Annotated in this window: 96 protein-coding genes, 2 pseudogenes and 1 riboswitch (2 of these 99 cut by a window edge); of the genes and pseudogenes, 66 read left to right on the forward strand and 32 right to left on the reverse strand. The window is 69.6% G+C overall.

The annotated features are described in order from the left end of the window. The 8 genes from QM772_RS13995 to QM772_RS14030 all read right to left on the reverse strand — a co-directional run. Positions 1-1,277, reverse strand: partial view of a hypothetical protein gene (locus QM772_RS13995; RefSeq protein WP_415137463.1) — the 5' portion only. Its footprint begins 151 nt before the window's first position; only the first 1,277 of its 1,428 coding nucleotides appear in the window; its start codon is at positions 1,275-1,277; its stop codon lies beyond the left edge, outside the window. Next, positions 1,274-1,675: a GtrA family protein gene (locus QM772_RS14000; protein WP_415137465.1), complete on the reverse strand. Its 402-nt coding sequence runs from the start codon at positions 1,673-1,675 to the stop codon at positions 1,274-1,276. The genes QM772_RS13995 and QM772_RS14000 overlap by 4 nt, the downstream gene beginning before the upstream one ends. 78 nt (positions 1,676-1,753) lie before the next feature. Further along, the gene (locus QM772_RS14005; RefSeq protein WP_415137467.1) at positions 1,754-2,512 is read right to left on the reverse strand and encodes an SDR family NAD(P)-dependent oxidoreductase; all 759 of its coding nucleotides are present in this window, start codon (positions 2,510-2,512) and stop codon (positions 1,754-1,756) included. A gap of 6 nt (positions 2,513-2,518) precedes the next feature. Beyond that, positions 2,519-3,820 carry an FAD-binding oxidoreductase gene (locus QM772_RS14010; protein WP_415137469.1) on the reverse strand — a complete coding sequence of 434 codons (1,302 nt, stop codon included), beginning with the start codon at positions 3,818-3,820 and terminating at the stop codon, positions 2,519-2,521. Further along, positions 3,820-5,265: a UbiA family prenyltransferase gene (locus tag QM772_RS14015; RefSeq protein WP_415137471.1), complete on the reverse strand. Its 1,446-nt coding sequence runs from the start codon at positions 5,263-5,265 to the stop codon at positions 3,820-3,822. The genes QM772_RS14010 and QM772_RS14015 overlap by 1 nt, the downstream gene beginning before the upstream one ends. A gap of 247 nt (positions 5,266-5,512) precedes the next feature. Next, entirely contained in the window at positions 5,513-7,600 is a 2,088-nt protein-coding gene (locus QM772_RS14020; RefSeq protein ID WP_415137473.1) for a hypothetical protein, read from the reverse strand. Positions 7,601-7,686: 86 nt separating this feature from the next. Beyond that, positions 7,687-8,949, reverse strand: a complete 1,263-nt coding sequence (locus tag QM772_RS14025; protein WP_415137475.1) for an acyltransferase family protein — start codon at positions 8,947-8,949, stop codon at positions 7,687-7,689. 14 nt (positions 8,950-8,963) lie between these two features. Continuing rightward, positions 8,964-10,601, reverse strand: coding sequence for a peptide chain release factor 3 (locus tag QM772_RS14030; protein ID WP_415137477.1), 1,638 nt, complete (start codon positions 10,599-10,601; stop codon positions 8,964-8,966). Positions 10,602-10,845: 244 nt separating this feature from the next. Between QM772_RS14030 and QM772_RS14035 the strand changes: the two genes are divergently transcribed. The 7 genes and pseudogenes from QM772_RS14035 to QM772_RS14065 all read left to right on the forward strand — a co-directional run bounded on the left by QM772_RS14035 (position 10,846) and on the right by QM772_RS14065 (position 16,824). Beyond that, on the forward strand, positions 10,846-11,187 hold the full coding sequence (locus QM772_RS14035; RefSeq protein ID WP_415137479.1) for a helix-turn-helix domain-containing protein: 342 nt from the start codon (positions 10,846-10,848) through the stop codon (positions 11,185-11,187). Then, entirely contained in the window at positions 11,177-12,463 is a 1,287-nt protein-coding gene (locus QM772_RS14040; protein WP_415137481.1) for a type II toxin-antitoxin system HipA family toxin, read from the forward strand. Before QM772_RS14035 ends, QM772_RS14040 begins: the two co-directional genes overlap by 11 nt. 44 nt (positions 12,464-12,507) lie before the next feature. After that, positions 12,508-12,660 (forward strand): annotated as a pseudogene (locus QM772_RS14045) (GMC oxidoreductase); the annotation flags it as partial. Between the two features lie 143 nt (positions 12,661-12,803). Continuing rightward, positions 12,804-12,884: riboswitch (S-adenosyl-L-homocysteine riboswitch) on the forward strand. Between the two features lie 91 nt (positions 12,885-12,975). Further along, on the forward strand, positions 12,976-14,406 hold the full coding sequence (ahcY, locus tag QM772_RS14050; protein ID WP_415137483.1) for an adenosylhomocysteinase: 1,431 nt from the start codon (positions 12,976-12,978) through the stop codon (positions 14,404-14,406). A 65-nt stretch (positions 14,407-14,471) separates the two neighbouring features. After that, positions 14,472-15,260, forward strand: a complete 789-nt coding sequence (locus QM772_RS14055) for a TlyA family RNA methyltransferase (RefSeq protein ID WP_415137485.1) — start codon at positions 14,472-14,474, stop codon at positions 15,258-15,260. After that, positions 15,257-16,081, forward strand: coding sequence for a methylenetetrahydrofolate reductase [NAD(P)H] (gene metF, locus QM772_RS14060; protein ID WP_415137487.1), 825 nt, complete (start codon positions 15,257-15,259; stop codon positions 16,079-16,081). Before QM772_RS14055 ends, metF begins: the two co-directional genes overlap by 4 nt. Positions 16,082-16,269: 188 nt before the next feature. Further along, positions 16,270-16,824, forward strand: coding sequence for a septal ring lytic transglycosylase RlpA family protein (locus QM772_RS14065; RefSeq protein WP_415137489.1), 555 nt, complete (start codon positions 16,270-16,272; stop codon positions 16,822-16,824). 86 nt (positions 16,825-16,910) lie between these two features. On the opposite strand, the gene paaE is transcribed toward QM772_RS14065, so the two are convergent. From paaE to QM772_RS14095, 6 genes are all read right to left on the reverse strand, one after another. Beyond that, a complete protein-coding gene (paaE, locus tag QM772_RS14070) occupies positions 16,911-18,011 on the reverse strand; it encodes a 1,2-phenylacetyl-CoA epoxidase subunit PaaE (RefSeq protein ID WP_415137491.1) in 1,101 nt (366 codons plus the stop codon). 178 nt (positions 18,012-18,189) lie between these two features. Continuing rightward, the gene (gene paaD, locus QM772_RS14075; RefSeq protein ID WP_415137493.1) at positions 18,190-18,741 is read right to left on the reverse strand and encodes a 1,2-phenylacetyl-CoA epoxidase subunit PaaD; all 552 of its coding nucleotides are present in this window, start codon (positions 18,739-18,741) and stop codon (positions 18,190-18,192) included. 8 nt (positions 18,742-18,749) lie between these two features. After that, positions 18,750-19,541 (reverse strand): 1,2-phenylacetyl-CoA epoxidase subunit PaaC, encoded by a 792-nt coding sequence (gene paaC, locus QM772_RS14080; protein WP_415137495.1) that lies wholly within the window; start codon positions 19,539-19,541, stop codon positions 18,750-18,752. Continuing rightward, a complete protein-coding gene (gene paaB / locus QM772_RS14085) occupies positions 19,541-19,843 on the reverse strand; it encodes a 1,2-phenylacetyl-CoA epoxidase subunit PaaB (RefSeq protein WP_415137497.1) in 303 nt (100 codons plus the stop codon). Before paaB ends, paaC begins: the two co-directional genes overlap by 1 nt. Positions 19,844-19,860: 17 nt before the next feature. Then, positions 19,861-20,889 (reverse strand): 1,2-phenylacetyl-CoA epoxidase subunit PaaA, encoded by a 1,029-nt coding sequence (gene paaA, locus QM772_RS14090; protein ID WP_415137499.1) that lies wholly within the window; start codon positions 20,887-20,889, stop codon positions 19,861-19,863. Between the two features lie 96 nt (positions 20,890-20,985). Beyond that, complete coding sequence (locus tag QM772_RS14095) at positions 20,986-21,933, reverse strand: 23S rRNA (adenine(2030)-N(6))-methyltransferase RlmJ (protein ID WP_415137501.1); 948 nt, start codon at positions 21,931-21,933, stop codon at positions 20,986-20,988. Between the two features lie 147 nt (positions 21,934-22,080). Here QM772_RS14095 and rplM point away from each other — a divergent pair, with 147 nt between their 5' ends. The 4 genes from rplM to erpA all read left to right on the forward strand — a co-directional run bounded on the left by rplM (position 22,081) and on the right by erpA (position 24,011). Then, positions 22,081-22,509, forward strand: a complete 429-nt coding sequence (gene rplM / locus QM772_RS14100; RefSeq protein ID WP_415137503.1) for a 50S ribosomal protein L13 — start codon at positions 22,081-22,083, stop codon at positions 22,507-22,509. A 12-nt stretch (positions 22,510-22,521) separates the two neighbouring features. Beyond that, positions 22,522-22,914, forward strand: coding sequence for a 30S ribosomal protein S9 (gene rpsI / locus QM772_RS14105; protein ID WP_415137505.1), 393 nt, complete (start codon positions 22,522-22,524; stop codon positions 22,912-22,914). A 212-nt stretch (positions 22,915-23,126) separates the two neighbouring features. Further along, a complete protein-coding gene (locus QM772_RS14110) occupies positions 23,127-23,570 on the forward strand; it encodes a bactofilin family protein (RefSeq protein ID WP_415137507.1) in 444 nt (147 codons plus the stop codon). A gap of 63 nt (positions 23,571-23,633) precedes the next feature. Continuing rightward, positions 23,634-24,011 carry an iron-sulfur cluster insertion protein ErpA gene (erpA, locus tag QM772_RS14115; protein ID WP_415137509.1) on the forward strand — a complete coding sequence of 126 codons (378 nt, stop codon included), beginning with the start codon at positions 23,634-23,636 and terminating at the stop codon, positions 24,009-24,011. A 142-nt stretch (positions 24,012-24,153) separates the two neighbouring features. Here erpA and QM772_RS14120 read toward each other — a convergent pair whose 3' ends face one another. Continuing rightward, positions 24,154-25,506, reverse strand: coding sequence for a peptidoglycan DD-metalloendopeptidase family protein (locus QM772_RS14120; protein ID WP_415137511.1), 1,353 nt, complete (start codon positions 25,504-25,506; stop codon positions 24,154-24,156). 150 nt (positions 25,507-25,656) lie between these two features. Between QM772_RS14120 and tyrS the strand changes: the two genes are divergently transcribed. Together tyrS and QM772_RS14130 are read left to right on the forward strand one after the other, a co-directional pair. Further along, a complete protein-coding gene (gene tyrS / locus QM772_RS14125; RefSeq protein ID WP_415137513.1) occupies positions 25,657-26,892 on the forward strand; it encodes a tyrosine--tRNA ligase in 1,236 nt (411 codons plus the stop codon). 72 nt (positions 26,893-26,964) lie between these two features. Then, positions 26,965-27,108, forward strand: a pseudogene (locus tag QM772_RS14130) (cation diffusion facilitator family transporter); the annotation flags it as partial. 39 nt (positions 27,109-27,147) lie between these two features. On the opposite strand, the gene QM772_RS14135 reads toward QM772_RS14130, so the two are convergent. Beyond that, positions 27,148-27,672 (reverse strand): hypothetical protein, encoded by a 525-nt coding sequence (locus tag QM772_RS14135; RefSeq protein ID WP_415137515.1) that lies wholly within the window; start codon positions 27,670-27,672, stop codon positions 27,148-27,150. A gap of 46 nt (positions 27,673-27,718) precedes the next feature. On the opposite strand from QM772_RS14135, the gene dtd reads away from it, so the two are divergent. Continuing rightward, a complete protein-coding gene (gene dtd, locus QM772_RS14140; RefSeq protein ID WP_415137517.1) occupies positions 27,719-28,177 on the forward strand; it encodes a D-aminoacyl-tRNA deacylase in 459 nt (152 codons plus the stop codon). 18 nt (positions 28,178-28,195) lie between these two features. On the opposite strand, the gene QM772_RS14145 is transcribed toward dtd, so the two are convergent. Both QM772_RS14145 and QM772_RS14150 read right to left on the reverse strand, forming a co-directional pair. After that, the gene (locus QM772_RS14145; RefSeq protein WP_415137519.1) at positions 28,196-29,359 is read right to left on the reverse strand and encodes an ATP-binding protein; all 1,164 of its coding nucleotides are present in this window, start codon (positions 29,357-29,359) and stop codon (positions 28,196-28,198) included. Between the two features lie 164 nt (positions 29,360-29,523). After that, entirely contained in the window at positions 29,524-31,611 is a 2,088-nt protein-coding gene (locus tag QM772_RS14150) for an ATP-binding protein (RefSeq protein WP_415137521.1), read from the reverse strand. 135 nt (positions 31,612-31,746) lie between these two features. Between QM772_RS14150 and QM772_RS14155 the strand changes: the two genes are divergently transcribed. Further along, on the forward strand, positions 31,747-32,448 hold the full coding sequence (locus tag QM772_RS14155) for a response regulator transcription factor (RefSeq protein WP_415137523.1): 702 nt from the start codon (positions 31,747-31,749) through the stop codon (positions 32,446-32,448). On the opposite strand, the gene ybeY is transcribed toward QM772_RS14155, so the two are convergent. Continuing rightward, positions 32,438-32,893, reverse strand: a complete 456-nt coding sequence (ybeY, locus tag QM772_RS14160) for an rRNA maturation RNase YbeY (protein ID WP_415137525.1) — start codon at positions 32,891-32,893, stop codon at positions 32,438-32,440. The two genes, QM772_RS14155 and ybeY, sit on opposite strands and share 11 nt — an antisense overlap. 224 nt (positions 32,894-33,117) lie before the next feature. Then, a complete protein-coding gene (locus QM772_RS14165) occupies positions 33,118-34,068 on the reverse strand; it encodes a PhoH family protein (RefSeq protein ID WP_415137527.1) in 951 nt (316 codons plus the stop codon). Between the two features lie 26 nt (positions 34,069-34,094). On the opposite strand from QM772_RS14165, the gene QM772_RS14170 reads away from it, so the two are divergent. The 40 genes from QM772_RS14170 (at position 34,095) to QM772_RS14365 (ending at position 96,062) form a co-directional block, all read left to right on the forward strand. Next, positions 34,095-36,374 (forward strand): ATP-binding protein, encoded by a 2,280-nt coding sequence (locus QM772_RS14170; RefSeq protein ID WP_415137529.1) that lies wholly within the window; start codon positions 34,095-34,097, stop codon positions 36,372-36,374. 414 nt (positions 36,375-36,788) lie between these two features. Beyond that, positions 36,789-37,448 (forward strand): response regulator, encoded by a 660-nt coding sequence (locus QM772_RS14175; RefSeq protein ID WP_415137531.1) that lies wholly within the window; start codon positions 36,789-36,791, stop codon positions 37,446-37,448. 99 nt (positions 37,449-37,547) lie between these two features. Next, positions 37,548-38,120, forward strand: coding sequence for a Holliday junction branch migration protein RuvA (gene ruvA / locus QM772_RS14180; protein WP_415137533.1), 573 nt, complete (start codon positions 37,548-37,550; stop codon positions 38,118-38,120). Positions 38,121-38,270: 150 nt separating this feature from the next. Next, complete coding sequence (locus QM772_RS14185) at positions 38,271-40,499, forward strand: type I secretion system permease/ATPase (RefSeq protein ID WP_415137535.1); 2,229 nt, start codon at positions 38,271-38,273, stop codon at positions 40,497-40,499. Continuing rightward, positions 40,496-41,863: an HlyD family type I secretion periplasmic adaptor subunit gene (locus QM772_RS14190; protein ID WP_415137537.1), complete on the forward strand. Its 1,368-nt coding sequence runs from the start codon at positions 40,496-40,498 to the stop codon at positions 41,861-41,863. Before QM772_RS14185 ends, QM772_RS14190 begins: the two co-directional genes overlap by 4 nt. Continuing rightward, positions 41,853-43,538 (forward strand): TolC family protein, encoded by a 1,686-nt coding sequence (locus QM772_RS14195; RefSeq protein WP_415137539.1) that lies wholly within the window; start codon positions 41,853-41,855, stop codon positions 43,536-43,538. Before QM772_RS14190 ends, QM772_RS14195 begins: the two co-directional genes overlap by 11 nt. Before the next feature lie 97 nt (positions 43,539-43,635). After that, the gene (locus QM772_RS14200; protein WP_415137541.1) at positions 43,636-44,055 is read left to right on the forward strand and encodes a hypothetical protein; all 420 of its coding nucleotides are present in this window, start codon (positions 43,636-43,638) and stop codon (positions 44,053-44,055) included. Between the two features lie 527 nt (positions 44,056-44,582). Then, positions 44,583-53,765 (forward strand): calcium-binding protein, encoded by a 9,183-nt coding sequence (locus QM772_RS14205; RefSeq protein WP_415137543.1) that lies wholly within the window; start codon positions 44,583-44,585, stop codon positions 53,763-53,765. A 44-nt stretch (positions 53,766-53,809) separates the two neighbouring features. Continuing rightward, positions 53,810-55,246: a hypothetical protein gene (locus QM772_RS14210; protein ID WP_415137545.1), complete on the forward strand. Its 1,437-nt coding sequence runs from the start codon at positions 53,810-53,812 to the stop codon at positions 55,244-55,246. Beyond that, a complete protein-coding gene (locus QM772_RS14215; protein WP_415137547.1) occupies positions 55,243-55,392 on the forward strand; it encodes a hypothetical protein in 150 nt (49 codons plus the stop codon). Before QM772_RS14210 ends, QM772_RS14215 begins: the two co-directional genes overlap by 4 nt. Next, a complete protein-coding gene (locus tag QM772_RS14220; protein ID WP_415137549.1) occupies positions 55,389-55,982 on the forward strand; it encodes a hypothetical protein in 594 nt (197 codons plus the stop codon). The genes QM772_RS14215 and QM772_RS14220 overlap by 4 nt, the downstream gene beginning before the upstream one ends. 18 nt (positions 55,983-56,000) lie before the next feature. After that, complete coding sequence (locus QM772_RS14225) at positions 56,001-64,307, forward strand: putative Ig domain-containing protein (protein ID WP_415137551.1); 8,307 nt, start codon at positions 56,001-56,003, stop codon at positions 64,305-64,307. 216 nt (positions 64,308-64,523) lie between these two features. Further along, complete coding sequence (locus QM772_RS14230; protein WP_415137553.1) at positions 64,524-65,972, forward strand: trypsin-like serine peptidase; 1,449 nt, start codon at positions 64,524-64,526, stop codon at positions 65,970-65,972. 110 nt (positions 65,973-66,082) lie between these two features. Next, on the forward strand, positions 66,083-67,150 hold the full coding sequence (gene ruvB / locus QM772_RS14235) for a Holliday junction branch migration DNA helicase RuvB (protein WP_415137555.1): 1,068 nt from the start codon (positions 66,083-66,085) through the stop codon (positions 67,148-67,150). 34 nt (positions 67,151-67,184) lie between these two features. Beyond that, positions 67,185-67,748, forward strand: a complete 564-nt coding sequence (locus QM772_RS14240) for a hypothetical protein (protein ID WP_415137557.1) — start codon at positions 67,185-67,187, stop codon at positions 67,746-67,748. A gap of 62 nt (positions 67,749-67,810) precedes the next feature. Continuing rightward, complete coding sequence (gene dapF, locus QM772_RS14245; protein WP_415137559.1) at positions 67,811-68,725, forward strand: diaminopimelate epimerase; 915 nt, start codon at positions 67,811-67,813, stop codon at positions 68,723-68,725. Between the two features lie 14 nt (positions 68,726-68,739). After that, complete coding sequence (locus QM772_RS14250; RefSeq protein WP_415137561.1) at positions 68,740-69,414, forward strand: DUF484 family protein; 675 nt, start codon at positions 68,740-68,742, stop codon at positions 69,412-69,414. A 65-nt stretch (positions 69,415-69,479) separates the two neighbouring features. Next, a complete protein-coding gene (locus QM772_RS14255) occupies positions 69,480-70,436 on the forward strand; it encodes a tyrosine recombinase XerC (protein WP_415137563.1) in 957 nt (318 codons plus the stop codon). Positions 70,437-70,494: 58 nt separating this feature from the next. Then, positions 70,495-71,547 carry a CobW family GTP-binding protein gene (locus QM772_RS14260; RefSeq protein ID WP_415137565.1) on the forward strand — a complete coding sequence of 351 codons (1,053 nt, stop codon included), beginning with the start codon at positions 70,495-70,497 and terminating at the stop codon, positions 71,545-71,547. 261 nt (positions 71,548-71,808) lie between these two features. Further along, positions 71,809-72,534 (forward strand): RNA polymerase-binding protein DksA, encoded by a 726-nt coding sequence (gene dksA, locus QM772_RS14265; RefSeq protein WP_415137567.1) that lies wholly within the window; start codon positions 71,809-71,811, stop codon positions 72,532-72,534. Positions 72,535-72,683: 149 nt separating this feature from the next. Next, positions 72,684-74,543, forward strand: coding sequence for a hypothetical protein (locus QM772_RS14270; RefSeq protein ID WP_415137569.1), 1,860 nt, complete (start codon positions 72,684-72,686; stop codon positions 74,541-74,543). 177 nt (positions 74,544-74,720) lie between these two features. Further along, positions 74,721-75,266, forward strand: a complete 546-nt coding sequence (gene hslV, locus QM772_RS14275) for an ATP-dependent protease subunit HslV (protein WP_415139596.1) — start codon at positions 74,721-74,723, stop codon at positions 75,264-75,266. 84 nt (positions 75,267-75,350) lie between these two features. Beyond that, complete coding sequence (hslU, locus tag QM772_RS14280) at positions 75,351-76,682, forward strand: ATP-dependent protease ATPase subunit HslU (protein ID WP_415137571.1); 1,332 nt, start codon at positions 75,351-75,353, stop codon at positions 76,680-76,682. Between the two features lie 396 nt (positions 76,683-77,078). After that, positions 77,079-77,507, forward strand: coding sequence for a division/cell wall cluster transcriptional repressor MraZ (gene mraZ / locus QM772_RS14285; RefSeq protein ID WP_415137573.1), 429 nt, complete (start codon positions 77,079-77,081; stop codon positions 77,505-77,507). An 11-nt stretch (positions 77,508-77,518) separates the two neighbouring features. Continuing rightward, positions 77,519-78,430, forward strand: coding sequence for a 16S rRNA (cytosine(1402)-N(4))-methyltransferase RsmH (gene rsmH, locus QM772_RS14290; RefSeq protein ID WP_415137575.1), 912 nt, complete (start codon positions 77,519-77,521; stop codon positions 78,428-78,430). A gap of 166 nt (positions 78,431-78,596) precedes the next feature. Further along, positions 78,597-78,914: a cell division protein FtsL gene (gene ftsL, locus QM772_RS14295; RefSeq protein WP_415137577.1), complete on the forward strand. Its 318-nt coding sequence runs from the start codon at positions 78,597-78,599 to the stop codon at positions 78,912-78,914. Continuing rightward, entirely contained in the window at positions 78,911-80,647 is a 1,737-nt protein-coding gene (locus QM772_RS14300) for a peptidoglycan D,D-transpeptidase FtsI family protein (protein WP_415137579.1), read from the forward strand. Before ftsL ends, QM772_RS14300 begins: the two co-directional genes overlap by 4 nt. 242 nt (positions 80,648-80,889) lie before the next feature. Next, positions 80,890-82,383, forward strand: coding sequence for a UDP-N-acetylmuramoyl-L-alanyl-D-glutamate--2,6-diaminopimelate ligase (locus QM772_RS14305; protein WP_415137581.1), 1,494 nt, complete (start codon positions 80,890-80,892; stop codon positions 82,381-82,383). Between the two features lie 5 nt (positions 82,384-82,388). Further along, entirely contained in the window at positions 82,389-83,798 is a 1,410-nt protein-coding gene (locus QM772_RS14310) for a UDP-N-acetylmuramoyl-tripeptide--D-alanyl-D-alanine ligase (protein WP_415139598.1), read from the forward strand. Continuing rightward, positions 83,788-84,966 (forward strand): phospho-N-acetylmuramoyl-pentapeptide-transferase, encoded by a 1,179-nt coding sequence (mraY, locus tag QM772_RS14315; protein WP_415137583.1) that lies wholly within the window; start codon positions 83,788-83,790, stop codon positions 84,964-84,966. The genes QM772_RS14310 and mraY overlap by 11 nt, the downstream gene beginning before the upstream one ends. 4 nt (positions 84,967-84,970) lie before the next feature. Beyond that, positions 84,971-86,494, forward strand: a complete 1,524-nt coding sequence (gene murD, locus QM772_RS14320) for a UDP-N-acetylmuramoyl-L-alanine--D-glutamate ligase (RefSeq protein ID WP_415137585.1) — start codon at positions 84,971-84,973, stop codon at positions 86,492-86,494. Beyond that, positions 86,491-87,747: a putative lipid II flippase FtsW gene (ftsW, locus tag QM772_RS14325; RefSeq protein WP_415137587.1), complete on the forward strand. Its 1,257-nt coding sequence runs from the start codon at positions 86,491-86,493 to the stop codon at positions 87,745-87,747. The genes murD and ftsW overlap by 4 nt, the downstream gene beginning before the upstream one ends. 104 nt (positions 87,748-87,851) lie before the next feature. Beyond that, on the forward strand, positions 87,852-88,901 hold the full coding sequence (murG, locus tag QM772_RS14330; protein WP_415137589.1) for an undecaprenyldiphospho-muramoylpentapeptide beta-N-acetylglucosaminyltransferase: 1,050 nt from the start codon (positions 87,852-87,854) through the stop codon (positions 88,899-88,901). Beyond that, the gene (gene murC / locus QM772_RS14335) at positions 88,898-90,325 is read left to right on the forward strand and encodes a UDP-N-acetylmuramate--L-alanine ligase (RefSeq protein WP_415137591.1); all 1,428 of its coding nucleotides are present in this window, start codon (positions 88,898-88,900) and stop codon (positions 90,323-90,325) included. Before murG ends, murC begins: the two co-directional genes overlap by 4 nt. Before the next feature lie 10 nt (positions 90,326-90,335). Continuing rightward, positions 90,336-91,304, forward strand: a complete 969-nt coding sequence (locus tag QM772_RS14340; RefSeq protein ID WP_415137593.1) for a D-alanine--D-alanine ligase — start codon at positions 90,336-90,338, stop codon at positions 91,302-91,304. Continuing rightward, positions 91,301-92,095 carry a cell division protein FtsQ/DivIB gene (locus QM772_RS14345; RefSeq protein ID WP_415137595.1) on the forward strand — a complete coding sequence of 265 codons (795 nt, stop codon included), beginning with the start codon at positions 91,301-91,303 and terminating at the stop codon, positions 92,093-92,095. The genes QM772_RS14340 and QM772_RS14345 overlap by 4 nt, the downstream gene beginning before the upstream one ends. 40 nt (positions 92,096-92,135) lie before the next feature. Next, positions 92,136-93,365 carry a cell division protein FtsA gene (gene ftsA / locus QM772_RS14350; protein ID WP_415137597.1) on the forward strand — a complete coding sequence of 410 codons (1,230 nt, stop codon included), beginning with the start codon at positions 92,136-92,138 and terminating at the stop codon, positions 93,363-93,365. A gap of 168 nt (positions 93,366-93,533) precedes the next feature. After that, positions 93,534-94,745, forward strand: a complete 1,212-nt coding sequence (gene ftsZ, locus QM772_RS14355) for a cell division protein FtsZ (protein ID WP_415137599.1) — start codon at positions 93,534-93,536, stop codon at positions 94,743-94,745. A gap of 200 nt (positions 94,746-94,945) precedes the next feature. Then, on the forward strand, positions 94,946-95,869 hold the full coding sequence (gene lpxC / locus QM772_RS14360) for a UDP-3-O-acyl-N-acetylglucosamine deacetylase (RefSeq protein ID WP_415137601.1): 924 nt from the start codon (positions 94,946-94,948) through the stop codon (positions 95,867-95,869). A gap of 16 nt (positions 95,870-95,885) precedes the next feature. Further along, positions 95,886-96,062: a hypothetical protein gene (locus QM772_RS14365; RefSeq protein ID WP_415137603.1), complete on the forward strand. Its 177-nt coding sequence runs from the start codon at positions 95,886-95,888 to the stop codon at positions 96,060-96,062. Between the two features lie 183 nt (positions 96,063-96,245). Here QM772_RS14365 and ruvC read toward each other — a convergent pair whose 3' ends face one another. The 8 genes from ruvC to QM772_RS14405 all read right to left on the reverse strand — a co-directional run bounded on the left by ruvC (position 96,246) and on the right by QM772_RS14405 (position 102,616). Then, on the reverse strand, positions 96,246-96,788 hold the full coding sequence (ruvC, locus tag QM772_RS14370) for a crossover junction endodeoxyribonuclease RuvC (protein ID WP_415137605.1): 543 nt from the start codon (positions 96,786-96,788) through the stop codon (positions 96,246-96,248). Positions 96,789-96,959: 171 nt separating this feature from the next. After that, positions 96,960-97,688 (reverse strand): monofunctional biosynthetic peptidoglycan transglycosylase, encoded by a 729-nt coding sequence (gene mtgA / locus QM772_RS14375; RefSeq protein WP_415137607.1) that lies wholly within the window; start codon positions 97,686-97,688, stop codon positions 96,960-96,962. Next, entirely contained in the window at positions 97,685-98,590 is a 906-nt protein-coding gene (locus QM772_RS14380) for an energy transducer TonB (protein ID WP_415137609.1), read from the reverse strand. The genes mtgA and QM772_RS14380 overlap by 4 nt, the downstream gene beginning before the upstream one ends. Then, a complete protein-coding gene (locus QM772_RS14385; protein WP_415137610.1) occupies positions 98,587-100,668 on the reverse strand; it encodes a ribonuclease catalytic domain-containing protein in 2,082 nt (693 codons plus the stop codon). The genes QM772_RS14380 and QM772_RS14385 overlap by 4 nt, the downstream gene beginning before the upstream one ends. Before the next feature lie 36 nt (positions 100,669-100,704). After that, positions 100,705-101,250: a cytochrome b gene (locus QM772_RS14390; protein WP_415137611.1), complete on the reverse strand. Its 546-nt coding sequence runs from the start codon at positions 101,248-101,250 to the stop codon at positions 100,705-100,707. An 89-nt stretch (positions 101,251-101,339) separates the two neighbouring features. Next, the gene (locus QM772_RS14395) at positions 101,340-101,936 is read right to left on the reverse strand and encodes a YqiA/YcfP family alpha/beta fold hydrolase (protein WP_415137613.1); all 597 of its coding nucleotides are present in this window, start codon (positions 101,934-101,936) and stop codon (positions 101,340-101,342) included. A 3-nt stretch (positions 101,937-101,939) separates the two neighbouring features. Then, on the reverse strand, positions 101,940-102,305 hold the full coding sequence (locus QM772_RS14400) for a DUF86 domain-containing protein (RefSeq protein WP_415137615.1): 366 nt from the start codon (positions 102,303-102,305) through the stop codon (positions 101,940-101,942). Further along, entirely contained in the window at positions 102,302-102,616 is a 315-nt protein-coding gene (locus QM772_RS14405; protein WP_415137617.1) for a nucleotidyltransferase family protein, read from the reverse strand. Before QM772_RS14405 ends, QM772_RS14400 begins: the two co-directional genes overlap by 4 nt. A gap of 41 nt (positions 102,617-102,657) precedes the next feature. Between QM772_RS14405 and rodA the strand changes: the two genes are divergently transcribed. The 3 genes from rodA (at position 102,658) to QM772_RS14420 (ending at position 106,092) form a co-directional block, all read left to right on the forward strand. Next, complete coding sequence (gene rodA / locus QM772_RS14410; protein ID WP_415137619.1) at positions 102,658-103,812, forward strand: rod shape-determining protein RodA; 1,155 nt, start codon at positions 102,658-102,660, stop codon at positions 103,810-103,812. Between the two features lie 113 nt (positions 103,813-103,925). Continuing rightward, the gene (locus QM772_RS14415) at positions 103,926-104,261 is read left to right on the forward strand and encodes a YegP family protein (protein ID WP_415137621.1); all 336 of its coding nucleotides are present in this window, start codon (positions 103,926-103,928) and stop codon (positions 104,259-104,261) included. Positions 104,262-104,514: 253 nt separating this feature from the next. Next, positions 104,515-106,092, forward strand: coding sequence for a phospholipase D family protein (locus QM772_RS14420; protein ID WP_415137623.1), 1,578 nt, complete (start codon positions 104,515-104,517; stop codon positions 106,090-106,092). Positions 106,093-106,310: 218 nt separating this feature from the next. Here QM772_RS14420 and QM772_RS14425 read toward each other — a convergent pair whose 3' ends face one another. Next, the gene (locus QM772_RS14425) at positions 106,311-106,505 is read right to left on the reverse strand and encodes a DUF2905 domain-containing protein (RefSeq protein ID WP_415137625.1); all 195 of its coding nucleotides are present in this window, start codon (positions 106,503-106,505) and stop codon (positions 106,311-106,313) included. Between the two features lie 175 nt (positions 106,506-106,680). After that, positions 106,681-107,829, reverse strand: a complete 1,149-nt coding sequence (locus QM772_RS14430; RefSeq protein WP_415137627.1) for a class I SAM-dependent methyltransferase — start codon at positions 107,827-107,829, stop codon at positions 106,681-106,683. A gap of 39 nt (positions 107,830-107,868) precedes the next feature. Here QM772_RS14430 and QM772_RS14435 point away from each other — a divergent pair, with 39 nt between their 5' ends. The 5 genes from QM772_RS14435 (at position 107,869) to QM772_RS14455 (ending at position 111,157) form a co-directional block, all read left to right on the forward strand. After that, on the forward strand, positions 107,869-108,687 hold the full coding sequence (locus tag QM772_RS14435) for an SDR family oxidoreductase (RefSeq protein ID WP_415137629.1): 819 nt from the start codon (positions 107,869-107,871) through the stop codon (positions 108,685-108,687). After that, positions 108,684-109,097 (forward strand): dihydroneopterin aldolase, encoded by a 414-nt coding sequence (locus QM772_RS14440; protein WP_415137631.1) that lies wholly within the window; start codon positions 108,684-108,686, stop codon positions 109,095-109,097. Before QM772_RS14435 ends, QM772_RS14440 begins: the two co-directional genes overlap by 4 nt. Before the next feature lie 9 nt (positions 109,098-109,106). Continuing rightward, on the forward strand, positions 109,107-109,475 hold the full coding sequence (locus tag QM772_RS14445; RefSeq protein ID WP_415137633.1) for a dihydroneopterin aldolase: 369 nt from the start codon (positions 109,107-109,109) through the stop codon (positions 109,473-109,475). A gap of 24 nt (positions 109,476-109,499) precedes the next feature. Then, on the forward strand, positions 109,500-110,414 hold the full coding sequence (ttcA, locus tag QM772_RS14450; protein WP_415137635.1) for a tRNA 2-thiocytidine(32) synthetase TtcA: 915 nt from the start codon (positions 109,500-109,502) through the stop codon (positions 110,412-110,414). 113 nt (positions 110,415-110,527) lie between these two features. Continuing rightward, positions 110,528-111,157, forward strand: coding sequence for a DUF4136 domain-containing protein (locus tag QM772_RS14455; RefSeq protein WP_415137637.1), 630 nt, complete (start codon positions 110,528-110,530; stop codon positions 111,155-111,157). 1 nt (position 111,158) lies between these two features. Here the strand turns inward: QM772_RS14455 and QM772_RS14460 are convergent, their stop codons facing one another. Continuing rightward, on the reverse strand, positions 111,159-112,415 hold the full coding sequence (locus QM772_RS14460; protein ID WP_415137639.1) for an MFS transporter: 1,257 nt from the start codon (positions 112,413-112,415) through the stop codon (positions 111,159-111,161). Between the two features lie 139 nt (positions 112,416-112,554). Here QM772_RS14460 and QM772_RS14465 point away from each other — a divergent pair, with 139 nt between their 5' ends. Continuing rightward, the gene (locus tag QM772_RS14465) at positions 112,555-113,199 is read left to right on the forward strand and encodes a histidine phosphatase family protein (RefSeq protein ID WP_415137641.1); all 645 of its coding nucleotides are present in this window, start codon (positions 112,555-112,557) and stop codon (positions 113,197-113,199) included. Continuing rightward, positions 113,196-114,356, forward strand: a complete 1,161-nt coding sequence (locus QM772_RS14470) for a DSD1 family PLP-dependent enzyme (RefSeq protein WP_415137643.1) — start codon at positions 113,196-113,198, stop codon at positions 114,354-114,356. The genes QM772_RS14465 and QM772_RS14470 overlap by 4 nt, the downstream gene beginning before the upstream one ends. A 60-nt stretch (positions 114,357-114,416) precedes the next feature. On the opposite strand, the gene QM772_RS14475 is transcribed toward QM772_RS14470, so the two are convergent. Beyond that, complete coding sequence (locus QM772_RS14475) at positions 114,417-114,893, reverse strand: Lrp/AsnC family transcriptional regulator (protein ID WP_415137645.1); 477 nt, start codon at positions 114,891-114,893, stop codon at positions 114,417-114,419. A 136-nt stretch (positions 114,894-115,029) separates the two neighbouring features. On the opposite strand from QM772_RS14475, the gene glmS reads away from it, so the two are divergent. Beyond that, on the forward strand, positions 115,030-115,082 hold the 5' portion of the coding sequence (gene glmS / locus QM772_RS14480; protein ID WP_415137647.1) for a glutamine--fructose-6-phosphate transaminase (isomerizing). It continues 1,828 nt past the right edge of the window; only the first 53 of its 1,881 coding nucleotides appear in the window; the start codon lies at positions 115,030-115,032; its stop codon lies beyond the right edge, outside the window.

Consider the following 115,082-nt stretch of genomic DNA (forward strand, 5'->3'; position numbering starts at 1 on the left):
CCGTTCAGGAGGAACACGAAGGCCCAGCGGCGCTGCCTCAGCGCCCAGGCCGCCAGCGCGGCCAGCGCGGGGCTCAGGATGGAAAACCAGAGGAGCAGATGGGTCGCGCTGGCAGACAAATACCCGAGCAGCCGGTCCAGGGATTGGTGGTGCATCTTGCCGCTGGTGTCGATTCGGGCATGCACCGAGCCCTCGATGTGGCCCAGCTGGTTCTGTAAAAAGCCTCTGTGATGCGAGGCGATATTCCCGATGATCGTGACCAGTGGCGTGGGGTCGCCCACGAGGGCTTTCGCAATTTTCCCGAGGGAAAGCGTCATGACTTTCGGGCAATGCGTCTGGTACTGCTCGGTGGGCGTGTCATACCAGTTCCGCCCCGAGAACTGGAGGCAGCCTGAGGGCAGGCCCAGGCGCTCCAGCATTTTGTCCTGGTCTTTGGAGGCGGGCAAAAGCGCGCCGAATACAGTGTCGATCCGGTTGGCGCTGGTCGCGGTTCTGACCTGCTCGGAGGCGGTCTTGTAGACCAGCGTTGGCAGCAGGCAGATCAAGGCCAACAGAGCCAGCTTGCCGGGCGCAGCCGCCAGAAGCCCCCTGTGCGGGCGTGAGAGCGCCAGCGCCAGGCCCGTGAGCAAGGCCACCGCTGGCAGCAGAAACATGTACTGGCTGCGGCTGAGCGAAATGAAAATCAGGCTTGTCGTGCCCCAGATCAGAGCCGACCTGAGCGAGACACGGTCAAAAAGCCAGAGCCACGCAATGCCTACGAACAAGGTGGCGACGGCAAAGGTGGAAAACTCCGCATACCACGTGTTGAGGAACAGCAAATTGATGGGGTCTGCCACCAGCAGCATCCAGCCGGCATAGCCCAGGGCGGCCATGGGCCTGGGGGTCAGCCTCCTGAAGATGAGCCAGACACCCAGAAGCCAGGCGATGAGCTGGGGGGCGGTCCCGACCTTGATGTCCATCGAGCCATCGCCGTGGGCAAATGCGGCCATCGTGCCGTACTGGATGCTCTTGAAGAGCAAATCGGAAGAGGGATACGTGGGCGCATGCCGTTTGTCCGCCTGAACGAAATACCGCCAGGGCTGGCCTGGCGTGGCCGCGTAGAGTTCTTGCTTCGCGTCTCTGGGCTGCAGGCCGAAAGTTCGCAGCGCGCGTATCTGGTCGTAGTTGTTGGCGTAGGCCAGCATCGGGTCTGCTGCCCAGAACGCAAGTGCGCGCAGGGTAGCCGCCGCGAGGATGACGCAGGCCAGGAGGGTCGCCGCGGCGTTGGTTTTGCTCATGGAGGGCTGGATGCCGTGCTGAATACGAATTTTTTATCCAGATGGTATTTGGCCAGATAGCCCATGACCAGGCCGAGCACTCCGCCCAGGTAGCGCATCTGCGTGGTCTCGAAAATCATCCAGGCGCCGTACTCGAAGCCCCAGAAGATCGCCGTGGTGGCCACGCCCATCAGGGTGTAGAGCATGAAGGTCTTGCCGTCGTGGGCTGCGTTCTGAGCCGTGAAGCGGAAGATGAAGCGCTTGTCCAGGATGTATTTGACGACCAGCCCGGCGGCTGTGCCGACGATGATGGAGAACGCGATGGCGGAAGGCCAGAGCCGCAGGGTCAGATCCTGCGCCCCGATGTTGATCACGATGGCCGCCGCGCAGAACAGCGCATAGAGCAGGGCGATTCGCATGGGTTGTGAAAAAGTCTGTGCGAATCGCGTCGAACGTGAGGTGGTCATGGCTTCGTGGCTTGACGCGGGGCTGTCGGCTCAGACATCCATCCGGTTGAACACCAGGCGTGGCAGGTTGCGGATGACCAGCATGATGAGCGCCCACTTGCCGGGTGCGTACACCACGGGCTTGCCGGCCTCGACGGCTTTGACGATGGACTGGGCGACGGCCTCGGCGCTGGCCAGCTTCGCCCCGCCCTGCTTGAGGTGCGCGGTCATCGGCGTGTCAGTGGGGCCCGGCTTGGCGAGCGTGACGCGTACCGGCGAGTCCGCCAGGGCCAGCCGATGCTGGAGGCCCTGCGCGTATCTCTCCACCAGCCCCTTGGCCGCGCCGTAGACGTAGTTGCTCTTGCGGCCGCGGTCGCCGGCCACTGAACCGACGAGGCACAGCCGCCCCTTCCCCGCGCGCTGCATGGGGCCGATGAAAGCTTCGGCGATCAGCGCTGGAGACTGGCCGTTGACCAGCAGCGCGTCCCGGGCGGCGCGCAGGTCGTCCTGGCAGGCGGGCTGGTCGGGCAGCGAGCCGTGGGCGATCAGGACGATGTCCACCGGCCCGCTGGCCGTGGCGCTCTGCGCCAGCGCGGCGACGGCGTCCACGTCGTCGAAGCGCAGTTCCGCGGTGCGGGCGGTCACGTTCGCGCCGCGCGCGCGCAGGTCGGCGGCCAGCGGCTCGGCGCGGCCGGCGCTGCGGCTGACGAGCAGGAAGTCGCATGGTCCCTGCCGTGCCCACAGGCGGCTGCACTGGTGGGCGATGGCGGAGGTGGCGCCGATGACGACGATGCGTCGGGGTGTGGTCATTGGAACTCAGCTTCCTAAGAGGCGGCGCGACATGGTCGAACTGATGCCGGGGTCGCGGTAGGGCTGCATCTGCGCCCATTGGGGATAGCCGGACTGGAACAGGCCGGCGGGCATGCGCGCGTCCTTGGCGGGGTAGATGCGGCCGCCCGCCGCGCCGACGATGGCGTCCAGGCGGTCGAACAGGCGCAGGGTCTTTTCGCCCTGGTTGGGAAAGTCCAGCGCCAGCGTGATGCCGGGCCGCGGAAAACTCAGCAGACCCAGCGAAGGCCGGTGGCCGAAGGTCTTGAGCACGGCCAGGAAGGAGCCCTGGCCGCTTTGCGCGATCTGCGACAGCATGTCCGCGATGCTCCGCTCACCGCCCTCGAACGGCACCACGCACTGGTACTGGTAGAAACCGCGCGGGCCGTACATGCGGTTCCAGTGCGCGATGCCGTCCAGCGGATAGAAGAATGGCCGGTAGTGGCTGACGGCCCGGCCGGCGCGCAGGCGGTGCGCGTGGTAGTACAGCGCGTTGAAACCGCGCAGGCTCACCGTGTTGACCAGCGACAGCGGCGGCGTGATGGGCATGGCCAGCCCGCTCTGGCGGGGCGTGTGTCGGGGCACGTCGGCATCGTCGCCACGGTGGTTGGCGCGCATGAACAGGCCGCGCCCGCGCCGGTCCAGGCAGTCGATCCACGAGACGGTGTATTCCCAGCCCGCCTCCGACTCGGCCGCCAGTGCGTGGAAGCGGTCCAGCGTGTCGAAGGCGATGGTTTCCGTGTCCAGCCACGGCCCGGCCACGCGGCGCAGTTGCAGCGTGGCCTGGGCGATGAGGCCCGTCAGCCCCAGGCCGCCCACGGTGGCGCGGAACCAGTCGGCCTCCTGGTCGGGCCCGCAGACGATGCGGCGGCCATCGGTGCGTCGCAGGACCAGCGAGCGCACGTGGTTGCCGAACGAACCGGCCACGTGGTGGTTCTTGCCGTGGACGTCGTTGGCGATGGCGCCGCCCACGGTCACGAACTGGGTGCCGGGCGTGACGGGCAGCATCCAGCCGCGCGGGGCCAGCAGGCGCTGGATGTCGCCCAGCAGCGCGCCGGCCTGGCAGGTAAGCAGGCCGGTGTCGGCATCGAAGTCCAGCCAGTGGTCGGCGCTGGCCGTCAGCCACAGCGCGCCGCCGGGGTTCAGGCACACGTCGCCATAGCTGCGGCCCAGGCCGTGGGGCAGGATGGTCTGTCCGGCGGCGGGCAGGGGCAGCGCGCTGCTCAGCCCGTCCAGCGGCAGGGCTTCGTGCGGCTCGGCGCCGAGGCCGCCCCAGGAGCCGACGCGCATCACCACGGTAGCCCCAGCGTGGCCAGCGCCAGCGAGGCGGCGAACACCGCGCCGCAAGCCAGGCTCACGCGGTCCTTGACGGCGAAGATCACCGGGTCGTCGTGCATCTCGCCCCGGTGCGACTTGAGCCACAGCCAGCTGATCCAGAAGACCAGCACGCCCACGGTGAGCAGGATGGCATGCGGCAGCCTGTACAGCGCCTGCACGGTCTCGCCATGCAGGTACAGCGCCAGCACCACGGCAGCGGCATAGCCGGCGCCGATGCCCAGCATCTGCACCAGCGGGGCGTCCTGCGCCACATAGCCGCGCCCATGCGCGGCGGCGTTGTCGCCGCGCTCGATCAGCGGACGCAGCTCGGCATGCCGCTTGAGGAACGACAGCGACAGGAACACGAAGCCCGACACCGCCAGCAGCCAGTGCGACGGCATCAGCCCAGCCGCCGCGCCGCCCGCGACGATGCGCAGCGTGTACAGGCTCGCCAGCGTCATGCAGTCGAGCAGCACCAGCCGCTTGAGCGTGACCGAATACCAGCAGGTCAGCGCGAAGTACACCGCCAGCCAGCCCACGAAGCCCGGCCCCACGCCGCACCCCAGCGCCACGCTGGCCGCGAGCAGCAGCGGCGCCACGGCGACGCCCCAGGCCACGGGCACGCGGCCGCTGGCGAACGGGCGCAGGCGCTTGCGCGGGTGCAGGCGGTCGCTGGCCAGGTCGAGCAGATCGTTGCCGATGTACACCGCCGACGCGCACAGGCTGAACGACAGGAACGCCAGCAGCACCGTGCCCCAGGCCGCGGCGTTGCCGAACTGGTGCGCGGCCAGCAGGGGCAGGAACAGCAGCAGGTTTTTCAGCCACTGGTGCACCCGCAGCACCCTGCGCCAATCGCGCGCCTGCATGCCCTGCGCGGGAAATACCTTGTCCACGTTGCCATGCCGTTGCGCGGCCTTCAGCACGCCGGCGGGCGCATTCGCCACGACGGCCCGGCGCGCAGCTTGCCACACGGGCAGGTCGTCGCGCGAGTTGCCCACGTAGTCGAAGCCCTGCGGGCCGAAGCGCCGCACCAGGCCGTCGGCCTTGCGGCCGGCGGACAGATTGGTCTGCCCATCGCTGGCCAGCACCTCGTCGAAGATGCCCAGGTGCCGGGCGACGGCCTGCGCGGTCTGCGCGTCGGCGGCGGTGCACAGCACCAGCGTTCGCCCGGCGGCTTTCTGCGTTTTCAGCCAGTCCAGCAGGTCGGCGTTGTAGGGCAACGTGGCGGCGTCCAGGGCCACGCGTTGGGCCAACTGCTGCTTGAGCTGCGCCTTGCCGCGCGAAAGCCAAGCCGGCAGCAGGAACACCTGCATCGGGTGCTCCCTGGCCAGGGCCAGCGCCTGTTCGTGCAGGGTGTCGGTCTGCACCAGGGTGCCGTCCAGGTCGACGACGAGCGGGCGGGAACTGTCTTGCGTCATCCTTGCTCATGCGCCTTGCAGCGCCAACCCCGCACGCTCGCGCGGCGGGAGGAAGTTGATTTTGGGAAACCGCTCTTGCGCCAGCCGCATGCCGCAGGGGCTGGTGCATGGGCAGGCCAGGGCACCGGCGCCGTCGTGGACCATGCGCATCGGGTAGGTGCCGCACCCCGGTCGATCATAAGGTCGTCTGCGGGGCAGGCGTCCGATGCCGGTGGGAACTCGGCCGGGGCCATGTGCATGCGGTCGCTCAGGTGCCGGCCTCAGTGGGCCGCTGAAGCCCTCGCGGGCAGGCGAGGCAAGAGGCGTGCCCGATACCCATGCCTGCAACAGAGGGTGGCGGGTAGGCCGCGATGCTCCAGGGATAGCGGCCCTCCAGAAACTGAGTGCCGCGCCATTGCACCACGGTGCCGGCCGGACAGTGCAGCACGATGCGTAGGCTTCCCGGCTCGCGCGGGGTCATTTCGCCGTGGGCGTGGGTGACGAGCGGGTGGAGGGCGCCGTCGGTACGCAGCGGCAATAGCAGCGGCAGCTTGTAGGCGGGCTGCAGGATGCGGCCGTCCGCGGTCTGGTAGGCCAGCTCGGCCTTGCGGCAGCGCTGGCCGTCGGCGCGCAGCGCGAGATCCGTCTTCCACAGCGCGGTGAAGATCTTGGCCGCGGTGATGCGTTCGACGTCGCCAGCGTCGATGCGGACCTTGAGTATGGCGGGCGATTCGGTGATGGCCCACGTTCGGTCTCCCTGCGGCCGCATGCCCTGCACGTCGACCCGTTCCCCGGCGGTGATGTTCAGGTGGGCGAGCGTGGGCCCCATGCGCTCGGGTTCCACGAAGACGCTTTCGCTTTGGCGCGCCAGGCCATAGCCGGTGAAGGTGATGATCAGAATGGCGGCGAGCACGGCGAGGGCTGGCCAAGGGGATGTACCCGGGGGCGTCGCCTCGCCGATGCCGCAGCCCTGCCGGCCGAACATGCCACGCAGCCGGATGGCAGACGTCAGGCTGGCGAACCCCCATGCTGCCAGCGGGACGAGCCACGGATCCAGCAGGGCGGAGCTGTACCGGCTGTTGTACAGAATGGGCAGGAGTTGGACCAGCATGGCCAGGAACATCGCCAGCAGGAAACCCGCGAAGATCAGCGGCCCTGTCGGGCGCGGAGGGACCGTGCCGCCGCGGGGCCGGATGGCGCGGCTGTACCACCAGTCGCGGGCCAGCCAGGCGATGCAGGCAGGCACGATCAGCAGCTCGAAGAACCGCAGCTTGCGCGGCAAGCTGCCGCTTGCATCGATCACCGCCGGATGGTGCGCCAGCCACCACCAGAGCTTGCGGCCGAAGAACGCCGCCGCGTCCTTCGGCGACATGGCCTGGATCTGCCACAGGGCCGCGCTGCGCGTCGCTTTGTCTCCGGCGAGGCTCAGGTGGTCGTCATTGCCGGTCTTGAGCGTGGTCAGCAGATTGATGTCGTAGGGAAGCCCGAGGAATCCGGGCTCGGCACCCTGGAACAAGGGGTGCGTACCAAGATACAGCCCTGCGCCCGAGCCCGTGCTCAATCCCCACAGCCCGAACACCCAGCCATTCTTGATGACCAGCGCGAGCGGAAGGAGCAGCGCTAGCCCAAGGCTCAATCCGATGGCCGATGTGAGGTGAGGGCGCCCGATGACCGGGTGCCCCTTCCTGGCGACTGACCGGTATGCCATGCAGGCCAGGCACGCCAGCAAGGCTGTGGGGGCGACCAGTTGGAGCACGGGCCGGGACAACAGCGTGACGGCCAGCATGAATGCGCCCTGTGCGACCACGGCTGCGGAACTCTCCCGGCCGATGACGATGCGCGCCATGGCATGCATCCACCCGAAGATGCCGAACAAGAAAAGCGGCTCCGTCATCTCGGTAGGGAAGTACTGCACCAGTTCGCGGGTTGAAAGGAGCAGCACCATGGCCACTGCGCCCGCGCGCACGCCTCCCAGCAGGCGGCAGGTGCGCCAGAGAAACCACACGCAGCCCACCCACAGCCCCATATTGGCGATGCGGATCAAGGTGGGATCGGCGCCCCACAGGGCTGGCCAGAGGTAGGCAAGCGGCGCCACCCTATAGCTTTGCGGCGTCAGCAGGAAGGACCAGCCCTGATCCAGGAAGGCTCGGGCCGCAGGGAGGTAGGTGACCGAAGGGTCGAACAACGAGGGCGCATCCAGGTGCCTCATGATGAAGCCCAGACCGAAGATGCAGGCCAGGACCGGCCAGAACCACCCCGCCCTCTTGGCTCCGTGGTGGTGCGTGAATGCATGGCCAAGCAGTTCGGACCCGCGTCCCGACGCCCGGTGACCGGGCTTTGGCTTCAGCACCTGCATCTCGATCGGATGGGGTGGGCCCGGCTGAGGCGGCTTTGTGCGCATGGGGGTGGTTGGTCAGCCGATTCGTGGCATCAGGGGCCGACTCAGTGATTGAACTGGTGGGTGAAGCGAGCCAGCGCCGTCAGGGCGCCCAATGCCAATGCCGCCAGGCAGAGGAAGTAGACGGGGTACCTCTGGATGAAAGAGGCGTTCGGGTTCTGGGCGCCGTGGCGGATTCCGAGGAACGGGCGCTCGACGAACAGGTAGGAGAAAAAGGATATCAACAGGGCCGGCGGCCAAGTGTAGAGGGCAACGGCCAGCAGCCTGCGGTCTGGTGGCGTCGCGCGGGCGAGGTCGGTAAGAGCGTAGACGTCCAGCACGATGGTGTGCCAGAGATAAATGCTGTAGCTGATCGTGCCGACGAACACCATCAGGCCATTGCCGAGCAGTGCGCGCGCGAGCTTGCCCTCCGAGGCGGCCCCATAGATGAGCAGCCCCGCGAGCAGCCCGACGATGGTCTGGAAGAAATAGAAGAAGTAGTCTCCGTTTTCGAGCGCATCGCTGCCGCGCCGCGCAATGAAGGACGCGAAAGCGAGCAGGCCCACCAGCCCGACCAGCAGGCACAGGTTTCCGCGGCGCGGCGATGCGGGCCGGTGCAGGCACAGGTACGCAAACAACGCGCCGATGGCGAACTGGTCCATCCGCGCGCCGAAGAACCAGAACAGATAGACCCCCTTGGAGTGGATGGCGCCCGTGGTGACGGCGGCGAAGCGGAAAACGATGGTCAGGAGGATCGTGAGCAGGAATACGGTGCTGAACGAGCGGCTGCGCAATGCGATCAGGAGCAGGAACGGCAGCACGACGTAGAAGGTGGCCTCCACGGGCAGCGACCAGAACACGCCTCGGAGCGGGGGCGTTCCCAGCCACATGTTGACGAGCAGGGCGTCCTGCACCATCTCGACGGCCGTGGGCAGCTGACCGAGGCCGAACAGCAGGAGGTAGATCAGCGCCAGCAGCGCGAAGTGGTAGGCCGGCAGGATCCGCAGCGCCCGGCGGCGGTAGAAGTGCAGGATGCCGGCGCGGTCGAGGCGGCCGGCGCCGGCCTTGATCAGGGGCAGCGTGAGCAGGAACCCCGACAGCACGAAGAAGATGTCCACGCCCCAGGCCCCCCTGCTGACGAACCGGGTCAGCCCGATTTCATGGTCGAGCAGCGGGATGGGCAACGAGACCTCCCCCCCGCCGGCGATGCCCCAGGTGTGGAAGACCAGCACCCACAGCACCGCCAGCGCGCGCACGCCCGTGAGGTTGTCGAGGTAGACGCCTGAGGTGGTCTTTTTTTCCGGCGCCAGAAATTCCTGGAGGGCCATGCGGTCTTGCAGATTCAGGCGCTGGCTTGCAGCGCCAGCCCCGCATGCTCCCGCAGCGGGTGGAAGTGGATTTTCGGAAACCGCTCCTGCGCCAGCCGCACGTCGTAGGGGCTGGTGCACAGGTAGGCCAGGGCGTCGGCGGCGTCGTGGGCCATGCGCATCGGGTAGGCGTTCTCGAACTCGCGCAGCTCGGCGGGCGTGTCGGCGGTGATCCAGCGCGCGCCGGTGTACTGGCAGCCTTCCAGGCGCACGTCGCAGTCGTATTCGGTCTTCAGGCGGTGCTGCACCACCTCGAACTGCAATTGCCCCACGGCGCCCAGCAGCATGTTGCCGCCGGCGTCGGGCTTGAAGACCTGGATGGCGCCTTCCTCGCCCAGCTGCGCCAGGCCCTGCTGCAACTGCTTGGTGCGCAGCGGGTTCTTCAGCACCACGGTCATGAACATCTCGGGCGCGAAGAAGGGCAGGCCGGTGAACTGCAGGTTGGCGCCGTCGGTGATGGTGTCGCCCAGCTGCACGCCGCCGTGCGTGGTGAAGCCGATGATGTCGCCCGCGTAGGCTTCATCGACCGCCTCGCGCCGCTGGCTGAGGAAGGTGACCACGCTGGTGGGCCGCAGCTCCTTGGCCGTGCGCTGCACCTTCAGCTTCATGCCCGGCGTGTATTTGCCGCTGGCCACGCGCACGAAGGCGATGCGGTCGCGGTGGTTGGCGTCCATGTTGGCCTGCACCTTGAAGACGACGCCGGCGAAGGTGTCGTCCTCGGGCTGGATCACCTGCGCCTGCGTCTGCCGGTTGACCACGACGCTGCTGGCGCGCGGGCGCGGCGGCGGCGCCATGTCCACCAGCGCGTCCAGCACTTCCATCACGCCGAAGTTGTTGACGCCGGAGCCGAAGAACACCGGCGTCTGCTTCGCTGCCAGAAACGCCTCGTGGTCCCACGCGGGCGAGGCGCCGACGGCCAGCTCCATGCTTTCCTCGGCGGTCTCGAAGGCGCTGCCGAAGCGGGCCGCGAGCCGCTCGCGCTCGGCCACCGGGATGGCCTCGAAGTCCTCCGGCCGGCGTTCGCTACCGGCCTCGAACACCGTCATCGCCCGCGTGCGCAGGTTGATGATGCCGCCGAAGGTCTTGCCCTGGCCCACAGGCCAGGTCATGGGCACGCAGGGCATGCCCAGCTCGCGCTCCACCTCGTCGAGGATGTCCAGCGGGTCGCGCACCTCGCGGTCCATCTTGTTGACGAAGGTGATGATGGGCGTGTCGCGCTGGCGGCAGACCTCGATCAGCCGGCGCGTCTGCGCCTCCACGCCGTTGGCGGCGTCGATCACCATCAGCGCCGAGTCGACGGCGGTGAGCACGCGGTAGGTGTCCTCGCTGAAGTCCTTGTGGCCCGGCGTGTCGAGCAGGTTGACCACGTGGTCGCGGTAGACCATCTGCATCACGCTGGAGGCCACCGAGATGCCGCGCTGCTTCTCGATCTCCATCCAGTCGCTGGTGGCGTGGCGGCTGGCCTTGCGCGCCTTCACGCTGCCGGCGATCTGGATCGCGCCGGAGAACAGCAGCAGCTTCTCGGTCAGCGTGGTCTTGCCCGCGTCGGGGTGGGAAATGATGGCAAACGTGCGTCTGCGCTTGACTTCATTGAAGATTTTCTCGTCCGCCATCGTTCACAGCCCCGTTATGTACACGCCCATGTACACAGTCCTTCACGTGCCCATCCGCGCGCGCACATCGGCATCCATGCCGGCGCCCAACCCGGAAGCGCCGGCGGAAGTTTAGCACAAGGACATGGCATATGCCCTCAAGAGATGGCAAACTATGATAATCTGCTCTTGAGAGCATTTTTATTGACCCGTGAACGATGCGTGGCACTGCTAGAGGACAGGCCGGCCCCGACAAGGTGAGGACATGACCGCCCGGAACAAACTACTGACCGCGCCTCCCTACCCGGTTGAGCAAACGCTCAAGCGGCTGGGGGCCAATCTGCGCACGGCGCGGCTGCGGCGGAACCTGACGATCCAAGACATGGCCGAAAAGATCGGCACGGGCGCACGCGCCGTCGCCGATGCGGAGCACGGCAAGCCCTCGACGGGCGTGGCTGTGTACGCCGCCATGCTGTGGGCGCTCGACCTCCTCGACCAGGTGGCGGACGTGGCCGCCCCCGAGCGCGACGAAGAGGGGCAAGCGCTCGCGCTGGCGCGCGAGCGTGGCCGCGCGCGCCCGAAGGCGGAGTTGAGCAATGACTTCTGAAGCGTCGGGCGAGTGCTTCGTCTACATCACACTGCCCGGAGAAACCGAGCCTGTCACAGCAGGGCGCTTCGCACTTTCCGTTGACCGCCGGGGCGTGCCTGAGGGGCGGTTCGTTTACGGACGCAGCTACCTGGAGCGCCCCAATGCCGTGGCAGTCGACCCGGTCGAGCTGAAGCTGGCGCCGCGTACTTACGCAACCGCCTCTATGGGCGGGGTATTCGGCGCTCTGCGCGATGCGAGTCCGGACTACTGGGGCCGCCGGGTCATCCAGCGGCATCTGGGCACAGCGCAACCCAGTGAGATGGACTACCTGCTGTACTCGCCCGATGACCGGGCGGGTGCGCTCGGCTTCGGACTCAACCAGACACCGCCCGCGCCCAAGCGCACCTTTAACAGAACGCTCGACCTCGCAACGGTGCAGGCGATTGCCGATGCCATCGTTGCTGATGAGGGCCAGCCAGCCGCTGGCGGTGCCGGTGATGCCGATCACGATCAGGTCGAGAAACTGATGGTGATTGGTACGTCGATGGGGGGCGCACGCCCCAAGGCCGTGGTGGAGGACGACGACGGCCTCTGGATTGCGAAGTTCAACAGGCAGGACGACGCCTGGAACAACGCACGGGTCGAGCACGCCATGCTGACCCTCGGGCGGGCCTGTGGCCTCATAACGGCGGAAAGCCGGGTTGTCGAAGTCGCAGGGCGCGACGTGCTTCTGGTCAAACGCTTCGATCGTGAAAAGACCGAAGCGGGCTACCGGCGAGCCCGCATGGTGAGCGCCTTGACCCTGCTGCGCGCGGAGGATACCTATCAGTCCCGCAGCAAGTGGTCATATGTCTTGCTGGCGGAAGAGCTGCGGCGCGCGTGTGCGGAGCCGAGGCAAAGCACTTCCGAACTGTTTCGCCGCATGTGCTTCAACGCGCTGATCTCGAACGTCGATGATCACCCGCGCAATCATGCTGTCCTTGCGCGCGCCGCGGACTGGAGCCTCTCGCCCGCATATGACCTGACGCCTGCCGTGCCGGTCAGCATGGAGCGGCGCGATCTCGCGATGGAGTGCGGTGATGCTGGCCGGTTTGCGAATGCAGAAAACCTGCTGTCGCAGAGCGCACGCTTTCTGCTCGATGCCGACGAAGCACGCGCAGTCGTAGATGCGATGGAGACGCAAGTGCGCAGCTCCTGGTATGCGGTAGCGCGCGCGGCGGGCGTCCCGGAGCGGGACTGCGAAAAGATCGCCACCGCCTTCGCGTACCCTGGCTTCCGTCAAAGGCTGGCCTAACAGCAATGGTCCATCCAAGGCCGTCGTTGACGATCGGGGGTTAGGGCCGCTGCATCTACCACCCGGTGGGCACGTGCCGCATGGGGCGGGGCGCCGATGCGGTTGTCGATGCGCAACTGCGCGTTCGGGGCGTGCGTGCACTGCGTGTGGTCGATGTAGACGATGCGCCCTGCGCCACGCAGCAACCGACAGGAGCTTGGAGCGCAGGCTCGGCCGGCCGCTTCGGGGCGGGCGGACCCGGACAGCGGATGAGCGTGGATTTTTTCGCGGTCGATGGGGTGCCTGCGCCGAGCCGCAGGCACCGGCGAGTCGGCCGTCAAGCCGATATACTTCGCGCTGACTTTCCGAGGAGCGTTGCAGCGCCCCCATTCAGCGGGGCGTGAGGCTCGGACAGAAATACATGCAACGACGCTCACCCACGCTTTTGACGCTGCGGTGAGCCGGGACTTCTCCATCACTTCAGCCGGTCAGGCGCGTGGCATTGCAAATTGCCTGACTGATTGGAGAGAACCATGAGCGCCGCGCGCAAAACCCCGGGCGATGCCGCCATCGCCGACATCGCCCTGGCCGCCTGGGGCCGCAAGGAAATCGCCATCGCCGAGACCGAGATGCCCGGCCTGATGGCGATCCGCGCCGAATTCGCCAAGAAGAAGCCGCTGAAGGGCGCCCGCATCGCCGGCAGCCTGCACATGACGATCCAGACCGCGGTGCTGATCGAGACGCTGCAAGCCCTGGGCGCGCAGGTGCGCTGGGCCTCGTGCAACATCTTCAGCACGCAGGACCACGCGGCCGCCGCCATCGCCGCCGCGGGCACGCCGGTGTTCGCCGTCAAGGGCGAGTCGCTGAAGGACTACTGGGACTACACGCACCGCATCTTCGAGTTCGGCCCCGCCGGCAGCAAGGCCGAAGGCCCCAACATGATCCTGGACGACGGCGGCGACGCCACGCTGCTGATGCACCTGGGCCGCCAGGCCGAGACCGACCCCAAGGTGCTCGCCAAACCCAGGAGCGAGGAAGAGCGCGTGCTGTTCGCCGCCATCAAGGCCAAGCTGAAGGAAGACCCGCGCTGGTACAGCCGCAAGGGCGCGCAGATCATCGGCGTGACCGAGGAGACCACCACCGGCGTGCACCGCCTGAAGGAGATGAGCGCCGCCGGCACGCTGCTGTTCCGCGCCATCAACGTCAACGACTCGGTCACCAAGAGCAAGTTCGACAACCTCTACGGCTGCCGCGAGTCGCTGGTGGACGGCATCAAGCGCGCCACCGACGTGATGGTGGCCGGCAAGATCGCCGTGGTCTGCGGCTACGGCGACGTGGGCAAGGGCAGCGCGCAGGCGCTGCGCGCGCTCAGCGCCCAGGTGTGGGTGACCGAGATCGACCCCATCTGCGCGCTTCAGGCGGCGATGGAGGGCTTCCGCGTCGTCACGATGGAAGAGGCCGCGCCGCTGGCCGACATCTTCGTCACCGCCACCGGCAACAAGGACGTCATCACCTACAAGCACATGGCGGCCATGAAGGACCAGGCCATCGTCTGCAACATCGGCCACTTCGACAACGAGATCGACGTCGCCGGGCTGGAGGCCAAGTGCAAGTGGGAGGAGATCAAGCCCCAGGTGGACCACGTGATCTTCAAGGGTGGCAAGCGCATCATCCTGCTGGCCAAGGGGCGCCTGGTGAACCTGGGCTGCGCCACCGGCCACCCCAGCTACGTGATGTCGTCCAGCTTCGCCAACCAGACCATTGCGCAGATCGAGCTGTTCACCCACCCCGACGCCTACGACGTGGGCAAGGTCTACGTGCTGCCCAAGCACCTGGACGAGAAGGTGGCGCGTTTGCAGCTGGCCAAGCTGAACGCCAGCCTGACGCAGCTGAGCAGCGAGCAGGCGCGCTACATCGGCGTGCCGCAGGCCGGCCCCTACAAGCCGGACACCTACCGCTATTGATCAGATAGCTGCTGGCGCTTGCGTGGCGGGCGCTGGAGGCCGATTTCATTCATAAAACCGAAGCCGTGCGCGCAGACCAGTTCCTCGTCGAGCGCGGCCTGGCCGCCAGCCGCAGCCAGGCGCAGCGCCTGATCGCGGCCGGCGCGCGCTGGCGGAGTCCGGCCGGCTGGCGCCCCCTCGCCAAGAGCGACGATCTGCCGCCCGGCGCCGAGGTCGAGTTGCAGGGCGCCGCCGAGGCGCGCTACGTCTCGCGCGGCGGCCTCAAGCTGGAGGGCGCGCTGCGCGCCGCCGGGCTCGACGTGGCCGGCTGGCGCTGCCTCGACGTGGGCCAGTCCACCGGCGGCTTCACCGACTGCCTGCTGCAACACGGCGCGGCGCACGTCACCGGCATCGACGTCGGCCACGGCCAGCTGCACCCGCGCCTGGCCGCTGACCCGCGCGTGCGGGCGCTGGAAGGCGTCAACGCGCGGCACCTCGATGCTTCTGTATTAATAGCTGCCAGCGCTTGCCAGGCGGGCGCTAGAGGCCGATTTGACCAATATTTCGATTTGATCGTCGGCGACCTGTCCTTCATCTCGCTCACGCTGGTGCTGCCCGCGCTGGCGCCGCTGCCGCGGGCCGGCGGCCACCTGCTGCTGCTCGCCAAGCCGCAGTTCGAGCTGCAACCCGGCCAGATCGGCAAGGGCGGCATCGTGCGCGACGCCGCGCTGTACGCCGAGGTCGAGCAGCGCCTGCGCGCCGCCTGTGCCGGCCTGGGCTTGGCGGTGCGCGGCTGGTCGGGCAGCCCGATTACCGGCGGCGACGGCAACCGCGAATTCTTCATCCACGCCCAAGCACCCGCTTCCGCGCCATGACCCAACCTCTCAGCCTCGAATTCTTCCCGCCCAAGACGCCCGAGGGCGCCGAGAAGCTGCGCGCCACGCGCCAGCGGCTCTACGCGCTGGCGCCGGAGTTCTGCTCCGTCACCTTCGGCGCCGGCGGCTCCACGCAGGACGGCACGCTGGAGACGGTGCGCCAGATCGTCGCCGAAGGCCGCCCCGGCGTGCCGCACCTGTCGTGCATCGGCCAGACCCGGGCCAGCATCCGCGAGCGCCTGGCCACCTACCGCCAAGCCGGCGTGCGGCGCATCGTGGCGCTGCGCGGCGACCTGCCCAGCGGCTACGGCCTGGGCGGCGAGTTCCGCTACGCCAGCGAACTGGTGGCCTTCATCCGCGCCGAGGCGGGCGCGCATTTCAGCGTGGCCGTGGCCGCGTATCCCGAGGTGCACCCCCAGGCGCGCTCGCCCGAGGCCGACCTGGACGCCTTCCGCGCCAAGGTGGACGCCGGGGCGGACGTGGGCATCACGCAGTACTTCTTCAACGCCGACGCCTACTTCCGCTTCGTGGACGAGCTGCGCCGGCGCGGCGTGGCGACGCCGATCGTGCCCGGCATCATGCCCATCACCAACTCCACGCAACTGCTGCGCTTTTCCGACAGCTGCGGCGCCGAGGTGCCGCGCTGGATCCGCCTGCGCCTGCAAGCCTTCGGCGACGACGCGGCGTCCATCAAGGACTTCGGCGCCGACGTGGTGGCCGGCCTGTGCCAGCGCCTGCGCGAGGGCGGCGCGCCGGGCTTCCACTTCTACACGCTCAACCAGGCCGCCGGCACGCTGGAAGTCTGCAACCGGCTCGGTTGATATAACCAATGGGTTAATGGGCGGCGTGGTTTCTAGAATTATTCATCTAAGAAACCACTGGTTTCGGCTTCCGGCGGGTTGGCGCCGGTAGAATCCGCCGCATGTTACGGGACACCTCTCCCGGCGCGGCCCCTGCGGACGCCCCGGCCCTGGGAAGTGGCCACCGTCTGCCGGCAGGTCGGGCCCTGGTGCTCGCCACGCTGTGGCTGGCAGCAGCGCCCCTGGCGGCGCAACCGGTGAGCCCCGATGCTTCCCCTCTCGCGCTCGCGCAGCCTTGCTCCTCGGCCAAGGCGGTGCACGACATGCGCTGCCCCAACTACACCGGCTTCAAGGCCCGCGTGGGTGGTGCGGCCGACGCCGCGCCGCCCCGCCAGAGCGCCGGGCAGGACGACGGCCCGGCGCGCGCCGGGCGCGATCTGCAACGCGGCATCGCCTCCTGGTACGGCCCGCGCTTTCACGGCCGCACCACGGCCAACGGCGAGAAGTACGACATGTACGAACTCACCGCCGCGCACAAGACGCTGCCTTTCGGCACGCGCGTGCTGGTGCACAGCCCGCGCACTGGCAGGCAGGTGGTGGTGCGCATCAACGACCGCGGCCCGTACATCCGCGGGCGCGTCATCGACCTCAGCAAGGCCGCCGCCACCGCCCTGGGCATGCAGTCGCGCGGCCACGACGCCGTGGTGCTGCGCGAGGTGCTGCCGCCCGGCCGCGCGGACGAAGTGCTGGCCAGCGCCGACTGAATACTCTCGGGGAGTAGCATGCGTCCGGCGCTTGTCTGCCGGGCGCTGGCGGCCAGTGGGGGTGGGGAGTATGTGGGCGCCGCGCGTCAGCGCTCGTCGTAGCTCACCGTCAGCCGGTCGCTCGTCGGCCGCGCCTGGCAGCTCAGCACGAAGCCCTGCGCCATCTCGTCGGCCTCCAGCGTGTAGTTCTTGTCCATGCTGACGGCGCCCTCCATCACCTTGGCGCGGCAGGTGCAGCACACGCCGGCCTTGCAGGAGTAGGGCAGGTCCAGCCCGGCGCTGAGGGCCACGTCCAGCACGTGCTGGTCGCGCCGCATCGCCAGCGCGTGCGACTTGCCGTCGATCAGCACCGTCAGCGCCACCTGGCCGGCGGGGGCCTCGGGGTCGGCGTGCTCGGTGGCGGCGCGGCGCGCGGCGGGCGGCAGCGCCTCCAGGCGCGGGGAGGTGAAGCGCTCGGTGTGGATGCGCGCTGGCGGCACGCCGGCTTCGAGCAGCGCGGCCTCGGTGGCGTCGATCATCGCCTCGGGGCCGCAGACGAACACCTCGTCCATGCTCTTGGCGGGCAGCAGGGTGTCGATGAGCTGGCGCACCTTGGCGCCGTCGATGCGGCCTTCCAGCAGCGGCACCTCCTGCGCCTGGCGCGACAGCACGTGGATCAGCGTCAGGCGGTTCTTGTACTTGTCCTTCAGGTCTTGCAGCGCCTCGTTGAACATCACGCTGCCCATGCGGCGGTTGCCGTAGACCAGGGTGAACTTGGCGTGGTCGCTCTCCTCCATCGTGGTGGCGACGATGCTGAGGATGGGCGTGATGCCCGAGCCCGCCGCGAAGCCCACGCGGTGCAGCGCGCGCGGCTTGCGGATGGTGAAGCGGCCGTCGGGCGGCATCACGGCCAGCCGGTCGCCGGCCTTCAGCTGCGTGGCCGCCCAGTTGGAGAACAGGCCGCCTTCCATCGGGCGGATGCCCACCTCCAGCTCGCGCGCGCGGGCGTAGCGGCCGCGGGTGGAGCAGATGGAGTAGTTGCGCCGCACGTCCTGCCCGTCGATGGTGGCGCGCAGGGTCAGGAACTGGCCGGGCTGGAAGTCGAAGCGCTCGTGCAGCTCGGCCGGCACGCTGAAGGCGATGGCCACGGCGCCGGCGGCCTCGGGGCTGACGCGGGCGACGGTGAGGTCGTGGAAGCGGGGGGTCATGGTTATTTCCTCGTGGGATTGCGAGAGACAGCAGCGCGCTGAACCCAATGGATCGAAGGGCCGCGGAGCAGGCCAAGCCAGCGAACGCCGTGGACGGACCTGCGCCGGCCACTGGCGTTGTCCCCCCTCCCGCAGAGAGAGGGGGGAAGGCGCCGAAGGCGACTCAGGGGGGTGTTCCTCATATCCTCTTGAAATGATCAAAGGGCTCCATGCAGTCCAGGCAGCGGTACAGCGCCTTGCACGCGGTGGAGCCGAAGTGGGAGGTTTCGGTGGTGTTGGCGGAGCCGCAGAGGGGGCAGGGGACGGCCGTGCGCGGCCTGGTCGCAAAGTGGATCGGCGCTTCGCCCGGCGCCAGCGCGCCGGTGTGCGGCGGGGCGATGCCGTAGGCGCGCAGCTTCTCGCGCGCGGCGGCGGTCATCCAGTCGGTGGTCCAGGCCGGGGCGAGCTGGGTGACGACGCGCGCCGCCACGCCGCCCTGCGCCAGCCGCGCGACGATGTCGTCGTGGATCTGTTCCATCGCCGGGCAGCCGCTGTAGGTGGGGGTGATGACGACCTCCAGCACGCCGTCGTCCGCACGGCGCAGCGCGCGCACGATGCCCATCTCGCGCAGCGTGACGACGGGGATCTCCGGGTCGGTCAGCTCGTCCAGTGCCGACCAGAGCGCCGACTGCTCACTTTCCGATAGCTGCTGGCGCTCGCCAGTCGGGCGCTGGAGGGCGATTTGGCTCATGAATCACATCACCAGGTGGCGCCGGGGTGCGCGCGCGCCAGCCCCTGCATCTCGCCCAGCAGGTAGCTCAGGTGCTCGGAATGCACGCCGTCCTTGCCGCGCGGCACCCAGCCGCCTGAGTACGGCGGGCGCTTGAGCGTGGCCTCGGCGATGGCGTCGCCCACGATGCGGTCCCATTCGGCGCGCAGCGCCAGTGGGTCGAAGCCGGCCTCGGCCTCCAGCGCGCTGGCGGTCCAGAACTCCTCGGTGAAGGGCATCAGGTAGTCCAGCGCGGCCTGTGCGCGGCGGTGCGATTCGGCGCTGCCGTCGCCCAGGCGCACCAGCCAGTCGCGCGCGTGGCCCAGGTGGTAGCGCACCTCCTTCAGGCTCTTGGCGGCGATGGCGGCCAGCTGCGGGTCGGTGGACTGGCGCAGGCGGTCCCAGGCCAGCACCATCAGCGCGCTGTAGAGGAAGTTGCGCGCGATGCTGACGGCCCAGTCGCGCGCGGCGCCGCTGGCGGCGGGCGCCAGGCCGGCGTTGTGGGGCAGCTCCAGCAGCACGTAGTTGCGGAACTCGGGCGCATCGCGGAAGTAGGCCAGCGTGTCTTCCGTGGCGCCGCTGCCGGCCTGCGCGGCGGCGTGCTGGTAGAGCAGGCGCGCCTGGCCGATCAGGTCCAGGCTGTTGTTGGCCATGGCCAGGTCTTCTTCGAGGATGGGCGCGTGGCCGCACCACTCGGCGTTGCGCTGGCCCAGCACCACGGCGTTGTCGGCCAGGTGCAAGAGGTAGGGCAGCGGGGCGGCCTGTTCGACGCGCGCGTCCATCACATGTGCCCCACTTCGTCGGGGATCTCGTAGAAGGTCGGGTGGCGGTAGATCTTGTCGCTGGCGGGCTCGAAGAGCTGGTCCTTGTCCTGAGGGTCGCTGGCGGCGATCAGGTGCGAGGGGATCACCCAGATGCTGACGCCCTCCTGCCGGCGCGTGTACACGTCGCGCGCCATTTGCAGCGCGTGCTGCGCGTCGCTGGCGTGCAGGCTGCCGCAGTGCTTGTGTTCGAGGCCCTGCTTGCTGCGGACGAAGACCTCCCAGAGAGGCCAGTCCTTCAGGGCGGGTTGTGCGGTGCTCATCGTGTCTCCTCGGGTTCTCAGGCGGCGGCTTTCAGCGCGCGCTGGCGTTGCTTGTCGGCGTGCGCCACGGCGGCCTCGCGCACCCAGGCGCCGTCCTCGTGCGCCTTCACGCGCGTGGCCAGGCGCTCCTTGTTCATCGGGCCGTGGCCGTTGACCACCTGCCAGAACTCGTCCCAGTCGATGGCGCCGTAGTCGTGGTGGCCGCGTTCGGCGTTCCACTTCAGGTCGGGGTCGGGCAGGGTCACGCCCAGCACCTGGGCCTGCGGCACGGTGGCATCGACGAACTTCTGGCGCAGGTCGTCGTTGCCGATGCGCTTGATGCCCCAGCGCATGCCCTGCGCGCTGTTGGGGCTGTCGGCGTCGGGCGGGCCGAACATGGCCAGGCACTTCCACCACCAGCGGTTGACGGCGTCCTGCACCATGTCGCGCTGCGCCTGCGTGCCCTTCATCATCACCAGCAGGGCTTCGTAGCCCTGGCGCTGGTGGAAGCTCTCCTCCTTGCACACGCGCACCATCGCGCGGGCGTAGGGGCCGTAGCTGCAACGGCACAGGGGGATCTGGTTCATGATCGCCGCGCCGTCCACCAGCCAGCCGATCACGCCCACGTCGGCCCAGGTGAGCGTGGGGTAGTTGAAGATGGAGCTGTACTTGGCCTTGCCGGTGTGCAGCGCGTCCAGCATCTGATCGCGGGGGGTGCCCAGCGTTTCGGCGGCGCTGTACAGGTACAGGCCGTGGCCGCCCTCGTCCTGCACCTTGGCGATCAGGATGGCCTTGCGCTTGAGGCTGGGCGCGCGGCTGATCCAGTTGCCCTCGGGCAGCATGCCGACGATCTCGGAATGCGCATGCTGGCTGATCTGGCGCACCAGGGTCTTGCGGTAGGCCTCGGGCATCCAGTCGCGCGGCTCGATGCGGCCGTCGGCGTCGATGCGGGCGTCGAACTGGGCTTGCAGCGCCTGTTCGGCCTCGGACAGGGGCTTGGCGACCGCCTTCAGGCCGGCGGTCTTGCCGTCGGCATCGTCGGGCACGGAGAAGGATTGCGTGTACATGCGTGGGGCTCCTGGTTCTTTAACCGGCGTCTGCCCCAAGTATAGATAATTAGCCGACCGATCGGTCGGCTAATGCGCGTCGGGGTTTTCCCGGGGTCAGGCGCTGGCCTCGACCGCCCAGGCGCGCCCGGCGCCCCGGCCCTCGGCCAGCACGCGCAGCACCTGCGGCAGCGCTTGCTCCAGCGCCGCCTTCAGCGGGTGCGGCGGGTTGACGACGAACAGGCCGCTGGCCGTCAGCCCGCCGCCGTCGGGTGCGGCGCCGATGTGCAGCGTGGCGTTCAGCCAGCCGCGCCCCGCCTGCTGGGCCATGGTCTTCAGGCGGCGCGGCAGGCCGTGCGCCTCGGGCCGCGCGATGACGGGGTACCAGACCATGCAGACGCCGGTGGCGAAGCGCCGCAGCGCGTCCTGCACGGCGGCGGCGGCCTTGGCGTAGTCGCTCTTGATCTCGTAGCTGGGGTCGATCAGCACCAGCGCGCGGCGCGAGCCGCCGGCGGCGGCCGGGGGCGGCAGCAGGGCCTTGAGCGCCTCGAAGCCGTCCTGCCGCGCCACGGCGACCTGCCGGCCGGCGTCAAGCTGCGCCACGTGGGCGTCGAGCGCCTGGATGTCGGTCGGGTGCAGCTCGAACAGCTTCAGCCGGTCGTGCACCGCCGCGCGCGCCGGCTCGGTCATCAGCGCGTGCATGATCAGCGGCGAGCCCGGGTACACGCGCCAGGCGCCCGGCGCGCGGTTGAACGAGGCCACCACGGCGAGGTAGTCGGCCAGTGCTTCCGCTATATCTTCAGTAGCTGCTGGCGCTTGCCCAGCAAGCGCTGGAGCCTGATTTTGTTCATGAAGCGCTTGCAGCCGCGCGATGCCCTCCAGCGCCTCGCCCGAGGTCTGCGCCGCGTCCGAGTCCAGCCGGTAGATGCCGGCGCCGGCGTGGGTGTCGACCAGCGTCAGCGGGCCGTCCTTGCGCATCAGGTGGCGCAGGGAGGCGATCAACGCGAGGTGCTTGAGCACGTCGGCGTGGTTTCCGGCATGGAAGGCGTGGCGGTAGCTGAACATAGGTGACGCGATGCTAACGCCTTTGTATAATGGCGGGCTTTGCAGCGATTTTCAGCCCCGCGGCAAAAGCAAACGTCCCACCTAAGAGGCTCCCATTCAAAGAGGAGCGCCGACCGTGGAAAAGGGCTGGCCAAACCAGGAAAACTCATGAAAACGTTCAGCGCGAAACCCGCTGACGTGACGCACGAGTGGTTTGTGATTGACGCCACCGACAAGGTGCTCGGACGGGTCGCCAGCGAAGTGGCCCTCCGTCTGCGCGGCAAGCACAAAGCCATTTACACGCCTCACGTCGACACCGGCGACTTCATCGTCATCGTCAACGCCTCCAAGCTCCGCGTCACCGGCGCGAAAGAGCTGGATAAAAAATACTACCGCCACACCGGCTACCCCGGCGGCATCCGCGAGACCAACTTCCGCGACATGCAGGCCAAGCACCCCGGCCGCGCGCTGGAGAAGGCCGTCAAGGGCATGCTGCCCAAGGGCCCGCTGGGCTACGCCATGATCAAGAAGCTGAAGGTCTACGGCGGCGCCGAGCACCCGCACAGCGCCCAGCAGCCCAAGGCGCTGGAAATCTGAAGGAGCCGGTAAATGATTGGTGATTGGAACAATGGCACCGGCCGTCGCAAGACCAGCGTCGCCCGCGTGTTTCTGAAAAAAGGCTCCGGCAGGATCACGGTGAACGGCAAGGCGATCGAAGAGTTCTTCGGCCGCCAGACCTCGATCATGATCGCCAAGCAGCCGCTGGTGCTGACCGAGAACGTCGAAGCCTTCGACATCCAGGTCAACGTGCACGGCGGCGGCGAGTCCGGCCAGGCCGGCGCGGTGCGCCACGGCATCACCCGCGCGCTGATCGACTACGACGCCAACCTCAAGCCCGCGCTGAGCGCCGCCGGCTTCGTGACGCGCGACGCCCGCGAGGTCGAGCGCAAGAAGGTCGGCCTGCACTCCGCCCGCCGCGCCAAGCAGTTCAGCAAGCGCTGAACAGGCCCACCCCCAGGCTCCACGCGCTGCGCGATGTGGCGCGCCACCCTCCCTGCGAGGGGGCACCGCCAGCGGGCGGGCCAAGCCCTTCCGCGGCGGTCGCTGGCTTGGCCTGCTCCGCGGCCCTTCGATCAAACCGCATGCGTCTTTCGAGGCCGTGCGGTTTTTTCTTGTCTGCGTGGTAAAAAAGGCTGCTCACAAGGAGTCTGTCCATGCTCGGTATCAAGAAGCAACCCGTCGTCCGCAGCGCCATCGGCGCCGGCATGCGCGTGGACGGCGACTGCGTGTTCGAGGACGGCCTGCAGATCGACGGCGCCGTGCTCGGCAGCGTCACCGCCCAGGGCAGCCAGCCGACGGTGCTGGTGATCGGCGAGACGGGCAGCGTCGAAGGTGCCGTCAGCGCCGACCACGTGGTGATCGCCGGCTCGGTCGTCGGCCCGGTGCTGGCGCGCGAGCTGCTGGAACTGCACGCCAAGGCGCGCGTGCAGGGCGACGTGCGCTACAAGGCGCTGGAGATGCAGCAGGGCGCCGTCATCGCCGGCCAGCTGCAACCCCAGGTGACGCCGCCGCCGGCGCCGTCCGATCCGGTGGCCACGGCACCGCCGCCCGCCGCCACCGGCCCGACCGAGCCGACGATGGACCCGGACCGGCCCTGACCGCGCCCGGCACAATTCCGACTGTTTCGGTATACTTTTCGCCATTCCACCGCAGGAGCCGCCATGAGCGCCGTTGCCCAAGACATCCAGACCCCCGCCGCGATGCCCGACCCCATCGTCTTCACCGACAGTGCCGCCGCCAAGGTGGCCGACCTGATCGCCGAGGAGGGCAACCCCGACCTCAAGCTGCGCGTGTTCGTGCAGGGCGGCGGCTGCTCGGGCTTCCAGTATGGTTTCACCTTCGACGAGATCGCCAACGACGACGACACCACCATGACCAAGAACGGTGTCTCGCTGCTGATCGACGCCATGAGCTACCAGTACCTGGTCGGCGCCGAGATCGACTACAAGGAAGACCTGCAGGGCGCGCAGTTCGTCATCAAGAATCCCAACGCCCAGACCACCTGCGGCTGCGGCTCGTCGTTCTCGGTGGCCGAATGACGGGCACGGCCCCCAGCCATGCCGCATGACAAAGGGCGCCTCAGGCGCCCTTTGTCATGCGATGGGGTGTTTGGAGAAAAAAGGCCGCCAGCCCTTATGGGGCATGCGCCGGCAGCTACTTCTTCAATAGCGATCCGCCGGCTTACTCGAAGCTGCCGCGCGTCAGCTCGCTGGCCGCGGCCAGTTGCGTCTTCATGCCGGCGGTCAGCCTGGCGAACGCGGCCTTGCCGGCCGGGGTGACGGGCACGTTCTCGCGCTGCTCGGCCAGCACCTCGGTCGGGTCCTGCGGCTCGTTGTCGATGCGGAACTCGAAGTGCAGGTGCGGCCCGGTGGCCACGCCGGTCTGGCCGACGGCGCCGATGGTCTCGCCCTGGATCACGTTGTCGCCCACCTTGACGTCGAGGCGCGACAGGTGCGCGTAGACCGTGGAATCCCGCTTGTTGCGGTGGCGGACGTAGATGACATTGCCGTAGCCGCTCTGCACGCCCGCGAACTCGACCACGCCATCGCCGACGCTGCGCACCGGCGTGCCGGTGGGCGCGGCGTAGTCCACGCCGGCATGCTCGCGGCTGTAGCCGAAGACCGGGTGGTTGCGCATGCCGAAGCCGCTGGTGATGCGCGAGATTTCCATCGGCGAGACGAGGTAGGCCTTGCGCAGGCTCTGGCCGTCGAAGGCGTAGTAGGCGCCCTTGGCGGCGCCTTCTTCCTTGAACCACACGGCCTGGTGCGTCTTGCCGCGGTTGACCACCTCGGCGCTGAGGATCCTGCCGGCGCGCAGCGGCTCGCCGTCGGCTTCCAGCGTTTCATAGACCACCGAGAAACGGTCGCCCCGGCGCAGGCCGCGGTGGAAGTCGACGTTGGACTCGAAGATCTCGGTCAGCTGCTTGGTCACGCTGTCGGGCAGGCGGGCCTCGTCGGTGGCGCTGTAGAGCGTGCCGCGGATCACGCCGCCGGCGATGCGCTCGCTGGCCACCAGCGGCGCGGTCTCGACGCGGACGCTGAAGTCGCTGCCCGTGCGCTCCACCACCAGGCGCTTGAAGCTCTCGTCGGATTCCTGGTCGAGCCACTGGGTGCGCAGCAGGCGCAGCTCCTGGCGCTCGCTGGCCTCGGCGGTGACGGTGCGGCCGGCGCGGCCGAACAGCGCCTGGCGGGCGGTGGCGTTCCTGCGCAGGAAGGCGGCGGCGGCCGGGTCGGCCAGGCCCAGGCGCTCCAGCAGCGCCTCGGGCGTGTCGGCGGCGCGCGTCTGCTCGCTGCGGTAGAGGGTAAACGAATGGGTGTCCAGCAGCTCGGCCTGGGGGTTCAGCGCGGCGGCCTGGACGGCTTCGGAGACCAGGCGCATCGGCTCGGTCGGCGCGGCGGGGGCCAGCGAGGCCACGGCGAACGCGCCGCCGCCGCCACCGAGCAGCACCGCGCCGATCACGGCGGTGATGCGCTTGGGATGGCGGTGGAGGAAGTCGGCGACGGCGAGGCCGGCGGATATCAGTTCTTGCTTCACGCGCGGAGTGTTCCGGGGTATCTGTGCAGGACACGGCAGCGCGAAGCGACTGCCTGGCGAAGCGCTCTCGATGCAAGAGCATGGCCGGTAAAATCGCGGCCTAAGCCAACGAGTATAGCGGTGTAGGCGGCCACCTACAACCCAAAGCAGATGACGCCTGACAGCAAACTTACAGAACATCCGGTAACCGACAAAGTGCGCGAGGCCGTGGCCGTGACGTTGCGCGGATGCGAAGAATTGCTGCCGCAGGACGACTGGGTCCAAAAATTGGCCCGTTCCGAAGCCACCGGCCAGCCGCTGCGCATCAAGCTGGGGCTGGACCCGACGGCGCCCGACATCCACGTCGGCCACACCGTGGTGCTGAACAAGATGCGCCAGTTGCAGGACCTGGGGCACACGGTGATCTTCCTGATCGGCGACTTCACCAGCCTGATCGGCGACCCATCGGGCCGCAACAGCACGCGCCCGCCGCTGACGGCCGAGCAGATCCGCGCCAACGCCGAGACCTACAAGGCGCAGGCCTACAAGGTGCTGGACCCCGAGAAGACCGAGCTGCGCTACAACAGCGAGTGGTCCGACGCCCTGGGCGCGCGCGGCATGATCCAGCTGGCCGCCCGCTACACCGTGGCGCGCATGATGGAGCGCAACGACTTCGCCGAGCGCTTCAAGGCCGGCACGCCGATCAGCGTGCACGAGTTCCTCTACCCGCTGATGCAGGGCTACGACTCGGTGGCGCTGAAGTCCGACATCGAGCTGGGCGGCACCGACCAGAAGTTCAACCTGCTGGTGGGGCGCCACTTGCAGGCCGAGTACGGCCAGGAGCCGCAGTGCATCCTGACCATGCCGCTGCTGGAGGGCACCGACGGCGTCGAGAAGATGTCCAAGAGCAAGGGCAACTACATCGGCATCACCGAGCCGGCCAACACCATGTTCGCCAAGGTGCTGTCGATCAGCGACGCGCTGATGTGGCGCTGGTACACGCTGCTGTCGTTCAAGTCGATGGCCGAGATCGGCGCGCTGAAGGCCGAGGTGGCCGCCGGCCGCAACCCCAAGGACGCCAAGGTGGCGCTGGCCAAGGAGATCACCGCGCGCTTCCACAGCGCGCAGGCGGCCGAGGCGGCCGAGGCCGACTTCATCAACCGCAGCCGCGGCGGCGTGCCGGACGAGATCCCCGCCGTGGCGCTGCCGGGCGCGCCGCTGGGCATCGGCCTGGTGCTCAAGCAGTCCGGCCTGGCCTCTTCCACCAGCGAGGCCAACCGCCTGATCGACGGCGGCGGCGTGCGCGTCGATTCCGGCGTGGTGAGCGACAAGGGCCTGAAGCTGGCCGCCGGCACCTACGTGGTGCAGGTGGGCAAGCGCAAGTTCGCGCGCGTCACGCTGACTTGAAGTTTACAAGTCAAATCGGCCTTCAGCGCTTGTCCAGCAAGCGCTGGCAGCTATTGATTCGATAGTTCCCGCATGAATGCCGCCGCCGCGCCCTGGCTCACCCCGCGCCGCCTGATGGCCGCGTCGGTGGCGGTGGCGCTGCTGACCATCGGGCTGAAGACGGCCGCCTGGCACGCGACCGGTTCGGTCGGCCTGCTGTCCGACGCGCTGGAGTCGCTGGAGGCCGGCGGCCCGGGCGCTGGCTGAAGGCCGCGTTCAGTTCGACGGGTTGGGCGGGTAGAAGGCGGCGCACTCGGCCGACGTCTCCCGTTTGCCCTTGCAGATGCGCCAGCCGCAGCCGTCGCGCCTGAAGGGGTTGTTGCCGGCCTCGCGCAGGCAGCGGCCCAGCGGCGTATTGGCGCTGCCGGTCGGCTGCTGCCCGATGACGTTGCCGCCGCTGGCCGGGCAGTCGCCCTGTCCCCAGCGGCCGGTGCAGTGCTGGCGCATGCAGCGGTCGCGCGCGGCCACGTTCATGCCGACGTGGTTCAGGCAGCTCCGGAGGCTGACGTTGGGGTCGGCGCTGGGGTCGTTGGTGTTCTGGTAGGGCCGCTTGCCGGCCGGCGAGGCCGCCGCGGCTTCGGGCGCGGCGGCGCGCTGGCCGCCCGTCTCCGCGCGGTGCTTGCGCGCAGCCTCGATGGCCTGGCTGGAGTTGTTCTGCGCCGTCGCGCCGAGCGGCGCCCACAGCATCGGCGACAGGGCCAGCGCAAGCGCCAGGCGCATCAGGATCGTCCTCGGGCTCATACATACTCCTTGCGGTCAAAGACAGAACCCAAAGATAGCCGAAAAGATGCAGGCATTGATACAGCGCGTCGCCGAGGCGCGCGTCACCATCGCTGGCCGCGTCACCGGCCAGATCGGCCCCGGCCTGCTGGTGCTGCTGTGCGCCGAGCGTGGCGACGACGAAGCCGTGGCCGACCGGCTGCTGGCCAAGCTGCTGAAGCTGCGCATCTTCGGCGACGAAGCCGGCAGGATGAACCGCAGCGTGCAGGATGTGGGCGGCGGCCTGCTCGTCGTCAGCCAGTTCACGCTGGCGGCCGACACCTCGGGCGGCAACCGCCCCAGCTTCACCGGCGCCGCGCCGCCGCAGGACGGGCGGCGGCTGTACGAACACTTCGTGCGGCAGGCGCGCGCCGCGCACCCGCTGGTGGCCACGGGCGAATTCGGCGCCGACATGCGGGTGGCGCTGGTCAATGACGGGCCGGTGACGATCCCGCTGCGCGTGGGCGCCGCGGCGCCGCCGCGTTGATCGGGGCGCGCACCGTCCTCAGGCCAGTTCGGCCAGCAGCGCGGGCAGTTCCCATACGGGCACCACCTCGACGCCATCCTTCAGCGGGTACCGCCGCTGCACCGGCGCCACCACCACGGTGCGCGTGGGCTGCAAATCGTGCAGCGCGTGCCAGAAACCCTTGGTCACGCTGGGGGCGGACGAGAACTTGGCCTCGATGGCCAGGGTCCGCCGGCCCGCCTGCGCGACGACATCCATCTCGGCCCCGGCGGCGGTGCGGTAGAAGGCCATCTGTGCGCCAGCGGGCAGGTGTGCGGCCACCTGCTCCACCACGAAACCCTCCCACGACGCGCCGACGATGGGGTGGCCTTGCAGATCCGGCAAGCTGGCGACGTTCAGCAGCGCATGCAGCAGGCCGCTGTCGCGGATGTAAACCTTGGGCGACTTGACGAGGCGCTTGCCCACGTTGGGCAGGTGCGGCTCCAGCCGGCGCGCCAGCATCGCATCGATCAGCGTGCCCAGGTAGCGCGTGGCGGTGCTGTGCGAGGCGCCGCCCAGCGACTGGCCCAACTGCGACGCGTTGAACAACTGCCCCTGCAAATGGGCCAGCATGCGCCAGAAGCGGTGCAGCGTGTCGGCGGCGATGCTCACGCCCATCTGCGGCAGGTCACGTTGCAGGAAGGTCTGGATGAAGTCCTGCCGCCAGGCGTGGGACAGGCGGTCGCTGGACGCCAGATGGGCCAGGGGAAAGCCGCCGCGGTGCCAGAGCCGTTGCAGGCTGTCCAGGTCGCCGGCGACCTCGCTGGCCAGCAGCGGCGTCAGTTCGAGGTAGCCCACCCGCCCGGCCAGCGATTCGGCGCGCTGGCGCAGCAGCGCGCCGCTGGCCGAGCCCAGCAGCAGGAAGCGGCCCGGCCTGCGGTCGGCGTCGATCTCGGGGCGCAGGTGCGTAAACAGGTCGGGCAGCATCTGCACCTCGTCCAGCACCACCAGCTTGTCGCGGTGCTGGGCCAGGAAAAGCTCGGGTTCGGCCAGCTGCGCCCGGTCGGCGGGCCGCTCCAGGTCCAGCAGCAGCGCGCCCGGGTGCCGGGCGGCGACGGCGCGCGCCAGCGTGGTCTTGCCCACCTGGCGCGGCCCCAGCAGCACCATGCCGGGGTAGAAGGCCAGGCGTTCATCCAGCAGGGGGCTGAGCTGACGATCAATCATCCTTGTATTTTGATTTATTGATGATCAAAATACAATAATAAAATTGGCTGACTACATTGCGCACGGCTGCGGCGACCGGGTGGGAAATGAAGTGCCATATTGGCCCCCAGCGCTTTCCAGACAAGCGCCAACAGCTATCGAATCAGGAGTTTCCACTGCCTGCGCTACGCCGCGAGGCCGGCCAGCGGACTGCCGCGCTCCTCCAGAGGCACCTGGGCCGGCAGCACCAGCGTGAAGCAGGTGCCGCCCTCGGGCGTGGCCGTGACCTCGATGCCGCCGCCGTGCAGCAGCGCGATGCGCCGGGCCACCCACAGCCCCAGGCCGAACCCACGCGCCCGATGCTCGCCGCGCTGCCCGCGCTGGAACAGGTGCTCGGCCGCGCCGGGCGGCAGGCCCGGCCCCTCGTCGCCGACCGACAGCCGCAGGCTGCCGTGCTCGTCGGTGTGCGCGGTGAGGGAGATGGCGCCCGGCTGCCCGTACTTGACGGCGTTGTCCACCAGGTTGGACAGGGCGATGCGCACCAGCATCGGGTCGCATTCCCACTCGGCCGGCGCCCGCGCCACGTCCAGCCGCAGCTGGTGGCGGGGCGACCACTGGGCCAGCTGGGCGGCGTCGTCGATCAGCTCGCTCATCGGCGCGTGGTCCAGCCGCAGCTGGAACGCGGTGGTGTCCAGGCGGTCGCTGATCAGGCAGTTGTCGACCAGGGTGGACAGGCGCCGGCAGGCGCGGCGGATCTGCTCGGCGCGCTCCACCTGCGGCGCCAGCTCCGGCGAGGGGAATGTGATCTGCTCGGTGGCGGCGCTGTCCAGCACTTGCAGCGGCGTGCGGAACTCGTGGTTGACCATGTTGAAGAACTGGCGCTGCTCCTCGCGCATCTCGCGCTCGCTGTCCAGCGCCGCCTGCAGGGTGTTCCGCGCCTGCAGCAGCTCGGCGGTGCGCCGGCGCACGCGCTCGTCCAGCACGTGCTCCGAACGGGCCAGCGACTCGACCAGCTGGGCCTGGCGGCGCTGCGCGTACTGGAACCGCGCCACCAGATTGGTGCCCAGGGCGATCGCGACCATGATCAGCAGCAGCAGCGCCTCGGCCTGCCAGTAGGCGTCGGCCTCGACCAGCGAGGACACCAGCCCGGTGTACGTGGAGGCCACGTGCACGCCCATGAGCGCATGCATCGTGTAGGGCACCGCCATCAGCAGGCGCACCTGCGTGGCGCCCCGGCGCGCCATGTTGGTCCACGCCACCACCGCGCACAGGGTGGCCGTCAGCCAGGGCGAGAAGAGGCCGAACCAGGCGATTTGTTCAAAGAAGTCGGCCGGCAGGCTGAACATGGCCGCCACCAGCGCCAGGGCGTGCAGCACCATCAGGCGGTCGAGGCGGCGCCAGACGGTGCCGCGCGTGAACAGCTCGCGCCCCTGCCAGGCAAAGGCCGCCGGCAGGGCGAACACGCCCAGGCGCACCACGTCCTCGAACTGGAGGGCCATCGACTCGGGCAGCCACAGCAGCGGGTAGCCCCGCGCGTTCAGGGTGTGCGCCAGCACCACGAAGGCCAGCACCGCCGCGGCCACCACGGCGCGCGTGCGCAGCGCCAGCGCGGCGCCGCCGATCAGCAGCGCCAGCGCCAGGTTGATGCCCAGATGCATGCCCGAGGCCCATTCCTTGCGGGCGATGTCGGCCAGCAGGCCGCTGCCCTGCCACACCGTGCCGTACACGTAGGCCGATCCGGTGGTGTGCAGGCGCAGCAGCAGGGGCCGCTGCGGCAGCAGCGGAAACAGCAGCTGCCGCACGCGCACCCGCTGCGACATCGGCACGTGGTCGCCGTTGGTGCGCTCGCGCCAGCCGCCTTCGGCGGGCTGGTACAGCGTCAGCCGGTCCAGGCGGGGCGACAGCACTTCCAGCCACAGCGGATCGTCGTTGGCCAGCGGGCTGGTGGGCGCCAGCGGCGGCGCCTCGACCTTCAGCCACCACACGCTGGACGTATAGCCGCCGCTGAACGGGTGGCGCGTCACCGTGAACGCCGTGTCGGGCAGGGCCGCCACCTGCTCGGCCGTGAGCGCGCCGTGCGGATCCTCCAGCACCTTCAGCGGCAGATCAGGCCCCAGCCGCAGGCCCCGGTCAGGCCCAGGGAACAGCAGCGGGCTCAGCACGGCCAGCGACACCAGCACCAGCGACAGCATCACCCAGCCCAGAAAAGCCAGCAGGCCGCCGGCCCGTGTCTTCTTCAGCGCGATTGTGAGTATTGGTGAGTTCTCATGCATGGCAGTGGGTCGAGGCGCTCGGAATACTCGACGCGGCGCCGGCCATGGCGCCGCGTGTCATGCGAGCGTCCGACAATACCCGAAGATGCGCGGTACGGACGCCGTATCCTGGAACGAAATCGACGCGATGCAAGCATGTTGACGAATGCCGGCCCGTTGGCCGAGTACACGATCGCCGTGGTGGAGGATGACGAGGACATCCGCGCCAACGTCTGCCGTTTCCTGCAGAAATCGGGCTTTCATGCCTGGGGCGCGGAGTCGGCCGAGGCTTTCTACGTGCGCCTGCTGCGCGACAAGGCCGACCTGGTGGTGGTGGACCTGGGGCTGCCCGGCGAGAGCGGCCTGAGCCTGGTGCAGCGCCTGGCGGCGCAGCGCATTCCGGTGGTGGTGCAGACGGCGCTGGGCGACCTGGAGCACCGCATCGCCGGGCTGGAGGCCGGGGCGCTGCAGTACTTCGTCAAGCCAACCGACATGAACGAGCTGGTGGCGGGCATCCGCTCCCAGCTGCGCGGCGCGGGGGCTGCCAGCCAGGCGTCCGGCGCCGGCCTGGCGCGCTGGCGCCTGGAGCCCGCCGCCGCCCGGCTGGTGGCGCCCAATCAGCTGGTCGTGCGGCTGACCAGCCGCGAGCTGGACTTTCTGCGCTGCCTGATGGCGACCGACGGCGGCCTGGTTTCCAAGTCGGCCCTGCTGGAGGCCATGGGGCACGGCGGCGTGGAGGACGGCTTCCACCGCATCGAGTCGATGCTGACCAGGCTGCGGCGCAAGACGCTGGACACCACCGGCACGCCCTTGCCGGTGCGCGCCGTGTTCGGGCGCGGGCTGGTGTTCATCGCGTGACGTAGGGGTCGGCGAAGCCCAGCCGGGCCAGGACGGCGGTCTCGCGCGCCTCCATCGCCTCGGCGTCGGCCTCGCTGGTCTCGTGGTCCCAGCCCTGGGCGTGCAGCGCGCCGTGCACCAGCAGGTGCGCGTAGTGCGCGGCCAGCGGGCGGCGCAGCTCGGCGGCCTCGCGCTCGACCACCGGCGCGCACAGCACCAGGTCGGCGGCGACCAGCGGCGCGCGGGCGTAGTCGAAGGTCAGCACGTTGGTGGCGTAGTCCTTGCCGCGAAAGTCGCGGTTGAGCCGGCGGCCCTCGTCCTCGCCGACGATGCGCACGGTGATCTCGGCGTCCAGGTCCAGCGCATGGCGGATCCAGCGCGCGACGGCGTGGCGCGGCAGCACCGCGCGGTGGCCGGCGGCCTCGCGCGCGAACTGCAGCGACAGGGTGAGTGATTTGAGGGACATTTCAGCTATTCATAGCGCTGCGCGCCATCCGCATCGCATGAAACGCAAAGACCCGAGTAGCCGCGGAGCAGGCCAGGCCAGTGCACCCGTGGCCGGGGTCCCCCCGGCCAGTGGGTGCGCCCCCTTGAGGGGGGATGCCGCAACATCGCGCAGCGAGTGGAGCAACGGGGGAGGGTTCATTTTGGCCTCCAGCGCCCGCCAGTAAAGCGCAGGCAGCTATGAAATCAGGAGTTTTCGGTGCGTTTGCGCTGGGCGTCGTAGGCATCGACGATGCGCGCCACCAGCGGGTGGCGCACCACGTCGGCGCTGGTGAAGCGGGTGAAGGCGATGCCCTTGACGCGCCGCAGCACGCGCTCGGCGTCGATCAGGCCGCTGGTGGCGCCCTTGGGCAGGTCGATCTGGCTCACGTCGCCGGTCACCACGCACTTGCTGCCGAAGCCGATGCGGGTGAGGAACATCTTCATCTGCTCGGGCGTGGTGTTCTGCGCCTCGTCCAGGATGACGAAGGCGTGGTTCAGCGTGCGCCCGCGCATGAAGGCCAGCGGGGCGATTTCGAGCTGGTTGCGCTCGAACGCCTTGGCCACGCGGTCGAAGCCCATCAGCTCGTACAGCGCGTCGTACAGCGGGCGCAGGTAGGGGTCCACCTTCTGCGTCAGGTCGCCGGGCAGGAAGCCCAGGCGCTCGCCGGCCTCCACCGCCGGGCGCGTGAGCACGATGCGCTGCACCGCCTGGCGCTCCAGCGCGTCCACCGCGCAGGCCACCGCCAGGTAGGTCTTGCCGGTGCCGGCCGGGCCGATGCCGAAGGTGATGTCGTGCCCGGCGATGCCCTCCAGGTACACGCTCTGGTTGGGCGTGCGCGCCTTCAGGTCGCTGCGGCGGGTGTGCAGCACCAGGGCGCCTTCGGGACCTTCGGCCAGCGGCGCGCCGTCGCCGGCCAGCATGAGCTGCACCGTCTCGGGGCGGATCGGGCGGTCGGCCAGCTCGTACAGCGCCTGCAGCACGTCCAGCGCGCGCTCGGCCTGCTTCTTGGGGCCGTCGATCTTGAACTGCTCGTGGCGGTGCGCCAGCGCCACCTGCAAGCCGGCCTCGATGCTGCGCAGGTGCTCGTCGGTGGGGCCGCACAGGTGCGCCAGGCGCGTGTTGTTGTGGGGGGTGAAGCTATGCCTGAGAATCACCGGCGCATTTTCGCATCCGCCGCCCCGTGTTCCCTCCGCTCGATCTGCTCACCGTGCCCAAGCCGCTGGACGACGGCCTGGTGGCGCGCCCCGTGCCCTGGCTGCTGCGCCACGCCATCGTGCTGGCGGCCGCGGTGGCGGTGCTGCTGAGCGCGCTGGCCACGGCGCTGGCGCTGGCGCAGCCGTGGGTGGGCCTGCGGTTGCAGGTGCAGGCGGACGCGGTGCGCATCATGGAGGTCGAACCGGCCAGCCCGGCCGCGGCCGCCGGCGTGCCCGCCAACGCCACCCTGCTGGCCCTGGTGCCCGGCGACGGCGCGCGGGCGCTGCGGCTGGAGCCGGGCGACCTGATCGAAGACCCGGACATGTTCGGCAGCTATGCCGCATGGGGCCGCTTCTACCAGCGCCAGGATCTGGCGGCGCAGATGCTGCGCGCGCCGGCGCTGCGGCTGTGGGTGCGCGCGGCCGACGGGCGCGAGTCGCTCCACGTGGTGCGCCCGGCGCCCACGCGCGCCCTGGCCAGCCTGCCGTTCGCCTTCTGGTTCCAGTTGCTGGTGCCGGTGGCGGGCATGGTCGCTGCCGGCTGGGCGCTGTCGGTCTATCCCTTGCAGCCGGCCACCGGGTTCGCCGCCGCGGCCGTCCTGGCGATGCTGGTCGCGGTGACGGCGGCGGCCGTGTTCAGCACGCGCGAGCTGGCCTTGCCGCCGGCCCTGATGCATGCGCTGTCCACGGCCAACCACGCCGGCAGCCTGCTGTCGCAGTTCTTCATGACGGCCGCGGCCGCGTATTTCCCGCAGCGCCTGGGGCCGCGTCGGCTGCTGGCGGCGCTGTTCGGGGCCTACGTCGTTGGCGCCGTGGCCGACAGCCGGTGGTGGCTGCCGTCGCCCAACTGGGCGCAGCGCGCCATGCTGCTGACGGCCTGCGTCCTGACCATGGCGCAGCTCTGGCGGCAGTGGCGCGCCGCCGCCGACCTGCCGCGCGAACGCGCCATGGTGCGCGCGCTGGCGTGGCCGTGGGCGCTGGGGCTCGGTTGCCTGCTGGGGCTGCAGGAAGTCCCCATGCTGCTGGGCCTCGTGCCGCCGCTGGGGCAGAGCTGGGTGCTGGGCTCCACCCTGATCCTGACCGTGGGCAGCGCGGTCGCCTTGCGCAGCCAGCGTTCGTTCGACCTCGACGACTGGGCGTTGCAGCTCCTGCTGATCTGGGGCGGCGCCATCGGGGTGCTGGCGTGCTACCAGCTCATCCGCGCCGGCGGCTGGCTGAACGAGGGGCTGGCCATGCTGGCGGCGCTGGCGCTGGCGGGCCTGCTGTACGCGCCCCTGGCCAACTGGGTCTGGCGCCGCGTGCTGGCCCGGCGCGGCCCCTCGCCGCGCGAGCTGACCAGCGGCATCCTGGTGCTGGGCCTGTCGCCGCCCGACGACCGCATGCACCACTGGGCCGACCTGCTGCGGCAGACCTTCCACGCGCAGCACCTCGAATGGGGCGCGCGCTCCGGCGCCGCCGCCACCACAGCGGTGGCGATCGTGGGCGGCGGCACGGCGCTGTCGGTGCCGCCGGTGGCGGGGCTGCCCGGCATGATGCTGTGGCACAAGGACCGCGGGGCGCGGCTGTTCAGCCGCTCCGACTGCCGCCTGGCCGAGCGCCTGCTGGAGCTGGCCCGCCGCACCATCGAGGCCCGCGACGCCTACGGCCGCGGCGCCGCCGAGGAGCGCGCGCGCATCGCCGACGACCTGCACGACGACCTGGGCGCCAAGCTGCTGTCGCTGGCGCACGCCAGCACGCCGCCGGGTGGCGGCGACGACGTGGCCGCGCTGGCCCGCGAGGCGCTGGACGAGATGCGCCTGGCCGTGCGCAACCTGAAGGCGCAGCCCACGCCGCTGCACGAAATGGTGGCCGACTGGCGGGCGGAAAGCGTGGCACGCCTGCGCGCGGCCGCCATCGCGGTCGACTGGGAGGTGCACGCCGACGACGGCGGCCAGCTGATTCCCGCGCGGGTGTCGCTGCACCTGGCGCGCGTGCTGCGCGAAGCCACCACCAACGTCATCCGGCACAGCGGCGCCAGCCAGTGCCGCGTGCGCGTGGCGGTCGCCGGCGGCGAGCTCCACCTGCAGATCGAGGACAACGGCCGCGGCCTCGACGCCGCCGGCACCGCGCTCGCCGAGGGCATGGGCCTGCCCAACATCGAACGGCGCGCGCGCCGGCTGGGCGGCACGCACCGGCTCTCGCCCGCCGAAACGGGCGGCCTGCTGGTGGCCGTGCGCGTGCCGCTGGCGCCGCAGCGGCCGGAGCTGGCGCCTGCCTCCCGCATATGACAAAAAACTCCCCCCACGCTCCCCCGCTGCGCGTGGTCCGCTGCCCCCCGAGGGGGCCGTTTTTGCCTTGGGGCGGCCCGGCGGCAAAAAACTCCCCCCACGCTCCCCCGCTGCGCGTGGTCCGCTGCCCCCCGAGGGGGCCGTTTTTGCCTTGGGGCGGCCCGGCGGCAAAAAACTCCCCCCACGCTCCCCCGCTGCGCGTGGTCCGCTGCCTCCCGAGGGGGCCGTTTTTGCCTTGGGGCGGCCCGGCGGCAAAAAACTCCCCCCACGCTCCCCCGCTGCGCGTGGTCCGCTGCCCCCCCGAGGGGCCGTTTTTGCCTTGGGGCGGCCCGGCGGCAAAAAAATCACGGGCCCGCGCTTCCCGGGTGCTCCCGCACGGCCAGCCGCCCGCGGGCCGGCTAGCATCCACGCACCATGCAACGCACCCTGATCGTCGAGGATCTGCCCGACATCCGCCAGTGGATGGGCGACACCGTGCGCGCCGCCTTCCCCGACACTGCCGTCACGGCCGTCGGCCGCTGCGAGGACGGCGTGCGGCAGGCCGCCGAGCAGCGCTTCGACCTGGCGCTGATCGACCTCGGCCTGCCCGACGGCAGCGGCGTCGCCGTGGTGCAGGCGCTGCGCACGCACCAGCCGCGCGCCGTCTCCGTGGTGGTGACCATCCACGACGACGACGAGCACCTGTTCCCCGCCCTGCAGGCCGGCGCCTTCGGCTACCTGCTGAAGGAGCAGCCGCGCGCCGAACTGGTGGCGCACCTGCGGCGCATCACCCAGGGCGAGCCGCCGCTGTCGCCGCCGATCGCGCGGCGCGTGCTCAACTACTTCACCAGCGGCGGGCCGCGCGCCTTCGAGCAGGCGCGCCTGGATCCCGGCGACGTGGCGCTGAACACGCGCGAGACCGACATCCTCCAGCGCGTCGCCAAGGGCTACACCCTGCCCGAGATCGCCGAGCAGCTCGGCCTCTCGCGTCACACCGTGGCCGACTACGTCAAGCAGATCTACCGCAAGCTCAACGTCTCCTCGCGCGCCGAGGCCGCGCTGGCGGCGGCGCGGCGCGGGCTGGTACGGCCCTGAGGAAAGCTACTCTTTTGGTAGCTGCTGGCGCTTGTCGGGCGGGCGCTGGGGCATGATTTATCATCCAATCCCCGAACCCCGCACAGACCCGCCCCTCCCGTGATCGGACGCCTCACCGGCCAGCTGGCCGCCAAGAACCCGCCCCAGATCCTGATCGACTGCCACGGCGTCGGCTACGAGGTGGACGTGCCCATGAGCACCTTCTACCAGCTGCCCGCGCCGGGCGAGGCCGTCAGCCTGCTGACGCACTTCGTCGTGCGCGAGGACGCGCAGGTGCTGTACGGCTTTGCCACCGCCGCCGAGCGCGACGCCTTCCGCCAGCTGATCCGCATCAGCGGCGTCGGCCCGCGCACCGCGCTGGCCGTGCTCTCCGGCATGGGCGTGGCCGAACTGGCGCAGGCCGTCACCGCGCAAGAGGCGGGCCGCCTGGTCAAGGTGCCCGGCATCGGCAAGAAGACCGCCGAACGCCTGCTGCTGGAACTCAAGGGCAAGCTCGGCGCCGACCTGGGGCCCGCCGCCGCGCCCGCCGGCGAAGCGCACGGCGACATCCTGCAGGCGCTGCTCGCTCTGGGCTACAGCGACCGCGAGGCCGCCGCCGCGCTGAAGCCGTTGCCTGCGGACATTGGTGTTACCGACGGTATCAAGTCGGCGCTGAAGGCGCTGGCCAGGTAGCGCCCGCCTGCTGGACAGGCAGGCCGGGCATCCCTGCCTCAGGTCATCCGGCTTGTCATACCCTCCTTGGGGTATGACTTACTGAGGAGCATTTCAGACAATACTCAGTATCTTGGTAACGAGCGTTACCGGAGGTAGGGAATCTTGTCGATGATCGAGGATGTCTCCGTTGAGGGAGCGGCGGAGGACGGCGCTTCAGCGCGCGGGCCATTGAATACCGGCTTGCTGAGCTTGCTCATGATGGCCCAGTACCACGGGCTGGCGGCCGATCCGGCCAGGCTTCAGCACGAGTACGGCCCAGCCCCATTCGATGCCACCACGCTGCTGCATGCGGCCAAGGCGCTGGGTTTCAGCGCCAAGCGTGTGCGGCAGCCGCCCGAGCGCCTGCACAAGGCGCCGCTGCCATGCATCGCCGCCGATGCCGAAGGGCGTTTTTTCATCCTCGCCAAGATCGACGCGGCGGCGGACGACGCCGGCGGTCATCCGGCGGCTTCCGATGCGGCGCGCGTCCTGATCCAGCGCCCCGGCGAGCCGCCCAGCGTGGTTTCCCTCGCCGCCTTAACGGCGCTGTGGGACGGTGAATTGATCCTGCTGACCAGCAAGGCCAGTTTCGCTGGGGAAGTGTCGCGCTTCGACTTCACCTGGTTCATCCCCGCGGTCGTCAAGTACCGCAGGCTCCTGGGCGAAGTCCTGCTGGTGTCCTTCGTGCTCCAGCTCGTGGGCCTCGTCACGCCCCTGTTTTTCCAGGTGGTGATGGACAAGGTGCTGGTCAACCACGCCTTGCAGACCCTGAACGTCATCGCCATCGGCCTGCTCTGCGCCACCGTCTTCGAGGTCTTGCTGACCGGCATCCGGACCTACGTGTTCGCCCACACCAGCAGCAAGATCGACGTGGAACTCGGCGCGCGCCTGTTCCGCCACCTGCTGGCTCTGCCCATGGCCTACTTCCAGTCGCGCCGCGTCGGCGACTCCGTGGCCCGCATCCGCGAACTGGAAAACATCCGCGCATTTTTGACCGGCAACGCCATGACGCTGGTGCTGGACCTGATGTTCTCGGTCGTCTTCATCGCCGTGATGCTCTGGTACAGCCGCCCGCTCACGCTGATCGTCGTCGCGTCCATACCGGTCTACATCATTCTTTCGTTCGTATTCACGCCCATCCTCCGGGCGAGACTCAACGAAAAATTCAACCGCGGCGCCGAGAACCAATCCTTCCTGGTCGAAACCATCAGCGGCATCGACACCGTCAAAGCCATGGCCGTCGAGCCGCGTTGGCAGCAGCGCTGGGACAAGCAACTGGCCGCCTACGTGGCGGCCAGCCTGTCCACCACCAACATCGCCACCGTCGCCAGCAACGCCGTCATGCTGGTCAGCAAGCTGGTGACGCTGGGCATCATGTGGCTGGGCGCCACGCTGGTCATCGACGGGCAGCTCACCGTGGGCGAGCTGATCGCCTTCAACATGCTGGCCGGCCAGGTGTCCAGCCCCATCCTGCGCATGGCCCAGCTGTGGAACGACTTCCAGCAGGTCGGCATCTCCATGAGCCGCCTGGGCGACATCCTGAACATGCGCACCGAGGTCGAAGGCAACAAGACGCGCATTCCCCGCCTGGCGGGCGCCATCGAGCTCGACCAGGTGTCTTTCCGCTACCGACCTGACGCGCCTGACGTCATCCGCGGCATGCAGCTCAAGATCCGTCCGGGCGAGGTGATCGGCGTCGTGGGCCGCTCCGGCTCCGGCAAGAGCACGCTGGCCAAGCTGGTCCAGCGCCTCTACGTGCCCGACCGTGGCCGCGTCCTCGTGGACGGGCAGGACATCGCCATCATCGACACCACGTCGCTGCGGCACCAGATCGGTGTGGTGTTGCAGGAGAACGTGCTGTTCAACCGCTCCGTGCGCGACAACATCGCCCTGTCGAACCCGGCCGCGCCCATCGAGCGGATCATCCAGGCCGCCAAGCTCGCCGGCGCGCACGACTTCATCTGTGAGCTGCCCGAAGGCTACGACACGCTGGTCGGCGAGCACGGCGCCGGGTTGTCCGGCGGCCAGCGGCAGCGCATCGCCATCGCCCGCGCGCTCATCGGCGACCCCCGCATCCTCATCTTCGACGAGGCCACCAGCGCGCTGGACTACGAATCCGAGAAGATCATCCAGGACAACATGCGCCTCATCTGCCGGGGGCGCACCGTGATCATCATCGCCCACCGCCTGTCGGCCGTGCGGGGCGCCGACCGCATCGTCGTGCTGGAACGCGGCCAGATCGCCGAGATGGGGTCGCACGCCCAGCTGCTGGCCAACCCGCGCGGCATCTACAGCCACCTGCATCGGCTACAGCTTGGCGGGCAGCCGCCAGCCGCTGAGGGCGCCCTCACGCCATGAGCTTCAGACATCGACTACAGGCGCACGCCGAACTGTGGGGCCGCTACGGCCGCACCTTCGCGCATTTCTGGCGGCATCGCGCCGAACTGGGCGGCGCCATGCTGCGCGAGGACGAAGCCGCCTTCCTGCCCGCCGCCCTGGCCGTGCAGGAGGCGCCGCCCTCCCGCACCGCGCGCTGGATCGCCTGGCTGCTCATCCTGCTGGTGGTCACCGCCTTCGCGTGGGCCGTGCTGGGCCGCATGGACATCATCGTCAGCGCCACGGGCAAGGTCATCCCCAGCCAGCGCAGCAAGACCATCGCTGCCGTGGACACCGGCAGCGTCGTCAGCCTGAACGTCAGCGAAGGGCAGGCCGTCAAGGAGGGCGACGTTCTGCTCCAGCTCGACACCAGCGCCCTCGACGCCGAACGCGACCGCGCGCTGGGCGAAAAGAGCGAGGCCGTGCTGACCCTCGCCCGCAACCAGGCCCTGCTGGACGCCGTGCGGCAGGGCCGCCCGCCCGTGCTCACACCGCTGGACCAGCTCAATCGCCAGTACGGGAGCGGCCTGGACGCTGAACACTGGCATGCCGCCAGCCGCCACGTGCGTGGGCAATGGCAGGACTTTGCCGCCAAGCGAAAGAAACTCAGTGACGACATCGCCAGCCATGCCCAGGCCCTGCCCCTGGCCGCGCGGCAGGCCGCCAGCTACAAGGAACTTGCGGCCACCAACGACGTCTCCCGCGACGCCTGGCAGGACAAGGAGCAGGCCCGGCTGCACCTGCAGGCCCAACTGCAGGAGGCGCGCAACCAGCGCGACACCCTGGCCGCCGAAGTCTCCCGCCAGGCGCTGGACCAGATCGCCGAGGCACGCCGCATCGCCACCGCCTCCACACAGGACGCCCGGCGCGCCGCCAGCACCAGCCGCCTGCTCACCCTCAAGGCGCCCGTCGACGGCACCGTGCAGCAGCTCGCCGTGCACACCCTGGGCGGCGTCGTGCAGGCCGCGCAGTCCCTCATGCAGATCGTGCCCAGCCAGGGCCCGCTGGAGGTGGAGGCCTTCATCGAGAACAAGGACAAGGGCTTCGTCCGCCCCGGGCAATCGGCCGCCGTCAAGGTGGACACCTTCGAATACACCAAGTACGGCACCCTGCCCGGCAAGGTCACCCACGTGTCGCAGGACGCCATCCCCGACGAGAAGCGCGGCCTGATCTACGCCGTCAAGGTGCTGCTCGACAAAACCACCATCGACGTGCAAGGCCAGCCCACCCCCATCACGCCCGGCATGGCCGTCAGCGTCGAAATCAAGACCGGCGACCGCCGCATCATCGAATACGTGCTCAGCCCCTTGGTCCGCCACACCCGGGAGGCACTGCGTGAGCGCTAGGCATCACCTCATCAGGCGGGGCGTCTGCTGCGCCCTGGCGCTGCTGCCCGCGCTGGTGTCCGGGCAGGAGGACTACCCTGGGCCGGCGCAGGCCGCGCCGCAGGCCGCCGCCAAAGCGCCCGCCGGCACCGAGGTGGGCCGCCCCGGCACCTGGCGCGACCGCCTCACGCCGTTCCACGACCCGCTGCGCACCGAGCCCGCCTCCTTGCGCCAACCCCTGGCCGTGCCCCTGCCGCCCGACCTGCTGGCCACTCCGCCCGGCGCACGCCCGCGGCCGGATGCCGGCGGCCTGCTGCCCACCGAGTGGCCTTGCGCCACCCGCCCCAGCGCCAGCAGCGCAGGCGGCCCCCAGCACGCCCTGGGCCTGCTGCAAGCGGCGCAGGCCCAGGCGCCCCAGCCCGGCCAGCCGTATCGGTTGAGCCTGCCCACCGCCATCCATCTGGCGCTTTGCCACCACCCGCAGGTGCGCGCCAGTTGGAGCACCGTCGCCCAGCAGGCCGCGCAGCTCGGGCAGGCGCGCAGCGCCTACTGGCCCCAACTGGCCGCCGGCGTGGGCCGCCAGCGCAGCCGCGCAGGCTACAGCGGCGCCGCCGCGCCGGCCGAAACCGTCTGGGCCACGCGCCAGCACGCCGTCGTCAGCTGGCGCCTGTGGGATTTCGGCGCCCGTGGTGCCCGGGCCGACGCCGCCCAGGCCCAGTTGCAGGCGGCCCTGCGCACGCAGGACGCCACCGTCCGCAAGGCCCTGGCCGACGTGCTGCAAGCCTATGGCGAGGCCCAGGCCGCCCAGGCCCGCCTGGCCACCCAGCACAGCCTGCGGCCATTGGCCGAGCGCGGCGTGCAGGCCGCCCAGCGCCGCCTGGCCGGTGGCGCCGGCAGCGGCAACGACGTGCTCCAGGCCGCCGCCGCCCTGGCGCGCACCAACCTGGAACTCAGCCGCAGCCAGGGCGAACTCGACAAGGCCCATGCCCAACTGGCCTATCTGCTCGGCCTGCCCTCCGGCACCGCCTACCGCACCGAAGCCGCCGAACCCGCGCCCGAATCCGCTGGCGGCGCAGGCCCGCGCGGCGAAGGGGACGACCCGCACCGCCTTCTGGCCCGGTCGCTGGACGACTGGCTGTCACAAGCGTCGCAGGGCCATCCCGCCGTTCTGGCCGCGCGGGCGCAATGGCAGGCCGCCCAGGCCAGCCTCCAGGCCGTGCAGTCCGAAGGCCTGCCCACGCTGGACTTCAGCCTGGCGCACTACCGCAACGGCCGCCCCGACATGGCCCCCGCCGCCAGCCGCTCGCGCGAGAGCGTGGTCGGCCTGAGCCTGAACATCCCCTTGTTCGACGGCTTCGCCCACACCTACAAGGTGCGCGCCGCCCAGGCCCTGGTCGAGCAGAAGGCCGCCGAGCTGCAAGCCACCGAGCAGCAAACCCGGCAGGACATCGTGCAACTGCACGCCGAAGCCCGCGCCGCGCTGAACAACCTGCAAGCGGCCCGCAGCCTGTACGCCGTCTCCGCCGAAGCGGCGCAGTCCGCCCAGCGGCAGTACGACCAGGGCGCCGCCGACATCGTGCAGTTCAACCAAAGCCTGGGCAACCTTCAGCAGGCGCAGTTGGAATTGGCCCGCAGCCGCACCGACTGGAACAAGGCGCGGCTCAGGCTGTGGTTGCAGGATACTGCGCTGGAATGAGCACATCAGGAGGGATCATGGGCATGCGTTACGGAATTCGTGGTCGAGTTGTCATAGGTGAAAACTAAAATCTGCGTGAAGATTTATTTGCTGCCACATGAAAATTGATATTTTGATATATAAGTTCGCTCGTTTTCTGCTGAAGTGGGGGATTCGGGTCTTTATTGCAATATGTGCTTCAATTGGTTTTGCGAGCATTTTGTCGTCGAATATAAGATGGGGAATACTGCTGCTGTGGAATAATTTTTTCTCCTGGTTTATGGTGATGGTGGCGATCATTGCGATCACCGTGAAGATTCTGAAAAAAAAGAATGCAAATATTTTGCCGGCTAAAAATAAATCGCTCCAGGATATTGCTTACTACGAAGGTCTAGAGGGGGTGGAAAGGAGGCAGGTATGTTTTTGGTTAATGGCAGAGTTTGCGGTTAAACTATTGTGCTGTATTCTCGCCTTGGTTGTTGTTGTTTGGTTTTTTCAGTTCATCATTTTGGCTAAAGGGTCTATAAAATGGCTATAACAGTAACGAGCGCGGGTGATCTGGGGGTTGCAATTACGTCATTCCTCGATTCTGTAGCAAAATCTCCTGATCTCATTGCTGGTTTGGCAGATGGGTCAATTACGGTTCAAGATGCATGGGGGACCATTGATTTTTCGGTCTCAGCTATAGGCTTGGCGGCAACGGCCGTTAAGAATGTGACCGATTCGATGGGGTTGGGGTCTATTTCTCACGGGCTAGCAGCTACGGCTGCCTTCGCTAACGCAATCGCCTTTGCAAATGGCTTCACCAAAGTAGCTGACGCACTCACGTACAGCGGAAATGATAGAGATAAGGCCAATCAAGCATTGGAAGGCTTGCTGGACATGATCGGGGCTGGGGCAGGTCTCATGGGACTATTCCCAGCCTACGCCCCAGCCGCAGTCTTGGTGCAAGCGGCGGCATTTGCTGCCAAGAACTACATATCAACCAACCCCCAGGCGTTCAAAGATTCAATGAACAGCCTGTTCGATCTCATAGGCAGTGGCATTGGGACGATCAAAGGCTGGGTGAACGATCTTTACCTCAGCGCCCGAGGCTGGCGCCCGCCGAGCGACCCGCTGGTGCTGGACCTTGATGGCGACGGCATCGAGACGGTAGGCATCACGGGCAACACCCCCGTCCTGTTCGACCACGACGCGGACGGCACGCGCACCGGCACCGGCTGGGTCAAGCCCGACGACGGGTTCGTGGTGCTCGATCTCAACGGCAATGGTGTCATCGACTCCGGCCGGGAGATGTTCGGCGACCAGACGCTGCTGAGCGGGCTGCCGCCGCAGATCGGCGGCAGCCCCTTCCATACGGACGGCTACGCCGCGCTGGCCGCGCGCGACCTCAACGGCGATGGCCAGATCAACAGCGCCGACCCCATCTACAGCCAGCTGCGCGTGTGGCGCGACCTCAACCAGGACGGCGTCAGCCAGGCGAATGAACTGCAAACGCTCAGCCAGTTGGGCATCGCCAGCATCGGCGTGGCCGGCACGGAAGCCAACGTGGACCTGGGCGGCGGCAACCGCATGCCGCTGCGCGGCAGCTTCACCCGCAACAACGGCAGCACCGGCACCAGCGGCGTGGCCGAGCTGTCAGGCAGCCTGCTGCTGGCCAGCAACAACTTCTACCGGGACTTCTCCGACGATCCGCCGCTGAGCGAGGCCGCCAGGGCATTGCCGCAGATGGGCGGCAGCGGCTGGGTGCGCGATCTGCGCGAGGCCATGAGCAGCCCCGCCGGCGCGGGGCTGCTGGCGCAGGTGCAGGCGTTCGCCGCCGCCACCACGCGCGATGCGCAACTGGCGGCGCTGGACGATCTGCTGCTGGAGTGGGCCAACAGCTCGGGCATGAAACTGGACGAGATCTGGACATACGAGCTGCACCAGGACGAGCGCGGCAACTACACTACCGGGTTCGCTGGCGGTGGCACGGGCCGTCGTGCGTTCGTCACGCTGAACCCGGTGGGCATGGTGCAAACGGCCGGCGGCTCGGGTTCAGGCGGCGCCGGCTCCAGCTCGGGCGGTGGCGGGGGCAGCGGGGTGTCTTCCGGCAATGACAAGGAACTGACGCCGGAGGGGGTGCAACTGTTCCAGCGCCTGAACATACTGGAGGTATTCAACGGGCTGCGCTTCCTCGAGATTCCGCCCAGAGCCGATGGGTTGCCGCAGGGCGCGCCCGCGGCGGGCAGCGGCGGCTCGGGCGGCAGCGGCGGGGTGGGTGACGGCACCATCCGCTTCAGCGGCCCGCTGTCGCAGCCGCAGATCGACCTGCTGACCCAGAGCTACGAGCAGTTGCGCGAGTCGGTGTACGACGCGCTGGTGCTGCAAACGCGGCTGAGTCCCTATCTGGATGCCATTCAGCTGGTGGTGGACGAGTCGGGCATTCGCTTCGACACCACGCAGTTGACGGCTTTGCTGGATCAGGCACAGTCGTCGGACGCCCGCAACGGGTTGATCGACCTGATCGAGTTGAACAAGTACGCCCAGGGCACGCTGAGGGCGGTCGGCTTCGATGGGTTGGGGCGGCTGCGGCAGAACATTGGCAGCTTGACCGTGACCGAGCAGGAGGCGCTGGGGGTTTACCAGAGCGGAAACAAAGGCAGTACGGGTGGTGACATCTACCTGGGCGACGCGTCGAACAACAACTTCCGGGGCGGCGCAGGGGATGACATCCTGGACGGAGGCGAAGGCAACGACGTGCTGTACGGCGAGGCTGGGGACGACACGCTGGAAGGCGGCGCTGGCGCGGACCAACTGTACGGTGGCGCGGGAGCGGACGTGCTGCTGGGCGGTGACGGCAACGACACGCTGAGCGGAGACGCGGGCGACGACGTGCTGGACGGCGGAGCGGGAGACGACACGCTGTATGGCGGCGCCGGCAACGACACGTACCTGTTCGGCCGAGGCGACGGCCGGGACACCATCCAGTCTGACTACGACCAGACGGCCGGCAAGCTGAACGTGCTGAGGTTCAAGGAAGGGGTGAGCGCGGCCGACGTGGTGGTGACCCGCCAGGGCAGCGCGCTGGTGCTGAGCATTGCGGGCACCAGCGACAGGGTGCTGGTCAACAACTTCTTCAATGAAGAGAGTCCTGCGAACGCGTACAACCCGATCCAGCAGGTGGTGTTCGAGGACGGCACCGTGTGGGACATGGACGAGCTGGCGAGCATGACGCGAGGCGGCACCGAGGGGGCCGACACCCTGACGGGCACCAACGGCGACGACACCCTGGATGGCCTGGGCGGCAACGACACCCTGTACGGCCGAGCCGGCAACGACAGGCTGCTGGGAGGCGAAGGCAACGACGTGCTGTACGGCGAGGCTGGGGACGACACGCTGGAAGGCGGCGCTGGCGCGGACCAACTGTACGGTGGCGCGGGAGCGGACGTGCTGCTGGGCGGTGACGGCAACGACACGCTGAGCGGAGACGCGGGCGACGACGTGCTGGACGGCGGAGCGGGAGACGACACGCTGTATGGCGGCGCCGGCAACGACACGTACCTGTTCGGCCGAGGCGACGGCCGGGACACCATCCAGTCTGACTACGACCAGACGGCCGGCAAGCTGAACGTGCTGAGGTTCAAGGAAGGGGTGAGCGCGGCCGACGTGGTGGTGACCCGCCAGGGCAGCGCGCTGGTGCTGAGCATTGCGGGCACCAGCGACAGGGTGCTGGTCAACAACTTCTTCAATGAAGAGAGTCCTGCGAACGCGTACAACCCGATCCAGCAGGTGGTGTTCGAGGACGGCACCGTGTGGGACATGGACGAGCTGGCGAGCATGACGCGAGGCGGCACCGAGGGGGCCGACACCCTGACGGGCACCAACGGCGACGACACCCTGGATGGCCTGGGCGGCAACGACACCCTGTACGGCCGAGCCGGCAACGACAGGCTGCTGGGAGGCGAAGGCAACGACGTGCTGTACGGCGAGGCTGGGGACGACACGCTGGAAGGCGGCGCTGGCGCGGACCAACTGTACGGTGGCGCGGGAGCGGACGTGCTGCTGGGCGGTGACGGCAACGACACGCTGAGCGGAGACGCGGGCGACGACGTGCTGGACGGCGGAGCGGGAGACGACACGCTGTATGGCGGCGCCGGCAACGACACGTACCTGTTCGGCCGAGGCGACGGCCGGGACACCATCCAGTCTGACTACGACCAGACGGCCGGCAAGCTGAACGTGCTGAGGTTCAAGGAAGGGGTGAGCGCGGCCGACGTGGTGGTGACCCGCCAGGGCAGCGCGCTGGTGCTGAGCATTGCGGGCACCAGCGACAGGGTGCTGGTCAACAACTTCTTCAATGAAGAGAGTCCTGCGAACGCGTACAACCCGATCCAGCAGGTGGTGTTCGAGGACGGCACCGTGTGGGACATGGACGAGCTGGCGAGCATGACGCGAGGCGGCACCGAGGGGGCCGACACCCTGACGGGCACCAACGGCGACGACACCCTGGATGGCCTGGGCGGCAACGACACCCTGTACGGCCGAGCCGGCAACGACAGGCTGCTGGGAGGCGAAGGCAACGACGTGCTGTACGGCGAGGCTGGGGACGACACGCTGGAAGGCGGCGCTGGCGCGGACCAACTGTACGGTGGCGCGGGAGCGGACGTGCTGCTGGGCGGTGACGGCAACGACACGCTGAGCGGAGACGCGGGCGACGACGTGCTGGACGGCGGAGCGGGAGACGACACGCTGTATGGCGGCGCCGGCAACGACACGTACCTGTTCGGCCGAGGCGACGGCCGGGACACCATCCAGTCTGACTACGACCAGACGGCCGGCAAGCTGAACGTGCTGAGGTTCAAGGAAGGGGTGAGCGCGGCCGACGTGGTGGTGACCCGCCAGGGCAGCGCGCTGGTGCTGAGCATTGCGGGCACCAGCGACAGGGTGCTGGTCAACAACTTCTTCAATGAAGAGAGTCCTGCGAACGCGTACAACCCGATCCAGCAGGTGGTGTTCGAGGACGGCACCGTGTGGGACATGGACGAGCTGGCGAGCATGACGCGAGGCGGCACCGAGGGGGCCGACACCCTGACGGGCACCAACGGCGACGACACCCTGGATGGCCTGGGCGGCAACGACACCCTGTACGGCCGAGCCGGCAACGACAGGCTGCTGGGAGGCGAAGGCAACGACGTGCTGTACGGCGAGGCTGGGGACGACACGCTGGAAGGCGGCGCTGGCGCGGACCAACTGTACGGTGGCGCGGGAGCGGACGTGCTGCTGGGCGGTGACGGCAACGACACGCTGAGCGGAGACGCGGGCGACGACGTGCTGGACGGCGGAGCGGGAGACGACACGCTGTATGGCGGCGCCGGCAACGACACGTACCTGTTCGGCCGAGGCGACGGCCGGGACACCATCCAGTCTGACTACGACCAGACGGCCGGCAAGCTGAACGTGCTGAGGTTCAAGGAAGGGGTGAGCGCGGCCGACGTGGTGGTGACCCGCCAGGGCAGCGCGCTGGTGCTGAGCATTGCGGGCACCAGCGACAGGGTGCTGGTCAACAACTTCTTCAATGAAGAGAGTCCTGCGAACGCGTACAACCCGATCCAGCAGGTGGTGTTCGAGGACGGCACCGTGTGGGACATGGACGAGCTGGCGAGCATGACGCGAGGCGGCACCGAGGGGGCCGACACCCTGACGGGCACCAACGGCGACGACACCCTGGATGGCCTGGGCGGCAACGACACCCTGTACGGCCGAGCCGGCAACGACAGGCTGCTGGGAGGCGAAGGCAACGACGTGCTGTACGGCGAGGCTGGGGACGACACGCTGGAAGGCGGCGCTGGCGCGGACCAACTGTACGGTGGCGCGGGAGCGGACGTGCTGCTGGGCGGTGACGGCAACGACACGCTGAGCGGAGACGCGGGCGACGACGTGCTGGACGGCGGAGCGGGAGACGACACGCTGTATGGCGGCGCCGGCAACGACACGTACCTGTTCGGCCGAGGCGACGGCCGGGACACCATCCAGTCTGACTACGACCAGACGGCCGGCAAGCTGAACGTGCTGAGGTTCAAGGAAGGGGTGAGCGCGGCCGACGTGGTGGTGACCCGCCAGGGCAGCGCGCTGGTGCTGAGCATTGCGGGCACCAGCGACAGGGTGCTGGTCAACAACTTCTTCAATGAAGAGAGTCCTGCGAACGCGTACAACCCGATCCAGCAGGTGGTGTTCGAGGACGGCACCGTGTGGGACATGGACGAGCTGGCGAGCATGACGCGAGGCGGCACCGAGGGGGCCGACACCCTGACGGGCACCAACGGCGACGACACCCTGGATGGCCTGGGCGGCAACGACACCCTGTACGGCCGAGCCGGCAACGACAGGCTGCTGGGAGGCGAAGGCAACGACGTGCTGTACGGCGAGGCTGGGGACGACACGCTGGAAGGCGGCGCTGGCGCGGACCAACTGTACGGTGGCGCGGGAGCGGACGTGCTGCTGGGCGGTGACGGCAACGACACGCTGAGCGGAGACGCGGGCGACGACGTGCTGGACGGCGGAGCGGGAGACGACACGCTGTATGGCGGCGCCGGCAACGACACGTACCTGTTCGGCCGAGGCGACGGCCGGGACACCATCCAGTCTGACTACGACCAGACGGCCGGCAAGCTGAACGTGCTGAGGTTCAAGGAAGGGGTGAGCGCGGCCGACGTGGTGGTGACCCGCCAGGGCAGCGCGCTGGTGCTGAGCATTGCGGGCACCAGCGACAGGGTGCTGGTCAACAACTTCTTCAATGAAGAGAGTCCTGCGAACGCGTACAACCCGATCCAGCAGGTGGTGTTCGAGGACGGCACCGTGTGGGACATGGACGAGCTGGCGAGCATGACGCGAGGCGGCACCGAGGGGGCCGACACCCTGACGGGCACCAACGGCGACGACACCCTGGATGGCCTGGGCGGCAACGACACCCTGTACGGCCGAGCCGGCAACGACAGGCTGCTGGGAGGCGAAGGCAACGACGTGCTGTACGGCGAGGCTGGGGACGACACGCTGGAAGGCGGCGCTGGCGCGGACCAACTGTACGGTGGCGCGGGAGCGGACGTGCTGCTGGGCGGTGACGGCAACGACACGCTGAGCGGAGACGCGGGCGACGACGTGCTGGACGGCGGAGCGGGAGACGACACGCTGTATGGCGGCGCCGGCAACGACACGTACCTGTTCGGCCGAGGCGACGGCCGGGACACCATCCAGTCTGACTACGACCAGACGGCCGGCAAGCTGAACGTGCTGAGGTTCAAGGAAGGGGTGAGCGCGGCCGACGTGGTGGTGACCCGCCAGGGCAGCGCGCTGGTGCTGAGCATTGCGGGCACCAGCGACAGGGTGCTGGTCAACAACTTCTTCAATGAAGAGAGTCCTGCGAACGCGTACAACCCGATCCAGCAGGTGGTGTTCGAGGACGGCACCGTGTGGGACATGGACGAGCTGGCGAGCATGACGCGAGGCGGCACCGAGGGGGCCGACACCCTGACGGGCACCAACGGCGACGACACCCTGGATGGCCTGGGCGGCAACGACACCCTGTACGGCCGAGCCGGCAACGACAGGCTGCTGGGAGGCGAAGGCAACGACGTGCTGTACGGCGAGGCTGGGGACGACACGCTGGAAGGCGGCGCTGGCGCGGACCAACTGTACGGTGGCGCGGGAGCGGACGTGCTGCTGGGCGGTGACGGCAACGACACGCTGAGCGGAGACGCGGGCGACGACGTGCTGGACGGCGGAGCGGGAGACGACACGCTGTATGGCGGCGCCGGCAACGACACGTACCTGTTCGGCCGAGGCGACGGCCGGGACACCATCCAGTCTGACTACGACCAGACGGCCGGCAAGCTGAACGTGCTGAGGTTCAAGGAAGGGGTGAGCGCGGCCGACGTGGTGGTGACCCGCCAGGGCAGCGCGCTGGTGCTGAGCATTGCGGGCACCAGCGACAGGGTGCTGGTCAACAACTTCTTCAATGAAGAGAGTCCTGCGAACGCGTACAACCCGATCCAGCAGGTGGTGTTCGAGGACGGCACCGTGTGGGACATGGACGAGCTGGCGAGCATGACGCGAGGCGGCACCGAGGGGGCCGACACCCTGACGGGCACCAACGGCGACGACACCCTGGATGGCCTGGGCGGCAACGACACCCTGTACGGCCGAGCCGGCAACGACAGGCTGCTGGGAGGCGAAGGCAACGACGTGCTGTACGGCGAGGCTGGGGACGACACGCTGGAAGGCGGCGCTGGCGCGGACCAACTGTACGGTGGCGCGGGAGCGGACGTGCTGCTGGGCGGTGACGGCAACGACACGCTGAGCGGAGACGCGGGCGACGACGTGCTGGACGGCGGAGCGGGAGACGACACGCTGTATGGCGGCGCCGGCAACGACACGTACCTGTTCGGCCGAGGCGACGGCCGGGACACCATCCAGTCTGACTACGACCAGACGGCCGGCAAGCTGAACGTGCTGAGGTTCAAGGAAGGGGTGAGCGCGGCCGACGTGGTGGTGACCCGCCAGGGCAGCGCGCTGGTGCTGAGCATTGCGGGCACCAGCGACAGGGTGCTGGTCAACAACTTCTTCAATGAAGAGAGTCCTGCGAACGCGTACAACCCGATCCAGCAGGTGGTGTTCGAGGACGGCACCGTGTGGGACATGGACGAGCTGGCGAGCATGACGCGAGGCGGCACCGAGGGGGCCGACACCCTGACGGGCACCAACGGCGACGACACCCTGGATGGCCTGGGCGGCAACGACACCCTGTACGGCCGAGCCGGCAACGACAGGCTGCTGGGAGGCGAAGGCAACGACGTGCTGTACGGCGAGGCTGGGGACGACACGCTGGAAGGCGGCGCTGGCGCGGACCAACTGTACGGTGGCGCGGGAGCGGACGTGCTGCTGGGCGGTGACGGCAACGACACGCTGAGCGGAGACGCGGGCGACGACGTGCTGGACGGCGGAGCGGGAGACGACACGCTGTATGGCGGCGCCGGCAACGACACGTACCTGTTCGGCCGAGGCGACGGCCGGGACACCATCCAGTCTGACTACGACCAGACGGCCGGCAAGCTGAACGTGCTGAGGTTCAAGGAAGGGGTGAGCGCGGCCGACGTGGTGGTGACCCGCCAGGGCAGCGCGCTGGTGCTGAGCATTGCGGGCACCAGCGACAGGGTGCTGGTCAACAACTTCTTCAATGAAGAGAGTCCTGCGAACGCGTACAACCCGATCCAGCAGGTGGTGTTCGAGGACGGCACCGTGTGGGACATGGACGAGCTGGCGAGCATGACGCGAGGCGGCACCGAGGGGGCCGACACCCTGACGGGCACCAACGGCGACGACACCCTGGATGGCCTGGGCGGCAACGACACCCTGTACGGCCGAGCCGGCAACGACAGGCTGCTGGGAGGCGAAGGCAACGACGTGCTGTACGGCGAGGCTGGGGACGACACGCTGGAAGGCGGCGCTGGCGCGGACCAACTGTACGGTGGCGCGGGAGCGGACGTGCTGCTGGGCGGTGACGGCAACGACACGCTGAGCGGAGACGCGGGCGACGACGTGCTGGACGGCGGAGCGGGAGACGACACGCTGTATGGCGGCGCCGGCAACGACACGTACCTGTTCGGCCGAGGCGACGGCCGGGACACCATCCAGTCTGACTACGACCAGACGGCCGGCAAGCTGAACGTGCTGAGGTTCAAGGAAGGGGTGAGCGCGGCCGACGTGGTGGTGACCCGCCAGGGCAGCGCGCTGGTGCTGAGCATTGCGGGCACCAGCGACAGGGTGCTGGTCAACAACTTCTTCAATGAAGAGAGTCCTGCGAACGCGTACAACCCGATCCAGCAGGTGGTGTTCGAGGACGGCACCGTGTGGGACATGGACGAGCTGGCGCAACGTGCCCAGGCTCCAAAGAGCGCTGGCTTGAGCGAAATCATCAGCACGAAGCTCTTGCTTGTATTGGCCGACGCTGAATGGACCGAGCTGGCTTCGGGTCAAGGTGCGTCCTGGAGCGGTGGTGTGGAAGAGGCGGAGTTGTTGACCACGTTCGAGTTCAAGCCGTTGTTGGTCGCAGGTGAGCTTGGCGTGGAGCAGTACCAGGGGTTGGGAACCCAGCAACTGGTGCAGGCGATGGCGATGTTCGCGCCCGAGGGGGCGGCCAGCCAGGCAGTGCTGGCGCAGGCGATGGCGGGGGGCGCCAGGCGGAACGCGCTGCTCGAAAGCTCGTTCGCGTAGCGGGCGCGGCCGGGTGCCGGGCGTGGCGTCACAGACGGTATCAATTGGGTGCCGACGGTCTGGGCAGCATCGTGGTGGATGGCGTGACACTCACCGGCGGTGAGGCCGTAGGCGCCAACGCCTGGCAAAGCGAGGATGGAAACTGGCGCTACGCCCTGACGGAAACCGGCGACCTCATCATCACCGGCGTAGGCAAGCCCGGGCGCATCGTGGTGCAAGGCTTCGCACGCCTGCAAAGCCAGCAAGCCAGCCCCCTGGGCCTGAACCTGCCCCAGGCCAGCCAGCCCGAGCAGCCGCAGCCCGCCGAGCCGGGCGTCTACGCGCTGCAAGGCGACCAACTGGCCCCGTCTGGCGCCTGGCAGCTGCAGGCCGACGGCAGCATCCCCGGCGCCACGGCCGAGCCCAATGCCAACAACCTCTTCGAAGGCAGCGACAGCCTGCTCAACCCCGGCACCGTGCGGCGCATCACCGGGGTGGACGGCAATGGCAACACCCTCACCAGCGACACCCGCGCGGTGACCTACTGGGGCCTGGGCGGCAACGACTTCATCTCCGGCGAGCAGTACGACGACCACCTGGACGGGGGCGACGGCGACGACGCCATCTGGGGCGGCGCCGGCAGCGATGAAATCCATGGCGGCGCGGGCAACGACATCATCGTCAGCAACATGTCCGCCACCATGCCCGGGGGTTACGGCGAGCTGCCGCGCGGGGCCGACGAGATCAAGGGGCCAGACAACGTGGTGGCGGGAACGAGCGGCAGCAACATCCTGCGCTGGTTCGTGGTCAGGGGCGCCGACGGCTCGTGGCTGCGGGTGGAGCGCGCGCACGTGAAGAACCCGGACGGGGGCGAGGTGTACGTGGCCGAGAGCGAAAGCGACCAGGACGTGATCGACGCCGGAGCGGGCGATGACTACGTGTGGGCCGGGCGCGGGAGCGACTACCTCATCGGCGGTGCGGGCGACGACCACCTGGCGGGGCTGGGCGGCGGCGACGTGATCCTGGGCGGCGAAGGCAAGGACGTGATCTACGGCGACGAGTGGCGGCGCATGCAACTGCAGGCGGTCACCCGCAGCCGCAATGGCGACGTGTACGGCTATCTGCCGCTGGACGAAGCGCTCAAGAGCCCGGCGCTGCACGGCAATGACGTGATCGACGCGGGCGCGGGGGACGACGAGGCGTGGGGCGACGGCGGCGACGACGTGGTCCACGGCGGCAGCGGCGACGACTGGCTGTTCGGCGATGCGCTGCCGGCGCAGCTGCCCTGGGAGTACCACGGCAGCGACAGGCTGGACGGCGGCGATGGGGATGACAGCCTGTTCGGTCAGGGCGGCAACGACTGGCTGTACGGCGGAGCTGGCTGTATCCGCTATCCAAAAAATAGCTGTCAGCGCTTGTCCAACAAGCGCTGGCGGCAATTTTCATTCAAAAGAAAGTGTGCTGTTGATCGCAGACATATGCATGAAAGTTCAGCCTCATGAAAATCCTGATCCCGCTGTTTCTCTTTGGCGCCCTGTCCTGGCTGGTGGGCTTGATCGTGTGCGTGCTCATGGTGCGGGCCCGTCGATCCGGCAAGGCCGTTGGCGTGGCAGCGCTTGTGTTCTTCGGTGTCGGGATAGCAACATGATCGCCATCCTGATTCTGCTGGCGCTTGCACTCTGGATCGGACTGGGATACCTGCTCTGGAAGCTCTTGCTGCGGCGGCTCATCAAAGGGCAAGCGCCGTTATGGATTACCACCCTCTTGTTCGCTGCCATCTGGCTGACTGCCCCGTGGGCCGATGAATATCTGGGGCAAAAGGAGTTTGCACGGCTGTGCACGGCTATGCCGGATACGCAATTCTTCGGCCCGGTCTCCATCGGCGAAGGGCCATTCTTCGACGCGCAGGGGAAGCCGAAGTGGGAAAACCGCAAACAGTTTGATGCAATTGCTGATGGCGGCGTTGTTTTCGACTCCAAAAAGGGTAACGTCACCCGGTTCGACCAAATGTTCAAGCGAACCGAGGTGAACCATCGAATCGCCGATTGGCCCGTGCCCGTTCTGGAGCAAAAAATTACCTACAGCTACGCCCCGACAGGCCAGCCAATATTGGTTTCATATTGGCGTGGCTCGCCCGGCGGCTGGCTTAAACGCACGACGGGCTTTGGGAGCCATGCGCCGTACCAATGTGGAAAAAAAACACCCTACCCGCACGAGCAGGAATGGATCAAATTTTGAATTCTTCAGGAGTAAGACATGACAACGATTGAACAATCTTTCATTGAATGTTTATTGGCTGATCTGGCCTACGTCGGAACGCTGCAAAAGGGGCTGAGCGCAAAGGACAGAGCCGATGAATTCGCCCGCCGTATCACCCGACCCTTGGCCGAACAGTTCGCCGCCCGCTTCGAGATCCTCGCCGTCAAGAGCGACCCCGTCAGCGACTACCAGGCCGTTGTATTCAAGGACGTGAGCACGGGCGCCCTGTATCTGGCCAACCGGGGCACTGAGAGCGGAACCGACATCGTCAATGCCGATCTGGACTTGGCGCTGGGATCTGGTGTGGCCTCCAAGCAATCGGCCGCCATGGTGAACTGGTGGCTGGACATCTCCAGCACGGCGGGCACGGCGGTTTCGCAAGTCTCGGCTGACGGCCCCAACCTTGCCCCATTTGCACCCGCAACTCAGAAAATGGCCAGTGGCGAAATTGCCTTGGAAGTCAGCGCGGCGATTGCGGCGGGCAAGCTCTACGTGGTGGGTCATTCACTGGGCGGGCACCTGACCACCGTGTTTACCAGCCTGTTCGCGAACCAGGTGGCTCATGCCAGCACCTTCAATGGTGCAGGCGTGTTCTCCATTGGCGCCGTTGCAGGTGTAGTGGCGGGCATGCTCTACGGACACCCGATTAACCAATTGGCGCAGGTTCTGGGTCGAACCGTGCAGTTGCCAGATGCCGCAAAGATGGACAACTTTTATGCCATGAATGGCATGAATATGACCACCAACGACGCAACGTTTACCCAGTTGGGTCAGCGAATTGAAGTGTTCAACGAGGAAACTCCGGCGCCGACTTTCAGCAACCACTTTCTGTATAAGCAAACCGACAGTTTGGCCCTGGCCGTTGCGATGCAGAAGCTGGACACCAGTCTGACCCTGGGCAAGTTCAATGCTATTGCAGAAGCCGCATCCAACGTCAGCGGCGAATCCCTTGAAAGGATGCTTGATGCTTTGCGCCTCCAACTGCTGGGCAACAACATCGTCAGCACGCCAGTGGGCGATGACGGCGGTGATTGGGAAAATAGCACCATGCCGCAGTCGCGGATTGACTATCAACAAAATCTCAAAATTTTTACCGAGAGCTCAGCCTTCGGGGCCCTGGCCGGCAAGGTAACCCTCATCCCCACGACCGACTACGCCAACCTGCAAGCCCACGCCAAGACCGGCTTTGGCGAGTTTCTTTCGCTGCACACCCTCAGCCCCGTGGTCATCAGCACCACCGATGCAGGCGCCCTGGCTGCCCTTAAAGGTGCGCATGGCGATCTGGCCACAGCCTGGCAGGCCGACCAGAACGCCCGCCTGTACGGCGACACCGGCTATGCATACGCCTATACCGAAAAGTGGTACGAAGACCGCGCCGCCATGCTGGGCTGGCTGGTCAAGGCCAACCAAGACGACAGCCCCGGCACCGACGCTACCAACCGCATCCTGGCCGTGACCGGTGGGGTGAGCATGGCCAACCCGCTGCTGTTCGAAGACAAGACGCTGGACAAGACGCTCATCATTTCCCCGCGCACCTCCACGACGGCCCCCACGCGCCGGTTCATCTTTGGCACCGAGGGCAACGACCCCGACTTGATGGGTGACGTCGAGGCCGACCACCTCTACGGCGGCGCCGGCGACGACACCTTGAAGGGATTGGGCGGCGACGACCACCTCGAAGGCGGCGAAGGCAACGACACCCTCGAAGGCGGCGCGGGCGCCGACACCCTGGTCGGCGGGTTGGGCACAGACACCTACGTGCTGGAAGGCGCCTGGGGCGTGGACACCGTCATCGACGCCGACGGCCTGGGCAGCATCGTGGTGGATGGCGTGACGCTAACCGGCGGTGAGGCCGTAGGCGCCAACGCCTGGCAAAGCGAAGATGGAAACTGGCGCTACGCCCTGACGGAAACCGGCGACCTCATCATCACCGGCGTGGACAAGCCCGGGCGCATCGTGGTGCAGGGCTGGTCGCGCCTGCAAAGCCAGCAAGCCAGCCCCCTGGGCCTGAACCTGCCCCAGGCCGACACCCCCGAGCAGCCGCAGCCCGCCGAGCCGGGCGTCTACGCGCTGCAAGGGGGCTACTTCATCGCCGGCGGCGGCGGGGTGCCCGGGGACCGGGCGTGGCAGCTCGAAAGCGACGGCAGCATCGCAGGCGTGCAGCCCAGGTACGAGGCCAACGACGTGATGGTCGGCGGGCAGGACACCTTGGGCGCGCCCGGTACGTTCCAGCGCCTGAGCGGCCTGGCGCCGGACGGCCAGGGCGGGTGGCGTCCCACCTACGCCAACACCCGCGCGGTCAGCTTCTGGGGCCTGGGGGGCAACGACTTCATGTCCGGGGAACAGTATGACGACCACCTGGACGGCGGCGAGGGCGACGACCTGGTCTGGGGCGGAGCGGGCAGCGACGAGATATACGGAGGTGACGGCAACGACATCATCGTCAGCAACATGGCCGCCGTTCACTACACCTCAGCGCAGCAGGCGCCCACGCCGGAAGGCTACGTGCGCGGCGCGGACACGGTGGTCACCTACAACGGCGGCGAGGCCAACTACCAGGGCCGCTGGTGGGTGGAGACCTCGCAGAGCGGGGCCGATCTGCGCGTGCAGAACGCCTACGTGAAGAACCCCGAAGGCGGCTACACGTACTACGCCGAGAGCGAAAGCGACCAGGACGTGATCGACGCCGGAGAGGGCGATGACCACGTGTGGGCCGGGCGCGGGAGCGACTACCTCATCGGCGGCGAGGGCAACGACCACCTGGCGGGGCTGGGCGGCAGCGACGTGATCCTGGGCGGCGAAGGCAAGGACGTGATCTACGGCGACGAGTGGGCGCGCATGCGGTTGATGGCCACGTACGACGAGGACCGCTCCAGCGCTTATATGCAGAACATGCCGTTCGACGAAGCGCTCAAGGATCCGGCGCTGCACGGCAACGACGTGATCGATGCCGGCGCGGGGGACGATGAGGTATGGGGCGACGGCGGCGACGACGTGATCTTCGGTGGCAGCGGCGGCGACCTGCTGATCGGCGATGCGCTGCTGGCGCAGCTGCCCTATGAGTACCACGGCAATGACCGGCTGGATGGCGGCGATGGGGATGACGTGCTGTACGGCATGGGCAAGGACGACGCGCTGTATGGCGGCGCGGGCAGCGACGAGCTGTGGGGCGACCACGACGGCCTGGAGGCGCAGTACCACGGCAACGACGTGCTGGACGGCGGCGACGGCGACGACAAGCTGTTCGGGCAGGGCGGCAACGACGTGCTGTATGGCGGGGCGGGTGACGATTGGCTGGCGGGCGAGGACGAGCACTCGACGGACGCGGTGAGCGCCCTGACGGGCAACGACGTGCTGTATGGCGGCGCGGGCAATGACACGCTGATCGGCGGCAATGGCGACGACGTGTGCGATGGGGGCGCGGGCAACGACAGTTTGCGGGGTGGCAAAGGCAACGACTACCTGGACGGCGGCGAAGGCAACGACTATTTGAATGGCGGCGAAGGCAACGACGTGCTCGATGGCGGCAGCGGCCAGAACACGCTCGAAGGCGGCGCGGGCGACGACGTTTACGTGGTCAGCGGCGGACGCCAGTACATCCGCGACACCGAAGGCGACAACCTGGTCATCGTGAACGGCCGGGCTGGCATCACCAGCGATGGCTCGCTCGTCTTCAATGGCGACGACGCGGACAACGCGGTCCTGGTCGAGCGGGCCATGGTGGGTGGTGCGGGGGGCTACTCGGGCACGTTCGAGGTGGGCGGCGTGCGCATGACGCGCGATGAGCTGGCCGACACACTCATCACGCAGAGCGTGAGCTTGACCAGCACGGATGCCAATGCCGACGTTCGCGGCGGGGGAGGGGATGACGTGATCGTGGTGGAGGGCGACGCGAGCACCGTCAACGCCGGGCGCGGGGACGACACGGTGCGCATTGGCGCTCGCGCGGCGCGCATCCAGGTGAATGCGGGCGGCGGGGCCGACAACATCCTGTTTGCCGCCAGCCGCTATGGCGCGGCGCCAGAAGACCAGGCCACGATCAACTTTGGCGCAGGCATCACCTTGGCTGATGTGCGCGTGCAGGTTCGAGACGGGCAGATCGACATTGGCTACTCGGCCGATGAAGGCGATGTGCTGACGCTGGAATACGTGTATGGCGCCGGTGACGTGGCGGCATCGCTGCCCGTGCAGTGGCTGCACTTTGCCGACGGCACGCAGGTACAGCTGGCCGACCTGATTGCCGCCACGCCTCAGCCCCAGCCGCCCAGCCTGGGCTGGCAATACGGCACGCCGCTGAACGACGTGCTTGAAGGCAGCGCGGGCGATGAGGTGATCATGGGCCTGGACGGCGACGACCGCATCGACGGCATGGGCGGGGCTGACGTGTATGCGGGCGGCAATGGAGACGACCGCTACGCCATCCGCGCGGGGGTCAATACCTTGGTGGTGGACCCCGTGGGCCGATCCACCCTGAAAATGCCCGAGGGCGTGACGGCCAGCCAGCTCACGTTCGTGCGCCACGCCGATGGCGATGCGGGCGAGTTCCGGATCGAGCTGGGCGATGGCAGCCACGTGGACGTGCTGCTGGGTGACCTGGTGCATGCGGACGTGGAGATTGCGTTTGCGGACGGCTCGCGCATGAGCCAGGCTGACATTCGCAGTCGCCTAACCACAGCCGACACGCTGCCCATGGACACCATTCTTTATCAGAGCACGGCAGGCCGGCTCTCGATTGCGGGCGACGGCTATGTCTGGCTGTACACGGGTTCTGCAGGCGGCGTGCTGTATGGGCGCGCCCTGTCCGATGCGCTGATGGGTGGCGCGGGTGCTGACCTGCTGCGCGGCGGCGCGGGCGCGGACACGATGCAGGGCAATGGCGGCGATGACGTTTACGTGCTGGGCCAGGGCATTGACCGGCTGGCGTTCGTGGATGGCGAGGCATCGACAGTGCTGATCGGTGCCCACGATGCGGGCAGCCTGGCGCTGTATCGCGCCGGGCACGATCTGATCGTGGCCAGCGCGGCAGGCGATGCGGTGTTCGTCGTGGCGGATTTCTGGCCACAGTCGGATTACGGGGAGATTGCCTGGCAGATTGAACAGGGCGATTTGCCCCCGGATGCGCTGGATGCCTTCTGGGCCAATGGCTACATCGCCAATACCGTCATCCTGAAAGATGCGCAAGGCGGCGAAGTGACATTGAGCGAGCTGATTGGGCAAGGCATCGCCGTTGTGGATGCCAACCCCACACTCGATGACGGCTGGAGCGACCCGCAGGCCATGCGCGAGAAGTTTGGGCGGTTGCTGCAGCAAAAGATGATGAGCAACCAGGCGCAGGGCGAGGGCTTCATGCTGTTTTCGACCACCGGGGTGATCCGGAATATCGTTGGCACGTCTGTCGAGAACCAGCAGGCAAGCGGCGATTTCGAGCTGGGGTCGTCGAACATCCTGAATGTGGGGCCGTGGGAGACGATCACGCATCGTCGCAAGGAAAAGGTGCAGGTGACCACAAGCAGCAAGAATCTGGTCAAGGCCAAGCATTTCAAGACGCTTGGGGCATTGCTGGCGTATCTGGGCCTGTCTGCCGATACGGCCAGCTTCCAATTGCCCCAGGACACGGAGTTGATTGACCACGACGACGGCAGCTTGACCATGCTGTTCTATAAAGTCGTGAAGTCTTCGCGCTGGGAAACTCGGGTGATCGAGTGGACGGAGACGGTGAGGGATGAGGAGGGGTTTTTGCGCGTGCAGAACATCACGGGCAGTGGCGGCAATGACCACATTGCTCACGGCTATGACAGGGACGCCACATTGATTGCGGGCACATACGAGCTTGGCGACAGCATTCAGTACGCGCCAGATTGTTTGCATATTGACGAACCCGAGGGCTTGCGAAGCCAACTTTTTGCCTTCGTGGGCAGCATTGATGGCGGCGGCGGAAATGATTACATCAATGCATCTGCCTACATATCCAGCGACCGACAAACGTTCGAAGATTGGTGGAACTCAGACGCGTTCAGATCTTGGGATGGCGTTATCCTGAGCCGGCCGATTGGCCTGGGTGCCTGGTTGGAAGGCGGTGATGGCGACGACGAAATCTTCGGCAGCGAAGGCAGCGATGCCATCATCGGCGGCACGGGCAACGACTTCATGAACGGCGGCGCAGGTGCGGATACGTATCTTGTGGGATTGGGGACTGGCCACGACGTGATTCTGGATGGTGGATTCACCAAGGTCCATGTGGATTTGAACGAAGATTATATAGATGGATATGTCAATAACGCGGACCTCAACCCCAATGTAGACGTACTGCGTTTTCAAGATGGGGTCGATCCAGATTCATTGAAATTTGAATGGATCGGGCGCGTGAACTACAAGGGCGATAAGATATTTGGTGCTGATGAGGATATGTGGACCATTGACTGGTCCCCGGTAGATTTCAACGCCATTCGGGTTTCCTGGGGGGAGGGTGATTCCGCGACCATCGTGTTCGATGCAGACCGGGCAAGCGTGCAGGCCGAGCCTTATGGAACCACTGCCAAGGACATCGGCATCGACGTCCTGCGCTTTGCCGACGGCACCGAAATCACCCTGGACGAGGCCATCGCCCGCGCCAAAGGCGCCGAGGATGGCGCGCCGGTGGCCGGGGAGGCCCTCGCGGATCAGTCCATCGACGAAGGCAGCCCCTTCGTCTTCGCCATACCCGCCGAAGCCTTCAGCGACCCCGACGGCGATCCACTGAGCCTGAGCGCCGCGATGGCCGATGGCGCCGCGCTGCCTTCGTGGCTGGCGTTCGATGCCGCCAGCGCCACCTTCAGCGGCACCCCGGAGAACGGTGACGTGGGCACCCTGGCCGTTCGTGTCACCGCCAGCGACGGCGCGGGCAGCGCTCACCAGACCTTCGCGCTGCGGGTGCGCAATGTCAACGACGCACCCGAAGCCGGCGCGCCGCTGGCGGCGCAAAGCATCCAGGAAGGCGACACCCTGAGCTACGCCGTTGGCGCGGACGCCTTCGTGGATGCGGATCTGGCCGTCGATCCGTTCGAGAGGCTGACCCTGGCGGCCATGCTGGCCGATGGCTCGCCGCTGCCCGCATGGCTGAGCTTCGACGCGGCCAGCGGCACCTTCAGCGGCACGCCGCCGGCGGGCAGCGCGGGGGACGTGCACATCACGGTCACCGCGACCGACCTGGCCGGCGAGAGCGCCAGCCAGGGCCTGACGCTGACCATCCTGCCGCCGGCGGGCAACCACGCGCCTGTCGTGGGCGCGGCCATTCCGGCGCAAGGCACGCGCGAATGGGATGCCTGGTCCTACAGCCTGCCGGCGGGCGCCTTCACCGATCCCGATGCAGGCGACCAGCTCGGCTACCGCGCTGAACTCGCCGACGGCCGCCCGTTGCCGTACTGGCTCCGGTTCGACCCCGCCACTGGCGCCCTGAGCAGCGCGCAAGTTCCCCAGGGCCATGCCGGCACGCTGGATATCCGCGTGACCGCCACCGATCTCGCCGGCGCCAGCGCATCGCAGACCTTCTCCCTGAACGTGGCGGCCAACCCGGTGCTCAACGCGGTATCCGGCACGTCCGGGGCGGACATCCGGTGGGGCACCTCGGGCGACGATCTGCTGATCGGTGGCCAGGGCAGCGATGCGCTGACGGGCGGACTGGGCAACGACACCTACCGCTGGAGCAAGGGCGATGGCGATGACGTCATCGTCGAGTTGGGCGGCAACGACACCATCGAGTTCACGGACGTCTATGCCGGCGACGTGGAGATCACGAGGACTTCGCTGGGAAGCATGCAGATCACGGTCAAGCCGACGGGAGAGAAGATCACCGTGACGTTGGGGCTGAGCACGCTTTTGAAGGCGGGCTGGATCGAGCGGATCAGGTTCGCCGACGGTGCGAGCTGGGATCATGCGGAGATGGTGCGGCAATCCCAGATGACCAAGAGCGCGGGCGCGGCGCCTATGGCCATCAAGCCGCTGCGGACGTGGGCCGAAGCCGGGTGGGATGGCCTGGGCGCGAACCTGGGCGGGACGGGGAGCGGTGGCGGGGCCGGGCTGGAGTCGTCGGGCGCGTTCGCCTTCAAGCCGCTGCTGGCGGCGGCCGGCAGCCTTGCGCACCTTGGCCAGGCGCTGGGCGCCGGGGAGTCGGCGGGCGCTGGCGGCCTGGAGCGAAATGCCATCCAGCAACTGGTGCAGGCGATGGCGATGTTCGCGCCAGAGGGGGCGGCCAGCCAGGCAGAGCTGGCGCAGGCGATGGCGGGGGGCGCCAGGCGGAGCGCGCTGCTCGAAAGCTCGTTCGCGTAGCGGGCGCGGGCGCGGGCGCGGCCGGGTGCCGGGCGTGGCGTCACAGACGGTATCAATTGGGTGCCGGTGGCGTGGGCCGAATCGTTGGCAGAATAGCCACGCATCGCTTCCGTGGGGGACTTGTCTGGGTAGTGGTCTGGGCCGAGCCAGCAGCACAGGTCCGGCCCATGGCCCCTGTCCCTACCGAATCCCGATTTCTTGCACGGAGAGCATCTGATGAACAAGCGACACGTTCTTTGGTCCGCATTCGCCGCCACGCTGGCGCTGGCGGCTTGCGGCGGCGGCTCGGACAGCGCCGAAACGACCAGCCCCTCGCCCACGCCGGCGGCGCCGGCGATCGACCGCATCGAGCCGCTGGACACCGCGACCAAGCTCCTCGCGGCGTCCCAGGCCGCGCCGGCGGCCAGCCGCCTGCCCGCGGGGGCGGCGGTGCCGCGCGTGGCGCTCGGGGCGCTGGCCGGCGCCAAGACCGTGCCGCAGGCCGACAAGGGCGTGGCGCTGAAGATCGGCGAAGGGCGCGCCGTGGCCGCCACCGCCAGCCCGGCCGAGCTGTCGGCGAGGCTGCGCTGGAGCAAGCTGGAAGGCGGCGCCCAGGTGGCGGCGCTGGCGTTTGCCGCCGAGGGCGCGCAGGCCATCCGCCTCGGCGTGCTGGTGCGGCAGCTGCCCGATGGCGCGGTGCTGCGCTTTTATGGCGCCAGCGGCTCGCCCGTGGTGGAGATGTCGGCGGCCGAGCTGCAGGCGCTGCGCCAGCGCAACGAGGCGGGCGGGCTCGCGGGCGACGACGCCCGCATGGTCTGGGGGCCGGACACCGACGGCGCCGTGAGCACGCTGGAGGTGCAGCTGCCCGCCGGCGCCGATGCCGGCCAGCTGCAACTGGCCGTGCCCCGGCTGTCGCACCTGACGCGGACGGTGAAGGACGCCGCCGAGATCGGCGACGCGGCCAGCTGCAACCTGGACGTGATGTGCTCGGCCGATCTGCAGACCGAGAGCCGCTCGGTCGCCAAGATGCTGTTCACCGAGGCGGACGGCACTTACATGTGCACCGGCACGCTGCTGAACGACACGCGCGGCAGCCGCACGCCGTACTTCCTGACGGCCAACCACTGCATCTCCACGCAGGCCGTGGCCTCCACGCTGGTGACCTACTGGTTCTTCCGCGCCGCGTCGTGCAACGGCTCGCCGGAGGTGGACCCGGCGATGGCGCGCGTGACCGGCGGCGCGCAGCTGCTGTACTCCGACTCGTCGGTGGACGCCACGCTGCTGCGGCTCAACAGCCAGCCGCCCGCCAACGTGGTGTACGCGGGCTCGTACTTCGGCGACGGCGCGGTGACGGGCGTGGGGGTGGCGGGCGTGCACCATCCGCGCGGCGACTTGCAGAAGTACAGCGTGGGCACCATCACCGGCTACGCCAATTGCGGCGACACCAGTTGCAGCAGCGCCAGCGTGGACGGCGGCAACATGTTCCAGATCGGCTGGACGAGGGGCACGACGGAGGGCGGCAGCAGCGGCTCGGCGATTTTCGCGAGCGCGGGTGGCAGCGCGCTTTACGTGGTCGGTTCGCTGACCGGCGGCAGCGCCAGCTGCGAGAACCCCAATGGCGTTGACTTATACGGGCGCTTCAACCGCGCCTTCTACCGTGGCGCCAGCACCTGGCTGACGCAGTAGTTTGGGGTTGTATCGGCCTCCAGGCGGCGCGGGTAAAGCGCGGGCAGCTATCGATAGAATAGCTGCCCGCGCCGAGTCATGCGGCGGGGCGATGCGTCAGAATGGCGGCCATGAGCATCACCGTCGACGATTTCGCGCTGCCGCCTGAAACCCCCGCGCCGCGCGTGGTGTCGGGCGCGGCGGCTTCCGCGCGCGAGGAGGCGCTGGAGCGCGCGCTGCGCCCCAGGCTGCTGGAGGAATACGTCGGCCAGGCCAAGGCGCGCGAGCAGCTGGCCATCTTCATCGGCGCCGCCAGAAAGCGCGGCGAGGCGCTGGACCACGTGCTGCTGTTCGGCCCGCCGGGCCTGGGCAAGACCACGCTCAGCCACATCGTCGCGCACGAGCTGGGCGTGAACCTGCGCCAGACCAGCGGCCCCGTGCTGGAGAAGCCCAAGGACCTGGCCGCGCTGCTGACCAACCTGGAGAGGAACGACGTTCTCTTCATCGACGAGATCCACCGCCTCTCGCCCGTGGTGGAGGAGATCCTCTACCCCGCGCTGGAGGACTACCAGATCGACATCATGATCGGCGAGGGCCCGGCCGCGCGCAGCATCAAGCTGGACGTGCAGCCCTTCACCCTGGTCGGCGCCACCACGCGCGCCGGCATGCTGACCAACCCGCTGCGCGACCGCTTCGGCATCGCCCTGCGGCTGGAGTTCTACACGCCGCAGGAGCTGACGCGCATCGTCACCCGCTCGGCCGGGCTGCTGCGGGTGGAGACCGAGCCGGAGGGCGCCTTCGAGATCGCCCGCCGCAGCCGCGGCACGCCGCGCATCGCCAACCGGCTGCTGCGCCGCGTGCGCGACTTCGCCGATGTCAAGGGCCAGGGCCGCATCACGCACCGCGTCGCGCACGACGCGCTGGCCCTGCTGGACGTGGACCCGGAGGGCTTCGACGTGATGGACCGCAGGCTGCTGGAGGCGGTGATCCACCGCTTCGACGGCGGCCCGGTGGGCCTGGACAACATCGCCGCCAGCATCGGCGAGGAGCCCGGCACCATCGAGGACGTGATCGAGCCCTACCTGATCCAGCAGGGCTTCCTGCAGCGCACCCCGCGCGGGCGCGTGGCCACGCTGGCGGCGTACCGGCACCTGGGTGTGGCGCCGCCGCAGGGGGCGGGGGGGCTGTTCGGTGGCTGAACACGGGTTCTGGAACGAAGAGAGGAGAGGGACGATGAACGGAGCGGACTTGCGGGCACTGGCCCTGGCGGTCGGCGCGGTCGTGCTGGCGGGGTGCACCACGGTGTACGAGCCTCCGCCGGGGCAGCCGGTGGCGAGGCTGCGCCTGGTGAGCGCGCCTGTGCCTCAGTACCGCGCGGGCGGCCGGGGGACGCACCTTCACGTTGCCGATCTGTCCACCTGCCCGGCGTCTCCCGAGGGGGTGATGCGCTTCGGCATACCTGGGCCTTCCGAGGCGACGCACCTGGGCATGCCGCTGCCGTTGGACGCCGGAGACAGGTTCAGCTCGGAATTCGTGCTGCCGGCTGGGCGGCCGCTGGCGTTCACGCTCAATACCGGCGCGGGCCGGTTGTTTTGCCGGGTGGCGTTTCGTTTCACGCTCGAGCCGGGCCGTGACTACGAGATCGAGTCGCTGTGGTCCACTGCCTTGAAAAAATGCGCGGTTTCGGTGCGGGAGTTGAAGAAAGCCGGCAGCGGCACGCAGCGTGTCCGGCTGACCAGCGCGCGCAAACTCGACGAAAGAAACCTGTGCGGGGCGCCGGCGTCCGAGATGGATTGACGTGCCGGGCACGAAGCACCGTGCGCGGCGGAGCCGCCGGACGATGCGCCGATAATCCGCCCATGCGCATCCGCTTCACCAAGATGCAGGGCGCGGGCAACGATTTCGTCGTGCTCGACGAGACCGCCGGCCCGCTGAATCTGGCACCCGAGCAGTACCGCTGGCTGGCCGACCGGCACTTCGGCGTCGGCGCCGACCAGATCCTGAGCGTGCGGCCGGCGCCCTCGGCCGACGTGGACTTCGAGTACGTCATCCACAACGCCGACGGCGCCGAGGTGGAGCACTGCGGCAACGGCGCGCGCGCCTTCGTGCGCTATGTGCGCGAGCGCGGCCTGACGACCAAGCGCAGCGTGCGCGTGCGCATCCGGCGCGGCGTGATCGAGCTGACCGAGCAGGCCGACGGCAGCGTCACCGTGGACATGGGCGCGCCGGTGTTCGACTTGCCCGCGATCCCCTTCGATGCGGCGGGCCGGCAGCCGGTGCCGTTCGGCCCGTGGCGGGTGTGGCCGCTGGATTTGGAGCCAAATCGGCCTCCAACGCCCGCCAGTCAAGCGCCGGCAGCTATCGTTGATGTAGCGGTGCTGTCCATGGGCAACCCCCACGCCGTCACCCTGGTTCAGGATGTGGACGCCGCGCCCGTGCTGGTGCAAGGCCCGCTGATCGAGCGCCACCCGGCGTTTCCCGAGCGCGTCAACGCCGGCTTCATGCAGGTGGTCGATCGCGGCCGCGTGCGCCTGCGCGTGTACGAGCGCGGCGCTGGCGAGACGCTGGCCTGCGGCACCGGCGCCTGCGCGGCGGTGGTGGCGGGCATCCGCCTGGGCCTGCTCGATGCGCGCGTCGAGGTGCAGGCGCGCGGTGGCCGGCTCGCCGTCGAGTGGGCCGGCGGCGCCACTGACCCCGTGCGCATGACCGGCCCGGCCGAAACCGTGTTCGAGGGCCGCATCGACGTGCCCGACCTTCCTCCCGACAACCCCTGACCTGCCGCCAAGCCATGCAGCCACCACCCATCACCGAAGAAGACATCGCCGAGTTCCTGGTCCAGCGGCCGGATTTCTTCGAGCGCCACGCCAGCCTGCTGAGCGCGGTGCAGCTCACCAGCCCGCACGGCGGGCGCGCCGTCAGCCTGCAGGAGCGCCAGGCCGAGATGCTGCGCGACAAGATCAAGCTGCTGGAGCAGCGCCTGATGGAGATGATGCGCCACGGCAACGAGAACATGCTGATCGCCGACAAGCTGCTGCGCTGGTCGCGCCAGATGTTCCTGGTGGCGCGGCCGGTGGACCTGCCGGCGGTGCTGGTGAGCGAGATCAGGAGCCAGTTCAGCGTGCCGCAGGCGGCCCTGAAGCTGTGGGACGTGGCCGAGGTCTACGCCGGCGAGCCGTTCGCGCAGGGCGCCAGCGAGGACGTGCGCAGCCTGGCCGGCTCGCTGGCCACGCCGTACTGCGGCGTCAACGCCGGCTTCGACGCCGTGCAGTGGCTCGACGACCCCGAGGCCGCCGCCTCGCTGGCGCTGATCCCCCTGCGCGCCAGCGCCGCCGCGCCGGCCTTCGGCCTGCTGGTGCTGGCCTCTCCCGACAGCCAGCGCTACCAGGCCGGCATGGCGACCGACTTCCTGGAGCGCATCGCCGAGCTGGCCAGTGCCGCGCTGTCGCGTGTCCGCGATACCTGATATTTCAAGCCGAATCGGCCTCCAGCGCTTGCCAGTCAAGCGCCAGCAGCTATCATTGGCGTAGCATGGAGACGCCAGCCCTTTCCGCCGATGACGCCGCCCTGGTGGCGCGCTACCTGGCGCACGTGCGCGTCGAGAAGCGCCTGGCCGAGCGCACCGCCACGCTGTACGGGCTGGACCTGGACAAGCTGGCGCGCTTCGCCGCCGGCGCCGGCGTGGCGCTGCCGGCGGTGCAGGGCCACCACGTCCGCCACTGGGCGGCGCGCATGCATGCGGCGGGCCGCAGCGGGCGCGGGATCGCGCTCATCCTGTCGGGCTGGCGCGGCTTCTACGCCTGGCTGGGGCGGGAGGGCCTGATCAAGGCCAACCCGGTGCAGGACGTGCGCGCGCCGCGCCAGCCGCGCCCGCTGCCCAAGGCGCTGGGCGTGGACGAGGCGGTGCAGCTGGCCGAGCACGCGGACGAGGCCGGCGACCCGTGGCTGGACGCGCGCGACGCGGCGATGGTCGAGCTGCTCTACGGCAGCGGCCTGCGCGTGGGCGAGCTGATCGGCCTGGACGTGGCGCCCAGCGACGGCGCCCTGCGCGCCGGCCGCGGCTGGATCGACGTGCAGGCCGCCGAGGTGCAGGTGCAGGGCAAGGGCGGCAAGCGCCGCGCCGTGCCGCTGGGGCGCGCCGCCGCCCAGGCGCTGGGGCGCTGGCTGGCGCTGCGCGGCGAGGCGGCCGTCGGCGACGCGGCGCAGGCGCTGTTCATCGGCCGGCGCGGCACGCGCCTCACGGCGCAGTCGGTCTGGCAGCGCCTGAGGCGCCGCAGCCTGCAGGCCGGCCTGGCCACGCCGGTGCACCCGCACATGCTGCGCCATTCGTTCGCCAGCCACGTGCTGCAATCCAGCGGCGACCTGCGCGCGGTGCAGGAGCTGCTGGGCCACGCCCACATCGGCACCACGCAGGTGTACACGCGGCTGGACTTCCAGCACCTGGCCAAGGCCTACGACGCGGCGCACCCGCGTGCGCGGCGCAAGTGATGCCGCTGCGCGCCGAGGCGCCGCTAAACTGCCTGCTTTGCCCTGCACCCGCCCCGCCATGTCCCTGATTCCCGCCACCATCCTCACCGGCTTCCTCGGCTCGGGCAAGACCACGCTGCTGGGGCGCGTGCTGACCGAGGCGCACGGCCAGAAGATCGCCGTGATCGAGAACGAGTTCGGCGAGGAGAACATCGACAACGACATCCTCGTCGCCGACGCCCGGGAGCAGATCATCCAGATGAGCAACGGCTGCATCTGCTGCACCATCCGCGAGGATCTGCGCGCCACGCTGTCCGACCTGGCGGCCAAGCGGCGCCGGGGCGAGCTGGACTTCGAGCGCGTGGTCATCGAGACCACGGGCCTGGCCGATCCCGGCCCGGTGGCGCAGACCTTCTTCATGGACGACGAGATCGCCGAGAGCTACCTGCTGGACGCCATCGTCACCCTGGTGGACGCCAAGCATGCCGGCCAGCAGCTCGATGACCGGGTGGAGGCGCAGCGCCAGGTGGGCTTTGCCGACCGGATTTTCATCAGCAAGGCCGACCTGGTGGCGGCCGGCGAGCTGGCGGCGCTGCAACACCGGCTGAAGCACATGAATCCGCGCGCGCCGCAGCGGGTGGTGCACTTCGGCGAGGTGCCGATCCAGGAGGTGTTCGACCTGCGCGGCTTCAACCTGAACGCCAGGCTGGACATCGACCCCGACTTCCTGGCCGAGGAGGAACACGGCCACGATCACGATCACGACCACGCGCATGGCGAGCACTGCGACCACCCGTCGCACCGGCACGGCCACGCGCACCACCATCACCACGACGACGACGTCAAGAGCTTCGTGTTCCGCAGCGAGCGGGCGTTCGACCCGGCGAAGCTGGAGGACTTCCTGGGCGCCATCGTCAACGTCTACGGCCCGCGCATGCTGCGCTACAAGGGTGTGCTGTGGATGAAGGGCACCGAGCGCAAGGTCATCTTCCAGGGCGTGCACCAGCTCATGGGCAGCGACCTCGGGCCGGCCTGGAAGGAGGGCGAGCCGCGCACGAGCAGGATGGTGTTCATCGGCATCGACCTGCCGCGCGACATCCTCCTGCAGGGCCTGGAGCAGTGCCTCGCGTGACGCCGCCGCCGGGCGCGGCCGAATGAGGCGTTTTGCGCAGTTTGGCCGCGGCCGTGGCGCGCGCCGGCGCCGCGCGGCGGCCAGGTCTATACAATCGCCGCCTCTGAACTGGCCGGCCGTGCGCCGGCCCGTCTGGTGGAGCCGCCCAAGAAGGTCTATAAGAGGGTTTTTGCGCGAAACGAGTACGACCCCGCTCGGTTCGCCTGACACGCGGTCGATGCCGGCGCTGCGCTGCGGCTGCATCGACAGGAGACACCCGAAGTGAAATCCGTGGCTGCGAAGAGCCCGGCCAAGGCCCAGGCCAAGGCCCCACCCGCCAAGCCGGCGGCCAAGACGCCCGTCGCCAAGGCGCCGGCGGCTCAGCGCGCGCCCGGCGCCAAGCCGTCCGCGCCGGCGGCCAAGGCCAAGCCGGCGGCGGCGCCTGTCCGCAAGAAGCCGGCCGTGGCCGCGCCTGCCGTGCATCCGCCGCCCGTTGCCCCCAAAATCCTGCCCATGCCCATTGCTGCTGCTCCCCCCATGCCGGTGGCGGTCAAGAAAGACCCCAAGCTGGCCAACAACTGGAAGACCAAGCCCGTCGAGCAACTGAGCGATGCCGAAGTCATCGCCATGCCCGATGGCGAGTACATGAACGACAAGCAGCTGGCGTTCTTCCGCCTCAAGCTGGTCGAGCTGAAAGACGGCATCCTGGCCAATGCCGGCCAGACCGCCGAGAACCTGCGCGACGACACGGTGGTCGTGCCCGACCCCGCCGACCGCGCCACCATCGAGGAAGAGCACGCGCTGGAGCTGCGCACGCGCGACCGCGAGCGCAAGCTGCTCAAGAAGATCGAGCAGTCCATCGCCCGCATCGACGCCGGCGACTACGGCTACTGCGACGAGACGGGCGAGCCCATCGGCGTGCCCCGCCTGCTGGCGCGCCCCACCGCGACGCTCTCGCTCGAAGCCCAGCAGCGGCGCGAGATGAAGCAGAAGATGTTTGGCGACTGAAATGGCCTACCCCCGTGTCTCCATGCGCCGCCCCCTCCAGGGGGAGCGCCCGCTGGCCGGGGAGGCTCCGGCCAGGAGCGCATGGGCGTGGCCTGCTCCGCGGCCCTTGGGCTCCATGGGTTTCGGGCGCCACGGATGAGTCGGCAAGGATGAGCAAGGAAACGGATCAAGGCGGCAACAACGGCAGCGGCCTGCTGTCGAAGGTGGTCAAGTTCGTCAAGAGCCCGACCACCCACTGGTCCGACCTCGACCGCCCCGAGACGGATGCCGGCGACGCCCAGTCCCGGCTGGCGCTCAAGGAGATGATCGAGCGCAAGCGGCGCAATGACTTCGTGCGCAACCGCGAGTTCGACATGCTGCGCAAGCTCCGCCGCAAGGAGGCCTTCACGGCCGAGGACGGGGTGCCCGGCCAGCCGTCCTTTTACCCCAGCAGCCAGCCCGCCAACACCGGCGAGCGCGCCCGCACGCTGAAGAAGATCGACGAGATCGAGGCTCAGATGTCCACCGCCTGGTTCCGTCGCCAGAACGGCGACGGCGGCGGCGCGCCGCAGGAAGCCGGCGCGGCTCCGGCCCCGGCGGCCGAGTCGCGCCCGCCGTTCGCCCGCGCCTACGACAAGACCGACCCGATGCCGCTGGAGCGCCCCGAAGCGGCTGCCGGCACCGATGCGGCGCGGCTGGAGCCGGTGGCGGTGCAGGCGTTCGTGCCCACGCAGCGCATGGACTACGCCAGCTTCGAGGCCGAGATGGAGGAGCGCGCCCGCGCCCGGCAGGCGGCGCAGGATGACGAGGCCGCGGCGACCGTCGGCGCGGCACTCGATGGCGCCGCCGTGGCGCCGCCGGCCGCCGCGCAGCCTGGCTGGGGCGCGTTCGGGGGGCTGGGCGATTTCCAGGTCGAAGTCACCGCCGAGGCCAAGCTGGACCCGGCCATCGAGGAGGCCGCGATCCGCTTCGCCAACGGCGATGCCGATGGCGCCGAGGCCGGCCTGCGCGACCTGGTGGCCGACGGCGGCGGGCGCGAGGACGACGTGGACACCTGGCTGACCCTGTTCGACCTCTACCGCGCCACCGGCCAGCAGGACAAGTTCGACGACACCGCGCTGCACTTCGCGGCGCGCTTCGGCCGTTCGGCGCCGCAATGGGGCGCCGAGACGGCGCCGGGCAGCCGTCCGGCGCCGGCCATCGCGGCCGCCGCGCCCGCCGCCAGCGCCGCCCGGTTCCATTGGAGCTGCCCGTCCACCATGGGGGTGCAGACGGTGGCCGCGCTCAACGCCACGCTGGCGCGCCATGCTCCGCCCTGGCGCATCGACTGGCGCCACCTCAAGGCCATCGAGCCGGCGGCCCTGCCGGCCCTGCACGAGGTCTTCCGGCGCTGGGCCGGCGAGCCGGTGCGCTTCAAGTTCCTGGGCGGCGAGCAGCTGCTGCAGGTGCTGGCCGACAACTCGCCCACGGACGACCGCCAGGTGGACACGCTCTGGTGGCAGGCGCGGCTGGCGCTGCTGCGGGTGCTGGGCGACATGGACCAGTTCGAGCTGGTGGCGCTCAACTACTGCGTCACCTACGAAGTCTCGCCGCCGGCCTGGGAAGACCCGAAGAACAGCTACAGCCCGATGACCGAGGCGGGCGATACGGTGCCGCCGCCCAGCGAGGAGCTTCAGGCATCGCTGGCGCTGCCCTCGCGCGGCTTCGGGGCGACCGACGTCATGGGCGCGACCACCCATTCGCTGGAGGACGGCGTGGCGCACGGCGAGCTGGCGGGCGAACTGCTGAACTCGGCCGACGGCGCGCTCACGCAGGTGTGCATCGGCAGCGCCACCACGGCCATCGAGCTCAACTGCCGCCAGCTGCTGCGCGTGGACTTCGGCGCCGCCGGCGATCTGCTGAACTGGTCGATGGACCAGAAGGGCGCCGGCCGCCCGGTCAGCTTCCGCCAGGTCAACCGCCTGGTGGCGGCCTTCTTCGGCGTGATCGGCATCACCGACGCCGCGCGCGTGGTCCTGCGCAGCGATTGACCCACCCCCGTTGCTCCACTCGCTGCGCGATGTTCCGGCATACCCCCCCAAGGGGGCGCACCCACTGGCCGGGGAGACCCCGGCCACGGGTGCACTGGCATGGCCTGCTCCGCGGCCGTTCGGTTCTTTGGGTCGTTATGACCTTGATTCCCGCACACACGCCTTCATTTGCCCATGATGGAACCCTTTCACGGCACCACCATCGTCAGCGTCCGCCGGCGCACCCCTGAAGGCTGGCAGGTCGCCATCGGTGGCGACGGGCAGGTCACCCTGGGCAGCATCGTCGTCAAGGGCTCGGCGCGCAAGGTGCGCAAGCTGCACCACGGCAAGGTGCTGGCGGGTTTCGCCGGCGCCACGGCCGACGCCTTCACGCTGTTCGAGCGCTTCGAGGCCAAGCTGGACAAGCACCAGGGCCACCTGACGCGCGCCGCCATCGAGCTGACCAAGGACTGGCGCACCGACCGCGTGCTGCGCCGCCTGGAGGCCATGCTGGCCGTGGCCGACAAGGAGGCCTCGCTCATCATCACCGGCAATGGCGACGTGCTGGAGCCCGAGCACGGCCTGGTCGCCATCGGCTCCGGCGGCGCCTACGCGCAGGCGGCGGCCAAGGCGCTGCTCGACCACACCGAGCTGCCGGCCGACCAGATCGTGAAGAAGGCGCTGGAGATCGCCGGCGAGCTGTGCATCTACACCAACATGCACCACACCGTCGAGACACTCTGATTTGCTACTGATTAAATAGCTGCCAGCGCGCGCCAGACGGGCGCTGGAGCCCGATTTCTTATAAATTTCCGCCAGGGCCACGCCATGTCCTCCATGACGCCGCAGGAGATCGTCTCCGAACTCGACCGCCACATCGTCGGCCAGCAGGACGCCAAGCGCGCCGTGGCCATCGCGCTGCGCAACCGCTGGCGGCGCCAGCAGGTGGATGAAAAGCTGCGGCCCGAGATCACGCCCAAGAACATCCTCATGATCGGCCCCACCGGCGTCGGCAAGACCGAGATCGCGCGCCGGCTGGCCAAGCTGGCGGGCGCGCCCTTCATCAAGGTGGAGGCCACCAAGTTCACCGAGGTGGGCTACGTCGGCAAGGACGTCGATTCGATCATCCGCGACCTGGCCGAGATGGCCGTCAAGCAGGCGCGCGAGCAGGCGATGCGCCAGCACCGCACGCGCGCCGAGGACCTGGCCGAGGACCGCGTGCTCGACGTGCTGATCCCGCCCGCCCGCAACGCCGACGGCAGCAGCGCCCCCGCCGAAGGCGGCGCCGCGCGCCAGGCCTTCCGCAAGAAGCTGCGCGAGGGCCAGCTCGACGACAAGGAGATCGAGATCGAACTCGCCCAGCCCGCGCCCACCATGGAGATCATGGGCCCGCCCGGCATGGAGGACATGGCCGAGCAGCTCAAGGGCATGCTGGGCAACCTCGCCAGCGGCCGGCGCAAGCAGCGGCGCGTGAAGATCGGCGAGGCGATGAAGCTGCTGGTCGACGAGGAGGCCGGCAAGCTCGTCAACGAGGACGAGATCCGCGTGCAGGCGGTGCAGAACCTGGAGCAGAACGGCATCGTCTTCATCGACGAGATCGACAAGGTGGCCTCGCGCAGCGAGAACGGCGGCACGGCCGAGGTGTCGCGCCAGGGCGTGCAGCGCGACCTGCTGCCGCTGGTCGAGGGCACCACCGTCAGCACCAAGTACGGCATGGTGCGCACCGACCACATCCTGTTCATCGCCTCCGGCGCCTTCCACCTCGCCAAGCCGAGCGACCTGATCCCCGAATTGCAGGGGCGCCTGCCGATCCGCGTCGAGCTGGCCTCGCTGTCGGTGCGGGACTTCGAGGCCATCCTGACGCAGACCGACGCCTCGCTGGTGCGCCAGTACCAGGCGCTGCTGGCCACCGAGGGCGTGGCGCTCGACTTCCGGCCCGACGGCATCGCGCGGCTGGCCGAGATCGCCTTCGCCGTCAATGAGTCCACCGAGAACATCGGCGCCCGCCGCCTGTCCACGGTGATGGAGCGCCTGCTGGAGGAAGTCAGCTTCGGCGCCGCCAGGCTGCAAGGGCAGAGCGTCACCATCGACGCCGCTTTCGTGGACGAGCGCCTGTCGGCCCTCAGCCGCGACGAAGACCTCTCGCGCTACATCCTCTAAAGAACTGGGCCCCCCCCAGGCTCCACGCGCTGCGCGCTGTTGCGCCACCCCCCTTCGAGGGGGCGCCGCCAGCGGCCGGTGCAAGGCCCGTCCGCGGCGGCCGCTGGCGTGGCCTGCTCCGCGGCCTTGTGACCGTTGGCATTGCAGCGCCTCTGCGGGGGTTATCCACAAAGCCCCGGCCGTGCACTTTGAGTGTGCGCGCTAAGTTGCTCATTTCAAAGGTTTTTCGATCTGGATATCTGGTGGAAAACCCAGCTAAGGCATTGATTTCATTGAAATAATTTGTTGTTCGCCATTGCGCGCGACCTGAATCCTGCTACAGTGCAAAAAAGTGCAATTAAGTGGTGATACGTGCCATCACTGCCCGAAGTCGGCACTCACAAGCAGGGAATCCGCGTGTTTCAAGGGGCGTCGTCGCTGAATCTGGATGCGAAGGGGAGGCTTTCGGTGCCTACCCGGCATCGCGACGTCCTGGCCGCCACCGCCGCCGGCCAGCTCACCATCACCAAGCACCCGCACGGCTGCCTGATGGTGTTTCCCCGGCCTGAGTGGGAGAAGTTCCGCGAGCGCATCGCCCAGCTGCCCATGTCGGCCCAGTGGTGGAAGCGCATCTTCCTGGGCAACGCCATGGACGTGGAGATGGACGGCACCGGCCGCGTGCTGGTCTCGCCCGAGCTGCGCGCCGCCGCCGGCCTCACGCGCGAGGTGATGCTGCTCGGCATGGGCCAGCACTTCGAGCTGTGGGACAAGGCCGGCTACGAGGCCAAGGAAGCCGAGGCCATGCAGGCCGGCATGCCCGAGGCGTTCGAGGATTTCAGCTTCTGAAGCGGAGGCGGGTGAACACATGGTCCCACACCACGGTCCTGCTGAACGAGGCGGTCGATGCGCTCGTCACGGACCCGCAAGGCCACTACGTGGATGCCACGTTCGGCCGTGGCGGGCATGCGCGCCTGACCTTGAGCCGGCTCGGGCCGGCCGGCCGGCTGACGGCCTACGACAAGGACCCGGCCGCGCTGGCCGAGGCGGCGCGCATCCCGGATGCGCGCTTCGCCATCCGCCACCAGGGCTTCGCGGCGCTGGGCGAATGGCCCGCGGCCAGCCTGGCGGGGGTGCTGATGGACTTGGGCATCAGCTCGCCGCAGATCGACGACCCCGCCCGGGGTTTTTCTTTTCGCGCCGACGGCCCGCTGGACATGCGCATGGACCCCACGCGCGGCCAGAGCGCCGCCGAGTGGCTGGCCGAGGCGCCCGAGCGCCGGATCGCGGAGGTGATTCGTGACTACGGCGAAGAGCGGTTTGCTGGCGCCGTTGCAAAGGCGATTGTCGCGCGCCGACAGGCACGGGGCCCTGTTGCGACCACCGCCGAGCTGGCCGAACTCGTGGCTGGCGCGGTCAAAACCCGCGAGCCGGGCCAGAACCCTGCAACGCGCACATTTCAGGCTGTTCGGATTTTCGTCAACGCCGAGCTTGAAGAGCTCCAGCAAGCGCTAGAGGCGAGCCTGCATGTGCTGCAACCCGGAGGCCGGCTCGTGGTGATCAGCTTCCATTCGCTGGAAGACCGCATCGTCAAGCAGTTCATCGCGCGCCATGCGCGCGCGCTGGTGGACCGCCGCGCGCCCTTCGCCGAGCCCGCGCCCACGCGCCTTCGCGCCCTCGGGCGCGTGCGCCCGTCCGCCGCCGAGGTGGCCGCCAACCCGCGCGCGCGCAGCGCCATCATGCGCGTGGCCGAGCGGACGGAGGCGGCATGAGCGCCGCACGGCCGCCCGAAGGCGCGAAGGCCCCCTGGGGGGGCAGCGGACCACGCGCAGCGGGGAAGCGTGGGGGCGATGTACGCGCCGCACGGCCGCCCGAAGGCGCGAAGGCCCCCTGGGGGGGCAGCGGACCACGCGCAGCGGAGAAGCGTGGGGGGATGTCATGACGCGTCTCTCCATCGTTTTGTTGGCGGCCGTGGTGGTCTCGGCGCTGTACCTGGTGCGGGTGCAGTACGACTCGCGGCGCCTGTTCACCGAGTTGGACCGCGCGGTGGCCGAGGCGCGCCGGCTGGAGACCGAGCGCAGCCGGCTCGAAGTGGAAAAGCGCGCCCAGGCGACCTCGCTGCGGGTGGAGAAGCTGGCCAAGGAGAAGCTGGCCATGCGCACGGTGACGCCCGCCATCACCGAGTACGTGACCTCCGCCGCCGCCGTGCCCACGGTGCCGGCGCCGGCCGCGCCGCCCACGGAGGCCAAGCCATGAGAGACATCCGCTACACCTCCAGCCCGCTGCTGGCGTCCAAGACGCCGGTGTGGCGCAGCAAGTTCATCGTCGCCATGCTGGCGCTGGTGTTCATCGTGCTCATCGCCCGCGCGGCCCACGTGCAGGTGTTCGGCAACGCCTTCTTCCAGCACCAGGGCGAGGTGCGCTTCGCGCGCACGCTGGAGCTGCCGGCCAGCCGCGGCCGCATCCTCGACCGCAACGGCCTGCTGCTGGCCTCCAGCGTGGTCGCGCCCAGCATCTGGGCGATTCCCGAGGACGTCGAGCGCAACCCCGCCAAGCTGCAACAGCTCGCCAGGCTGCTGGGCATGCCGATGGCCGAGCTGAGCAAGAAGCTGGCCGACGAGGACAAGACCTTCGTCTGGCTCAAGCGCCAGGTGGACGAGCCGGTGGCCAGGCAGATCGCCGAGCTGAAGATCCCCGGCATCTACCAGCGCAAGGAGTACAAGCGCAAGTACCCCGAGGGCGAGGCGGCCGCGCACGTGGTGGGCTTCGCCAACGTCGAGAACAAGGGCCAGGAGGGCGCCGAGCTGTCGTTCGAGCAGCAACTGGCCGGCCGCGCCGGCTCGCGCCGGGTCATCAAGGACCGCCTGGGCCGCGTGGTGGAGGCGGTGGGCGACGAGGTGCCGCCGGTCGACGGCCGCGACATCCAGCTGTCCATCGACTCCAAGGTGCAGTTCTTCGCCTACCAGAAGCTGCGCGACGCGGTGACCCGGCACAAGGCCAGGTCCGGCAGCGTGGTGGTGCTGGACAGCGTCACCGGCGAAGTGCTGGCGCTGGCCAACTACCCGAGCTACACGCCCGACAACCGCCGCAACCTGACCGGCGCGCAGCTGCGCAACATCGCGCTCACCGACACCTTCGAGCCCGGCTCGACGATGAAGCCGATCACCGTGGCGGCGGCGCTGGAGGCCGGGCGCGTCACGCCCCAGACCGTGATCAACACGGCGCCCGGCAGCTACCAGCTGGACCGCTTCACCATCCGCGACACGCACAACTACGGCGCGCTCACCGTGGAGGGCGTGATCCAGAAGTCGAGCAACGTGGGCGCGCTGAAGATCTCCCAGCGCATGAAGCCGCAGGAGATGTGGGACACCTACACCGCGCTGGGCTACGGGCGCCGGCCCGACCTGGCGTTCCCCGGCGCGGCCACCGGCCGCCTCAAGCCGTGGCGCGGCTGGCGCCCGGTCGAGCAGGCCACCATGGCCTACGGCTACGGGCTGTCGGCCTCGCTGTTCCAGATGGCGCATTCGTACACGGCCTTCGCGCACGACGGCCAGGTCATCGCCGCCACCCTACTGAAAAGCCCCGACGGCGCGCCGGCCGCGGGCTCGCCCGTGTTCTCCGAGAAGACCGCGCGCGCGGTGCGCAAGATGCTGCAGATGGCCGCCGGGCCGGGCGGCACCGGGCAGCGCGCGCAGACCGTGGGCTACTCGGTGGGCGGCAAGTCGGGCACGGCGCACAAGCAGGTGGGCAAGGGCTACGCGTCCAACAAGTACCGCGCCTGGTTCACGGGGCTCGCGCCCATCGATAAGCCGCGCGTCATCGTGGCCGTGATGATCGACGAGCCGAGCAACGGCGAGTACTTCGGCGGCGCCGTGGCCGCGCCGGTGTTCAGCGAGGTGGTGCAGCAGACGCTGCGCATCATGGGCGTGCAGCCCGACGTGGCCGTCAAGCCCGAGATCGTGGCCGAGCAGGTGCAGGAATCGCTATGAAGCACCCCCCTGAGTCGCTGACGCGCCTTCCCCCCTCTCCTGCGGGAGAGGGGGCAACGCCCATGCCCGGCACAGGTCCGGGGACGGCGTTCTTGGCACAAGCCTGCTCCGCGGCCTTCGGCGCCGCTGGGCGCGGTGCGCTGCTGCGCCGTGACGCGGTGGGGCTTCTCGGTGAACTTTCAAGCCAAATCGGCTTCCAGCGCGCACCAGTCAAGCGCTGGCAGCTATCGAATTCATAGAAAATGCTCAGTATCGACACGCCCCAGGAAGCCGCGCGCTGGCTGCGCCAGCGCGTGCGCGGTGGCCTGCACGCCGACAGCCGCCGCGTGCGGCCCGGCGACGGCTTCATCGCCTGGCCCGGCGCGGCCACCGACGGCCGGCGCTTCGTGCCGGCGGCGCTGGCAGGCGGGGCGGCGGCCTGCCTGGTCGAGCGCGAGGGCGCGGAGGCGTTCGGCTTCGAGGGCGACGCGGTCGCCGCCTACCCCGCGCTGAAGGCCGGCACCGGGCCGATCGCCGCCGCGTACTACGAGGCGCCCTCGCGGTCGCTCGCCGTGGTCGCCATCACCGGCACCAACGGCAAGACCTCGTCGGCCTGGTGGCTGGCCTGGGCGCTATCGAAACTGGAGCTTCCGGCGCTGGCCCCGTGCGCGCTGGCGGGCACTTTGGGTGTTGGCCTGCCGGATGCGCTGGAAGCCACCGGCCTGACCACGCCCGACCCGGTGCTGCTGCAACGCCGGCTGCGCGAGTTCGTCGACGGCGGCGTGAGGGCCTGCGTCATGGAGGCTTCGTCGATCGGCATCGCCGAGCACCGGCTGGACGGCACCGCCATCCGCGTCGCCGGCTTCACCAACTTCACGCAGGACCACCTCGACTACCACGGCAGCATGGACGCCTACTGGGCCGCCAAGGCCGCGCTGTTCGACTGGCCCGGCTTGCAGGCGGCGGTGGTCAACGTGGACGATCCGCGCGGCGCCGAGCTGATCGACCATGCGCGCGCGCGCGGTCTCGACGCCTGGAGCGTGTCGCTGCGCCCCGGCGCGCGGCTGCACGCCGCCGGCGTGGCCTACGGCGAACGCGGCCTGTGCTGGACGGTGTGCGAAGGCGCGCAGGCGGTGCCGCTCGCCACGGCGCTGGTGGGCGAATACAACGTCGCCAACCTGATGGGCGTGATCGGCGCGCTGCGCGCGCTCGGCGTGCCGCTGCATGACGCCGTGCGCGCGTGCGCCGACTTGCCGCCGGTGCCGGGCCGCATGGAGCGCGTGGAAGGCGGCGCCGAGGCGCCGCTGGTGGTGGTCGACTACGCCCACACGCCCGACGCGCTGGTCAAGGCGCTGGCCGCGCTGCGCCCGCTGGCCGCGCGGCGCGGCGGCCGGCTGCGCTGCGTGTTCGGCTGCGGCGGCGACCGCGACGCCGGCAAGCGCCCGCTGATGGGCGCCGCCGCCGAGGCCGGCGCCGACGCCGTCGTCGTCACCAGCGACAACCCGCGCGGCGAGGCGCCGGAGGCGATCGTGAACGACATCCTGCGCGGGCTGGCGCGCGCCGAGGCGGCGCAGGTCGAGCTGGACCGCGCGCGCGCCATCGCCGGCGCCATCGCACGCGCCGATGCGCGCGACGTGGTACTGGTCGCCGGCAAGGGCCACGAGGACTACCAGGAAGCGCGCGGCGAGCGCCGCCCCTTCTCCGACCAGGCCGAGGCGCGGCGCGCGCTGGCCGCTCGCCGGGGAGACGCCGCGTGAGCGCCATGAACCTCAGCCTGCGCGAAGCCGCCGCCGGCCTGGGCGGCGCGCGCATCGTCGGCGACGCCGCCACCACCTTCGCGCGCGTGCACAGCGACACGCGCACGCTCGCCGCGGGCGACCTGTTCGTCGCGCTCAAGGGCGAGCGCTTCGACGCCGCGCGGTTCCTGGCGCAGGCCGCCGCGCAGGGCGCCGTGGCGGCGCTGTGCGACGCGCCGGCCGCGCCGCAGCTCGCCGCCGCCGGCCTGCCCGGCATCCTGGTGCCCGACGCCCGGCGCGCGCTGGGTGAACTGGCCCATGCCTGGCGCTTGCGCTTCACCGGCCCGCTGATCGCCGTCACCGGCAGCAACGGCAAGACCACGGTGACGCAGATGATCGCCGCCGTCCTGCGCGCGTGGCAGGGCGAGGCGGCGCTGGCCACCGCCGGCAACTTCAACAACGACATCGGCGTGCCGCTGACCCTGCTGCGGCTGCGGCCCGCGCACCGCGTGGCCGTGGTGGAACTGGGCATGAACCACCCGGGCGAGATCGCCCACCTGGCCGGCATCGCCGCGCCCACCGTGGCGCTGGTCAACAACGCGCAGCGCGAGCACCAGGAATTCATGGCCTCGGTGGACGCGGTGGCCGAGGAAAACGGCGCCGTGCTGGCGGCACTGGGCGAGGGCGGCGTGGCCGTGTTCCCCGCTGGAGACAAGTATCAAAACCTGTGGCAGCGCTTGTCCGGTAAGCGCGAGCAGCTATCGTTCGGAGAGCAAGGAACTGGTGCCGGCGTGTGGGCCGAGTCCGCCGCCTGGCAGGCCGACCACTGGCGCGTGCAGGCGCGCGCACCGTCGGGCGCGCTGCGCTTCGACCTGCACATCGCCGGCCGCCACAACGTGCGCAACGCCCTGGCCGCCATCGCCTGCGCCAGCGCCGCCGGCGCGCCGGCCGACGCCATCGAGCGTGGGCTGACCAGCTTCCGCCCGGTCAAGGGCCGCTCGCGCTCGCTGCTGCTGCGCCACCGCGGCCGCGCCGTCACGCTGGTGGACGACACCTACAACGCCAACCCGGATTCCGTGCGCGCCATCATCGACGTGCTGGCCGAGCTGCCCGGCCCGCGCCTGCTGGTGCTGGGCGACATGGGCGAGGTGGGCGACCAGGGGCCGGCCTTCCATGCCGAGGTGGGCGCCTATGCGCGCGAGCGCGGCATCGAGCGCCTGCTGGCGCACGGCCCGCTGGCCATCCACGCGGCGATGGCCTTCGGCGGCGGCCGCCACTTCGAGGACATCGGCGCGCTGACCGACGCCGTGCGCACCAACCTCGCGCAGTGCGCCAGCATCGCCGTGAAGGGCTCGCGCTTCATGGCGATGGAGCGCGTGGTCGATGCGCTGACCCGGGCCGCCGCCTCGGAGCAGGAGGGTGCCCATGCTGCTTAGCCTCGCCACTTGGCTCCAGGGCCTGTCGCCCGAACTGGGCTTCTTCCGCGTGTTCCAGTACCTCACCTTCCGCGCCGTGATGGCGGCGATGACGGCGCTGGTCATCGGCGTGCTGGCCGGCCCGTGGGTGATCCGCAAGCTGACCGAGCTGAAGATCGGCCAGCCCGTGCGCGGCTACGCGATGGAGACGCACCTGTCCAAGAGCGGCACGCCGACCATGGGCGGCGTGCTGATCCTGCTGTCGATCGCCATCTCCACGCTGCTGTGGTTCGACTGGTCCAACCGCTTCGTCTGGATCGTGATGGTCGTCACCTTCGGCTTCGGCGCCATCGGCTGGGCGGACGACTGGCGCAAGGTGGTCAACAAGGACCCGGAGGGCATGCGCTCGCGCGAGAAGTACTTCTGGCAGTCGCTCATCGGGCTGGCGGCGGCGTTCTACCTGGTGTTCGCCATCTCGGGCAGCTCCAACGCGCGCGTGTGGGAACTGGTGGTCAACTGGGTGGGCTCGGGCTTCACGCTCGACCTGCCGCCGGCCGCCGGCCTGCTGGTGCCGTTCTTCAAGGAGGTGTCGTACCCGCTCGGCGTGGCGGGCTTCGTCATCCTCAGCTATCTGGTGATCGTGGGCTCCAGCAACGCCGTGAACCTGACCGACGGGCTGGACGGGCTGGCGATCATGCCGGTCATCATGGTCGGCTCGGCGCTGGGCGTGTTCGCCTACGTCACCGGCAGCGCGGTCTATTCGAAGTACCTGCTGTTCCCGCACATTCCCGGCACCGGCGAGCTGCTGATCTTCTGCGCCGCGATGGCGGGCGCGGGGCTGGCCTTCCTGTGGTTCAACGCGCACCCGGCGCAGGTGTTCATGGGCGACGTGGGCGCGCTGGCGCTGGGCGGGGCTCTGGGCACCATCGCCGTCATCGTGCGGCAGGAGATCGTGCTGGCCATCATGGGCGGCATCTTCGTGGTCGAGGCGCTGTCGGTCATGTTGCAGGTGAGCTGGTTCAAGTACACCAAGCGCCGCTACGGCCAGGGGCGCCGGCTGCTCAAGATGGCGCCGCTGCACCACCACTTCGAGAAGAGCGGCTGGGCCGAGACCCAGGTCGTGGTGCGTTTCTGGATCATCACCATGCTGCTGTGCCTGGTGGGCCTGTCCTCGCTGAAGCTGAGGTGAGCGAATGAGCGGGCTGCAAGACCTTCACGTGCTGGTGCTGGGCCTCGGGGTGTCGGGCCTCGCGATGGCGCGCTGGTGCGCCCGCCAGGGCGCGCGCGTGACCGTGGCCGATACGCGCGCAGCGCCACCGCAACTGGCGGCGCTGCGCGAGCAGGTGCCTGGGGCGCGCTTCGTCGCCGGCCCGCTGGACGCGGCGCTGCTGGACGACGCCTCGCTGCGCGCCGTCTACCGCAGCCCGGGCCTGGCGCCGACGGGCATCGCGGGCGTGGCGCAGGCGGCGCGCGAACGCGGCCTGCCCGTGTCGGGCGAACTGGACCTGTTCGCCGCCGCGCTGCGCGACCTGCACGCCGAGCGCGGCTACGCGCCCAAGCTGATCGCCGTCACCGGCACCAACGGCAAGACGACGGTGACCGCGCTTACCGGCCAACTGGTGGAACGCGCCGGCCTGTCGGTGGTGACGGCCGGCAACATCGGCCCCAGCCTGCTCGATACGCTGGCGCAGTGCCTGGCGGACGACGCGCTGCCCCAGGCCTGGGTGCTGGAGCTGTCGAGCTTTCAACTGGATGCCGCGAGCGGCTTCGAGCCGGCGGTGGCCACGGTGCTGAACGTCACGCAGGACCACCTCGACTGGCACGGCGACATGGCGGCCTACGCGGCGGCCAAGGCGCGCGTCTTCGGCGAGCAGGCCACCATGGTGCTGAACCGCGACGACCCGCTGGTCATGGCCATGCAGCCGCAGCCGCCGGCCAAGGGCGCCAGGGGGCCGCGCCCGGCACCGCGCCGCGTCGTCACATTCGGCGCCGGCCTGCCGCAGGCGCCGGGCGACTTCGGTATCGAGGTGGTGGGCGGCATGGCCTGGCTGGTGCGCGCGCACGAGGCCGACGAGACGCAGCGCCGCCGCAAGGACGCCGAGGTCGAACTGCACTTGCAGCGCCTGATGCCGGCCGACGCCCTGCGCATCCGGGGCCGCCACAACGCCGTCAACGCCTTGGCCGCGCTGGCCCTGGCCAGCGGCGCCGGCTGCGCGCTGGGGCCGATGCTGTACGGCCTGCGCGAATACCGGGGCGAGCCGCACCGCGTCGAACCCATCGGTGTATTGAATGGCGTCGAATACTTCGACGACAGCAAGGGCACCAACGTCGGCGCTACTGCGGCGGCGCTGCTGGGTCTGGGTGCCGAGCGGCGGCTGGTCGTCATTCTGGGCGGCGAGGGCAAGGGGCAGGACTTCGCGCCGCTGCGCGAGCCGCTGGCGCGCCACGCGCGCGCGGTGGTGCTGATCGGGCGCGACGGCGGATCGATCCGTGCCGCGCTCGAAGGCGCCGGCGTGCCGTTGATCGACGCGCCGTCGCTGGAGCAGGCGGTCGATTTCGCACGCGAGCGGGCGCAGCCGGGCGATGCCGTGCTGCTGTCGCCGGCCTGCGCCAGCTTCGACATGTTCCGCGACTACGCGCACCGCGCCGAGGTGTTCCGTGCCGCGGTACACGCGCTGGCGCACGCCCAGGGGACCGAACTGGAGCTGTTGTCATGAGCGCCGCCAACCTCGCCGCGAACAAGCCCGCACGCAAGCGCCGCAGCCCGCGCGCCGACGACCTGCCGGTGCGCATCGGCGGCCTGGAATACGCGCGCACCGCCAGCACGCCCTCGCGCGTGCTGGGGTTCGACCAGTCGCTGATCTGGGTCTGCGTGGCGCTGCTGGCCTGGGGGCTGGTGATGGTCTATTCGGCCAGCATCGCGCTGCCCGACAACCCGCGCTTCGCGCGCTATTCGCCTACCTTCTTCGCCTTCCGCCACGCGCTGTGGATCGGCCTGTCCTTCGTGGCGGCGCTGCTGGCCTTCCAGGTGCGCATGGACTGGTGGGAGAAGATGGCGCCGTGGCTGTTCGTGCTCTCGCTGGCGCTGCTGATCGCGGTGCTGCTGCCGCACGTGGGCACGGTGGTCAACGGCGCGCGCCGCTGGATCTCGCTCGGGCCCATCAACTTCCAGCCGTCGGAGCTGGCGAAGATCGCCGTGCTGCTCTACGCGGCCGACTACATGGTGCGCAAGATGGACGTGAAAGAGCGCTTCTTCCGCGCCGTGCTGCCGATGGGCGTGGCGGTGGGCGTGGTTGGCCTGCTGCTGCTGGCGCAGCCGGACATGGGGGCCTTCCTGGTGATCGCCGTCATCGCCATGGGCATCCTGTTCCTGGGCGGGGTGAACGCGCGCATGTTCTTCCTCATCGCCCTGGTGCTGGCGGTGGCCTTCGCCATGATGATCTGGGCCTCGCCGTGGCGGCGCGAGCGCATCTTCGCCTACCTGGATCCGTTCAGCGAGGACCACGCGCTGGGCAAGGGCTACCAGCTGTCGCACGCGCTGATCGCCATCGGCCGGGGCGAGATCTTCGGCGTCGGCCTGGGCGGCAGCATCGAGAAGCTGCACTGGCTGCCCGAGGCGCACACCGACTTCCTCACCGCCATCGTCGGCGAGGAGTTCGGCCTCGTCGGCATCGTCTGCGTGATCTTCCTCTTCATGTGGCTGACGCGCCGCATCATGCACATCGGCCGCCAGGCGATCGCGCTGGACCGCGTGTTCTCCGGCCTGGTGGCGCAGGGCATCGGCCTGTGGCTGGGCTTCCAGGCTTTCATCAACATCGGCGTGAACCTGGGCGCGCTGCCCACCAAGGGGCTGACGCTGCCCTTCATGAGCTACGGCGGCTCGGCCATCATGGCCAACCTGGTGGCCATCGCCATCGTGCTGCGGGTGGACGTGGAGAACCGGCAACTGATGCGAGGGCGGCGCGCATGACGGTGAGCGCCGCTCGGCCGCCCGAAGGCGCGAAGGTCCCCTTTGGGGGCAGCGAACCACGCGCAGCGGGGGAGCGTGGGGGCGTGCATAAATGTGCGCTCGTCATGGCCGGCGGCACCGGCGGCCACATCTTCCCCGGGCTGGCGGTGGCCGAGGGCCTGCGCGCGCGGGGCTGGCGCGTGCACTGGCTGGGCGCGCCGAACAGCATGGAGCAGCAGCTGGTGCCGCCGCGCGGCTTTCCGTTCGAGGCCATCGACTTCGGCGGCGTGCGCGGCAAGGGCCTGTCCACGCTCTTCCTGCTGCCGCTGCGCCTGCTGCGCGCGTTCGGCCAGAGCATCGGCGTGATCCGGCGCGTCAAGCCCGACGTGCTGGTCGGCCTGGGCGGCTACATCACCTTCCCCGGCGGCCTGATGGGCGTGGCGCTCGGCAAGCCGCTGGTGCTGCACGAGCAGAACTCGGTCGCCGGCATGGCCAACAAGGTGCTGGCCGGTGTGGCCGACCGCGTGTTCACCGCCTTTCCCGGCGTGCTGCCCAAGGCCCGCAAGGTGCAGTGGATCGGCAACCCGCTGCGCGAGGCGTTCACGCGCTACCCCGACCCGGCCGCGCGCTTCGCCGGTCGCGGCGGCCCGCTGCGCCTGCTGGTGGTGGGCGGCAGCCTGGGCGCGCGCGCGCTGAACGAGGTGGTGCCGCAGGCGCTGGCACTGATCCCGGCCGGGCAGCGCCCCCTCGTCACGCACCAGAGCGGCGCCAGGCAGATCGACGAACTGCGCGCCAATTACCAGCGAGCCGGTGTTGAGGCAGAGCTGGTGCCCTTCATCGACGACATGGCGCGCGCCTACGCCGAGGCCGACCTGGTGATCTGCCGCGCCGGCGCCACCACGGTGACCGAGATCGCCGCCATCGGCGCGGCGGCGCTCCTCGTTCCCTTCCCGCACGCGGTGGACGACCACCAGACGGCCAACGCGCGCTTCCTGGTCGACCAGGGCGCCGGCTGGCTCGTCCAGCAGCACGATCTGAGTGCCGATAAGCTGGCCGAGATGCTCCGAAATACAGAGCGGCCAGCGCTTGTCCAGCGGGCGCTGGCGGCCAAAAAGCTTCAAAAAACCAGCGCCACCGACGACCTTGTCGCCGCCTGCGAGGAGCTGGCCGCATGAAGCACGCCATCCAGCACATCCACTTCGTCGGCATCGGCGGCGCGGGCATGAGCGGCATCGCCGAGGTGCTGCACAACCTGGGCTACACGGTGTCGGGCTCCGACCTGGCCGATGGCGCCACGCTGCGCCGGCTGGCGGGCCTGGGCATCCGCACCTTCGTCGGCCACGCGGCCGCCAACGTGGAGAAGGCGGACGCCGTGGTCACTTCCACCGCCGTCAAGCCCGACAACCCCGAGGTGCTGATCGCCCGCGAGCGCCGCATCCCGGTGGTGCCGCGCGCCCTCATGCTGGCCGAGCTGATGCGCCTGAAGCAGGGCATCGCCATCGCCGGCACGCACGGCAAGACCACCACCACCAGCCTGGTCGCCAGCGTGCTGGCCGAGGGCGGGCTGGACCCGACCTTCGTCATCGGCGGGCGCCTGAACAGCGCCGGCGCCAACGCGCGCCTGGGCTCGGGCGACCACATCGTGGTGGAGGCCGACGAGTCCGACGCCTCCTTCCTCAACCTGCTGCCCGTGATGGCCGTCGTCACCAACATCGACGCCGACCACATGGAGACCTACGGCCACGACTTCGGCAACCTGAAGCGGGCCTTCGTCGACTTCCTGCACCGCATGCCGTTCTACGGCGCGGCGATCCTGTGCCTCGAGAGCCCGGCCGTGCGCGAAATCCTGGCCGAGGTCACCTGCCCCGTCACCACCTACGGCTTCGCCGAGGACGTGCAGGTGCGCGCGGTCGATGTGCGCGCCGACGGCGGCCGGATGCGCTTCACCGTGCAGCGCCGCAACGGCGTCACGCTGCCCGACCTGCCGGTGGTGCTGAACCTGGCCGGCGAGCACAACGTGCTGAACGCGCTGGCCGCCATCGCCGTGGCGGTGGAGCTGAACGTGCCCGACGCCGCCGTGCAGAAGGCGCTGGCCGGCTTCACCGGCGTGGGCCGGCGCTTCCAGCACTACGGCGAGCTGCCCGCCAGCGGCGGCGGCCGCTTCGCGCTGATCGACGACTACGGCCACCACCCGGTCGAGATGGCCGCCACGCTGGCCGCCGCGCGCGGCGCCTTCCCCGGCCGGCGTCTGGTGCTGGCCTTCCAGCCGCACCGCTACACCCGCACGCGCGACTGCTTCGAGGACTTCGTGCAGGTCATCGGCCAGGCCGACCGCGTGGTGCTGGCCGAGGTCTACGCCGCCGGCGAGGAGCCCATCGTCGCCGCCGACGGCCGCTCGCTGGCGCGCGCGCTGCGTGTGGCGGGCAAGGTGGAGCCGCTGTTCGTCGCCGACATCGCCGAGATGCCGGCGCTGATCGCCGAGCAGGCCGAGGACGGCGACGTGGTGATGTGCATGGGCGCCGGCTCGATCGGCGCCGTGCCCGCGAAAATCGTTGAAATGCTACAAAAAACTGAGCATAATCGCCAGGGTCGCGCCTGACCCACCCACCATGACGCAGTCCAGCATTCAATTCGGAAAAGTCGCCGTCCTGATGGGGGGGCGCTCGGCCGAGCGAGAGGTGTCGCTGCTGTCCGGCCAGGGCGTGCTGGCGGCCCTGCGCGCGCGCGGCGTCGACGCGCACGCGTTCGATCCGGCCGAGCAGCCGCTCCACGAACTGAAGCGCCAGGGCTTCGCGCGCTGCTTCATCGCGCTGCACGGCCGCCACGGCGAGGACGGCACGGTGCAGGGCGCGCTGGAGCTGCTGGGCATCCCCTACACCGGCTCGGGCGTCATGGCCTCCAGCGTGGCCATGGACAAGGTGATGACCAAGCGCCTGTGGCAGGCCGACGGCCTGCCCACGCCGAAGTACGTGCGCCTGGCTGCGGATCAACAGTCGCCCGAGCAGGTGCGCGCCGTGCCCGACGTGCTGGGCCTGCCGCTGATCGTCAAGCCGCCGCGCGAAGGTTCTTCCATCGGCGTGACCAAGGTGCGGGGCTATTCGCAGATGCAGGACGCCGTGGCCCTGTCGGCGCGCTACGACCCCGACGTGCTGTGCGAGGAATTCATCGAGGGCGAGGAAGTGACCTGTGCCGTGCTCGGCAGCGGCCAGGACGCCGTCGCGCTGCCGGTGGTGCGCATCGCCGCGCCCGAGGGCGCCTACGACTACCAGAACAAATACTTCACCGACGACGTGAAGTACCACTGCCCCGCCGGCCTGCCCGACGCGCTGGAGCAGGAGATACGCCGCCTCACCCTGGCCGCCTACCACGCGCTGGGCTGCCGGGGCTGGGGCCGGGCCGACCTGATGGTCCGCGCCAGCGACCGCCAGCCCTTCCTGCTGGAGATGAACACCTCGCCCGGCATGACCTCGCACTCGCTGGTGCCGATGTCGGCGCGCGCCGCCGGCATCGGCTACGAAGCGCTGTGCCTGCGCGTGCTGGCCGCCGCAACGCTCGACTATCCCGGAGGCGGAGCATGACCGCCAGCCTGCCCGTGCCGGTGGACGTCAAGCTGATGAACCTGACGGCCTCGCTGCTCGTCACCGCGCTGGCGCTGGGCTGCCTGGCCGCCGGGGTGTGGTGGTTCGTGCGCCAGCCGGCCTTCGCCATCCGCCAGATCACGGTAGACGGCGACACCGCGCACAACAGCGCCGCCGGCCTGCGCGCCAGCGTGGCGCCTCGGCTGGCCGGCACCTTCTTCACCCTGGACCTGTCGGCCGCGCAGTCGGCGTTCCAGTCCGCGCCCTGGGTGCGGCGCGCGGTGGTGCGGCGCGAGTTCCCGGGCCGGCTGCACGTCACGCTGCAGGAGCACGTGCCGGTGGCCCGCTGGGGCGAGGACGACGCGCACATGGTCAACAGCTTCGGCGAGGTGTTCGAGGCCGGCGGCGAGGGCGAGGACGACGCGCTGCCCGCGCTGATCGGCCCCGATGGCCACGCGGCCGAGGTGCTGGCCCTGTACCGGCTGCTCGACCCGCTGGCGGCGCCGCTCGGCGCGCGGCTGGACGAGGTGGCCCTGCAGTCGCGCGGCAACTGGCGCGTGGTGCTGGACGCCGGCGCGGTGGTCGAGCTGGGGTCGGGCACGCCGGACGAGCTGGCGGCGCGCTTCAGGCAGTTCGTCGCCACCGCCAGGGAAGTGGCGGCGCGCCACCAGCGCCCGGTGGCGGCCATCGAGGCGGCGGACCTGCGCCACGTGGGCGGCTACGCGCTGCGGCTGCGCGGCGTCAGCACCGTGCGCGGCGACGCCGCGAACCGGCCCGCGGCACCACGCTAGAACGATACGACACGACAAGACACAACGACCGACACACGTCATGGCAAAAGAGTACAAGGATCTCATCGTCGGACTCGACATCGGCACCGCCAAGATCATGGTGGTGGTGGGCGAGGTTCTGCCCGGCGGCGACCTGAAGCTCGCCGGCCTGGGCGTGGCGCCCAGCAACGGGCTCAAGCGCGGCGTGGTGGTCAACATCGACGCCACCGTGGCCAGCATCCAGCAGGCGCTGAAGGAGGCCGAGCTGATGGCCGACTGCAAGATCGGCCGCGTCTACACCGGCATCACCGGCAGCCACATCCGCGGCATCAACTCCAGCGGCATGGTGGCCGTCAAGGACAAGGAGGTCACGCCGATCGACGTGGCGCGCGTGGTCGAGACCGCCAAGGCCATCAACATCTCCAGCGACCAGCGCCTGCTGCTGGTGGAGCCGCAGGAGTTCGTGATCGACGGCCAGGACGTGCGCGAGCCGGTGGGCATGAGCGGCATGCGGCTGGAGGCCAAGGTGCACATCGTCACCGGCGCGCAGAGCGCGGCCGAGAACATCATCAAGTGCGTGCGCCGCTGCGGGCTGGAGGTGGACCAGCTCATGCTGAACCCGCTGGCCTCGGCGCAGGCCGTGCTGACCGACGACGAGCGCGAGCTGGGCGTGGCCTGCGTGGACATCGGCGCCGGCACCACCGACGTGGCGATCTTCTCCGGCGGCTCCATCCGCTACACGGCGGTGATCCCGATCGCCGGCGACCTGGTCACCAGCGACATCGCCATGGCGCTGCGCACCCCCACCATGGACGCCGAGGACATCAAGGTCGAGCACGGCTGCGCCAAGCAGCTGCTGGCCGACGCCGACACGCAGGTCGAGGTGCCGGGCCTGGGCGACCGCACGCCGCGCATGCTCAGCAAGCAGGCGCTGGCCGGCGTGATCGAGCCGCGCGTGGAGGAGATCTTCTCGCTGGTGCAGCAGGTCATCCGCGATTCCGGCTTCGAGGAGGTGCTGTCCTCCGGCGTGGTGCTCACCGGCGGCAGCGCCGTGATGCCCGGCATGGTCGAGCTGGGCGAGGACATCTTCCTGAAGCCGGTGCGCCGGGGCGTGCCGATGTATTCGCGCGCGCTGTCGGACATGGTGGCGCAGCCGCGCGCCGCCACCGTGATGGGCCTGATGGAGGAGGCGCGGCTGGCGCGCCTGCGCGGCTTCAAGGTGGCGCAGAAGACCGGCGGCGTGAAGAGCGCCTTCGGCCGCTTCAAGGACTTCATCGTGGGGAATTTCTGACCATGCGCATGTTCACAAAAGATCCCAGGGAGCTCACCTCGATGTCGCCGGTGTGGCAGAGCACCGGGCCGCCTTCATGACGGCGCGGCCAGGTCATGCATCGGAACACGCGATCCACAAGAACTCGTTCATTCAACCCAAGGCAACTGCAGGCAAAGGAGTAACACCATGAGCATCGAGATGATCGAAACGGAAGGTTTCAACGCGGGCACCCAGATCAAGGTGATCGGCGTCGGCGGCGGCGGCAGCAACGCCGTGGACCACATGATCGCCCGCCAGGTGCAGGGCGTGGAGTTCATCTGCGCCAACACCGACGCGCAGGCGCTGGGCCGCACGCACGCGGCGGCCGCCATCCAGCTCGGCATCAGCGGACTGGGCGCCGGCAGCAAGCCCGAGAAAGGCCGCGAGGCCGCCGAGGCCGCGGCCGACGACATCCGCCAGGCCATCCGCGGCGCGCACATGCTGTTCATCACCGCCGGCATGGGCGGCGGCACCGGCACCGGCGCGGCGCCGGTGATCGCGCGCATCGCCAAGGACATGGGCATCCTCACCGTCGCCGTGGTCACCAAGCCGTTCGACTGGGAGGGCGGCCGCCGGCTGACCAACGCCGAGGCGGGGCTGGCCGAGCTGGAGGCCAACGTCGATTCGCTGGTGGTGGTGCTCAACGAGAAGCTGCTGGAGGTGCTGGGCGACGACGTCACTCAGGACGAAGCCTTCGCGCAGGCCAACGACGTGCTGAAGAACGCCGTCGGCGGCATCGCCGAGATCATCAACAACTACGGCAACGTGAACGTCGACTTCGAGGACGTGCGCACCGTCATGGGCGAGCCCGGCAAGGCCATGATGGGCACCGCCATGGCCTCCGGCCCCGACCGCGCCCGCATCGCCGCCGAGCAGGCCGTGGCCTGCCCGCTGCTGGAGGGCATCGACCTCTCGGGCGCCAAGGGCGTGCTGGTGCTGGTCACGGCGTCCAAGGGCACGCTCCGGCTGAGCGAGTCCAAGGAGGCGATGAACACCATCCGCCAGTACTCCTCGGCCGATGCCCACGTCATCTACGGCGCCGCCTACGACGAATCGCTGGGCGACGAGATCCGCGTCACCGTGCTGGCCACCGGCCTGTCGCGCCCCAGCGCGCGCCGCCAGCCCATCACCGTGGTGCAGGGCGGCCTGCGCACCGGCACCGACAACACGCCCTTCGCCGTGCCCACCGTCAACCAGGTGGTCGGCGGGCAGACCGGCGCGCACGACTACGGCAACATGGCCGTGCCCAGCGTGTGGCGGACCAACCGCACGCAGGCGGCGGCCAAGGTGGATGCGCTGTCCTCCGGAGGCATGGACGACTTCGAGATCCCCGCCTTCCTGCGCAAGCAGGCCGACTGAGGGCGTGGCCGGCCCGCTTGGCCGCCGGTGCCCGCCGGCGGCTATGGCGGTGATAGCCGGGCCCCAGAGCGATATCAAAATGAGAGCTTCCAGCGCCTGCCACGCAAGGGCTGGAGGCTTTTTTCATATGTAATCCCGGCCGCCCATGCACAGACCTTGGGCGAGCCCCCGGAATGGTGCGCGGACTTAAAATCTCCCCCATGCTTGCGCAACGCACCCTCAAATCGCTCACCCGCGCGGTCGGCGTCGGCCTGCACAGCGGCGAGCGGGTCGAGCTGACGCTGCGGCCGGCGCCACCCGACACCGGCATCGTGTTCCGGCGCATCGACCTGCCCGAGCCGGTCGATATCCCCGTCGATGCCCAGTCCGTCACCGACACCCGCCTGGCTTCCACCCTGTCGCGCGGCGACGCCAAGGTGCGCACCGTCGAGCACCTGATGTCGGCCTGCGCCGGCCTGGGGCTGGACAACCTGTACATCGACATCACGGCCGAGGAAGTGCCCATCCTCGACGGCTCGGCCTCGTCCTTCGTCTACCTGCTGCAAAGCGCCGGCATCGAGCTGCAGAAGGCGCCCAGGAAGTTCCTGCGCGTGCTGAAGCCCGTCGAAGTGCGCGAAGGCGAGGGCGAGCAGCTCAAGTGGGCGCGGCTCGATCCGCACCACGGCTTCACCCTGGGCTTCGAGATCGACTTCCAGCATCCGGCGGTCGATTCCACCGAGCAGCGCGTCGAGTTCGACATGGGCTCCGGCCGCTACAGCCGCGACATCGCGCGCGCGCGCACCTTCGCCTTCAGCAAGGACGTGGAGATGATGCGCGCCAACGGCCTGGCCCTGGGCGGCGGGCTTGACAACGCCATCGTCATGGACGACACCAAGGTGCTCAACGCCGACGGCCTGCGCTACGCCGAGGAGTTCGCCAAGCACAAGATCCTGGACGCCATCGGCGACCTGTACTGCGTCGGCAAGCCCATGCTGGCCGCCTACACCGCCTTCCGCTCCGGCCACGCGCTCAACAACAAACTGCTGCGCGCGCTGCTGGCTGAAGCAGACGCCTGGGACCTGGTCAGCTTCGAGGACGAGCGCAAGGCGCCCGCCGGCTTCGCCCAACTGGCGCGGGCCTGGTGACACGGCACGCCGGCCGATGCTGCTGTTCCGCTGGCTGCTGCTGATCCTGCTGCTGGTGGCGGGCGTGTGCTTCGCCTACTACGCGGCCACCGGCCAGCCGCGCTACAAGCGCGTGGGCTGGATCATCCTCAAGTGGACCATCCTGGCCGCGCTGGGCTTCTTCGCGGTGCTGTTCGTCGAGCGCCTGGCTTGACGGGGCGCTTCTGATTCGATAGCTGCCAGCGCTTGCCAGACGGGCGCTGGAGGTTGATTTGGTCTTTAAAGCGTTTTCGGGCCGGGTATAGACATCCCGTCATCCCCGCGCAGGTGGGGATCCAGGGGCTTTGCACAGGGCGCAACTGGATCCCCGCCTGCGCGGGGATGACGGAGAGCGCGCTCAGCGCCCGCGCCGGTACATGCTGGCCGTGGTGCGTGTCAACCCAGCCGCTTGCAGGCGCGCCACCGCCTGGCCCGCGTGCGCGTGGGTGATGGCCAGGCCCAGCGCGTCGGCGGCGTCGGGGCGGGGGGCGGCGGGCAGTTGCAGCAGGCGCTGCACCATGGCCTGCACCTGCGCCTTGGCGGCCTTGCCGTGGCCGGCCACGGCCTGCTTCATTTGCAGCGCGGTGTATTCGGCCACGGGCAGGTCGCTGGCGACCAGCGCCGTCAGGCAGGCGCCGCGCGCCTGGCCCAGCAGCAGCGTGGCCTGCGGGTTGACGTTGACGAACACGATCTCCACCGCCGCCGCGTCGGGCCGGTAGCGCGCGTGCAGCTCGCGGATGCCGTCGAACAGCAGCTTCAGGCGCGCCGGCAGATCGCCCTGAGGCGCGTCCACGGTCTGGATCACGCCGCTGGCGACATAGCGCAGCCGCTGGCCGGGTGCGACGTCGAGCACGCCGAAGCCGGTGGTGCGCAGGCCGGGGTCGATGCCGAGGATTCGCATTGCTATGCTAAAAATAGCTGCTGGCGCTTGACTGGCGGGCGCTGGAGGCCAATTTTGCTTGAGAGAACGGTGATCTCGTCATTCCCGCGAAGGCGGGAATCCCGTGTCGCCTTGCGGGGCGCTCTGGATCCCCGCCTTCGCGGGGATGACGAGAGGGGGCGTGGTTGCATCTCAAGGAAGTTCCGCGCTGCGCATGCGCTTGACGATGACGCCGGCGCGGTGGTTGAGGTAGCTGGAGCGCGGCAGCTTCTCGAAGTACCGCGGGCGCGGCAGCATGACGGCCAGGCGCGCGGATTCCCAGGCGCTGAGTTGGGCGGCGCTTTTCTTGAAGTAGTGGCGCGCGGCGGCCTCGGCGCCGAACACGCCTTCGCCCCATTCGACGCTGTTGAGGTAGATCTCCAGGATGCGCTGCTTCGTCAACAGCATCTCCAGCGCGTAGGTCAGCACCAGCTCCTGGCCCTTGCGCAGCAGCGTGCGCTCGCCCGACAGCAGCAGGTTCTTGGCCAGCTGCTGGGTGATGGTGGAGCCGCCGCGGATCTTCACCGCGCGCGCCGGGCGGTTGCTGGCGGCCCGCTCGGCGGCGGCTTCCTCGGCCTTGGCGTTGCGCTCCCAGGCTTTCTCGATCGCTTCCCAGTCCACGCCCTCGTGGTTGGCGAAGCCGTCGTCCTCGGAGGCGATCACGGCGCGCTTGAGGTGGTCGGCGATCTGGTCGTAGTCGCGCCAGTCCTGCCGCCAGCGCAGCTCGCCGGCGGTGGCCAGGCGCCAGGCCTCGGAGCGCTGGAAGGCGGTGGACTGCGGCGCCAGCGCGGCCATCAGCGCGATGCGGCCGATGAAGAAGGCTTGCAGCAGCACCAGGGCCAGCACCGTCAGCACCACCCACCGGCGCAGCAGGGCGCTCATCGGGTGCCTTGCAGGGCGCTGCCGAGCTGGTCGGTCTGTAGCGTGGTCTCCAGCGTCATGTCGCGCGTGAAGCGGAAGCGCGCGGTGACGTCGAACTGGTCCGTGTCCTTGCGCATGGCGGCGGTGAAGGGGCCGAACGGCGCCGCGCGCGAGGCGATCAGCTCGGCCAGCTTGTCGAGCGCGCGGTTGCCGGAGCCGCGCACCACGCGGGCGTCGAGCACGCGGCCGTCGTGGTTGACCAGCAGCGCCATCAGCAGCTCGCCGTACAGCTTGCGCCCGGCCACCTGCGGGAAGTTGGTGGTGCCCTCGGTCTCGATCTTGCGGCGCATGTCGTCGTAGTACTGCGCGTAGGTGGTGCCCAGCGTGGCGGGGCTCAAGTAGCGCTTGCGCGGGCGCGAGTTCTCTTCTTCCACCCGGCGCTCGATGGCGGCCAGCAGGTTCGACAGCTGCTGTCGGCGCTCTTCCTGCGCGCGCGCCTCGGGGTCGGCGGCCAGCTTGGCGGGGTCCACGCGCGGCATGGTGGCGAGCTGCTGGCGCACCTGGGCCATGAGCTGCTCCTGCTGCTCCTGCATGGCGTCGATGCGGCGCTGGTTCTCGTCGACGACCGAGTCGCCGGGCGACGCGTGCGCCGTGGGCGGCAGCGGCGTGCTGACGATGCGCTTGTCGGCCGCCTCGCCGCCGCCGGCCAGGCTGGCCTGGGCGATGGCCTGGGCCTTGTCCTTGTCGGGCTTGTCGTCGGACTTGGCGTTGACCAGGATGACGTCGAGCGTGGTCTCCTGGAACACGCGCTTGAAGCCCTCCGGATCGACGAAGCGCACCGTGAGCACCGCGCCGTGCAGCAGCACCGACAGCGCCAGCGCCCATTGCAGAGTGGACAGCGACTGGAGGGAACGCGGTTTCACGGGGCCGGATTATCCGTGTTGGCGTGCGTGCCTGCGCCTTCGGCCGGGGCCTCGGCCAGATCGACGGCGATCTCCAGCGGGCCGGCGGGGGCGTCGTCCTCGTCCTCGTCGGCGGGCGCGTCGGCCACGTGGTCGGCGTCCAGCGCCTCGGTCACGGTGCCGTGCAGGTCGAGCGCGATGTCGTCGATGGCGCCCAGCTTCACGCGCACGCGGGTGCCGCGCGGCAGGCCCTGCGCGCCCAGCACGCTGAAAGTGAGCGGCAGCGTGTCGGCGCGCACCAGCCAGGCGCCGCCGGCCTGCTCCTTGACGAGGCTGGCCGTCAGCTCGCCGATGCCGTGCTGGCGCAGGTACTGCAAGGTCCAGAAGCGCTCCATGCCGGCCTGGTGCGCGTTGTAGGCGGTGCTCGCGCCGTCGAAGGCGCTGATGACGGCGAACAGCTGCGCGTCCTTGGGCTTGAAGGGCGCGGCCAGCGCCGCCGCCTGGCCGTGGCGCGCGGCGGCGATGATCTGCCACTGGTTCACAAGATCGACGTAGCGGCGCAGCGGCGAGGTGCTCCAGGCGTAGCTGGGCACGCCGATGCCGGCGTGCGGCAGCGCCTTGGCGCCCATGCGCACCTTCACGCCCGGCAGCAGGCTGGCCTGGCTGCGGTAGATGGCGGGCACGCCCAGGCTCTTGAGCCATTCGCCCCAGGTGCTGTTGGCCAGGATCATGGCCTCGGCCACGATCAGGTCCAGCGGCGCGCCGCGCTGGCGGGTGGTGATCTGCACCTGCTCGTCGCCTTGGGGCATTTCGCCGTCGTTGCCGACCAGGCGGAAGGTGTAGTCGGGCCGGTTGAAGGTCTCCGGCTTGCCGCGCACCAGCTCGCGCCGCGCCTTCAGGTGCCGCGCCAGGCGGTATAGAAAAGATAGCTGCTCGCGCTGGATGGGCAAGCGCTGGAGGCCGTTTTCATCATCATTCTGCGGCGCTTGCAGCCACTCGGCGGTGACCACGTCGTCCAGCTGGTCGTGCCGCAGGTTGGCGGCGATGGGCACGCGCTCCAGCCGCGTCTGGCTGCCCTTCACCTCCAGCGTCGCCTCGTCCAGCGTGACGTAGAGCGACACGGCGGGCACGGCGCGCCCTTCGCTCAGCGTGTAAGCCTGCACCACCTCGTCCGGCAGCATGGTGATCTTGTGGCCGGGCATGTAGACGGTGGACAGGCGCGCGCGCGCCACCGCGTCCAGCGCGTCGCCGGGCTGTAGCGCCAGGCCCGGCGCGGCGATGTGGATGCCCAGCACCACGGTGCCCGTGCCCAGCCCTTGCACGGACAGGGCGTCGTCGATCTCGGTGGTGTGCGAGTCGTCGATGGAGTAGGCCCGCGCCTCGGCCAGCGGCAGCTCGTCGGCGATGGCGGGCGCGGCCAGCGGCGGGAAGCCGGTGCCCTTGGGGAAGTTCTCGAACAGGAAGCGCTGCCAGTGGAACTGGTAGGGCGAGGCGATGGCGCCGGCCTTTTGCAGCAGCGCCAGCGGCGCCTGCTGCGTGGCGCGGCTGGCTTCGACCACGGCCTTGTATTCGGGCGCGTTCTTGTCGGGCCGGAAGAGGATTTTGTAGAGCTGCTCGCGCACCGGCTCGGGCGTGCGGCCTTCGGCCAGCTCGGCGGCCCAGGCGCTGATCTGCGCGGCGAGCTGCTTTTTCTTCTCGATGGCGGCCAGCGCCTGCGCCACGATGTCGGCCGGCGCCTTGCGGAAGCGCCCTTTGCCGGCGCGCCGGAAGTAGTGCGGCGCCTCGTGCAGCGCCATCAGCATGGCGGCCTGCCGCGCCGCGCCGGGCGCGTCGCCGAAGTAGTCGGCCGCCAGCTCGGCGAAGCCGAACTCGTCCTCGGGCGCGAACTCCCAGGCCAGCGGCAGCTCCACCTCGGCGGCCTGGCGTTGCGCTTCGGCCATCAGCTCGGCCGGGGCCGGTTTATCAAAGCGCAACAGCTGGTGGGCCGCCTTGACCTTGACGCGCTTGCCGGAGTCCAGCTCCACCTGGGCCGAGGCATCGGCCTCGGAAAGAATGCGGCCGGCCATGAGCTTGCCGGCCTCGTCGAACAGAACATGCATAGATGGGGGCGATTGTCCCATCAAGCCTGGGGATGCTCAGCGCTTGGGGGCGACGTTCATCATGCGCGGCAGCACGTCGTCAGGGCCGCCGCGCCGGCGGTGCCAGAAGGCCATGGCCACGTGCCCGGCCACCAGCGCCGCCAGCACCCAGGCCAGCTCGCCGTGCAGCAGGCCGCCGAGCCGCACCATCCAGTCGATCTTCTCGCCCTGCGCGAAGCCGGGGAACACCGGCAGCCCCAGCGGCGAGAAGGCGCGGCCCGAGCCGTACTGGCGCAGCAGGCCGATGCCGGGGATGGCGAACAGCAGCGCGTACAGCGCCCAGTGCCCCAGCTTCGCGGGCAGGCTGACCGAGGGTGGCCGCTGGCGCGCGTGCGCGAGCGCCCAGGCGGCGCGCAGCAGCACCAGCACCCAGATCAGCGAGCCCATGTGCTTGTGGCCGTTGCGCAGCAGGGCCTGGGTGGCGCGGTCGTCGGTCAGCTCGGCGCCCAGGATGGTGCCGAACATCCACAGCACGCACAGGGCCATGCCCCAGTGCAGCCAGCGGCTGACGGTGCCGTAGCGGGCGGGGGTGTCGGGCGTCATGGCGGGTTCTCCTGTTTATGAGTGAAAAGTGCCTCCAGCGCTTGACTGGCGAGCGCCGGCAGCTATCAAAAAGATACTTTGAGCGTGCTTCAGCGCGCGAGTTCCAGGAAGTCGAGCACGGCGCCGATGTGCCGGTCGAAGTCCGACAGCGCGTGGTCGCCGCCTTCCAGCAGCCGGGTCGGCGCGCCGGCGTAGCGCGCCGTCATCTCGCGCCAGTCCAGCACTTCGTCGCCCTGGGCGATGACGGCGAGGAAGCGCTCGGGCGCCGCCAGCGGCCCGGAGGCCAGCGCGCGCAGCTCGCCGATGTATTCGGGGCGGAAGAAGAAGCGCTCGGCCGGGTCGTGCCAGGCGGCCTGCTCGCCGATGTGCGCCGCCAGGTCGCGCGCCGGATCGACGGCGGGGTTCAGCAGCACCGCCTTGCAGCCGCGCCGCTGCGCCAGCCAGGTGGCGTAGAAGCCGCCCAGCGAGGAGCCGACCACGGCCATGCGCCCGGCCGGCCAGGCGGCCGTGCCCTCGTCGATCAGGGCCGCCGCTTCGCGCGGCGAGGGCGGCAGTTGCGGGCACCACCAGGTCACGCCCGGGTGATCGGCCCGCACGCGCGCCGCCATCTGGCGCGCCTTGGCCGACCGCGGCGAGGAGCGGAAGCCGTGCAGGTAGAGCAGGTGGGTGGTGGGCGGGCGGCTCAAGGGTCAGGCATCGAATGCGGGAAGGTGGACGCCCAGTGTCACGGCGACGTGCTCCACCGCCGCGTTGAGCGGCGCCAGGTGCCGCTCGACCACGGCCCAGGTGATGTCCATGTCCACGCCGAGGTACTGGTGGGCCAGCAGGTCGCGCATGCCGGCGATCTGCTTCCAGGGAACGGTGCTGTCGCGGGAGGCCAGCTCCTCCACGCCGAAGTCCTTGACGGCCTGGCCGATGATTTCGATGTTGCGCATCACCGCGTCCTGCACCAGGGTGTCCGCCAGATACGCTGTCTTGCCGCCCTGCGTGTAGCGGCGGATGCGCCGGATGCACTCGTGGATGGCGGCCAGGTAGGCGCCCTTGTCCTTGGTCATAGCGGCTGGGCTTCGCTCAGGATGCGCTGCCGCAGATAGGGGAAGATGCCGTTCTCGCTGACCACGTCCACGGGGCGCGCCAGCGCGTTCTCCAGGCCGTCGCGCAGGCCCACCAGGTCGAGCAGGCTGCGGCCAGCGTCCATGCGCACGAGAAAGTCCACGTCGCTGCCGCCGGCGTCCTCGCCGCGTGCCACCGACCCGAACACGCGCACGTCGGAGGCGCCATGCCGGGCGGCGATGGCGAGCAACTCCTCGCGGCGTGCCCGCAGGCTGCTGAGGGTGGAGGGGGGCATGGCGGCAAGTTTAATCATCCGTCGCTCCGGCCAGGCCGAGGTTGGATAATTCGCCGCTCATGGCCATCGTGTTCGACAAACCCTCGCTCTGGCAGCGCGCCTGGCCGCTGCTGCGCGGGTTCGACCTGCTGCTGCTGCTGGCCGTGCTGCTGCTGGCCGGCGCCGGGCTGGTGGCGATGTATTCGTCGGGCTTCGACCACGGCACGCGCTTCGCCGACCACGGGCGCAACATGCTGATCGCCGCCGGCATCATGTTCGTGGTGGCGCAGATCCCGCCGCAGCGGCTGATGAGCCTGGCGCTGCCGCTCTACACGCTGGGCGTGGCGCTGCTGGTGGCGGTGGCGCTGTTCGGCATGACCAAGAAGGGCGCCACGCGCTGGCTCAACGTGGGCATCGTGATCCAGCCCAGCGAGCTGCTGAAGATCGCCACGCCGCTGATGCTGGCCTGGTGGTTCCACCGCCGCGAGGGGCAGACCCGGCCGGTGGACTTCATCGTCGCCTTCGCCCTGCTGGCGCTGCCGGTGGGGCTGATCATGAAGCAGCCCGACCTGGGCACCGCGCTGCTGGTCATGGCTGCCGGCCTGGCGGTGATCTTCTTCGCCGGCCTGCCCTGGAAGCTGGTGCTGCCGCCGGTGCTGGTGGGCGCGGCCGCCATCGTGCTGATCGTCGCCTACGAGGGGCCGCTGTGCGCCGACGGCGTGGACTGGCACGTGCTGCACGAGTACCAGCGCCAGCGCGTGTGCACCCTGCTCGACCCCACGCGCGACCCGCTGGGCAAGGGCTTCCACATCCTGCAGGGGATGATCGCCATCGGCTCGGGCGGGCTGCACGGCAAGGGCTTCATGCAGGGCACGCAGACGCACCTGGAGTTCATCCCCGAGCGCACCACGGACTTCATCTTCGCCGCCTTCTCCGAGGAGTTCGGCCTGGCCGGCAACCTGGCGCTGCTGGCCGGCTTCGCCTTCCTGATCCTGCGCGGGCTGATGATCGCCGCCGAGGGGCCGACGCTGTTCGCCCGCCTGCTGGGCGCGGCGCTGGCCACCATCTTCTTCACCTACGCCTTCGTCAACATGGGCATGGTCAGCGGCATCCTGCCGGTGGTGGGGGTGCCGCTGCCCTTCATCAGCTACGGCGGCACGGCCATGGTCACGCTGGGGCTGGCGCTGGGCATGCTGCTGTCCATCTCGCGCGCCAAGCGGCTGATGCAGAGCTGAGACAGCCGTGTGCGCAATTCCACGGCCCGCGCCGCCCGGCTTGCCGCGCGGCGCGGCGCTCGCCACAATGCAGCCCAGCCCCGCGTGAGGGGCGCCAACCGGAAGGAGATCTCATGGCAGGCAAGTTCGAACTCAAGAAGTCGAAAAACGACAAGTACCACTTCAACCTGCTGGCCGGCAACGGCCAGGTCATTCTCACCAGCGAGATGTACGAGGCCAAGGCCAGCGCGGTGAACGGCATCGAATCGGTGAAGAAGAATTCCGGCGACGCCGGCAGGTACGACAAGCTGACGGGCAAGGACGGCTCGCCCTACTTCACGCTCAAGGCCGCCAACGGCCAGGTCATCGGCCAGAGCCAGATGTACGCGAGCGCGGCCACGCGCGACGCCGGCATCCAGTCGTGCATGAGCAATGGCCCCAGCGCGACGGTGGACGACCAGACCGCCTGAGCGCGGCACACGTTTGCCGGCAGGCCGCCTTCGGGCGGTCTTTTTTTTGCCGCCGGGCCGCCCCAAGGCAAAAACGGCCCCCTCGGGGGCAGCGGACCACGCGCAGCGGGGGAGCGTGGGGGGAATTTTTGCCGCCGGGCCGCCCCAAGGCAAAAACGGCCCCCTCGGGGGGCAGCGGACCACGCGCAGCGGGGGAGCGTGGGGTATCTTGGTGTTGTCGTCCGACACGACGGGACGGAGTGCCTTGCATATCATGGGTTTTCCTGTTCGCCCCAAGTTCATGCGCCTGCTGCGAATCCTTCATCTGCCGCCCGCGCTTCTGCTGGCTGCCCTGCTGGCGCTGGCCGGCTGCGGCAGCCTGCCGAAGGCGGTGGAGCGCCCCGCGTCCAGCGCCCTGGAGGCGCCGGAGGCCACCGCGCTGGGCCAGTTGGCCGCCGCCCGCCGGCCGGCCAGCGCCCGCACGGGCGAATCGGGCTTTGCCCTGGTCGATTCGCCCGACATGGCCTACGCCAGCCGGCTGGCGCTGACGCAGCAGGCCCGCCGCACGCTGGACATCCAGTACTACGCCATCCACGCCGACGCCAGCACGCGCGCGCTGCTGCGCGCCGTGCGCGCGGCGGCGGCGCGCGGCGTGCGGGTGCGCATCCTGCTGGACGACTTCAACAGCACCGGGCAGAACGCGCTGGTCATGGGCATGGCCTTCCTGCCCGGGGTGGAGATGCGCATGTTCAACCCGCTGCCCGGCGACCGCGGCGCCGGCGCGCTGCGGGCGCTGGGCTCGCTGCACGACTTCCGGCGCATCCAGCACCGCATGCACAACAAGCTGTACATCGCCGACAACGCCTGGGGCATCACCGGCGGGCGCAACCTGGGCGACGCCTACTTCGGCACCGCCGACGGCAGCAACTTCATCGACATGGACGTGCTGGCCGTGGGCCCGGTGGTGCAGGCCATGTCGGCCAGCTTCGACCGCTACTGGAACAACCCGCTGGCCTACCCGGTGGCCTCGCTCATCAGCGCGGGCGAGCTGCGCCGCCTGCGCGAGACCACCACGGCCGACGCGCCCCCGCCCGAGGCGCCCGCGCCGCTGCCGCCCGCGCTGGACCTGGCCCGCCTGCCGCTGGCCTGGGCGCCGGCGGCGCTGCGGGTGGACGAGCCCGCCAAGCTGGTGCCCGAGCTGAACGACGAGCACACCGACGACACCGTGGTGGACGGCATGCTTTCGCTGCTGCGGCTGGCGCGGCGCGACGCGCTGATCGTCTCGCCCTACTTCGTGCCCGGCGAGGAGATGAAGCAGGTGTTCGCCGAGCTGGTGCGGCGCGGCGTGCGGGTGCGCGTGCTGACCAATTCGCTGGCCTCCAGCGATGCGCCGCTGGCGCACGTGGGCTACGCGCGCCACCGCGAGGCGCTGATCCGCCAGGGCGTGGAGCTGTACGAGATGCGCGCGCTGCAGGGCGCGGGGCTGAACCGCACCGTGTTCGGCTCCAGCCCGGGCGGCTCGCAGGCCAGCCTGCACGCGAAGATGCTGATCGTGGACGGCCGCGTCATCAGCATCGGCTCGATGAACCTCGACTGGCGCTCCAAGTTGCAGAACACCGAGGTGGCGCTGGTCATCCGCAGCCGCGCGCTGGCGCGCCAGGCGGCGGCGGAGGTGGAGGAGGCGCTGAACGGCGGCGCCTGGCGGATGGAACTGACGCCCGAAGGCCGGCTGCTGTGGCGCGCGCCGCCCGGCGCCGGCTTCGGCGATGCGCACAGCGAGCCCGACGCCGGCCTGGGCCTGCGCCTGCTGATGAAGATCCTGGGGCCGCTGGCGCCGGACGAGATGCTGTGATTTTGGGTGTTTTCGGCCTCCAGCGCCCGCCCATCAAGCGCTGGCAGCTATCGAAAAGTGACTGAAGCCATTGAATCACTCGCGGACCACGGTACGCAAGGCCGCGGAGCAGGCCATGCCAGTGCACCCGTGGCCGGGTCCCCCCGGTCAGTGGGTGCGCCCCCTGGAGGGGGGATGCCGGAACATCGCGCAGCGAGTGGAGCAACGGGGGGGCACGTTCACAGCCAGCGCGCGATCAGGCTGGCCGCGCCGCTCAGGATCAGCGTGGTGGTGAGCGGAATGAACCACTCGCGCCCGAACAGCCGGAAGCGGAAGTCGCCCGGCAGCCGGCCGAAGCCGAGCCGTTGCAGCAGCGGCGTGAACCAGCTGATCAGCACCAGCGCGAGGAAGATGACGATGGCCCAGCGGATCATGGTGTCGGCTCGATGGTGGCTTGCCACCACCCGCGGCGGTGGGATGCGAAAGACGCCCATGGCCGCGGAGCAGGCCATGCCAGCGGCAGCCCTGGCCGGGGTTCCCCCGGCCAGGGGCTGCGCCCCCTCGAGGGGGGTGGCGCAACAGCGCGTAGCGCGTGGAGCCTGGGGGTGGTCATAGCCTGTGTGTGCGGTCGCCCGCGCCAAAGCCCAGCGCCGGTCCGTGGCCCGGCGTCGCCAGGCCGATCACCTTGAACAGCTCGCCCATCTCGTGCTCGGCCAGCAGCTTGAAGGCGGCGGCGCGGGCGGGCAGGTCGGCCGCTTCCATCAGCGATGCGATGCCGCAGTTGATGAGAAAGCGCCCCTGGCCGGTGTAGCCCAGCACGTCGAGCCCCGCGTCCTGCGCCGCCAGCGCGACGCCGGTGAAGTCCACGTGCGCGGTGATGTCCTTGGCGCCCACGTCGGCCAGCGGGTCGTCGTCCATGCGGTGCGCGCGGTGGCAGGCCAGGGTGCCGGCGCTGCGCTCGGGGTGCCAGTACTCGGCCTCGGGAAAGCCGTAGTCGATGAAGAACGCCGCCCCGGCGCCGCCGGCCCGCAGCGCCTCGGCCACGGTGGCGACGAAGGCGCGCGCCTGCGGGTGCAGCTCGGTCACGTAGCCGTGCGCGCCGGCGATCTCGGCGGGCGGGCGCAGGGCAGTGGGGCGGTCCTGCCAGGCGAAGGCGGTTACTCCTGAATCCGTAGCTGCCGGCACTTGACTGGCGGGCGTTGACGCCCGAAAAGGCTCTGAAACCACGACGCCGCGCTCGAACCACTCGCCGCCGCGCCGCGCCAGCAGCTTGACCGGCATGGCGTCCAGCACCTCGTTGCCCACCACCACGCCGCGCAGCGCCTGCGGCAGCCGCTCGGCCCAGCGCACGCGCGCGCCGAAGCGCGCCAGCCGCGCCTGCTGGCGCGCGCGCAGGGCGCCGGATACGTCCACGATGGTGTAGCCCGCCGGCGGCCGGCCCAGGGCGTCGAGCGCGTCGATCAGCTGCTCGGCCAGCGCGCCGCTGCCGGCGCCGAACTCCCACACCTCGCCGGTGCCGGTGGCCGCCAGGCTCTGCGCCACCTGCGCCGCCAGCGCGCGGCCGAACAGCGGCGAGAGCTCCGGCGCGGTGACGAAGTCGCTGCCCGAGCCCGGCCAGCGGCCGAACTTGGCGCTGCCGTGCGCGTAGTAGCCCAGGCCCGGCGCGTACAGCGCCAGCTGCATGAAGCGGTCGAACGGCAGCCAGCCACCGGCGGCCTGGACCTCGCGCGCGATCAGGGCCGTGAGCGAATGGGGCATGGGCGCGATTGTCGGGCACCGGGCGCACAATACGCGCCGATGACGGTTGCCCCCCCTTCTTCCGGCGCGAGCGAGGCGCCCTGGGTCCTGGTGACGGGCGGCGCCCGGCGCCTGGGCCGGGCGTTCTGCCTGGCCTTCGCGCGCGCCGGCTGGCGGGTGCTGTGCCACCACCACACCTCCGAGGCAGAAGCCCGGGAAACGCGGGACGCGGTGCAGGCCCTGGGCCGCGCCTGCGTGCCGGTCCGCCAGGACCTGGCCGCGCCCGAAAGCGCCGATGCCCTGCTGGACGCCTGCCAGGCCGAGGCCGGCGCGCTGCCGCGCTGCATCGTGAACAACGCCTCCATCTTCGACGCCGACACCGCGCCGACGGCCGATGCCGAACACCTGCTGGCGCACCTGCGCACCAACACCGTCGCGCCGCTGCTGCTGGGCAACCGCCTGGCCGCGCGGCTGGACGGCGCGCAGGCCGCCCCCGGGCGCCACAGCGTGATCCACGTGCTGGACCAGAAGGTGCACAACCTGAACCCGGACTACTTCTCCTACACCGTCAGCAAGCTGGCGCTGGAGCGCAGCGTGGCGCTGCAGGCCCAGGCCCTGGCGCCGCGCGTGCGCGTCTGCGGGCTGTCGCCGGGGCTGCTCTACCTCAGCGGGCCGCAGACGCAGGACAACTTCGACCGCGCCAGCCGGGTCAACCTGCTGGGGCAGCCCATCGACCCCGCCGACGTGGCCCGTGCCGCCGTGTTCATGGCTGAAAACGACAGCATCACCGGCAGCACCCTGCAGGTGGACAACGGCCAGCATCTGGTCCCTCTGGCGCGCGACGTGATGTTCGCGGTAGGCGAGGAGGGCAAGCCGTGAGCGCCACGCTGCTGGCCTTTGGCGCGCTGGACGCCCGCCTGGCGACCGACTGTCGCCTGCTGAGCCTGCGGCGGCACGCGCTGGCGGTGCGCATCGGCGTGCACGGCTTCGAGCGCGCAGGGCCGCAGCGCCTGTGGTTCGACGTGGACCTGTGCGTGCGGCTCGAACACGCGCCGGCCGGCCGCGACGACATCGGCGCCACGCTGGACTACGACTTCATCCGCGCGCTGGTCGCCGAGGTCGTCGGCCAGTCGCACCACGAGCTGCAGGAAACCCTGTGCGACGCCATCCTGGCGCGGCTCATGGCGCACCCCCACATCCAGGCCGCGCGCGTGCGCACCCGCAAGCCCGACGTGTACCCGGACAGCCGATCCGTCGGCACCGAGCGCGTCGGCCTCAAACCCTGGTGATTCCTGAACATGCCCGATTCCGGCTCTCAAGTCCTCTCCCTCACCGGCCTGCGCTTCGCGGCCAACCTGGGCATCCTGGCGCACGAGCTGAACACGCCGCAGCCGATCCAGGTCGACGCCGAGCTGAACCTCGGCCCGCAGCCGCTGGCGCCGCGCGACGACGACATCCGCCACGTGCTGGACTACCGCAAGGTGCGCCAGATCGTCATCGACGAGTGCACCGCGCGCCACGTCAACCTGCTGGAAAGCCTGGTCGGCAAGCTCTGCACGCGCCTGCTGCAGTTGCCGGGCGTGCTGGGCGTGCGGGTGCGCATCGTCAAGCTGGAGATCTTCGACGACTGCGAGGTCGCCATCCGCATGGAGGCGGGCGACTGGTAACGCCGCCGTAGGACAATCGGGCCCATGATGGAAACCACGCTCGCCGGCCCCGCCGCCCGCACGCGCGACGAGCGCGAGGCGCTCAAGCTGGAAAAACGCCTGTGCCGCCAGGTCGGCCAGGCCATTGCCGACTTCAACATGATCGAGGCCGGCGACCGCGTGATGGTCTGCCTCTCGGGCGGCAAGGACAGCTACGGCCTGCTCGACGTGCTGATGAAGCTGCGCGCCCGCGCGCCGGTGCCGTTCGAGCTGGTGGCCGTCAACCTGGACCAGAAGCAGCCCGGCTTCCCGGCCGAGGTGCTGCCGGACTACCTGCGCGAGCTGGGCATCGAGCACCACATCGAGACGCAGGACACCTACAGCATCGTCAAGGCCAAGATCCCCGAGGGCAAGACCACGTGCAGCCTGTGCTCGCGCCTGCGCCGGGGCATCCTGTACAGCGTGGCGCGGCGCCTGAGGTGCAACAAGATCGCGCTCGGCCACCACCGCGACGACATGCTGCAAACCTTCTTCCTCAACATGTTCTTCGGCGGCAAGTTGAAGGGCATGCCGGCCAAGCTGGCCAGCGACAACGGCGAGTTCATCGTCATCCGCCCGCTGGCCTACGTGCCCGAGAAGGACCTGGTGCGCTGGGCCGAGCACCGCCGGTTCCCCATCATCCCCTGCAACCTGTGCGGCAGCCAGGAGAACCTCCAGCGCCAGGTGGTGGGCGACATGCTGCGCGACTGGGAGAAGAAGCACCCCGGCCGCATCGAGAACATGTTCACCGCGTTACAGAACGTGGTGCCTTCGCACCTGATGGACGGAAACTTGCACGACTTCCGCAACCTCAAAGCCACAGGCGTGGCCGACGAGCAGGGCGACAAGGCCTTCGACGAGGAGACCTTCCCCGAGCCCGTGGGCCGGCCGTTCGGCGGCGTGCCGCTGGTCGGCGCCTGATTTTTGCCGCCGGGCCGCCCCAAGGCAAAAACGGCCCCCTCGGGGGAGCGTGGGGATTTTCAAGTTCTTTTATGGGGACAACGCCCATGTGGATTGCGCGAGCAGCTCTTATTATGATAGCGGCCGCATTGGCCGCCTGCGCCAGCGGCCCGCGCGCGGTGGATGCCGACGTGCGCACCCACGCGGCCCAGCCGCCCGGCGCCGCCGTGCTGCAAGGCGCGCATTACCGCTTCGAGCGCGCCCCGGCCGCCGCCGGCCAGCCGGCGCCCGAGCGGCTCGAGGCCCTGGCGCAGCCCGCGCTGGCCCGCGCCGGCCTGGTGCGCGACGACGCCGCGCCGCGCATCAGCGTGCAGGTGGGCGGCGTGGTCAACGCCTACTGGCGCGACGCCTGGGGCCCGTGGGGCGGGCCGAGCAACGCGCGCATCGCGCTCGGCCTGGGCTACGGCTGGCGCGGCGGCGGCTTCGGCCTGGGTTACGGCTGGCCGATGTGGGACCCCGATATCCCCGTGTACGTCACCGAGGCCAGCCTGCTGATGCGCGACCTGAAGACCGGCCAGATCGTCTATGACACCCGGGCCCGCCACGATGGCACCGCGCACGACACCGACAACGTGCTGGCCGCGCTGTTCGCCGCCGCGCTGGAGGGCTACCCGCAGCCCGCGCAGACCGTGCGCCGCGTCGGCGTGCCGCTGCTGCCGCCCGCCGGCGCGGCCTCGGCGCCCGCCAGCGTGCCGGCGCGCTGAGTCAGCGGCCGGATGCCGTCACGCTCGGCGGCTGCGGCAGCCAGCGGAAGGCCAGCGCGCCGGCCGCCAGCAGCGCGGCGATGCTGCCGAACACGGCGGCGAAGGGCTCCACGCCGTGCGCTTGCGCGGCCGAGGCGATGGCGCCGGTCAACCACTGCATCAGCGCCACGCCCATGAACGTGGCCATGGTGAACAGCGCCATCGCGCGGCCCATCACGGCGGGCGGGTAGGCGTCCTTCACGTCGGGGTATTGCAGCGCCATGTAGCCCGACACCGCGCTCATCAGCAGCATCAGCGCCACCGCCACGGGCGCGCCCGGGCCCAGCGCCAGGCCGGCGAACAGGGCCGCGACGAAGAGGGTGAAGCCCACCAGCCAGCGGCGGCGCCCGCGCGGCCCCGGGTCGGCACGGCCGAACAGCGGCGGGCCGATCAGCGCCACCACCGAAATCACCATCGCCAAGTGGCCGGCGGCCACCAGGCCCCAGCCGTGGCGCTGCATCATCATCGGCCCCAGCCACAGCCCGCGCAGCGCCACGAAGGCCGCGTAGGTCACCAGCGAAAAGAGGATGATGCCCAGCGTGTGCGGCAGCCGGAACAACTGGCCGAAGGCGCGCACCGCCTGGCCCAGCGACTCGCGCTCGGCCGGCAGGCCGGCCGGTTGCGGCGGCTCGGGCACCCAGCGCGCGATCGCCAGCCACGACAGCGCCGCGCACGCCCCCAGCACCCAGAAGCCCATGCGCCAGGAACTGGCCTCGATCAGCCAGGCCAGCGGCGTGCCCGTCAGCAGCATGCCGCTGCTGCCGACGGCCAGGATGGCGCCCGACACGGCGGCGAAGCGCTCCGGCGCGAAGTGCCGCGCGATGTACACCGTGCACACCAGGAAGGCCGGCGCGCAGCCCACGCCGATCAGCACCTGCCCGGCCACCAGCACCGCGAAGCTGGGGGCCAGCGCCGACACCGCCGCGCCCAGCACCATCAGCGGCGACACCGCCAGCACCGTGCGCCGCAGGCCGTGCACGTCCAGCCCGATGCCCATCAGCAGTTGCAGCGCGCCGAAGGCGAAATGGAACGCCGCCGCGAACACGCCCAGCTGCTGCGGCGTGAGGTGGAACTCGGCTTGCAGCGGCGGCGCCATGATCGCCGCGATGGTGCGGAACGCCTGGCTCAGCGTGAAGCCGGTGGTCAGCAGCAGCAGCGCTGGCCAGGCATGGTTCGTGGAGGGGGGCCGGGAGGCGGTCGGGTCGGTCAGCGGGGGCATGGCGGCGGGTCTGGCGGTTCGGCTGGGCGAGCGTAATCGTTCCCGCCGGCGCCGGCCGGTCGCCTGCGGGACGACAGGCGCCCGCCGCCGCGTGCGGATGCTTACAAGGCCGGCCGCGCGCGTGGCATGATCCGCCGCCATGGAGTCCACCCGCATCCTGGCCATCCGCCACGGCGAAACCGCCTGGAACGTGGGCGCGCGCGTGCAGGGCCACCTGGACATCGGCCTGAACGACGCCGGCCGCGAGCAGGCGCGCCGGCTGGCCCAGGCGCTGGCCGGGCGCGAGCCGATCGACCGCCTCTACAGCAGCGACCTCGCCCGCGCGCTGGACACCGCGCGCGCCGTCGCCGAAGCGACCGGCGCGCCCCTGGCCGCCACCACCGCGCTGCGCGAGCGCCATTTCGGCGCGCTGCAGGGCCGCACCTTCGCCGACGTGGCCGCCAGCGCGCCCGAAATGGCCGAGGCCTGGCGCCGCCGCCAGCCCGACTGGACACCGCCCGGCGGCGAGTCCTTGCTATTGTTCAGAGAGCGCGTGACGCAGGCAGTGCAAGCGCTGGCGGCCGAAAACATGGGAAGGTCCATCGCCCTGTTCACGCACGGCGGCGTGCTCGACGTGCTGTACCGCGCCGCCACCGGCCTGGGCCTGCAGGACGCGCGCACCTGGCAGCTGGGCAACACGGCCGTCAACCGCCTGCTGTGGACGCCCGACAGCGGCCTGTCGCTCATCGGCTGGGCCGACGTCACGCACCTCGAAGACCACGCCCTGGACGAAAGCACCGCATGAGCAGCACGGAACGTTTGCGCGCCCTCGTCGGCCAGGGCGTGGACGCCCTCGACACGCCCGCGCTGGTGGTGGACCTGGACGCCGCCAACCGCAACATGCAGCGCATGGCCGAGTACGCCGCCAAGCACCGGCTGCGCCTGCGCCCGCACGGCAAGATGCACAAGAGCGCGCTGTTCGGCCGCTTGCAGTTGCAGGCCGGCGCCGTCGGCCTGTGCGCGCAGACCGTGGCCGAGGCCGAGGCGCTGGCCGCTGGCGGCATCAACGACGTCTTCATCAGCAACGAGGTGCTCGGCGTGCCCAAGCTGCGCCGCGTGGCCGCGCTGGCGCACCAGCTCAAGGGCCGCGGCGGGCAGCTCGCCATCGCCGTGGACAGCGCCGAGGGCGTCGAGCGCCTGGCGCAGGCCATGCAGCTGACCAGCGCGGTGATCGACGTCTTCGTCGAGGTGGACGTCGGCCAGGGCCGCTGCGGCGTGGCGCCCGGCGAGCCGGCGCTGGCCCTGGCGCGTCTGCTGGCCGGCCGCTCGTCCAGCCTGCGCTACGCCGGCCTGCACGCTTACCACGGCGGCGCGCAGCACCTGCGCACGGCGGCCGAGCGCCGTGCCGCCATCCGCGCCGCCGCCGCCTTGCTGGCGCAAACCCGCAGCCTGCTGGCGGCCGCCGGCCTGGCGCCGCCGCTGGTCACCGGCGCCGGCACCGGCACCTTCGTGGAAGAAGCGGCCAGCGGCCTGTGGAACGAGTTGCAGCCCGGCAGCTTCCTGTTCATGGACGCCGACTACCTGGGCAACCAGATCGACCCGGCGCAGCCGCCGTTCGAGGCGGCGCTGTTCGTCAAGTCGCAGGTCGTCAGCGTCTCGGCCGACCGCGCGGTGTGCGACGCCGGCCACAAGAGCCATGCCATCGACAGCGGCCTGCCGCGCGTGCACGCGCTGCCCGGCCAGCCCGAACTGGCGTTCGCCAACGGCGGCGACGAGCACGGCATCCTGCGCCCCGCGCAGCCCGGCGGCGCGCTGCCGGCGCTGGGCGACACCGTGTGGTTGGTGCCGGGCCACTGCGACCCCACCGTCAACCTGCACAGCCACATCGCCGCCGTGCGCGGCGGCCTGGCCGGCGGCACCGTGGAGGCGGTGGTGCGGGTGGAGGCGCGGGGCGTCTGGTGATACTCCATATTTGATAGCTGCTGGCGCTTGTCTGGCGGGCGCTGGAGGCCGATTTGGCTCTTATTTCCGCAGCGGCACCCGCGTATCGAACTTGGCCCGCCGCGTGGCGAAGAACACGCGCACGTTGCGCACGTTGGCGTCCTGCGTGAACAGGCGCTCGGCCAGCAACTGGTAGCCCGGCATGTCGGCCACACGCACGATCAGCACGAAGTCCGGCCCCGGCGCCACGCGGTAGCACTGGCGCACGGCGTCGTCGGCCACCGCGCGGCGCTCGAAGGCGTCCAGGTGCTCGGCGCCCTGGCGGTCCAGCGACACCTCGGCGATGGCCGTCAGCCCGTGGCCCTGGGCGGCGGCGATGCGGTCTTCATCCAGCAGCGCCACCTGCGCCGCCACCAGCCCCGCCTCGCGCAGCCGCCGCACGCGCCGCAGCGCCGTCGGCGGCGAGACGTGCGCGCGCTCGGCCAGCGCCTGGTTGGGTTGGGCGGCGTCCTGCTGCAGGGCGGCGAGCAGGGACCAGTCGATGTCATCCAGTTCCATTTTTCAAATGTATTTGAATAAAAATTTCTTCTATCGCCTTGAATAGCAGATTATTGCTTATGGGTGCATATATTGATCGGAAATTTCTTGTCGCACTCCCTAGGATCACAGCCTCACCCGACAACAGGATCGACCCATGTGCGGCATCGTCGGCGCGGTCTCCACGCGCAACATCGTTCCCATCCTCGT

This window comes from Ottowia sp. (assembly GCF_047601385.1).
In the GTDB taxonomy this organism is placed as follows: Bacteria; Pseudomonadota; Gammaproteobacteria; order Burkholderiales; family Burkholderiaceae_C; genus Ottowia.

What these genes read in the sequence shown, in the direction of transcription:
- QM772_RS14000 (WP_415137465.1), bottom strand. Translation starts at nt 1,675, where the DNA reads ATGCGAATCGCCCTGCTCTATGCGCTGTTCTGCGCGGCGGCCATCGTG.
- QM772_RS14005 (WP_415137467.1), bottom strand. Translation starts at nt 2,512, where the DNA reads ATGACCACACCCCGACGCATCGTCGTCATCGGCGCCACCTCCGCCATC.
- QM772_RS14010 (WP_415137469.1), bottom strand. Translation starts at nt 3,820, where the DNA reads ATGCGCGTCGGCTCCTGGGGCGGCCTCGGCGCCGAGCCGCACGAAGCC.
- QM772_RS14015 (WP_415137471.1), bottom strand. Translation starts at nt 5,265, where the DNA reads ATGACGCAAGACAGTTCCCGCCCGCTCGTCGTCGACCTGGACGGCACC.
- QM772_RS14020 (WP_415137473.1), bottom strand. Translation starts at nt 7,600, where the DNA reads ATGCAGGTGCTGAAGCCAAAGCCCGGTCACCGGGCGTCGGGACGCGGG.
- QM772_RS14025 (WP_415137475.1), bottom strand. Translation starts at nt 8,949, where the DNA reads ATGGCCCTCCAGGAATTTCTGGCGCCGGAAAAAAAGACCACCTCAGGC.
- QM772_RS14030 (WP_415137477.1), bottom strand. Translation starts at nt 10,601, where the DNA reads ATGGCGGACGAGAAAATCTTCAATGAAGTCAAGCGCAGACGCACGTTT.
- QM772_RS14035 (WP_415137479.1), top strand. Translation starts at nt 10,846, where the DNA reads ATGACCGCCCGGAACAAACTACTGACCGCGCCTCCCTACCCGGTTGAG.
- QM772_RS14040 (WP_415137481.1), top strand. Translation starts at nt 11,177, where the DNA reads ATGACTTCTGAAGCGTCGGGCGAGTGCTTCGTCTACATCACACTGCCC.
- ahcY (WP_415137483.1), top strand. Translation starts at nt 12,976, where the DNA reads ATGAGCGCCGCGCGCAAAACCCCGGGCGATGCCGCCATCGCCGACATC.
- metF (WP_415137487.1), top strand. Translation starts at nt 15,257, where the DNA reads ATGACCCAACCTCTCAGCCTCGAATTCTTCCCGCCCAAGACGCCCGAG.
- paaE (WP_415137491.1), bottom strand. Translation starts at nt 18,011, where the DNA reads ATGACCCCCCGCTTCCACGACCTCACCGTCGCCCGCGTCAGCCCCGAG.
- paaD (WP_415137493.1), bottom strand. Translation starts at nt 18,741, where the DNA reads ATGAGCCAAATCGCCCTCCAGCGCCCGACTGGCGAGCGCCAGCAGCTA.
- paaC (WP_415137495.1), bottom strand. Translation starts at nt 19,541, where the DNA reads ATGGACGCGCGCGTCGAACAGGCCGCCCCGCTGCCCTACCTCTTGCAC.
- paaB (WP_415137497.1), bottom strand. Translation starts at nt 19,843, where the DNA reads ATGAGCACCGCACAACCCGCCCTGAAGGACTGGCCTCTCTGGGAGGTC.
- paaA (WP_415137499.1), bottom strand. Translation starts at nt 20,889, where the DNA reads ATGTACACGCAATCCTTCTCCGTGCCCGACGATGCCGACGGCAAGACC.
- QM772_RS14095 (WP_415137501.1), bottom strand. Translation starts at nt 21,933, where the DNA reads ATGTTCAGCTACCGCCACGCCTTCCATGCCGGAAACCACGCCGACGTG.
- rplM (WP_415137503.1), top strand. Translation starts at nt 22,081, where the DNA reads ATGAAAACGTTCAGCGCGAAACCCGCTGACGTGACGCACGAGTGGTTT.
- rpsI (WP_415137505.1), top strand. Translation starts at nt 22,522, where the DNA reads ATGATTGGTGATTGGAACAATGGCACCGGCCGTCGCAAGACCAGCGTC.
- QM772_RS14110 (WP_415137507.1), top strand. Translation starts at nt 23,127, where the DNA reads ATGCTCGGTATCAAGAAGCAACCCGTCGTCCGCAGCGCCATCGGCGCC.
- erpA (WP_415137509.1), top strand. Translation starts at nt 23,634, where the DNA reads ATGAGCGCCGTTGCCCAAGACATCCAGACCCCCGCCGCGATGCCCGAC.
- tyrS (WP_415137513.1), top strand. Translation starts at nt 25,657, where the DNA reads ATGACGCCTGACAGCAAACTTACAGAACATCCGGTAACCGACAAAGTG.
- QM772_RS14135 (WP_415137515.1), bottom strand. Translation starts at nt 27,672, where the DNA reads ATGAGCCCGAGGACGATCCTGATGCGCCTGGCGCTTGCGCTGGCCCTG.
- dtd (WP_415137517.1), top strand. Translation starts at nt 27,719, where the DNA reads ATGCAGGCATTGATACAGCGCGTCGCCGAGGCGCGCGTCACCATCGCT.
- QM772_RS14145 (WP_415137519.1), bottom strand. Translation starts at nt 29,359, where the DNA reads ATGATTGATCGTCAGCTCAGCCCCCTGCTGGATGAACGCCTGGCCTTC.
- QM772_RS14150 (WP_415137521.1), bottom strand. Translation starts at nt 31,611, where the DNA reads ATGCATGAGAACTCACCAATACTCACAATCGCGCTGAAGAAGACACGG.
- QM772_RS14155 (WP_415137523.1), top strand. Translation starts at nt 31,747, where the DNA reads ATGTTGACGAATGCCGGCCCGTTGGCCGAGTACACGATCGCCGTGGTG.
- ybeY (WP_415137525.1), bottom strand. Translation starts at nt 32,893, where the DNA reads ATGTCCCTCAAATCACTCACCCTGTCGCTGCAGTTCGCGCGCGAGGCC.
- QM772_RS14175 (WP_415137531.1), top strand. Translation starts at nt 36,789, where the DNA reads ATGCAACGCACCCTGATCGTCGAGGATCTGCCCGACATCCGCCAGTGG.
- QM772_RS14185 (WP_415137535.1), top strand. Translation starts at nt 38,271, where the DNA reads ATGATCGAGGATGTCTCCGTTGAGGGAGCGGCGGAGGACGGCGCTTCA.
- QM772_RS14190 (WP_415137537.1), top strand. Translation starts at nt 40,496, where the DNA reads ATGAGCTTCAGACATCGACTACAGGCGCACGCCGAACTGTGGGGCCGC.
- QM772_RS14200 (WP_415137541.1), top strand. Translation starts at nt 43,636, where the DNA reads ATGAAAATTGATATTTTGATATATAAGTTCGCTCGTTTTCTGCTGAAG.
- QM772_RS14215 (WP_415137547.1), top strand. Translation starts at nt 55,243, where the DNA reads ATGAAAATCCTGATCCCGCTGTTTCTCTTTGGCGCCCTGTCCTGGCTG.
- QM772_RS14220 (WP_415137549.1), top strand. Translation starts at nt 55,389, where the DNA reads ATGATCGCCATCCTGATTCTGCTGGCGCTTGCACTCTGGATCGGACTG.
- QM772_RS14225 (WP_415137551.1), top strand. Translation starts at nt 56,001, where the DNA reads ATGACAACGATTGAACAATCTTTCATTGAATGTTTATTGGCTGATCTG.
- QM772_RS14230 (WP_415137553.1), top strand. Translation starts at nt 64,524, where the DNA reads ATGAACAAGCGACACGTTCTTTGGTCCGCATTCGCCGCCACGCTGGCG.
- ruvB (WP_415137555.1), top strand. Translation starts at nt 66,083, where the DNA reads ATGAGCATCACCGTCGACGATTTCGCGCTGCCGCCTGAAACCCCCGCG.
- QM772_RS14240 (WP_415137557.1), top strand. Translation starts at nt 67,185, where the DNA reads ATGAACGGAGCGGACTTGCGGGCACTGGCCCTGGCGGTCGGCGCGGTC.
- dapF (WP_415137559.1), top strand. Translation starts at nt 67,811, where the DNA reads ATGCGCATCCGCTTCACCAAGATGCAGGGCGCGGGCAACGATTTCGTC.
- QM772_RS14250 (WP_415137561.1), top strand. Translation starts at nt 68,740, where the DNA reads ATGCAGCCACCACCCATCACCGAAGAAGACATCGCCGAGTTCCTGGTC.
- QM772_RS14255 (WP_415137563.1), top strand. Translation starts at nt 69,480, where the DNA reads ATGGAGACGCCAGCCCTTTCCGCCGATGACGCCGCCCTGGTGGCGCGC.
- QM772_RS14260 (WP_415137565.1), top strand. Translation starts at nt 70,495, where the DNA reads ATGTCCCTGATTCCCGCCACCATCCTCACCGGCTTCCTCGGCTCGGGC.
- QM772_RS14270 (WP_415137569.1), top strand. Translation starts at nt 72,684, where the DNA reads ATGAGCAAGGAAACGGATCAAGGCGGCAACAACGGCAGCGGCCTGCTG.
- hslV (WP_415139596.1), top strand. Translation starts at nt 74,721, where the DNA reads ATGGAACCCTTTCACGGCACCACCATCGTCAGCGTCCGCCGGCGCACC.
- hslU (WP_415137571.1), top strand. Translation starts at nt 75,351, where the DNA reads ATGTCCTCCATGACGCCGCAGGAGATCGTCTCCGAACTCGACCGCCAC.
- ftsL (WP_415137577.1), top strand. Translation starts at nt 78,597, where the DNA reads ATGACGCGTCTCTCCATCGTTTTGTTGGCGGCCGTGGTGGTCTCGGCG.
- QM772_RS14300 (WP_415137579.1), top strand. Translation starts at nt 78,911, where the DNA reads ATGAGAGACATCCGCTACACCTCCAGCCCGCTGCTGGCGTCCAAGACG.
- QM772_RS14305 (WP_415137581.1), top strand. Translation starts at nt 80,890, where the DNA reads ATGCTCAGTATCGACACGCCCCAGGAAGCCGCGCGCTGGCTGCGCCAG.
- QM772_RS14310 (WP_415139598.1), top strand. Translation starts at nt 82,389, where the DNA reads ATGAACCTCAGCCTGCGCGAAGCCGCCGCCGGCCTGGGCGGCGCGCGC.
- mraY (WP_415137583.1), top strand. Translation starts at nt 83,788, where the DNA reads ATGCTGCTTAGCCTCGCCACTTGGCTCCAGGGCCTGTCGCCCGAACTG.
- murD (WP_415137585.1), top strand. Translation starts at nt 84,971, where the DNA reads ATGAGCGGGCTGCAAGACCTTCACGTGCTGGTGCTGGGCCTCGGGGTG.
- ftsW (WP_415137587.1), top strand. Translation starts at nt 86,491, where the DNA reads ATGAGCGCCGCCAACCTCGCCGCGAACAAGCCCGCACGCAAGCGCCGC.
- murG (WP_415137589.1), top strand. Translation starts at nt 87,852, where the DNA reads ATGGCCGGCGGCACCGGCGGCCACATCTTCCCCGGGCTGGCGGTGGCC.
- murC (WP_415137591.1), top strand. Translation starts at nt 88,898, where the DNA reads ATGAAGCACGCCATCCAGCACATCCACTTCGTCGGCATCGGCGGCGCG.
- QM772_RS14340 (WP_415137593.1), top strand. Translation starts at nt 90,336, where the DNA reads ATGACGCAGTCCAGCATTCAATTCGGAAAAGTCGCCGTCCTGATGGGG.
- QM772_RS14345 (WP_415137595.1), top strand. Translation starts at nt 91,301, where the DNA reads ATGACCGCCAGCCTGCCCGTGCCGGTGGACGTCAAGCTGATGAACCTG.
- ftsA (WP_415137597.1), top strand. Translation starts at nt 92,136, where the DNA reads ATGGCAAAAGAGTACAAGGATCTCATCGTCGGACTCGACATCGGCACC.
- ftsZ (WP_415137599.1), top strand. Translation starts at nt 93,534, where the DNA reads ATGAGCATCGAGATGATCGAAACGGAAGGTTTCAACGCGGGCACCCAG.
- lpxC (WP_415137601.1), top strand. Translation starts at nt 94,946, where the DNA reads ATGCTTGCGCAACGCACCCTCAAATCGCTCACCCGCGCGGTCGGCGTC.
- QM772_RS14365 (WP_415137603.1), top strand. Translation starts at nt 95,886, where the DNA reads ATGCTGCTGTTCCGCTGGCTGCTGCTGATCCTGCTGCTGGTGGCGGGC.
- ruvC (WP_415137605.1), bottom strand. Translation starts at nt 96,788, where the DNA reads ATGCGAATCCTCGGCATCGACCCCGGCCTGCGCACCACCGGCTTCGGC.
- mtgA (WP_415137607.1), bottom strand. Translation starts at nt 97,688, where the DNA reads ATGAGCGCCCTGCTGCGCCGGTGGGTGGTGCTGACGGTGCTGGCCCTG.
- QM772_RS14385 (WP_415137610.1), bottom strand. Translation starts at nt 100,668, where the DNA reads ATGCATGTTCTGTTCGACGAGGCCGGCAAGCTCATGGCCGGCCGCATT.
- QM772_RS14390 (WP_415137611.1), bottom strand. Translation starts at nt 101,250, where the DNA reads ATGACGCCCGACACCCCCGCCCGCTACGGCACCGTCAGCCGCTGGCTG.
- QM772_RS14400 (WP_415137615.1), bottom strand. Translation starts at nt 102,305, where the DNA reads ATGACCAAGGACAAGGGCGCCTACCTGGCCGCCATCCACGAGTGCATC.
- QM772_RS14405 (WP_415137617.1), bottom strand. Translation starts at nt 102,616, where the DNA reads ATGATTAAACTTGCCGCCATGCCCCCCTCCACCCTCAGCAGCCTGCGG.
- rodA (WP_415137619.1), top strand. Translation starts at nt 102,658, where the DNA reads ATGGCCATCGTGTTCGACAAACCCTCGCTCTGGCAGCGCGCCTGGCCG.
- QM772_RS14415 (WP_415137621.1), top strand. Translation starts at nt 103,926, where the DNA reads ATGGCAGGCAAGTTCGAACTCAAGAAGTCGAAAAACGACAAGTACCAC.
- QM772_RS14420 (WP_415137623.1), top strand. Translation starts at nt 104,515, where the DNA reads ATGGGTTTTCCTGTTCGCCCCAAGTTCATGCGCCTGCTGCGAATCCTT.
- QM772_RS14425 (WP_415137625.1), bottom strand. Translation starts at nt 106,505, where the DNA reads ATGATCCGCTGGGCCATCGTCATCTTCCTCGCGCTGGTGCTGATCAGC.
- QM772_RS14430 (WP_415137627.1), bottom strand. Translation starts at nt 107,829, where the DNA reads ATGCCCCATTCGCTCACGGCCCTGATCGCGCGCGAGGTCCAGGCCGCC.
- QM772_RS14435 (WP_415137629.1), top strand. Translation starts at nt 107,869, where the DNA reads ATGACGGTTGCCCCCCCTTCTTCCGGCGCGAGCGAGGCGCCCTGGGTC.
- QM772_RS14445 (WP_415137633.1), top strand. Translation starts at nt 109,107, where the DNA reads ATGCCCGATTCCGGCTCTCAAGTCCTCTCCCTCACCGGCCTGCGCTTC.
- ttcA (WP_415137635.1), top strand. Translation starts at nt 109,500, where the DNA reads ATGATGGAAACCACGCTCGCCGGCCCCGCCGCCCGCACGCGCGACGAG.
- QM772_RS14455 (WP_415137637.1), top strand. Translation starts at nt 110,528, where the DNA reads ATGATAGCGGCCGCATTGGCCGCCTGCGCCAGCGGCCCGCGCGCGGTG.
- QM772_RS14460 (WP_415137639.1), bottom strand. Translation starts at nt 112,415, where the DNA reads ATGCCCCCGCTGACCGACCCGACCGCCTCCCGGCCCCCCTCCACGAAC.
- QM772_RS14465 (WP_415137641.1), top strand. Translation starts at nt 112,555, where the DNA reads ATGGAGTCCACCCGCATCCTGGCCATCCGCCACGGCGAAACCGCCTGG.
- QM772_RS14470 (WP_415137643.1), top strand. Translation starts at nt 113,196, where the DNA reads ATGAGCAGCACGGAACGTTTGCGCGCCCTCGTCGGCCAGGGCGTGGAC.
- QM772_RS14475 (WP_415137645.1), bottom strand. Translation starts at nt 114,893, where the DNA reads ATGGAACTGGATGACATCGACTGGTCCCTGCTCGCCGCCCTGCAGCAG.